The sequence below is a fragment of the Bradyrhizobium sp. Bra64 genome (genome assembly GCF_024519875.1).
Classification (GTDB): Bacteria; Pseudomonadota; Alphaproteobacteria; order Rhizobiales; family Xanthobacteraceae; genus Bradyrhizobium; species Bradyrhizobium japonicum_G.
In genome coordinates this window covers 1-109,565 of the sequence record NZ_JALJRD010000012.1, presented here as the reverse complement: position 1 = coordinate 109,565, position 109,565 = coordinate 1, and the positions used below count along the sequence as shown (strand labels likewise).

Below are 109,565 nucleotides of genomic sequence, written 5' to 3'. Positions count from 1 at the left end.
CAGGGTCGCGCCGATCATGCCGACTGCGTTCTACACGGTGCTCACCGCCCGCGATCTCGATGCGCTCGCGGCTTACTTGCGCTCCGTGCCTCCGGTGCGACACGAGACGCCGGCCCCGGAATACAAGATCGCGCTGAAGCCGGAGACGCCGATCTATGCCGGCAAGCAGGCGAGCGAGCAGGAGCTGTCCGACCAGCTTGCGCATGGCCGTTATCTGCTGACCATCGCCCATTGCCTGGAATGCCACACGCCGGAGGGCCCGTCCGCCGTGCACGATTTCGCCGCAGCGAGCGGCAAGGGCGGTCGGACATTTAGGGGGCCCTGGGGCGAATCCGTCTCCCCCAATATCACCCCGGATCCCGGCGCAGGTCTCGGCGCGTGGAGCGATGACGAAATCAAACGTGCGATTACGCAAGGCATCGCGCGCGACGGCCGCAAGCTCAAGCCGCCGATGGCCTATGCTGCCTACGCCAGCATGACGGCGCAGGACCTCGATGCGATCGTCGCCTTTCTCAGGACACTACGGGCGCGCAACTGATCCTCACGCGTCGGTGAGGGCGATTGAAGCTGCTTGTGCAGCGCACGATATCTGCGTCAGCCTCAATGGAGACGACGCATGAACATCGACCTTTCCGGAAAGACCGCCCTCGTGACCGGCTCGACCGCCGGCATCGGCCACGCCATCGCCAAGGGCCTCGCGGGCTCAGGCGCGAGCGTCGTGATCAACGGTCGCGGCCAGGACAAGGTCGATGCGGCCGTGCGTAAGCTGGAGGCGGCCGGTGCCAAGGTGCGCGGCATCGCCGCCGACGTCTCGACGGCGGCGGGCTGCAAGGCGCTCGTGGCGGCGCTGCCCGAGGTCGACATCCTCATCAACAATGCCGGCATCTTCGAGCCGAAGGACTTTTTCGACATTCCCGACGAGGACTGGAGTCGCTTCTTCGAGGTCAACGTCATGAGCGGCGTGCGGCTGTCGCGCGCGTATCTGAAGGGTATGCTCAAGCGCAATTGGGGCCGGATCGTCTTCATCTCCTCGGAATCCGGCCTCAACATTCCCGTCGAGATGATCCATTACGGCATGAGCAAGACGGCCCAGCTCTCGGTCGCGCGCGGGCTTGCCCAGCTCACCCGCGGCACCGGCGTCACCGTCAATTCCGTGCTGCCGGGTCCGACCATGTCGGAAGGCGTCGAGACCTTCGTGAAGGATCTCGCCAAGCAGAATGGACAGTCGGTGGATGAAGCCGCTGCCAATTTCGTCAAGCAGCATCGGCCGAGCTCGCTGATCCAGCGCTTCGCCAGCGTCGACGAGATCGCCAACATGGTTGTCTACGTCGCCTCGAAGCAAGCCTCTGCGACCAACGGAGCGGCACTGCGCGCGGAAGGCGGCATCGTCAACACGATCGCGTGAGGCGCACACATGCCCGCCTATGTGATCTCCGAAGTCGAGGCCCGCAACAGGGCCGCGATGGAGGCCTATCGCTCGCTTGCAGCAACAACCATCGCGCAATATGGCGGCCGCTACCTCGCGCGCGGCGGCGCCACTGAGGTGGTGGAGGGTGGCCCGCCGCCCAAGACCATCATCATCGTCGAGTTTCCCACGATGGCGCGGGCGCGCGAATGGTACGCGTCGGCGGAATATGCCGAGGCGCTGAAGCTGCGGCATACGGCGCTGGAGCGACGGTTGATGTTCGTCGAGGGCGTGACGCTGGAATCGTAGGGTGGGCAAAGCGAAGCGTGCCCACCACTTCTGCCGCATCTGTCGAGAGATGGTGGGCACGGCGCGAGTGCGCCTTTGCCCACCCTACGCAGCAACGCTGTGGCTGCTACCACCCCTCCAGCACGATCTTCCCACGCGACTTGCCGCTCTCCAAGAGCGTGTGCGCGCGCTTGAGGTTGGCCGCGTTGATCGTGCCGAAAGTCTGGTCGAGCGTGGTGCGCAGCACGCCCTTGTCGATGAGGTCGGCGACGTCATTGAGCAGATGATGCTGCGCGATCATGTCCGGCGTCTGGAACGAGGAGCGCGTGAACATCGATTCCCAGTGCACCGAGATCGCCTTGCCCTTGAACGTGCTCATGGTGAACTCTGGCGGATCGTCGATCAGGCCGAACTTGCCCTGCGGCGCCATCAACTCGGCGATCGCCTTGTAGTGCTGTTCGGTGAAGGTGAGGCTCGCGACCAGCGCGACCGGCGGCAGCTTCAGCTTCTCGATCTGCTCCTTCATCGGCTTGCCGTGGTCGATCACCGCATGCGCGCCGAGGTCGAGGCACCATTTTTGCGAATCCGGCCGCGTCGCGGTCGCGACCACCGTGAGACCGGTGAGGCGGCGCGCAAGCTGGATCAGGATCGAGCCGACGCCGCCGGCGCCGCCCGTGATCAGCAGCGTGCGTGGGTCGACGCTCGTGCCGGGCACCGCGCCGAGCCGGTCGAACAGCAATTCCCAGGCGGTGATGGAGGTGAGGGGGAGGGCGGCGGCCTGCGCAAACGACAGGCTCTTCGGCTTGTTGCCGACGATGCGCTCGTCGACCAGATGGAATTCGGAATTGGTGCCCTGGCGCAGGATCGAGCCGGCGTAAAACACCTCGTCGCCCGGCCTGAACAGCGTCACCTCGGGCCCGACGGCATCGACCACGCCGGCCGCGTCATAGCCCAGAATCTTGGTCTCGCCCTCGGGTGGAGCTGCGCGCTTGCGAACCTTGTAGTCGACCGGATTGGCCGAGATCGCCTTTACGGCGACGCGGATATCGCGGCCCTTGGGCTCGGTCTTTGTGGTCTCGAAATCGAACAGCGCGTCCTGATCCTCGATCGGAAGCGATTTCTTGTAGCCGACGGCCTTCATGGCTTGTCTCCATCAGATGGCGCAGAGCTTGTGAGGTGTGCGCCTGGCTTGCTAACTGTCGCTCTGGCTCCGATTTGGCAAGTACTGTAAATTCGGGGATATAGTCCCTGTTTGGATACTATAGGGAAACACGCATGAAACGGCGGGATTTTGCCCGGCGTCCCGGCTGCTCGGTCGAGGCGACGCTGGATCTGATCGACGGCAAGTGGAAGGGCGTGATCCTCTACCACCTCCAGGACGGCACCCAGCGCTTCGGCGAACTGCGCCGCCGGATGCCGGGCATCACCCAGCGCATGCTGACCAAGCAGCTTCGCGCGCTGGAGGAGGACAAGCTCGTCATTCGCAAGGTCTATGCCGAGGTGCCGCCGCGCGTTGAGTATTGCCTCTCCGAGCTCGGTGAGAGCCTGCGACCGGTGATCGACATATTGAAGGCGTGGGGCGAGAGCCATCAGCAGCGGCTGTCCTGCGCGCCGCCGCCGGTGGTCGTGAAGAAGCCGAAGCGCGCCGCATAGGTATCCGGGAGCGGACCGTGCCGCTCCCGGAAGATCTCGCTTCAGAACGCGAACTGCGTGCGCATCGCGACCGCGTCGAACTTCGAGCCGACATCGGCGGTCGAGACCGGCGAGGCCTGCCGCGACACCGTGCCGTGCAGATAGTCGAGCATGAAGCGGACGTTGCCGTTGACGTACCAGTTCAGCGCCGCCGTGTAGACGATCTGCCGGCCGCCGGCGATGCCGGTCGCTGTTCCCAACTGGTTGTTGAGGTCGATCGTCGAGAAGCGTCCCGCGATTTCCCAGGCGCCCCAGCCGCCGCCGTCGAGCGAGAACGGATGTGCCGGCTTGACGCCGTTGTAGGCCGCGTTCGCCGCGTTGTAGCTCCGGCCTTCGCCGGTCAGCACGTAGCCGGCCTGCGCGTAACCGCCCTGGAATTTCAGGCTCGGCGCACCGACCAGCGGCACGCCGGTGTGGGCTGTTCGGTCCACATTGTACCAGAAATACTCGCCTTGAACGATGAAGGGACCATAGGTCGCTGCTGCCTCGACGCTATAGACCTGCGCGCCCGAGGCATTGGCGATGGCGCCGGTCGAGATCAGCGTGGTCGGATCGAGACGCAATTCCGGACGATCGCTCAGCGTGACCGTCTGGGTGTTGGCGATCAGATTGCGCGGCGGCTGAATCAGCCATTGCGCATCGGCGCCGATATGCACCGAGTAGTCCTTGCCGCTGACCGGGTTGCCGGCAATACGCGCCACCGCGCCGTATTGCTCGCTCGTGCCCGCCGGAGCCGCGCTCGAGGCGGAGTGAACCGCACCTGTCGAGGGCCCCGTGACATAGCCGCCGATCCACAGCTGGTCGTTGAACCAGCGCGTGCCGACAGCCGAGCGGAAGTCGCCGGCGGCGATGTTGGTCGCGATGACGCCGGGCGAGGCGCGCTCCATGAACATGATGTCGTTGGAGCTCGTGGCCTCGTCCATGGTGTATGGCAAGTCCATGACGCCGGCCTCGATCGCCATCCGTCCACCGAACGGCTTCAGGCCGGTGTAGCTGAGATAGGCGTTCTCGACGCCGGAGACGCCGCCGCCGGGCAGCGAGCCAGGCGCTGCGCCGCCGAATCCGTCGGAAGTGCCCCCGAAGTCGTAGACCAGTGCGAAGTTCCAGTCGTTGAAGAACTTGCCGGTAAGTCCGATGCGCGCGCGGCGGACGTTCTCGCCACTGTCGAGCTTTTGCGGAACGGTCGCCGCCGTGTTGGGACGATAGTCGTAGCCGCCGACATCCCAGTGCACGCGGCTGGTGATCGCGACGCAGTTCGCCTGGTCGGCGGTGCAGATGGTCGGACGGTTGTTCGGCATCGTCACGACGACGCCCGAGGCTGGCGCCGGTCCCTTGAGCGGGATCGCCGCGTTGGCATTGGCGACGACGGCCTTCGCTTCGGATCGAGCTTCGGCTTTTGCCTCTGCCTTCGCTTCAACCCTGGCCTTCGCCGTGGCCGCGGTGTTCGCGGCGGTCTGGCTCTGGAGCTTGTCGAGCTTCTGCTCCAGCATCTTCAACTGCTGCTTCAGAAGCGCGATCTCCTGATCGCTGCTGCTTGTCGATTGGGCGTGGGCCTGCGAGGCCGCCAGCGCGCCGGCGAGACCAATCGCCGTGGCTGCAATTCTTGTCCTGCTCACGTCATGACTCCATCGTTTGATGAACTTCCCCAAGTCACTGGCGGAGAGCCTAGGATCGATCGATGACTGCCCCGCGACGGCGCGGCCCGGTTGTGCGGTTCCCAATGATGCAAATTCGCTGCAACCGAATCCACCGTCGGCCAGAATGCAAGATGACGCGCATCATGCCAATCCGGCGCCCAGGCGAATTGCCATTTCGCACGCCGGGCTTGCATTTGGGCGACACCGGAAGGGACTGAATATTGCCGTCCGGCGCCCTTCTATTGGGGGGCGAACGCGCCTATATTCCGGCGTCTTTTCCGAGAGGTAGGAATGTTTCGTTCGATCCGCGCCGCCGTCATCACCGCATTGTGCATAGCTTTTTCGGCCAGCTTCGATCCGGCTGCGGCGCAGGACCGCCGGGTCCCGTCATCGCCGGCCGAACTGCGGCTGTCCTATGCGCCGATCGTACAGCGGGTGCAGCCGGCGGTCGTCAACGTCTATGCCGCCAAGATGGTGCAGAACCGCAATCCTCTGCTCGACGACCCGATCTTCCGCCGCTTCTTCGGCGTGCCGGGCCAGCAGCCCGAGCAGATGCAGCGCTCGCTCGGCTCCGGCGTCATCGTCGATGCCTCGGGCCTCGTCGTCACCAACGTCCATGTCATCGAAGGCGCCGATCAGGTGAAAGTGTCGCTTTCGGACAAGCGCGAGTTCGAGGCCGAGATCCTGCTGAAGGACACGCGTACCGATCTCGCAGTGCTGCGCCTGAAGGACACCAAGGAGAAATTCCCGACCCTCGACTTCACCAATTCCGACGAGTTGCTGGTCGGTGACGTCGTGCTCGCGATCGGCAATCCCTTCGGCGTCGGCCAGACCGTGACCCACGGCATCATCTCGGCGCTGGCACGCACGCAGGTCGGCATCACCGACTACCAGTTCTTCATCCAGACGGATGCGGCGATCAATCCCGGCAATTCCGGTGGCGCGCTGGTGGACATGAGCGGCAAGCTCGCCGGCATCAACACCGCGATCTATTCGCGTTCCGGCGGCTCGCAAGGCATCGGTTTCGCGATCCCCGCCAATATGGTGCGCGTCGTCGTCGCCTCCGCCAGGAGCGGCGGCAAGGCGGTGAAGCGGCCCTGGTTAGGGGCGAAATTGCAGGCGGTGACGCCCGAGATCGCCGAGAGCCTCGGCCTGCGCTCGCCGACCGGTGCGCTGGTCGCCAGCGTGGTGTCGAACGGCCCGGCGGCGAAGGCCGGCTTGAAATCCTCCGATCTCATCACCGGCATCGACGGCCAGACCGTGGATGACCCCAACGCTTTCGACTATCGCTTCGCAACGCGCCCGCTCGGCGGCACGGCGCAGATCGACGTGCAGCGGGCCGGCAAGCCGGTCAAGCTGACGGTCGCGCTGGAGACGGCGCCCGACGTCGGTCGCAACGAACTCGTCGTCACCGCGCGCTCGCCGTTCCAGGGCGCGAAGGTCTCGACCATCACGCCGGCGCTTGCCGACGAACTGCATCTGGACGCCGACACCGAAGGCGTCGTGATCACCGATCTCGGCAGCGACAGCGCGGCTGCAAATGTCGGCTTCCAGAAGGGCGACATCATCCTGGCCGTCAACAACCAGAAGATCGGCAAGAGCGGCGACCTCGAAAAGGCCGCAGGCGAGCGCCCGCGGATCTGGCGCATCACGCTGGTGCGCGGTGGCCAGCAGATCAACGTCACGCTGGGCGGATGAGTCCGAAGCGACCGCAGGAGACGCCAACTCTCTTCGCTGCGGCGGGGCTCGACCACGAGGCTCCGCATCCGCTGCCGGACAGGCTGCGGCCGCGCGCGCTCTCGGAGGTCGTCGGGCAGGATCATATCCTGGGTCCCGACGGCGCGCTGACGCGGATGCTGGAGACGCGCACGCTTGGCTCGCTGGTGTTCTGGGGGCCGCCCGGCACCGGCAAGACCACGGTGGCGCGCCTGCTGGCGGATGCGACGGATCTGCATTTCGAGCAAATATCGGCCGTGTTCTCCGGCGTTGCCGATTTGAAGAAGGCCTTCGAGGCCGCTCGTGCCCGCCGCGAGATGGGCAAGGGCACGCTGCTGTTCGTCGACGAGGTGCATCGTTTCAACCGCGCCCAGCAGGATTCGTTTCTGCCCGTGATGGAAGATGGCACCGTGGTGATGGTAGGGGCCACCACCGAAAACCCGTCCTTCGAGCTCAACGCGGCGCTTCTGTCCCGGGCGCGCGTGCTGGTGTTTCGCTCGCTCGACGCGGCCGCGATCGAAAAGCTGTTTGCGCATGCCGAGGAGGTTGAGGGCCGCAAGCTGCCGCTCGATGCCGAGGCACGCGCCGTGCTGGTGCGCATGGCCGACGGGGACGGGCGGGCCTCGCTGACGCTGGTCGAGGAAGTCTGGCGCGCCGCGCGCAAGGACGAGATTTTCGATGCCGCGCAGTTGCAGGAGATTTTGCAGCGCCGCGCCCCGATCTACGACAAATCGGCCGACGGTCACTACAACCTGATCTCGGCGCTGCATAAGTCGGTGCGCGGCTCCGATCCCGATGCCGCGCTGTATTATCTCGCGCGCATGCTCGATGCCGGCGAGGACCCGCTGTTCCTGGCCCGCCGCGTCGTGCGCATGGCGGTCGAGGACATCGGCCTTGCCGATCCGCAGGCGCTCGTGATCGCCAATGCCGCCAAGGATGCTTTCGACTTCCTCGGCCATCCCGAAGGCGAGCTCGCCATCGCGCAGGCCGTGGTCTATCTGGCTACCGCGCCGAAATCGAATGCCGTCTACACCGCCTTCGGCGCAGCGATGCAGGTCGCGAAACAGGCCGGCTCGCTGCTGCCGCCCAAGCACATTCTCAATTCCCCGACCAAGCTGATGAAGTCGGAAGGCTACGGCGCGTCCTACGAATACGACCACGACGCCCCCGACGCCTTTTCCGGCCAGGACTACTTTCCGGAAGCCCTCGGCCGCCAGACCTTCTACGACCCCCCGGAGCGCGGTTTTGAGCGCGAAATCCGCAAGCGGCTGGATTACTGGGCCAAGCTGCGGAAGGAACGGGGCGGCGGAGCCTAAATTGCCGTTTCGTCGTGACGAAAGGGCACTTTTGAGCTAGGCAGGCATCATGAGCCGCCGCATCAAGAGAATGAATCCGAAGCCCCGCGAGCGCGATGAGCGCAAGGAGGCGCGCCCCTTCAAGGCGCGCAGCGCCAAGAAGGCCGGGCCGCGTCCCGGGGCCAAGCCGGGTGGCAAGCCGCCGCGCTTTGCGGCCGAGCGTGTCGAGCGGCGCGCACCCAAATCCCTGCCGGAAACGCCCGCGCCGGAAAAGCCCGTCGAGGCGCTGCTGCCGACCAAGGTGCAGACCGTCAAGGTCACGGCGGACGAGAACAACATGCGGGTCGACCGCTTTCTGGAGGCGCGGTTTCCCGGCCTGTCGTTCTCCCACATCCAGCGCGTCGTGCGCAAAGGCGAGCTGCGCGTCGACGGCAAGCGCGTCGACAGCAAGGACCGGCTGGAGGAAGGACAGAGCGTCCGCATACCGCCTCTGAAGCTCGACACGCCGAAGGCGGCGAGCCCGCTGTCCGAGGCCGCGCAAAAGACGCTTGCCGCGCTGAAGGAGATGACGATCTACGAGGACGACGACGTCCTCGTGCTGAACAAGCCGTTCGGGCTTGCGGTGCAGGGCGGCTCTGGCACGACGCGACACATCGATCAGATGCTGGAGGTGATGCGCGACTCCAAAGGGCAGAAGCCGCGGCTTGTGCATCGGATCGACAAGGATACGTCCGGCTGCCTGCTCATCGCGAAGACGCGCTTTGCCGCCTCGCATCTGACCGGTGCATTCCGCTCGCGGTCGGCGCGGAAAACCTATTGGGCGCTGGTGCCGGGCCTGCCGAAGCCGAAGCAGGGCCGCATCTCGACTTTCCTTGCGAAGGAGGAGAGCGAGGACGACACCATCATGCGCATCGCCCAGCATGGCGATGAGGGCGCGAGCCACGCGGTGACGTATTATGCGGTGGTCGAGACCGCCGGCAACAAGCTGACCTGGGTGTCACTGAAGCCGGTGACGGGCCGCACCCACCAGCTCCGCGCCCACATGGAGCATATCGGCCATCCCATCGTGGGCGATCCCAAATATTTCAACATCGAGAACTGGCAGTTGCCGGGCGGCCTGCAAAACCGGCTGCATCTGCTCGCGCGCCGCATCGTCATTCCGCATCCACGCGGCGGCTTCATCGATGCCACCGCGCCGTTGCCGCAGCACATGCAGCAGTCGTGGAATTTGCTCGGGCTCGATGCGAGCCGATTTGATCCGATCGAGAACGCGCCTGAGGAGTAGCTGGTCGAGGTACCACGCGCGTCATTGCGAGGAGCAAAGCGACGAAGCAATCCAGGCTGTTGCCGCGGATGCTTTTCTGGATTGCTTCGCCGCGCTCGCAATGACGGAAGCTCCCTCAATTCCGAAATTGCTCCAGAAACATCCGCAGACTGTCATGCGGGCTCTCGATGTCAGTGATCAGCCAGCCCTCGGGCCCGTTGACGAGAATGAAGTTCAGCGTGACCTGCCGGCCGCGATTGTCGAAATTCGCCGCGACATAGGTCTTGTCGTATTGCCTGCGGACGACCGCGATCGCGACCGGACCGAGCTTCCAACTCGGGCTCTGCACCAGGAAATCGTAAGGCTCGACCCGCGGCGCGGACCACATCTTGCGCAGGCTGGGGTCGAAGAATTGCCTGGTGGTGGCAGCGTCGCGGGGCAGCCCTTTGGACAGCTCCGGCACGCCCTGGCCGTAATGGGCGTAGACGTTGCGCACCAGCGATTCCGGGGTGCGGAAACCGGCGTCCGCCGCGGCCAGCCAGAGCCCGGCGAGCAGGGCCACAATGCCCGCAAGTTCCTTCATGCCTGCTGCTCGCTTTATCGGCCGCCGGTTCTATCTTAAAAGCCTAGCATTCAGCGGCGGAGACCAAAAATTCAAGATGCGCGAATTGTTTGATGAGGCCGCGGGGCAGTCCCCGCTCGATCCGCAGGAGGCGGTCCGCCAGGCCTCGCGCGTGCCGTTGCGCAAGCGCTTCTACAAGGAGGTGGGGGTGGCTGAGGCCGAGGGCGGTTTCGCCATCACGCTCGACGGCAAGCCGATCCGGACGCCCTCCGGGCGCCAGGTGGTGACCCCCTCGCAAGACCTTGCCGATGCGGTGGCCGCGGAATGGGCGGATCAGAAAGAGACGATCAATCCCATGACCATGCCGCTGACGCGGATTGCCAACAGCGTGGTCGAGGGCGTGGTCGACCGCGTCGAACTCGTGGCCGACGACCTCGCAAGATACTTCCAGTCCGACCTGGTGTTCTATCGCGCCGGTCACCCGGAGGGGCTGGTGGCCCGCGAGGCCGCGCATTGGGATCCCGTACTGTTCTGGGCCGCGGAGACCTTGGGCGCGCATTTCATCCTGTCCGAGGGCGTCATGCATGTGAAGCAGCCCGATGAGGCGGTCCAGGCCGCGCGCGCCGCGCTGCCCGGGGATCCCTGGTCGATCGCGGCGCTCCACGTGGTCACGTCCCTCACAGGCTCGGCCCTGCTGGCGCTGGCGCTGGCCCACGGGGTGCGCGACGCCGACCAGGTCTGGGTGGCTGCCTATGTCGATGAGGACTGGAACGCCGAGAAGTGGGGGGTGGACGAAGAAGCGGCCGCCCGCCGCGCCGCCCGGCTGAGGGATTTCAAGGCTGCGGTCGCGGTCCTGGAGGCGGTAAAGCCGCCCGCGGCCAAAGGTCCTTAACGAGAGGTTTACGACGCCGGCGTTAGGGTGGCCCGTGCTCCGGGACCCCTGAGATGCCGACGCCGATAAGCTCGATCCTTCCCGTCAGTGCTGCCAGCCCCGTGGCTGATGCGGCGACGCCCGATCTCGTTCTTCAGGCCGGCAGCGTCGTCGACGCCAGAGTGGTCAGCGTGCTCGCCGACAATCTGGTGCGGATCGCGATCGCAAATCTTTCGATGGACGTGATGTCGGAGGTGTCGCTGACGCCAGGGCAAAATCTCCAGCTTGCGGTGTCGCAGAACGACGGCACCATCCGGCTCGCCGTCATGAGCGGGGCAGGGGAAGCTGCCGCCGATCAGGTCACGCTGACAGCGCGCGCGGCCTCGCTCGTCGAGAGCCCGCCGCTTGCACCGTCAGCGAGCGCGGCGCGCAGCACCCTGACGCCATTGGAACAGGTCGCCGTCACCGCCGCTTCGGCCGAGGCCGTGACCAAACAGGGCAGCCAGGCACCGCTGTTCGCCAATCTAGCCTCCGTCGTCACCGGCAGCGATCTGCCGGCGGGGCTGAAGCAGGCGGTGCTGGCCGTGCTGGCGCAGCAGACGCCGCTCAACCCTCGGCTCGATGGCGGCGATATCGAATCCGCCTTCCAGAAGTCCGGCCTGTTCCTCGAGGCCTCGCTGGCCGCGGGCACGACACCGTCCTCCGGCACGGTGCCGGACCTGAAGGCCGCACTGCTGGTGCTGCGGCAGACCTTGGCCACGCTGGAAACTGCCGCGCCGCAGGGGGCCGCAATTCCTTTGAGCGCCACGGGGACACCGCAGGCCGCCGCCGCGTCGGCTGCTGCAGCAGGTCAGGCCGTGCAGGCCGCATTGCCGTCAACCGAATCCGAGATCGCGCAGCCGCCGCAAATGCCGCGCAGCGCCAATCCCGCGGCCGCGGTGCTGGTCGACGTTGCCGGCAATGCCGCGCAGGCCGCGATGCCGCGAACCATGTCCGCCGGCCTTGCCGCGAGCCTTCTGCAGGAGGTCGCGCAAAACCTGCCGAGCCTGACCGGCAATTTGCCCGGCTCGAACAAGGCCGTGCCCGACGGCCACATCTTCGAAGCCGCCGCGCGCGCGACGCCACCGCCGGTTCGCGGCGCGCTGCCGGCACCGCAGGCGATCGCCTCGCCGTCGCTTGCGCCCGATACGCCGCTCGCTGCGACCGTGCATCGCCTGCTCGACGACACCGATGCGGCGATCGCGCGGCAGACCTTGCTGCAGGTCGCCTCGCTTCCTGACCGGACCGACGCCGGCGGCCACCGCATCGATCCGACCGTGCCGCAGTGGAATTTCGAGATTCCCTTCGCAACTCCGCAGGGCACGGCGATGGCGCAGTTCGAGATCTCGCGCGATGGCGACAATGAAACCGCCGATCCCGCCAAGCGCGCCTGGCGCGCGCGCTTCACGCTCAATGTCGAGCCGGCCGGCCCGGTGCACGCGCTGATTACCCTGAACGGCGACAAGACCTTCGTGCGGATGTGGGCGGAGCGGCCGGCGACCGCGCAGCAGCTTCGCGCCGGCATCGGGGAGCTGAACCTGGCCCTGACGAGGGCCGAGCTCAAACCCGGCGATATCCTGGTGCGCGACGGCACCCCGCCGCAGCCCGCACCGGCCCGCGCCGGCCACTTCCTGGACCGGGCCACATGAGCGATCCGTCCAAGCTTGCGATCGCGCTGCATTACGAGAAGGGCAGCAACGCGCCGGTCGTCGTCGCCAAGGGCAAGGGTACGATCGGTGAAAAGATCGTCGAGATCGCCAAGGCCAACGACATCCCGATCGAGGAGAACGAGATTCTGGCCGGCGCGCTGTCCAAGGTCGAACTCGGCGAGGAGATCCCGCCCGACCTCTACAAGGCGGTCGCCGAAGTGCTGGTGTTCGTGCTGCGGCTGTCGGGCCGCGGGCGGTAGAGCATGTCCGGACTCGAAGGGCAGCGTTAGCGCGAAGTGTGCAGCGGTTTTCCGAACAGATCATGCTCAAGAAATAACCTGTCATCGTTTTACCACGATGGCGGCTGCATGGTCGTGGCCACTTTCATGGTTCACGGACATCTCTCTTGATCACCCGCCGTTCCACCCTCGGCCTCCTCGCCGCAACTGCAATCGTGCCATCGCGTACGTTCGCCCATGTCGCACCGCCGCGCAACGAGATCCGCGACAGCCTGGCAAAACGCTTCACCGACCTTGGCACATCGGGCACCTTCGTCGGCTACAAGGTCGAGGACTATCTGGTCGTCGCCAGCGACAAGGAACGCTCGGGCGAAGCAAAGCTGCCGGCCTCGACCTACAAGATCCCGAACTCGCTGATCGCTATCGAGACCGGCGTGGTCACTGACCCCGACAAGGACGTGTTCCCGTGGGATGGCGTGAAGCGGCCGATTGAAGCGTGGAACAAGGATCACACACTGCGCAGTGCGATTCTCGTGAGCGCGGTGCCGGTCTATCAGGAGATCGCGCGGCGCATTGGTCAGGAGCGCATGCAAAAGTACGTCGATCTGTTCGACTACGGCAATCGCGACATCGGCGGCGGCATCGACCAGTTCTGGCTCACGGGGAATTTGCGCATCGATCCGGTCGAGCAGGTCGATTTCGTCGACCGGCTGCGCCGCCGCGCGCTGCCGATCAGCAAGCGCAGCCAGGATCTCGTCGCCGACATCCTGCCAGTGACCAAGGTCGGCGACAGCGTCATCCGCGCCAAGTCCGGCCTCCTGGGCGCCGAGCGCGGCGAGCCCTCGCTCGGCTGGATGGTGGGCTGGGCCGAGAAGGGCGAGGCCCACACCGTGTTCGCGCTCAACATGGATTGCAAGGAGCCGCGTCTGGTCGGCGAGCGCATGCCGCTGACGCAAGCCTGCCTTGCCGAGATCGGCGCAATCTAGCGCTGCCGCGCCAACGTCGCTCTCCAACGTCATTGCGAGGAGTCTCTTGCGACGAAGGCAATCCAGAGTCTTTCCTTTGAGGCAGCCTGGTTTGCTTCGCTCCGCTCGCAATGACGGAGGATGTCGCGCCAACGCAGGCTCCATGTGCATCCCATGGTGAGCCGCAGTTGGGTGGGCAAAGGTGCGCAGCGCCGTGCCCACCATCTCTCCATATCGTGATCTGCAAATGGTGGGCACGCTTCGCTTTGCCCACTCTACGGCATCGGACCGGGCAGTCTCAGCCCAGCTTGAACAGCGCCTGCAAGAACTCCTCCACGGCTTTGCGCGACTCCGCAGCGGTGGTGGGATTGCCGCCGACATGCGGGTTGAGCTCGACATAGGCGTCCTTGTAGGTGAAGGGCGCTTCGGCGGTGCCGTTCATGAGCACTCGCGCGGCGGCTCGCCTCAGGCGGTGTCCGTCTTCTTCACCGTCAACGCCTGGTCGATCGCAAAGCCGCCGATTTCGCTCATCGCCTGCGAGATCACGTCGCCCTTGCGGGCAAAGCCGTCGGAGAGGAAATCGAACTGCGTCCGCGCCAGCCGCAGCACCTCGATCGGCACGGAGACCACGGTCTCGTTGAAGGCGTCGACCGAGGCGCGAAGCGTATCCAGCTCGCCCGTGAGCTTGCCGATATGGCTCTCCGCATGCTGCATCAAGCCGAGCAGCTTGCCGCGCTCGGCATCGAACGCCGCGCGCTCGGCCGCTGCAGCCGTGGACAGTTCGGCCAGCTGGGTGCGCAATCCGTCAATTTGCTTGGCCAAGGCATCGGAGGCCATCTCACCGGCCACCCGCAGCTCGGTGTTGCGCGTGTTCTCTTCGTGCTCCCGGTGATAGAGCCGTTCCGCCGACATCGCCCGTTGCGCCAGCGACTCGATCAGTGCGGCCGCGCGCAGCAGCATCTCGCCGTTCCTACCCGACACCATGCTGGCCATGCGCCGCAGGAAGTCGGTGGTTTCGGACGATGAACTCGGCGGCAGCGGGACGACCGTCGCGGACATGAGGTGATGCTTGCAGCCAGAAATGATGACCGCCGCCGTACCGACTGGGCTCACGCAACATTCGGCGCCTGATCGCTGGGCTCCGAGCAAGCCTGAATCGCCCGGCCGGGTCAACCGGGCTGCGCCAGATTTGCGGCTGCGTCAGGGGTTCTTCTGCCGGCCGATCCGCCCCAGATGGGTGAAGCCGAACCCGGCCGCATATTTCAGGCCATAGCCCAGGGCCCGGTCGATGCCGATATGGGCGAGCCAGATCAAGGCGATGGACAGAGTGAGCGGCGAGGCGAGGCCGAAGCCGAGCGTCAGGAGCGCGACCGGCGCCATGTAGCTGTGGGCGGCATTGTAGACCAGCGCGCCGAACCGGGCGTCCGAGAGGTAGGCCAGGAAGCTCAGATCGGGGACGAAGAAGAGCAGGGCGAACACCAGCCATGACCCATCCCAGGCCGCATAGAGCATCACCATGCCGGCGAACAGCGTCAGGCCCTCCAGCCGCAGCAGGATGTTGACGCCGCCGGTTGCAGAGCCGGTCTCGGCCACTCGCTCGCCCATGGTCGCCTCCCAGGCAAAACTTTGTAATTCCTTGCGCTTTGGCGCTGCGGCAAGGCAGCCCTGCGACGCCGAAAGCGGCTTCCCGGCCCGCAAAATGCCGTGTTAGAACCCCCGGCAATCGCATTTAGGCTAAGAACTGGCGGGAGCAAATGAAGAATATCCTGGACGCCCTTGAAGACCGTCGTGCCGGCGCAAAGCTCGGCGGCGGGGAGAAGCGCATCGAGGCGCAGCACGCCCGCGGCAAGCTGACCGCGCGCGAGCGCATCGAGCTCTTGCTCGACAAGGGATCGTTCGAGGAGTTCGACATGTTCGTCGAGCACCGCTCCACCGAATTCGGCATGGAGAAGAACAAGATTCCCGGCGACGGCGTCGTCACCGGCTGGGGCACCGTCAACGGCCGCAAGACCTTCGTGTTCGCGAAGGATTTCACCGTGTTCGGCGGCTCGCTGTCCGAGACCCACGCGCTGAAGATCACCAAGCTTCAGGACATGGCGATGAAGGCGAGGGCGCCCATCATCGGCCTCTATGACGCGGGCGGCGCCCGCATCCAGGAGGGTGTCGCCGCGCTCGCCGGCTATTCCTATGTTTTCCGCCGCAACGTGCTCGCCTCGGGCGTGATCCCGCAGATCTCCGTCATCATGGGCCCCTGCGCTGGCGGCGACGTCTATTCGCCGGCGATGACCGACTTCATCTTCATGGTGAAGAACACCAGCTACATGTTCGTCACCGGCCCCGACGTGGTGAAGACCGTCACCAACGAGGTCGTCACCGCCGAAGAGCTCGGCGGCGCCTCGGTGCACGCCACGCGCTCCTCGATCGCCGACGGCGCCTTCGAGAACGACGTCGAGACGCTTCTGCAAATGCGCCGCCTGATCGACTTCCTGCCGTCGAACAACACCGACGGCGTGCCGGAATGGCCGAGCTTCGACGACATCGGCCGCGTCGACATGTCGCTCGACACGCTGATCCCCGACAATCCGAACAAGCCCTACGACATGAAGGAGCTGATCCTGAAGGTCGTGGACGAGGGCGACTTCTTCGAGATCGCGGATTTGTTTGCCAAGAACATCGTCACCGGCTTCGGCCGCATCGCCGGCCGCACCGTCGGCTTCGTCGCCAACCAGCCGATGGTGCTGGCCGGCGTGCTCGACAGCGACGCCTCGCGCAAGGCTGCGCGCTTCGTACGCTTCTGCGACGCCTTCAACATCCCGATCGTCACCTTCGTCGACGTGCCGGGCTTTCTGCCGGGTACCGCGCAGGAATATGGCGGCCTGATCAAGCACGGCGCAAAGCTCCTGTTCGCCTACTCGCAATGCACCGTGCCGTTGGTCACCATCATCACCCGCAAGGCCTATGGCGGCGCCTTCGACGTCATGGCCTCCAAGGAAATCGGCGCCGACATGAACTACGCGTGGCCGACCGCCCAGATCGCCGTGATGGGCGCCAAGGGCGCGGTCGAGATCATCTTCCGCTCTGACATCGGCGACCCTGACAAGATCGCGGCAAGAACCAAGGAATACGAAGACCGCTTCCTGTCCCCCTTCATCGCCGCCGAGCGCGGCTACATCGACGACGTCATCATGCCGCACTCGACCCGCAAGCGCATCGCGCGGGCACTGTCGATGCTGAAGGACAAGAAAGTGGAAACGCCGGCGAAGAAGCACGACAATTTGCCGTTGTGAGGATCACTAGCCCGGATGAGCGTAGCGACATCCGGGTTTCAGCAAAGGTTCCGCATGTTGCTGCGCTCATGCGGGCTACCGGCCAGAGCTAGAACCTGTCGCGCCGCGCAAGTTTGATCTTTCAATGACCGAAGACGATCCGACCGACGAAATTTCAGACATCGAAGATCGGATCGAGCGGCTCGCCGAGATCGCCGAGCGATGCCGGAAGTACATTCTGGCGTCCAAGATCGCCATCGGGGGCGGGGCCGCACTGTTGTTGATCACAATCCTTGGACTGTTTGCCTTCGGTCAGACCGCCGCGCTTGGCTCGATCGCTCTGGTGCTGGGCGGCATCGTCTCGCTCGGTTCGAACATCAGCACGCTGCGGCAGACGGATGATGCGATCAGTGCCGCCGAGGCGCGGCGCTCGGCGTTGATCGGCCGGATCGACCTTCGCGTGGTCGCCGATGCGCCGATGAAGCTGGTGTGACGCGGCGCTTGGCGGGCGCGAACGTCACGCTGCGGCCCTGTGCGTCAGGTTATGCAGCTCCTCGCGGCATTCGGCTGCGAACGCTTGGAGTCGTTCCGCGGTTTGCCGGTCGAGGATCGCCTTTGCCAGCCTTTCGGCGCGGGCAAGCTGCTCTCTGAGATATGCGATGCGGGCCATGTGTCACCTTCCGCAGGGGTCATTTGATGGCGGTGAGCCTACGGCCGAAACCCGATTCATTATGTGAGGCACGTCACATCCCGCGCGGACGCCGCGCTAGCGGGCGGCATCCGCCGCGGCGAAATGCGCCATCTGGTCGGCGTGGGCCTTGGCGAAGGCCGGGCGGGCGGTGGCGCGCGCGACGTAGGCGCGGCAGGCCGGATGCTCCGTGAGCCCGTCGAAATGATCGACGAGGCGCAGCACGTCCGACATCAGGATGTCGGCGACGGAGAAGGAGCCCGCCAGCCATTCGCGCATCGCAAGCACCGGCTCCATGTGCTTGAGGCGGAGCTTGAGGAAGTCGTCGAAAAACTTCACGGCTGGTGATCCGTCGTTCGTCCCGGTGAACCTGAAAAGCGCCCAGGGCAGGCTCGCCATCTCCACGGAGTTGAGTGCGGAGAATACCCATTCCGTCGCTTCATTGCGGCCGCGCGGATCTGATGGCATCAGCTTGTCGCTGAGTTCGCCGAGATGCAGCAGGATCGCGCCGCTCTCGAAAATGGAAATGCCGCCGTCGGTCAGCCATGGCACCTGGCCGAACGGCTGGTGCGCCAGATGCGCGGCGCCGCGGTCGTCGAACGGCACGCTGGCGACGCGGTAGGGCAAGCTGGCCTCCTCGAGGGCCCAGCGCACGCGAAGGTCGCGGACGAAGCCGCGCGGCAGTTCGGGAACCCAATTGAACGTGGTCAGGGTGAGGTCGGCCATGCGGTGTCTCCGTGCTGTCTGGGCAGAGGACGGATGAGGCGCGCGCGTTCCGACAGCGGGGGGAAGTTTTTTTCGCCACGGCGAGAATGCGGCGATTGCGCCCTCACTGCCCGAGGTTCGCCAGCCTGCCTTGCTTGGCCGCCTCGACCGCACGCTCCGCATCCTCCGGCAGCAGCAACCGCTCCGCGACCTGCCGTGTCGCCTCGCGGCGCACCGCGGCCACATACGCCCCGTCATCCGCATAACGCTCCGCGATCGACGGCCGGGGATCATGCACTTCCTTCCGCGCGGCCTCGGTCGGCGCGAACGGCACCACCGCGCCTTGCAGCGGATAGAGCGCCGTCGGCCCAAAACCCTGCGCGCGCGGATTCCAGGCGGTGTAGGTCGCGCGCGGGACGGCGAGCGCAAGCTGTCGGACACCCGCGATCGCCATGCCGTCATCATCCGCCTTCGGCACGAGCACGGGATAGCGGCCGATCTCCTTGGGCGGCAGCACGCTCTGGTCGGAGAAGGCGGCGAGCGTGTGGATGCCGGCATAGGGCAGGCCGGGGATGTCCGTCGGCACCGCGCCTTGCGCCGACACGAGCGTGCCGTGGGCGCGCATGGGAACGCGGCTGGCGGGCGGTTTGATGCCGTCGCTGATCCAGGTGTTGAGGTCGGTCAGCAGCGCGCGCATCGGCATGCCCGCATGAACAGGGTTTTGCGGCAGCGACATCGCGGGCACGCCCTTGCGCATCATGTCGGCAACTTCCGCGAAATGCGGCGTGCCCGCGATCATGTAGGCGCGGACGTTGTCGGGCAGGTCGAGGTGGTTGCCGGCCAAATCAGTCACCAGCAGCGAGGCGTGCGAGGCCCACCATTCGTGCTCGCTGTCGGTCTGCATCACCTTGGGGCAGGTGGCCGAGAGCGAACAGCGGCGGAGCAGGCCGTCGGTCTTGCCGGAGTAGGGATCGCTGAGGCTCGCATAGGTGAAGGGGAACAGATCGGCCTGCCACGCCGGATCCTGCGGATGGCGCGGGTTGCGGCCGGGCTGGCCGAAGCGGACATTGGTCGCCATCCGCCGCGTGCCGGCGACATGCGGCATCAATCCGTCGAACACCATGCGGCCGGCAAGGTCCTCGTTGAAGCCGAGATAGAGGAAGTCGCGCAGGAAGCGGCCGGATTGCGAGACGCCGAAGCCGATGGCGCGGCTGACCGACGGATGCAGGCCGTTCAGCAGCGGGTTCGCTTGCGTCTCGTCGTGGCGGAGGAAACTGACGACGTCGCGCACGGCGGCATAACCCATGCCGAGAATGACAGGATCGCGCGCGGTGTAGGTGACCTCATAAAGTGCGCCGGCGTCAAAACCGTCGGGGCGGCTGATCTCCACCGTTACGGGGTCGACGAGTTTTGCCGAGAGACCGGGAGGCGTCTGCCGCGCATCGGCCCAGGCGGCGCGCACGGTGACCTTGAGGTCGGCGGCATCAGCCGCCGGCCAGGTCAGTGTCGCGCGCGCGGGGTTCGCTGTGTTGTCGAAGATCACCTCTTCGCGCGCCGGTCCGGTGACGCTTCCGAGCACAGGCGCGGTCAGCGCGAGCTGTCCCGGCTTGGAAGGGATGTTGCCCTGCCAGCCGACCCAGACCATCGTAAAACCCTGGCGGTGCAGGAAGCCGATGCCGGCATCCTCGGCCTTGTCCGCAGTGTTGGCGCCGGGTTGCGATGAGTCGTCGAACAGTTGCGGCGCGAGCTTGCGGCCGCGGTTGGGCACGTCCAGCAGCAGCGTGCCGTTGCCGTGCGTGGGATCGCTCGGCCGCAGGATCACGACATCGGCGGTGGCTTCGACCTTGCCTTCGCTGTTGCGCGGCGCGAGCGCGAGATCGGTGATGACGGCGTTGCGGTCGTCGGCCGGGTGGAGCGCGAAGGTCGCGCGCGCCGTGATGCGCTCATAGGTGCCGATCGTGCCGAAGCTGCGTCCGGCGAAAGCCGGCACGCGCTCCATGATGTCGAAACGGATGATTTCGGCGAGCGAGGCTGTGGGCCACAGCCAGGTCATTGCAATGAGGCCGGTGACGATCCTGCGCATGGCCGTTCCTTCCCTTATCGGCGCTGCGGCAAAATCCGTCGCGCGGGCTTTTTGTTGCCGGCACTATAACCGGCTAAACTGGCGCCAAACAACAGGAGGAAACCAGAATGCCCGCCGCCTTCTTCGTCGTCCGCGCGATCGTCACCGATGCCAGCAAGCGTGTCGCCTTCGACAGATGGTACGAGACGGAACATCTGCCCGACGCGGTGAAGGCGTTCGGTGTGACCAAGGCCTGGCGGTTCTGGAGCCTCGACGATCCCTCGCTGCATCAGGCCATGTACCAGTTCGACGACGAGGCGGGGCTCGCGGCGATGCTGAAGGGCGATGCGTTGAGCCGGCTTGTCTCCGATTTCAACCGCGACTGGCCCGATGTGAAGCGCTCGCGCGAGACGCTGGTGCTGGCGCAGGAATTCGCGAAGTAGGTACGCCTCCCTGCCGCCGTGGCAATGAACCTGAATGCGCGATTCAGCTTTGGTTCATGTCCCGACCGCGACACTTCCTCTGCATCACTTGCTCGATAGCCCAGAGGGACATGTCATGGAGCGCCGGAACTTTTTGAAACTTGCAATCGGTGTCGCGGCCGGAGCCGCCGCGTTCACGACCGCCGCACAGGCTGCGCCGCTGGCGCCGCAGCCGCTCGGCGATCCCCGCATGCCGCAAGGCAATCCGGACGCTCATCCCGCCGTCACCAGCAGCGAAGAGGCCGCGCAGCTCAAGCCCGAGGAGGTGCACTGGCACGGCCACCACCGCCATTGGGGCTGGCGCCGTCGCCACTGGGGCTGGCATCGCCGGCGCTGGCACCGCCGCCATTGGTAAGCTTCGCGCAAGCCAGGCTCGAACGGGGACCGCGATTGCGGTCCCCGTTTCGATTCGAAGTCGTTCGGCCCACACGACGTCAGGCTCTCAAAAAAATGGCCGCGCAGGCTGATGCCGCGCGGCCATTTCACATGCGAAAAACGAGATCAGAACGGGCGGCAGCGGCCGGCGTACCAGTGGAAGCCATACGGACAGACGCGCGGACGCACCACGACGACGGGTGCGGGGCGGGGCGCCACGACCACGACCGGTCCGCGTCCGGCCATCGGGCGGCAGTGGCCATAGCGACCGCGATAGAAGCCCGGGCCGCAACCCTCGGCGGCACTGGCCGCCTCGCTGAAACCAACGACCGCGCTGGCGAGCATCACGGCGGCGAACAGATATTTCATTTTTCTTCCTCGTCCTTGGGGCAGGTTTTGGGGGCAGAGTCTTAGAGGACTGGCGCTTGCGGCGCACAATGAATCAAAAGACACGATTCGACACGTTAAATCTGGGGAGAAACGTGCCGACACGTCGCGATCCAAACCTGCCAATCATGACCTGAATGCGGCATGAACGTTCCCCTCATCCTGCCTCACGCGACAGCAATGGCGTTACCGGCCAAGAAAGCCCAGCACCAGCTCCTTGTACTTCTCCGGCGACTCCAGGGAAGACGAGGTGGCCGGTGTCCGGGATCACTTCGGCCCGCGCATTCGGCATCTTCGCGGCGAGCGCCTTGGCCAGTTCGGCGTTCTGCCCCATTTTCGGGCGCAGTGCCTCGGGCGCATTCGGCCGGCCCGGCGCGTTGTGGTCGTCGGCGCCCATGATGAACAGCATGGGCTCGGTGATGAGCGGGATTTCGTGTGCCACCGGCTCGCGGTAGATCATCTGGCCGGAGCTGACGAAGGCGCGCAGCCAGCGCGGGTAGTCCGGACTGCCCTTGTTGAAGCGGGCGTCGATGAACGGCGTGATCGCATCCGGCGGCAGCTTGATCGCGTAATTGGTCAATCTCACACGACTTGCGTGATCAAGTCTGCTCGTTGCCGAACAGCGCCGCAAACTGCTTCTCGCCGGTGCGCGTAAAATTCACCACGCGGCTGCCGGGCGTGGCGTCGCGCGCGGCCCATTTCAGCTCGGCAAAACGCTGCATCATGGCGGCGCCCAGCGTGCCGGCGAGGTGGTGGCGCCGCTCGCTCCAGTCGAGGCAGGCCTTGCAGACCGGACGGCGTGGATGGGAGAGCATCGCGGGCGAGATCTGCAGATGCCTGGCAAGGAAGCGCTCGCCCTCGGCGGTCAGCTCGATGTCCTGCTTCTTCTGCCTGACCAGATTCCGCTCGCGCAGGCTGTCGAGCATCTGCACGCCGAGATCGCCGGCAAGGTGGTCGTAGCAGATCCGCGCGCGCCGCAGTGCCGGATCCTTCGGCCCGGTGCGCACGCGCATATGGCCGGTGCGCGCGGCGAGCCCCGCAAGTCCCTCGAGGACGCCGGCGACGTCGTCGTCGGTGAGGCGATAGTAGCGGTGCCGGCCCTGCTTCTCCGGCTCGACCAGTCCGCCGGCCTCGAGCTTCGAAAGATGCGAGCTCGCGGTCTGCGGCGTGATGCCGGCTTCCTGCGCCAGCTCGCTCGCGGTCAGCGCGCGGCCGTTCATCAGCGCCGTGAGCATGTTGGCGCGGGCGGGATCGCCGACCAGCGAGGCGACCATGGCGATGTCGGGACCTGATTTCATGCTTCGATGGTAGCCGAAGCATCGCGGTCGGGCAAGCGCGTAGGTTGTCGCCACAAACTCGTCATTGCGAGCGAGCAATCCAGACTGCTTCCGCGGCGACGGTGTCGCTTGCGCCCTTCGCAATGACGGCGAACTCACAGGAGCCCGTCATGTCCGTCACCGTCTTCATCCGCTACCAGCTCGATCCCTTCAAGCGGGCGCAGTTCGAGGAGTATTCGAAGCGCTGGCTCAGCATCATCCCGAAATGCGGCGGCGACCTGATCGGCTATTTCATGCCGCATGAGGGCACCAACAACATCGCCTTCGCGCTGATCGGCTTCGAGAGCCTCGCGGCCTACGAGGCCTATCGGGCCCGCCTGCGCCAGGATTCCGAAGGCATGGCGAACTTCCACTTCGCCGAGGAACACAAATTCATCCTCGCCGAAGAGCGCACCTTCCTGCGCCAAGTGGTGCTGTAAGTGGTATTGTAGGGCACCAACGATGAGGAGACGCCCATGATCGCCGTGATCTTCGAGGTCTGGCCCAAGCCGGAACACCGCCAGGATTATTTCGATCTTGCGGCCGACCTGAAGCCGCTGCTGCAGACCATCGACGGCTTCATCTCGGTCGAGCGTTTCGAAAGCTTGACCGAAAAGGGCAAGATCCTGTCGCTGTCGTTCTGGCGGGATGAGGCCGCGGTGCAGGCCTGGCGCAACACGATGGAGCATCGCCGCACGCAAGCGAAGGGCCGCGCAAAGATCTTCGCCGATTATCATCTGCGTATCGCCAGCGTCATCCGTGACTACGGCATGAATGATCGCGAACAGGCGCCGAAGGACAGCCGCGCGGTGCACGATACGCACTAGCGCATGCGGCGGGTCGACCCCATCTCTGCGCGGCCAACAAGGGAGAGAAACATGCATGTGACGACTGCTGACAAGCGCGCGACCTTCAGGAAGATGCACGAGAGCGGCTGCTTCATCCTGCCCAATCCGGTCGACGTCGGCAGCGCGAAAGCGTTGCAGCATCTCGGTTTCAAGGCGCTGGCCTCGTCGAGCGCAGGCTTTGCCTGGACCATCGGCAAGGCCGACAACCGCGTGTCTGTCGAGGACGTCTGTCAGCATCTGGCAGCATTGAGCTCGGCGGTCGACATCCCCGTGAACGCCGATTTCGAGGGCGGCTTCGCGGTCGAGCCGGACAAGGTCGCGGACAATGTCGAGCGGTGCGTACGGACCGGCGTGGCCGGACTGTCGATCGAGGATTCCACCGGCGACAAGGACAAGCCGATCTACGAGCGCGCGCTCGCGGTCGAGCGCATCAAAGCCTCACGCAAGGCGATCGGCGACAGCGGCACCCTGCTGGTCGGGCGCTGCGAGGCGTTCCTCTGGGGCGTGACCGACCTTAAGCTCGTCATCGACCGGCTCACCGCTTACGCGGATGCCGGCGCCGATTGCCTGTATGCGCCGGGCCTGAAGAGCCGCGAGGATATCGCGGCGGTGGTGAAAGCGGTGCATCCAAAGCCGTTCAACCTGCTGATCGGCGGCTCCGGCCTGTCGCGGCAGGAGGCGGAGGATCTCGGCGTGCGCCGGATCAGTGTCGGCGGCTCGCTCGCGCGTGCGGCCTGGGGCGGTTTCATGCGCGCGGCGAAGGAGATGGCGGAGAAGGGGACCTTTACGGAGCTCGGCGGCGGCTATCCCGGCGGCGAGCTCAACAAGATGTTCGGCTAGGGCGGTTTTCCGAAAGGATCATGCTCAAACAAGAACCTGAAGCGCGATGACCAATCTCATCGCGCTTTAGCCAAACGAAAGCGGCGGGATGTGAGGTCCCGCCGCTGTCGCATAATGTTGCAAATCGTTACTTCGCGCCGTCAGACGGCTTCTGCGTATCCGGGGCCGGCTTGCTCGGCGCGGCGCCCGTGGTCACACCCGGCGCGGTGTTGCTGCGCGGCGTCACGTCGCGCATGCCGGGAGGTGCGGCCGGATTGGCAGGCGGCGCCTGCTGCGCGGTCTGCGTCGTCGGCGTGTTGCTCGCCTGGTTGCCGGTGGTCGTGTTGTTCAGGCCGTAGAACACGGCACCAAGCACCAGCGCAATGGCAACGGCGAACAGCGCTACCTTGCCACTGGAGGCGGGGCCTTCGCCAAGCTCGGGATCGACCTGAAGCTCGGCATCCCGTCGCGCCGCACGGACATACTCATCATCGGCGAGATTCGGGCGATACGGATCGTTGGGAAAACGGTCGTCAGCCATCGATTGGGTCTCCTCGATTATTGCGGCTGGACAACCCTCAGATGCTAGATTCTGTTCCGCCCTCCCTAATGCTTTCGTCGCATGTTGCGCCCGCCCCGGGAATCGGGAACCTGTTTGCGAGGGAACCCGAAGCGTAAGTTCCGCCGGTGGGAAGGGAACAAGACGATGTGGAGCTTGCCGCCGGGCGATACCGTGCTGCACCTGCTGTCGCTGGTCGCGGTCGCAGCGCAAGGCATGACCGCCGCGCTCGCGGCCGGCCGCCGCAGCATGGACTGGCTCGGCGTCTGCTTCCTCGGCTGCATCACGGCGCTCGGCGGCGGCACCCTGCGCGACCTCTTCCTCGGGCATTATCCGCTCGCCTGGGTGCAAAACCCCATCTACCTCGCGCTGGCCGGCGGCGCCGCCTTCCTCACCATCCTGACCGCGCGCCTGGTGCACCGGCTGAAGGTGGCCTTCATCGTGCTCGATGCCATCGGCCTCGTCGTCTTCACCATGACCGGCTGCGACATCGCCTGGCAGATGGATGCCACGCTGCCAATCGTCATCGTCTCGGGCATGGTGACCGGATGTGCCGGCGGCGTATTGCGCGACGTGCTTTGCAACGACGTGCCGCTGCTGTTCCGCTCCGAGCTCTACGCCAGCGTCTCGGTCGTCACCGGCCTGTTCTATGCGACCGCCTTCGGTCTCAAGCTCAACGCCGAGCTCTGGACCATTTTGACCTTCGTCCTCGGCATCAGCTTCCGCCTGCTGGCGGTTCGCTACAAATGGGAGATGCCCAAATTCGTCTTCACGGAAGACGAGGAACGAAAGCCCTGACTACGGCTCCTGCGTTCGCGCCTTCGCCACCTGCGCCGGCGTCACCAGCGGCGCCGCATTGCCCCAGGAATTGCGGATGTAGTTCGTCACCGCCGCGATCTGCTCGTCGGACAATTGCTTGCTATAACCGGGCATCTCGCCGGCGTTGGGCGCGCGCGGCGTGGTCACGGTGTGGGCGCCGTCGAGGATGATGCGCAAGGTCGAGGACGGATTGACAGATTGCAGCAGGGCGTTGCCGGGTAGCGGCGGATAGATGCGCGGCGCTCCGGAGCCGTCCGCCTCATGGCAGGCGATGCAGAGCTTGGCGTAGACGGCCTGTCCGGCCTTCATTTCGGCATCGTCAGGCGGCGTCACGATGGTCTCGCGCCGCGCCGGCGGCAGGCTCTTCAGATAGACCGCGATCGCGCGGACATCGGCATCGCTCATCTTCGAGGTCGAGTTGACGACGACCTCCGCCATCAGCCCGCCGGCATGACTCTTGGCGTTGCGCCCGCTCTGAAGATATTCGGTGATGTCCTCGGCGCTCCACGACTTCAGCCCGGTGCGGGCAGCGCCGTCGAGCCGCGGCGCGAACCAGCCGCTGACCTCGCCGCCTGCCAGCGCCTGTGTCTGCTTGTCCGCGCCAAAATAGTTCTTCGGTGTGTGGCAGGCGCCGCAATGGCCGAGCCCGGTGACGAGATAACCGCCACGATTCCACGCCGCGCTCTGGCTCTGGTCCGGCTCGAACAGGCCGGGCTTGAAGAACAGGGAGTTCCAGATCCGCATCAGGCCGCGATAACCGAACGGCCAGCGCAGTTCCGGCGGCTTGTTGCGGTTCACGACGGGCGCCAGCGTTCCGAGATAGGCCCGGATCGCCAGCGTGTCGTCCTTCGTCATCCGCGTGAAATAGGGGTAGGGGAAGGCCGGGTAATAGTTCGAGCCGTCAGGCGCGACGCCGGTGCGCACCGCGCGCGTGAAATCGGCGTCACTCCAGCCGCCGATGCCGGTGGTGCGGTCCGGCGTCAGGTTCGGCGCATAGATCGCGCCGAAGGGCGTGTCGATGCGCTTTCCACCGGCGAACGGTTTCGCCGGATCGGCGGTGTGGCAGCCCGCGCACCCGCCGGCTTCGACCAGCGCCTTGCCGTAGGCGACCAGCTCCGGCGACGGCTCGGCGGCGATGGCCGCATTCGCAACCGCACTGCACAACGCAAGACCAACCAGAATCGTCCGCATCGAACGCCTCTCCTGCGACCAATCGACGTCGTCCCGCTTGATAGGGCGTCGATTCATTTCGCGACGGCGGGGGTATGGTGACACAAATTGAAAATGCCCGATGTCTTTGCAGCCACGAAATTGCGATTTTTACCCGGCGCCTCCTTTGGTCCAGATTTGTGATGCGGAGCGTGAAATATCCGACATAGAGTGGCGGAGACGGTCGGCGCGCCCTAGCTAAAAACAACGGGCAGGCAACGGCTTAAGTGGCCAAACGCCCAAAAGGGCGGAAGAGGACAAAATGGGCATCAACCAGGGTCCGATCAGTCTCGACCAGAAATACACCCAGGACACCGGTCACGTCTTCACCACGGGCATCCAGGCCCTGGTTCGGTTGCCGATGGCCCAGATCCGGCGCGACCGCGCCAACGGCCTCAACACCGCGGGCTTCATCTCCGGCTACCGCGGCTCGCCGCTCGGCGGCTACGACCAGCAGCTCTTCGCCGCGCGAAAACATCTCGAGCAGTACAACATCAAGTTCCAGCCTGGCGTGAACGAGGACCTGGCGGCGACCGCGGTCTGGGGCTCGCAGCAGCTCAACCTCTCGCCCGGCGCCAAGTACGACGGCGTCGTCGGCATCTGGTACGGCAAGGGCCCCGGCGTCGACCGCTGCGGCGATGTGTTCCGCCACGGCAATGCAGCCGGCTCCGCCAAGAACGGCGGCGTCTTGTGTCTGGCCGGCGACGACCACGGCGCGAAATCCTCGACCGTCCCGCATCAGTCCGACCATGCCTTCATGTCGGCGCTGATGCCCTATCTCTACCCGTCCAGCATCCACGAGATGATCGAGATGGGCCTGCTCGGCATCGCGATGTCGCGCTACTCGGGCTGCTGGGTCGGCATGAAGGTGATCACCGAGACGGTGGAGACCACCGCCGAGATCGACCTCACCGACGAGATGAAGCCTTTCATCATCCCCCCGGATTTCGAGCTGCCGCCCGGCGGCCTCAATCTGCGCTGGCCCGACGACCGCTTCGAGCAGGACCGCCGCCTGCAGGATTACAAGGGCTTTGCCGCGATCGCCTTTGCTCGCGCCAACAAGGTCAACCGCATCACCATGGATTCGCCGAATGCGCGCTTCGGCATCATGGCGTCCGGCAAGAGCTATGAGGACGTTCGCCAGGCATTGCGCGAGCTCGGGATCACCGAGGAGGTCGCCGCGAAAATCGGGCTGCGCCTCTACAAGATCGGCATGCCCTGGCCCTTGGAGCCGGAAGGCGTACGCCAGTTCGCGGTCGGGCTGGAGGAGATCTTCATCATCGAGGAACGGCGCGAGATCGTCGAGAACCAGGTCAAGCAGGAGCTGTTCAACTGGCGCGACGACGTTCGCCCGCGCATCGTCGGCAAGATGGACGAGCACGACAAGCGCTTCCTGACTTTCTCCGCCGAGCTCAGCGTCGCCTCGCTCGCCACCTCGCTCACCGAACGTCTGCTTCGACTTAATCTGAACCCCGAGATTGCGGAGATGCTCCGCGTCAAGGCCGACTGGTTCAACGGCCGCCAGGCGACCCAGATGCAGGCGGTCGCACCCGTCTCCCGCACTCCCTACTTCTGCTCCGGTTGCCCCCACAACACCTCGACAAAAGTCCCCGAAGGCAGCCGCGCGCTCGCCGGCATCGGCTGCCATTTCATGGCGCTGTGGATGGACCGCTCGACCGAAACGTTTACGCATATGGGCGGCGAGGGCGTGCCGTGGGTCGGCATCGCGCCCTTCACCAACGAGAACCACATCTTCGCGAATCTCGGCGACGGCACCTATTTCCACTCCGGCCTGCTCGCAATCCGTCAGGCGGTCGCCTCCAAGACCAACATCACCTACAAGATCCTCTACAACGACGCGGTGGCCATGACCGGTGGCCAGCGCCATGACGGCGATCTCTCGCCGCAGCAGATCACCTTCCAGCTCCATGCCGAGGGCATTCGCGAGATCTATCTGGTCTCCGAAGCGCCCGATTCCTATCCGGCCGACACCATCGCGCCCGGCGTGAAGCTGTATCACCGCGACGAGCTCGACAGCGTCATGAAGATGTGCCGCGAGCACAAGGGTACCTCGGCCATCGTGTTCGTGCAGACCTGCGCCGCCGAGAAGCGCCGCCGCCGCAAGCGCGGCCTGATGGAAGATCCGGCGCGCCGCGTCATGATCAATCCGGCCGTCTGCGAGGGCTGCGGCGACTGCTCGGTGCAGTCGAACTGCATCTCGGTCGAGCCGCTGGAGACCGAGTTCGGCCGCAAGCGCGCCATCAACCAGTCGTCCTGCAACAAGGACTATTCCTGCGTGAAGGGTTTTTGCCCGTCCTTCGTCACCGTCGACGGCGGCAAGCCGCGCCACCGCGCGCCGGCCGATCTCGGTGACATCGGCGCGCTGCCGGAGCCGGCCTCGCGCCCGACGCTGGACAAGCCCTACAACATCGCCGTCGGCGGCGTCGGCGGCACCGGCGTGCTCACGATCGGCGCGCTGCTCGGCATGGCCGCCCACATCGAGGGCAAGGCCTCGATGATCCTCGACATGTCGGGTCTCGCGCAGAAGGGCGGCGCGGTGCTGAGCCATGTCCGCCTGTCGGATCATCCGGCGGAAGTGACCTGCTCGCGCATCGTTACCGGCACGGCCGATCTCGTGCTGGCCGCCGACGAGGTGGTCGCCGTCGCGAAGGACACGATCTCGCTCTGCGACACCAGCCGCACCCGCGGCATCATCAACAGCCACGTCATTCCCACCGCCGACTTCGTCCTCAACCGCGACTTCAACTTCCAGACCCGCAAGCTGAACGGATTGCTGGAGACCGCGCTGCACAAGGACTCCGTGTTCTTCGATTTCACCAAGCCGGCCGAGCAGCTGCTCGGCGACAGCATCGCCACTAACATGATGATGATGGGCTACGCCTATCAGAAGGGGCTGTTCCCGCTGTCGGCTGAAGCGATCGAGCAGGCGATCGAGGTCAACGGCGTCTCGATCAAGATGAACAAGGAAGCGTTCCGCCTCGGCCGCCTCGCGGTCGCGGACCCCGCGCGTCTCGCCGGCATGCTGAAGGGAACGGACGAGGTCGTGGCGCCCAAGACCCTGGACGCGATGACGCTCGACGATCTCATCGCCCATCGCGCCAGGCATCTCACCGCCTATCAGAACGGCCGGCTCGCCAAACGCTACCGCAGGCTGGTCGATCAGGTCAGCGACGCCGTGGTGAAGGGCGGCTATGACGAGGCGCTGACGCGTGCGGTCGCAATCAACTATGCCAAGCTACTCGCCTACAAGGACGAATACGAGGTCGCGCGGCTCTTCACCGACGGCGCCTTCGAAAAACAGCTCCGCGACCAGTTCGAGGGCGACTTCAAGTTCAACTTCAACCTCGCGCCGCCGATCCTCAGCAGCGGCGTCGACGCGCTCGGCCGTCCGAAGAAGCGCGCTTTCGGTCCGTGGATGCTGAGCGTCTTCCGCGTGCTGGCAAAATTCAAGTTCCTGCGCGGCACGCCGTTCGACATCTTCGGCCGAAGCGCCGACCGCAAGCTCGAACGCGATCTGATTACCGGCTACGAGAAGGACGTCTCAACCGTGCTCGGCCTGTTGTCGCCGCTCACAATCGACACCGCGGTCGAGCTGCTGTCGCTGCCGGACCGCATCCGTGGCTACGGCCCGGTGAAAGAGAAGGCGGTCGCGGACGCCAAGGCCCGCTACGCCCAGCTCGCCGCCGATCTCGCGAACCCGCCGCCCGCACCAAGGCAGATCGCGGCGGAGTAGGAAGGTCTCGTAGGGTGGGCGCAGGCGCAAAGCGCCGTGCCCACCATCTCACCGCGATTGAGCCCCAAGAGGCGGGCAAGCTACGCTTTGCCCAGCCTAAAAATTCCTCTTTGAAATCAACCACTGCTCTACTGTGCATGGGGTTGTTTCGCGAGATCGAAGTGTTGTTTTCGAAAAATCGAAAATCGCTTGTGCCGTCGGGCAAAACACCTTTAGGATTTTGCCCGTCGGTCCCGTCATTGCGAGCGGAGCGAAGCAATCCAGAAATGCATCCGCGGAAAGATTCCTGGATTGCTTCGCTACGCTCGCAATGACTGCGGAGGCAGGCGGGCGCTCCATGACCGTCGCCACTTGCGCCAAACCGCTCCCCCTCTCGCCCGACGGAATATTTCCGCGCTTGCCAATGCTGCAGCGGGGGTTCAGAAAAACGGAGCAAGAAGAAACGCCAGCGGAGACCTGAAGTTTTGACCATCAAGGGCAAGGCCTACATTGCCGGGATCTACGAACACCCGACCCGGCATGCGCCGGACAAATCCACCGCCCAGCTTCACGCCGAGGTCGCCAAAGGCGCGATCGAGGACGCCGGGCTCTCCAAGGACGATGTCGACGGCTATTTCTGCGCGGGCGACGCTCCCGGCGGCGCCTGGCCGATGGTCGACTATCTCGGCCTGAACACCAAAAAGCTCCGCCATGTCGATTCCACCGAGACCGGCGGCTGTTCCTACATCATCCATCTCGGCCATGCCGCCGAAGCGATCGCAGCGGGCAAGTGCTCGATCGCGCTGATCACGCTGGCCGGCAAGCCGCGCACCGGCGCGATGCCGCCGCGCGCGGCCGGCGCGGAAGCCGATTTCGAGTCCGCTTATGGCGCGACCACGCACAATGCCTACGGCATGTGTGCCATGCGTCATATGCACGACTACGGCACCACCAGCGAGCAGCTCGCCTGGATCAAGGTCGCGGCCTCGCATCACGCGCAATACAATCCGCATGCGATGCTCAAGGACGTCGTCACAGTCGAGGATGTCCTGAACTCGCCGATGATCTCCGATCCCCTGCATCGCATGGATTGCTGCGTCGTCTCCGACGGCGGCGGCGCGCTGATCGTGACCACGCCCGAGATCGCCAGAAGCCTGAAGAAGCCGCTGGTCAAGCTGATCGGCCATGGCGAGGCGATGAAGGGCCCGCGCGGCGGCAAGGATCTCGATCTCACATATTCCGCCGGCATCTGGTCCGGTCCGCGCGCGTTCGAGGAAGCCGGCATCACGCCGAAGGACATCAAGTACGCCTCGATCTACGACAGCTTCACCATCACGGTGCTGATGCAGCTCGAAGACCTCGGCTTCTGCAAGAAGGGCGAGGGCGGCAAGTTCGTCGCCGACGGCAATCTGATCTCGGGTGTCGGCAAGCTGCCGTTCAACACCGATGGCGGCGGCCTCTGCAGCAACCACCCCGTCAATCGGGGCGGCATGACCAAGATCATCGAGGCCGTGCGGCAGCTGCGCGGCGAGGCGCATCCGAAGGTGCAGGTCAAGAACTGCGATCTCGCCATCGCCCACGGCACCGGCGGCCTCTTGGGTGTTCGCCACGCTGCCTCGACTGCCATTCTGGAGCGCGTGTGATGGTAGATGCAAAGAAATATCCGGCTCCCGTGACGAACCCCGAAACCGCCGCGTTCTGGGACGCCGCGAAACAGGGCAAGTTCATGATCAAGCGCTGCACCGCCTGCGGCGAAGCCCATTACTTCCCGCGCTCGATCTGCCCGTTCTGCTACTCCGACAAGACGGTGTGGGAGGAAGCCTCGGGCGAGGGCACGATCTACACCTGGAGCCTGATGCGGAAGTCGCCGACCGGCCCTTACGCGATCGGCTACGTCACGCTGAAGGAAGGGCCGTCGGTGCAGACCAACATCGTCGACTGCGATCTCGAGAAGCTCAAGATCGGCCAGAAGGTGAAGGTGGTGTTCAAGCCGACGGATGGCGCTCCATTGCCGTTCTTCACGCCGGCCTGATTGCTTTCTTCCTCCCCCCTTGTGGGGGAAGGTGGCGCGAAGCGCCGGATGAGGGGTATCTCTCCACAGAGAGATTGTTCGATGCGGAAACAACCCCTCACCCAAACGAGTTTGCCGCACGGCTCTCGCGGCCCTCTCCCACAAGGGGAGAGGGCACATCAATGAGCGCCGTTGCTCGCTGAGAAAATGCCGGGAGGAAACAAAACCAAATGTCCGCCAGATACGAAGAGCTCAAAGCCCTCAAGAACCTCGGCCAGAAATACGCCTATGGCGACCGTGAAGTGATGCTCTACGCTTACGGCATCGGCCTCGGCGCCGATCCCATGGACGAGAACGAGCTCGCCTTCGTCAACGAGGGTACGCTGACGCCGCGGCCGCTCAAGGTGGTTCCGACCTTCGCCTCCGTCGCGGCCTGGGGCTCGGGGCCCGGCGAAATGAACCTCAACCGCGTGATGGTGGTCGACGGTGAGCGCGACATCACTTTCCATCAGCCGCTCCCGGTCGCCGCACACATCACCGCCGACTCCTCTGTCGTCGAGGTGTACGACAAGGGCAAGGACAAGGGTGTGGTCATCGCTCATCAGACGGTGCTGAAGAACGAGAAGGGCGAGAAGCTGGCAACGCTGGTCGCCTCGCGCTTCGCCCGCGGCGACGGCGGTTTTGGCGGGCCGAACCTGACCCAGCCCGATCCGCACAAGATCCCATCGCGCTCGCCCGACAAGACCGTCGATATCGTCACGCGTCCCGACCAGGCGCTGGTGTACCGGCTCTGCGGCGACCGCAACCCGCTCCACAGCGATCCGGAGTTTGCGAAGAAGGCCGGCTTCCCGCGTCCGATCCTGCACGGCATGTGCACCTACGGCATCACCTGCCGCGGCGTGCTCCAGACCTATGCCGACTACGACGCCTCCGCCTTCCGGCAGCACGTCGCGCGGTTCTCCTCGCCGGTCTATCCCGGCGAGACCGTGACCATGGATCTCTGGAAGGACGGCAACACGATCTCGTTCGAAGCCAAGGTGAAGTCGCGCGGCGTCACCGTGATCAAGAACGGCAAGACGGTGCTGGGTTAGGAAGGTCTCGTGCCCCGGACGCAGCGTTTCACGCTGCATCGCGTCCCGGACACGAGAGAACAAAAATAACCAGGGAGAAGCCACCATGGGACTACTCGACGGCAAGGTTGCGCTGATCACCGGCGCGGGCGGGGGGCTCGGTGAGGCCTACGCAAAGTTGTTCGCGCGGGAAGGGGCCTCGGTCGTCGTCAATGACCTCGGCGGGCCTCGTGACGGCTCCGGCGCCGACAAGTCGATGGCGCAGCTCGTGGTGGACGCCATCACGGCCGAGGGCGGCAAGGCCGTCGCCAACGGCGCCGACATCTCCACCATGGAGGGCGGCCAGTCGGTGTTCGACGACGCCATCAAGCATTTCGGCCGCGCCGACATCCTCGTCAACAATGCCGGCATCCTGCGCGACCAGACCTTTGCCAAGGCGACCGAGTCCGACTGGGACAAGGTCATCAAGGTGCATCTGAAGGGCACCTTTTGTTGCACCATGCCGGTGTTTCGCTGGATGCGGGAAAACGGCGGCGGCGTCATCGTCAACACCTCCTCGACCTCAGGCCTGATCGGCAATTTCGGCCAGACCAATTACGGCGCGGCCAAGGGCGGCATCTGGGGCCTGTCCAACGTGCTGGCGATCGAGGGCCGCAAGTACAACATCCGGATCTGGACGCTGGCCCCGGGCGCGCTGACCCGCATGACCGCAGACCTGCCCCGCTATAAGGAGAACCCCGGTGCGGCGCTTGGGCCGGACGGCATCGCGCCGGCCGTGCTATACATGGTCAGCGACTTGTCGGGCGACCAGACCGGCAAGGTGCTGGGCGTATCCGGGCCCCGCGGCGTGCGCGAAATGCGGATGATGGAAATGGAAGGCTGGAAACCGCCGCACACGGGCTGGAAGGCCCAGGACATCGCCGATCATGCCGGGGAGATCTTCTTCTCCGAGGAGCAGATCAAGATGGGAGCGCGGCGGTTTTAGCCACACTGTCATTCCGGGGCGCGACGAAGTCGCGAGCCCGGAATCCATAACCCCGGCGTGTGGTTATGGATTCCGGGCCTGTCCCTTCGGGCCATCCCGGAATGACGAATAGAGAGAGATGAGGAACTAGATGAAACTGACCGCCGACGCCAAGGGCACCTTCGCAATCGCGCCGACGCCGTTCCACGATGACGGCCGGATCGACGAGCGCTCGATCGACCGCCTGACCGATTTCTACGAGGAGGTCGGCTGTGATGGCGTCACGGTGCTGGGCATCCTTGGCGAGGCGCCTAAGCTGGACGCCGCAGAGGCCGAGCAGGTCGCGGTGCGTTTCGTCAAGCGCGCCAAGAAGATGCAGGTGATCGTCGGCGTCTCCGCGCCGGGCTTTGCCACCATGCGCTCGCTGGCGAAGGCCTCGATGGATGCGGGCGCGGCCGGCGTGATGATCGCGCCGCCGCCGAGCTTGCGCACCGACGACCAGATCGTCGGCTATTTCAAGCAGGCGGCCGAGGCCATCGGGCCCGACGTGCCCTGGGTGCTCCAGGATTATCCGCTGACCTTGCAGGTGGTGTTCACCCCTGCCGTGATCCGCAAGATCGTCATGGACAATCCGAATTGCGTGATGCTCAAGCACGAGGATTGGCCGGGCCTCGAGAAGATCACGACCCTGCGCGGCTTCCAGAAGGACGGCTCGCTCCGTCCGCTCTCGATCCTCTGCGGCAACGGCGGCACGTTCCTCGATTTCGAGATGGAGCGCGGCGCCGACGGTGCCATGACCGGTTATGCTTTCCCCGAGTTGCTGATCGATGTCGTGAACCTCTCCAAGGCCGGCAAGCGCGACGCCGCGCATGACCTGTTCGACGCGCATCTGCCGCTGATCCGCTACGAGCAGCAGCCGGGCGCGGGCCTCGCCGTGCGCAAATACGTGCTCCAGAAGCGCGGCATCATCGCCTCGAGCGCGCAGCGCAAGCCGGGCGCGACCATCACGGCGGCGGCGAAGGCGGAGGTCGAGTATCTGCTGTCCCGCGTCGCCCGGTTCGACAAGCGGGCCAATCTTGGCCCGCAATCCAGCGCCGCAGGTTAGGTGGATGGCCGAGACATCAGCATCACGCCCGGCGTCGACGATCCTTCTGCTGCGTGACGGCGGGAAGGAAGTCGAGGTCTTCATGATGGTTCGCCATCATCAGATCGAGTTCAACTCGGGCGCCTTGGTGTTTCCCGGCGGCAGCGTCGATGCCGGCGACCAGGAGATTGTCGCCCGGTCCGACCTCTATTCGGGCGGCGAGGGCCTCAGCGAATCCGACCGGGGCTTCCGGATCGCCGCGATCCGCGAGACCTTCGAGGAGAGCGGCATCCTGCTGGCGCGCTCGAAGGACTCGGGAGCGCCGATCGATGCAAAGCGCGCCGGCGAGATCGCCGATGCGCATCGCGTCGCGCTCAACGAGCACAAGATCAGCTTCCTCGATATCCTCGCCGACAACGGCCTCCGGCTCGCGCTCGACACGCTCGTACCCTACGCGCACTGGATCACGCCGGAGGGCATGCCGAAGCGTTTCGACACCTGGTTCTTTCTTGCCGCGGCGCCGCCCGATCAGCTCGGCGCCCATGATGGCAGGGAGTCGACGGACTCGATCTGGGTGTCGCCGCGCGAGGCGCTGGAGGGCGGGGAAAGCGGCCGCTTCAAGCTGCCGTTCCCGACCACGCGCAATTTGATCCGGCTCGCCAAGCAGGGCAGCGTGGGCGCCGCGCTGGAGCATGCGCGCGGCATGTCCATCGTCACGGTGATGCCGGTCATGACCAAGACCGAAACCGGCCGCCAGCTCCGCATCCCCCGCGAAGCCGGCTATGACGGCGAGGTGTTCGAGGTCGGGGCGGTCGGCTAGGACACTTCGACACAAAGCGAAGTATTGACGACCGCAGGCGCGCTAGGTTCCGTTCGTGACAACGGGACGGAGCGCGACATGGACAATCGGCAGGACACCAACATCGCCGTCGAGCTCGCGCTGCTGGTCGTGCTCGCAACGCTCTGGGGCGGCTCCTATACCTTCATCAAGCTCGGCGTCGCCACCATTCCGCCGATCACGCTGATTGCGGCGCGCACCACCATTGCGGGCCTCCTGCTGCTCGTCGTCATGTGGGCGCGGGGCATCAGGATGCCGACGGACCGTGCGACCTGGCAGCGCTTCGCGTTCCAGGCCGTGCTCAACAGCGTCATCCCCTGGACGCTGATCGCCTGGGGCGAACGTCATGTCGATGCCGCGCTCGCCACCATCCTCAATTCGGCCGGCCCGATCTTCACCTTCCTGCTCACGGCGGTGGTCACCCGCCACGAGACGACGACGCCGCGAAAGCTGTTCGGCGTGGTCGCCGGCATGGCCGGCATCCTGCTGATCGTCGGCGTCGATGCCTTTCATGACCTCGGCAGCGGCCTGCTCGCCGAGGCGGCAATCGTCGCTGCCACGATCTGCTACGCCTGTGCCGCAATCTTCGGCCGCAGCTTCAAGGGCCTCGATCCCATGGCGCCCGCGGCGGGCTCGCTGCTGGCGGGCGCGGCGGCGCTGATCCCGGCCTCGCTGATCGTCGAGCAGCCCTGGACGCTGTCGCCCTCGCTGAGTTCCGTACTGGCGCTGCTCGCGCTGGCGACCTTCTCGACGGCCGCGGCCTTCGCGATCTACTTCCGCCTGATCCAGACCCTGGGCTCGGTTGGCACCACGGCGCAGGCCTATCTGCGCGTGCCGATCGGGGTTGCCATCAGCGTCGCCTTCCTGGGTGAAACCCTGAGCCGGACCGCCTGGCTGGGGCTTGCCTGCGTCGTTCTCGGCGTCTCCGCCATGACCATTCCGGCCCGGCGGCCGGCCAGCGTCGAAGCGTCATAATCCGGAGGGGCGGCAGGCTCCCGATATTAAGGATATTCGGCGGCCAGAGGCATGTTCCCCCGGGGGCGCAATACGTCGTATATTGGGCGGCCCAGCAGCCCGGTCCTCAAATCACCAATGTCCGCCGAATTGACGCCGACCCCTGAGAAAAAGCGAACATTCTCGCTCTCCATCGGCCAGCTCACCTTCGGCAGCTTCCTTCTGGTGCTGGCCGTGATCATCGTCACCTCGGCCGCGAGCGTGATCGCGATCCGGCACATCGACACCACCTTCGCCGAGCTGCAGCGGCTCCAGAGCGTCGGCGATCTCGCCGAGGACATCGACCGCCGCATGAACGAGCTGCGCCTTGCCGCGCGCGACTTCGTCACCGATCCCGGTGCGGGCGTCCAGTTCAAGCAGGTGGGCGAGGCGGCCTCGACGCTCAGCGACATCCTCAAGAAGACCCGCATCGAGCTCGCGCCCGAGCAGCAGGACATGATCGACGGGGTCACCGAGCGGCTTGCGACCTATCGCAGCGGCCTGGAGCGGATCTCGACCCTGATCGACCGCCGCGCCCAGCTGCTCGCCGGTCTGCCGCCGCTTCGTGACCAGTTCGACGTGGCCGTCTCCGGCACCGCGGACCGCGAGCTGGCATCCCGCCTGTCCGAGGCGCAGAGCCGGATCGCCCTCGGACTGCTCGCGCGCAACCCGTCTGCGGCCGAGCAGGCGGCGCAGAGCATGCGGGCAATGGGCATCGCGGATACCAGGCTGAGATCGGCCGTCAACGATTACGCCGAGGCGATTATCGCGGTCGCCGTGCGTGAACGTCAGATCGCCGACATCGACCGCGAGGTGCTGGGAACCGAAGGCCGGTTGATCGGCCGCGTCACCGAATTGCTGCGCGAGGTCTCGGCCCGGCGCGGCCACGTGCTGTCGCGCGACTTTGCCCGCACCCTGACGGAGGCGCGGTGGCAGAGCATCGTGCTCGGCACCATCGGCGTGCTGATCGGCATGGTCGCGGCCGCCTTCGTGGTGCGGCGGACCGTCCGGCCGCTTGCGAAGATCGCAAGATCGATCCGCGCGCTCGCGGCTGGCGAGAAAGACACGTCGATCCCGTCGGCCGATCTCGACAACGAGATCGGCGATATCGCGCGCGCAGCCGAAGTGTTCCGCCGCGCGCTGGAGGAAGCGGACACCGCGCGCGAGGCGGCGGTGCGCGCGCTGACCGAGCAGCGCCTCGCCGAAGAGAGCTACCGGAAACTGTTCGAGGGTTCGGTCGACGGCATCTATGTGACGACGCCGGCCGGCGACCTCCTCAACGCCAATCCTGCGCTGGCGCGGATGATGGGCTACGACAGCCCGCAGGACCTGATCGAAAGCATCAACGATATCGCCCACACCATCTACGTCCACCCCGAGGCACGCGTCGAGTATCAGCGGCTGATGGCGCGCGACGGCATGGTGCGCGAATTCGAGTACCAGGTGCGCCAGCGCAGCGGCAACATCCTGTGGCTGTCCGACAGCGCCACCGGCGTCCGGGACGAGGCGGGCACCATCGTCCGCTACGAGGGCACGCTGCGCGACATCACCGACCAGAAGCGGGCGGAAGACGCCATCGCCGAAGGCCGGCGCCTGCTCCAGCAGGTCATCGACACCGTGCCGGCGGTAATCAACGTCAAGGACCGCGATCTGCGCTACGTGCTGATGAACCGCTACATGGCCGGCATCTTCGGCATTGAGCCCGGTGACGCGCTCGGCCGCACCACCGCCGACCTGATGTCGCGCTACGGCGCGGCCAAGACCGACGAGAACGACAAGCGCGTGCTGGATCTGCGCAGGGGACTCGGCTTCTACGAGGAGGAGTACAAGGATTCCTCCGGCAACATGCGGCAATGGCTGGTCAACAAGCTGCCGCTGCTCGATGCCGAGGGTGAGATCGAGCGGATCGTCACCGTGGCGCTCGACATCGGCGAGCGCAAGCGCGGCGAACAGGAGATGCGCAAAGCCAAGGAATCCGCCGAGACCGCGCTACGCAATCTGCGCGAGACCCAGGCTTCGCTGATCGAGGCGGAGAAGCTCGCCGCGCTCGGGCGGCTCGTGGCCGGCGTCGCGCATGAGGTCAACAATCCCGTCGGCATCAGCCTCACGGTCGCCTCCGCGCTGGAGCGCAAGGCCGCGATGTTCACCGCCGAGGTCGAGCGCGGCGAGCTCCGGCGCTCCGCGCTCAACGACTTCCTCAACACCAGCCGCGACGCGTCCTCGCAGCTCGTCTCCAACCTCAATCGCGCCGCCGAGTTGATCCAGTCGTTCAAGCAGGTCGCCGCCGACCGCAACTATTCCGACCAGCGCAGCTTCGATCTCGGCGACCTCACCGAGCAGGTGGTGATGAGCTTGCGGCCGGGCCTGCGCAAGCACAATCTGACGCTCAATGTCGAGTGCCAGCCGGATCTGACCATGAACAGCTATCCCGGGCCGTACGGCCAGGTGCTGACCAATCTGTTTCTCAATTCGGTGGCGCACGCCTTCCCGGACGGCCGACCGGGGAGCATCGACATCCAGGTGCGCGAGTCGGGCAAGGACAATGTCGAGATCATCTTCTCCGACAATGGTTGCGGCATGTCGCTCGACGTTCGCCGCCGCGCCTTCGATCCGTTCTTCACGACGCGGCGCGACCAGGGCGGCACCGGTCTCGGGCTGCACATCGTCTACAGCATCGTCACCAACCGGCTCGGCGGACGGCTCGACCTCGATTCCGAACCGGGCAGCGGTACGCGCATCCAGATCATCCTGCCGCGCGTGGCGCCGCTCGAGCAGGCCGCGGAATAGTTCGCGCCTGGTTAGTCGGCTTCTGCGAGCTTGTGCAGGGTGGCGCTGAAAATCAGGCTCGCCTTGCCGACGAGCGCTGTGCCCGTCATCTCTGCGCGGGTGTCCGTGTAGGTGCCGCTGACGCCGATGCCGACCGGGGCCGGGCCACCGAACAGAGGATTGTCATCGCCCCGCGGCGAGGTGTGCCGTTGCACCAGCACCTCACCTTTGAAGGTGTGGTCGTCCTTCACCACGTAGCTGCCCGTATAATAAAGGTAGGCATCGCCGCCAAGGATCTTGCCGTCGCGAAAAAGAATCACGCCGCTGCCCTTGCCGGCCCGACCATCGAGCAGGCTCACGTGAATCGAATAGAGGCCGTTCTTCATAACGTCCCGAGGCCGGCCGCCATCGCCCAATGGCGTAACCGGTAGGGCTTTTATGCCAAAGCGCGTCCCCTCGCGCAACGCGGCAGTTTGCCGGCCGCCGCGGCAGCCGGCCGCTGCGAGCCGTAGTTGTCCCGACTTGCGTGTGACGACCTCATGACGGTCTGATCATGACGCGAGGCCAGCCGTTGCGAATCAAGTTGGCCCGCGAAATGCATAACCATTGTTGCACTGGCCGCGGGGTGCTGGAGCAAGACAAACGTGAGCAACTGGATCGATTCCGGCGGCGATGAGCCGCGTCAGTACAGTGTGCGTCCCACGATTTGCGAAACACAGCAGCGACGGAACGGCGACACGCCACGCTGGCGAAGCGTGGCGAGCCTCGCTTGCGCTCTGGCTCTGATCGCACTCGCTGCCCCATTCGGGCACGCGCGCGACCGCGGCCAGTTCGTCAACACCAATGCCGACCTGAAGGCCTGGTTCGACGGCCTGCGAAGCGGCAAGGGGCCTTGCTGTTCCGATGCCGACGGCTCGGCGCTGTCGGACGCCGACTGGGACAGCAAGGACGGGCATTACCGGGTCCGCGTCCCGCGCTACGGCTTCGTGCGCGAAGGCCAGCTGCAGGAACTCGTCTGGGTCGACGTCCCCGAGGAGGCCGTGATCTCCGAGCCGAACCGGGTGGGGCGCACCATGGTCTGGCCGATCTACGGCTACATGGGCGTCGCGATCCGATGCTTCATGCCCGGGAGCATGACTTAGGCAGGCCAGGCGGCTTCGCCTGGTCTGGCTGAAGCCGATGCGGCGCGCCGTGTCAGGTATACTTCTTGTCGCGCTCGAGCAGCTCGATGGAGATGCCCTCGGGACCGCGGATGAAGCAGATGCGCACGCCGGGGCGGATCGTGGTCGGTTCGCGCGTGAAGGTCACGCCCTTTGCCTTGATCTCGGCCGCGACGGCGTCGATGTCCTTCACCGTCAGACCGAAATGGTCGAGCCCCTGATGCGGGTGCGGCGGCGGCGGGCTCACCGCGTTGTCGCCCTCGAGCGGCGCGATGAAGATTTTCGCGCCGCCAAGACTTACATCGATCCGTCCCGGTGCGTGTACGATCTCGCCACCGAGGATGTCCCGCAGCCAGGCCGCCGTGGCCTCCGGATCGGGGCTGCGCAGATGGACGTGATCCCAAGTGACGACTGGCATTTCATGTTCTCCCGACGGGTCTTTCGATGTTGCAGCGCATGTTAGCGGCCCCGGCCGGAGACCGCCACCGCCCATGCCGATTCGCAACTGCGCGGGAACCTTAGTGCGTCTTCCGGATTGAGGTAAGCAGTGGCCCAGTCCGTCGTTGAAGGCGCTACGGCCATCCTCGGTGAGATACCCATGAACGTCAGGTTTGACCGGATCCGGTTGGGACGTTTTGCCGAAAGCGGCGAGCGGCTGGCACGGACCGTGACGATCGCGAGCGTCTCGTTCGGCCGAAGCCTGCTGTGGCTGCTGGCGGCCATCATCGTCGTCTGCGGCGTCTGGATGCTGCTGCCGCTGTCCAGGGGCAATGGTGCCGAGCCGGCGGCGTCTGGCGTGGCGGCTGTCGAGCCGACCCCTTCGGGCAATGCGGCAGCTGCGGTGTCGCCGGTGTCCGAAGCTCAGGCTCCGGCAATGGCAGAACTCGGTCGCCTCAGGATTTCATCGCAGACCTGGCGCCGCGGCGGGCTTGGTTCGAAAGCGCTGGTGACGTTCACGCTGCGAAACGACAATGACTATGCCGTAAAGGATCTCGAGATCGTCTGCGCTTTTGCGCGGCGCGACGGCAGTCATCTCACCGACCGCAGCCGCGTGCTTGCGGACCCGGTCAGCATGAAGAGCCGCAAGACTTTTGCGCGCATTCCGGTCGGCTTCGTCAACGTGAATGCCGATCAGGCGAAGTGTTCGCTGGTTGCGGCACGCCGGGCGTGAAGGCGGCACTCCGGTAGCGGAAAAGTTACTCTTCCCAAACCTCCCAAAGTCCTGGCCAAAAACTTTGGCGTTGCCATTTGAACCGAATGGCTGGGCCGGGAACCAATTGAGTAATCGCCTGTTGAGGCGAAGTGCCCACGCGGGGATGCGGGGGGCGGAGTGCGGTCAATGCCCATCTTTCGGTATTTCGTCTTTGTCGGTGGAGCTTTGCTCGCAGTGCTGTTCGCGGCGAACTATGTTCTGCCGGCTTCGCCTGTGACGCAGGCTGTCGCAACCGCAAGCAACGAACAGCCGCTGATCCGGATCAGGTCCGATCGGCACCTGCCGGACCGCGTCGTGCTCGACACCAGCCAGCCGACGATAACCGCGCCTGCATTGAAGGTCGCCGCTGTCGCAGCTCCCGTGCCCACGGCGCAGGACAGCGGCGTGTCGCCGGCCTTGGCCGAGATGTCGGCGAAGGCGCGGGTCCGCGAAACGTTCGCCCAATTCACACCCGCTGGGAAAGCCGATACCGCCGCGGTCAAGAAGACCGAAGCCAAGGCGCAGGTTCAGCCGCAGGTTCAGGCGCAGACCCAGCTGCCTCAGGCACCCGTTCAGTCCAAGCGCAAGGTCGCCAGGACCCATCCGGCGCCGCAGCCGGGACGGCCGATGATGCTGGTGGCACAGCAGCCGCATTTTGGCCTTTTCGACACCACCTGGTGAGAGAGCCTTTGGTGCCTCGATCGAGGCGGGAAGGGCTTTTTATTGGCCGGCCTCTCTGCTAATTCGAACCCGTCCGAACGTCATCCGGCCGGCTGGTCCGCCAGCTGCGGTCCGGTGCATCTCGGTTGTGGCCCACTGCCTGGGCCAGGGCGCTCGTAGCTCAGCTGGATAGAGCATCGGATTTCGATTCCGAGGGTCGGAGGTTCGAATCCTTCCGAGCGCGCCAGTTCCGGATATGTTCCGAAGCGATGCTGGTATCTCATAACCGCCGCAACGGTCCGCGCAGTCAGCCTGCCGCTGGACTGGCTTGCCGGCCCCGTGCCAGCGTGTCCGAGGGCGTTTCGCGGAATGTCGCGCGGTAGGCTGCGGCAAACTCGCCGAGATGATGGAAACCCTGAGCGCGCGCGCATGTGGCGACGGTGGTGCCGCCTTTGAGGAGGCGAGCCCGGGTCGCCCACAATTTTTTCAGGCGAATGTATTGGTGCAGGCTCATGCCGCGCACCTTGCTGACTGCGCCGCCGAGCGTCCGGATCGAGACGCCAAACTCGTCGGCGAGATCGGCTGTGTAGATCGAAGCAGTCGGATGAGTTGCGACGTAATCGTCGATCCGCTGCACGAGCTTGGCCGACCGTTCGCCATGGACCGAGGCGCTCCGGTCCGAAAGCGGATCGATTTGGAACAGATCGTCGAGCGCGAGCAGCAGGCCTTCCTGCAGATGGGCGGCGACCTCGGTGGCTTCGAACAAAAGCGGCTGCACCGATGCGGTTCGCAGTATGTCGAGCAGGAGTTGCCGTGTATGGAGCAGGGCGGGCCTGTTCGCGACGCAGGCCCTCAGGTCGTCGGCCTGATCGAACCAGCCCCGGTCCCTCAGATTGGGCGAGAAGACGATCATCGCATGATGATTGGTCTGAGGCTCGACGAAATGGCCTTCATCGTTGCCGCGAAGCGCAACGAAGAAGCGCGCGTCGAGATCCATTCCCTTGGAATTGACCCGAAGGTCGTCCGTCATGGGCAGGATCACCATCCCGCCGGGCATGCGATAGGCGGTGTCGAGGATGCGCGCGAACGAGCGCATCATGATGATGCGGCATGCCGGCAGGGAGACCACGGCGCGGGCCGCCGCGAAGTTCGGGACGTCGAGCGGAATGCTTCTCGCATCCTCCATCGACTCGATCGGCCGAAACGCATCGACGTCGGCAAAGCCGATCAGTTGAAGCGCGGAGGAAGGGGCGAGGGCGTTGAACAACATGCGTCTAGCCGGCTTCTGCAATGTGACAATCAAATGAACGTCAGTACATCGCCATCAATGGCGAAACATCGCCCCCCAGTAAACCGGATTCAGGGCCGTAGTATTGCGGACATCATGCCATCAAGGCCTCGGATCGATGTCGTGGTCAACGGTCCCGGCTCATCGGCTGGCCGGTGGCGAGGTCGATGAAATGCAGCCGCGTGCAGGCGGGACAGGTGAAGGAAGCAACGTTCCGTCCCTCCTGCCTCTGCTGCTTCTCGAGATGCGTCTGCACATTCATGCCCGTCTGGGGGCATCGAAAAACGATCAAATCGGCCATCACCGCAGAATGACGGCGTGGCGGGTTTTATCTTTGATCTGGATCAGTTTTGGGATGGCTCCAGACCGGCCGCGATCGCGCAATCCACGATCGCGCAAAAACGAAGGGGCCCGGAGGCCCCCTTAGAGATCACCAGCGGCGATAGCGCGGTCCATAGTAACGCGGTCCATAGTAACGCGGGGCATAATAGCGCGGCGCATAATACCTGGGGCCGTAATACGGCTGCGGCGCGTAGTATCCATAGTAGTTCGGGCGCCAGAAACAGCGTCCCCAGGCGTCACAGACCATGCGAACCTGCTCGACGTTCGAGACCTGCGGGGTCGCAGGAGCAGGCGCGATGGGCATGGCGAACGCCGCCGGTGATGCCAGGATGGCACCGAAAAGGGACGCGGCGACGAGGCCAATCTTAAGCTTCATGATGTCTTCCTCCGCTTACGCAATACAGGATATCGAAGTTGTTCTGATCAAATTGTGGCGGAACCGAAATGTAATGCTGATGAACAAATCTTCAGCCAGTCCGCCGCAGGCCTGACCTTTGGGCTCCGCCAGCCTATCCCAGGTTCGGGTCCCTGACCAACGCCGTGCCTGGGTTCACCGGCATCCTTGATCCCGCGCAATTCATCGGTGCGGCTTCCTTCCTAGGCTTGTCGTCGCGGCCAGTCCTTCGAGGAATTCGAAGGGCAGTGGTCGCGAGACTGCTTGGAGCTGGGCAATGGACAAGATGAGACTGGACAACGGTGACTGGCTGGTCGTGTGCGACGGACGCAAGGCGCTCATATTGGAGAACCTCGGCGACGAGATGTTTCCGAATCTCCACACCAGGGAGGTGCACGAGCAGCCCAATCCCTCGACCAGCGCGCAAGGGACCGACGCGCCGGGCAGGCTGCATGGCGCGGCCGGCGGGGCGCGCAGCTCGGTGGAGCAGACGGATTGGCACGATGAGGCCGAGCGCGCCTTCCTGCGGGGCCTGGCCGGCCGGCTCGACGCCGCCGTCAGTTCGGGCGAGACATCGGCCCTGACCATGGTGGCCTCGCCGCGTGCGCTCGGGATGATTCGCGCCGATTATTCGGATGTCGTGCGCAAAGCGCTCCAGAGGGAGATCGGCAAGGACCTCGTCAAGCTGCCGGTCCACGAGATCGAGAAGCAATTGCTGCTGTCGGGCGCCGCCAAATAGCGGCACCCGCAGAGGATGCGCCAGCGTTCCTCAGTAGCAGGGGTGCCGGCGGCGGTCCTGGCCGACATAGGCGGCCGCGCTCTGGTAGCAATGGTTGGTCGATGGGCCGTCGTAAAAGGCAAAGGTCCCCGGGGTGATGCCGGGCCCGTAATTGTGCAGATAGCTGATCGGGTAGGGCAGCGGGTTCGCGTAGTAGCGGTGGTACCGGTGATGTCCGCGCGCCTCCGCGAGGCCAGGGGCAAGGATTGCGGCCGAAAGGGCAGCAACTGCGGCTACAAGCGTCAACTTGCTCATCTCGATTCTCCGGAACCCGCGCGAATAGGTCAGCTGTTTATAGCCATTTCGGCCGGCCAGAACACCCGTCGGACGCCCGGAAATCGAGGCCGGTCCCGCAGATTCCCGGGTGGGTGTGACAGAATTGCCGGACAAGCGGTTCAGGCTGCCCATTTTTGGCCTTTTCGGGATGCTTAACGAATTCCCCACACAAGTATGACCAAAGAGAATTCAGCTAAGAATCCTGTCGCCGGCCCTTTGGGGGTCCTTCGAGGCCGGTCCCATTCCTGAAGGCTTTCGTCGTCACCTCGCCATGCGCATCACGCTTCTGAGCCTGCTGTTGCTCTGCCTCGCTGCCGCCACGCCGGCGCGCGCCGTGCTGCACATCACCCGCGACCACGGCGGCTATGTCGATGAGTACAAGGCCAAGTACAAGCACGTCCGCGAGAAGGGCGAGCGCGTCATCATCGACGGCATCTGCAACTCGGCCTGTACACTGGTGCTCGGCATCGTGCCGATGAACAAGATCTGCGTCACGCCGCGCGCCAGCCTTGGCTTCCACCAGGCCTACTACGACAAGGCCTTCACCTTCGGCATCAAGGTCACCAGCGCCGAAGGCACCTCCGATCTGATGTCCTACTACCCCGACACGGTGAAGGACTGGATCCGCCGCAATGGCGGGCTCACCACCGACATGAAGAAGATCAAGAACGGTGTCGATCTCTGGAAGATCATCGACCCCTGTCCGGAAGAATGGTGAGCGGCTGAGCCGTCCCCGTGCGTCGCAGCGCAGCATCATCCGGACGAGATTCGCCGAAATTCGCATTGCCGCATAGACCGCCCATGGGGCAATGAGGGCGGTAATGAACCATAATCAAGAAGCACTGACCGCCCGCGCCGCGCCGATCCTGTTCGTCCTGCTCTGGAGCACCGGATTCATCGGCACCAAATACGTCATCAACAACGCCGATCCCTTGACCTATCTCGCCATCCGCATGGCGATCGTGGTCGGTCTGATGGCGATCATCGCAGCGATCGCGCGTCCGAAATGGCCGGACCGGATCGGAATCGCGCACAGCGCGGTTGCCGGCATCCTCGTCCATGGCTTCTATCTCGGCGGCACCGCAATCGCGATCGCGCACTCGATTCCGGCCGGGCTCTCCGCGCTGATTCCAGGCCTTCAGCCGATCCTGACCTCGACCATCGCCAACCGCTGGCTCGGCGAGAAGGTGACGCCGGTGCAATGGGCGGGTCTCGTGCTTGGCCTCGGCGGCGTGATGCTGATCCTGCACGGCCGTCCCATGACCGGCGAAGCCGGGCTCGGATGGCTTGCCTCGGTTGTCGCGCTGATCAGCATCACGCTCGGCACGCTCTATCAGCGCCGCTACTGCAACCACATCGACTGGCGCGCCGGCAATCTCGTGCAGTACGTGTCCGTCACGATCTTCTTCGCGATCGGCGCCTTCCTGTTCGAGGATCGCGTAGTGCACTGGACCCGGGAGTTCGTGCTCGCGCTCGCCTGGCTCGCCGTCGCGCTCTCGATCGGATCGATCGGGCTATTGTACTGGCTGATCCGGCATGCCGCGGCGACCTCGGTTGCGAGCCTGTTCTACCTGGTACCAGCCGTCACGGCGCTGATGGCCTATCTTCTGTTCGGCGAGAAGCTCGATGCGCTCGCGATTGCCGGCATGGCGATGTGCGCGGCGGCGGTGTTCGTGGTCAATCGGCGCTTTTAGGCCGAAAGGCCGGAGCGCTGGAACACATCCCCGACGTGCCGCGCCCAAGCAGTCGCAGCGAATTTTGCGATCCCCAAGACGCCCGCCATCCGGGCAGGCGCGCATCGGGGCGGCGAGGGCAGGGCGCTTTGCCGCAAAGCCTCCGGGCGCGCCCGCACCCGGAGGCTTGCTCTGGTCTATCCTTGACCTATCCTCGACCTTTCCTTGGCCTAACCCTGGGCCGGGATCAGCGCTTGGCCTTCTTGGCCTTTTTCTTCTTGGCGGCTTTCTTTGGAGCCTTCTTCGGAGCCTTCTTGGCGGCCTTCTTCGTGGTTTTCCTCGCGGTTTTCTTGGCCGCTTTCTTCGACGACTTCTTTGCCGCCTTCTTCGACGTATTCTTGGCGGCCTTCTTCGGCACTACTTTCTTCGCGACCTTCTTGGCGGCTTTCCTGACCTTCTTGACGGCGGTGACTGCGGCTTCCTTGGTCGCTTCCACGGCGGTGGTGATCGTCTCCATCGCCTGTTCGGTGATCGGCTTCTCGTCGTCCATATCGTCCCCCACGGTTTGTATGGAGCGACGACGATAGCGGGTTTCAAAATTGTGTCAAAGCAACGCTCAACCTTTGCGGATCTTTGCGTAGGCGGCGAGCGCGCGCTCGCGTCCCTTGGCATGATCGACGATCGGTTGCGGATAGGTCTTGCCGAGCGTGACGCCGACGCTTGCCAGCTCGATCGGCGTTGCCTGCCAGGGCTGGTGGATCAGCTTGGCCGGAACGTCTTTCAGCTCCGGCACCCAGCGCCGAACGTAGGTTCCGTCAGGGTCGAACTTCTCGCCCTGGAGCGTTGGGTTGAAGACGCGGAAATAGGGTGCCGCATCCGCGCCGCAGCCGGCGACCCACTGCCAGTTGGCGGGATTGCTGCCGGCATCCGCATCGACAAGCGTGTCCCAGAACCAGCTCTCGCCGTCGCGCCAGTCGATCAGGAGGTGCTTGACCAGCAACGAGGCGACCACCATCCGAACCCGGTTGTGCATCACCCCGGTGTGCCAGAGCTGGCGCAGGCCGGCGTCGACGATGGGATAGCCGGTGCGCCCGCGCTGCCAGGCCGCGAGCGCCTTCTTGTCGCCTTTCCATGGGAAGCCGTCGAAGTTCGATTGCAGGTTTTCGGTCGCAAGGTCGGGGTGATCGTGAAGCAGGTGGCGGCAGAATTCGCGCCAGCCGAGCTCGCTCAGGAACTTGTCGACGCCGGATCCGATGGCAGGATTTTCCGCGGCGGCGAAGCGCGCGGCGTGCCAGACTTGGCGCGGGCTGAGCTCGCCGAACCTCAGATGCGGCGACAGGCTCGAGGTGCCTTCGCGATCCGGGCGGTCGCGATCGCCGATATAGCCGACTGCGGTGCGCTTGAGGAAGTCGCGCAGGCGGGCGCGGGCGGAGGCTTCGCCCGGGGTCCAGGTCTCGCGCAGGCCGCCGGACCAGTCGGGCTCGGTCGGCTCGAGCTTCCAGCTCTCCAGTGCGTCGCTGGCGAGCTTGGGCGCCGCGCGAAGCGCCTTCGGTGCCGGCAGGGGTTTTGGCGGGTCGCCGAGCGACAGCACGCGCCGCCAGAACGGCGTGAATACGCGAAGGCCGCGGCCTTCATTGTTGCGGATCGCCGCGGGCGGGACGAGCAAGTCGCCGGGGAAACTTTGCGAGTCCAGGCCGAGCTTTGCCAGCGTCGCTTCGAGCTGTTTCTCGATGGCCTGATGCGGCCTCTGCGCGATCCCGTTCCAGTAGACGGCGCCGGCTCCGCTCTCGCGGACCACCTCCATGATCACCCTGGCCGCCGGCCCCTTGCGCAGGATCAGCGATCCGCCGCGCGCGCCGATATCGGCGCCAAGTGCCCGCAGCGACTGCGCCAGCCACCAGCGTGCCGCGCCGCCCGGTGCGCGACCGGCGGCGTCATCCAGCACACAAAGGCAAATGACCGGCGCGCCGGTGTTGGCGGCGGCGTGGAGGGCGGGGTGGTCGGACAGGCGGAGATCATCGCGGAACCAGACGATGATGGGCGGCGGGCTTGGGGTGGTCAGGGGCGACCTCGTTTACAATCTGGAAAGCATTCCGCGCGGGGCGGTGTGAACCGCCGTTAATGCGGCCGTAAGCCGATTGCATCAATATGCAGGAATTCCAGGGGTAGTTCCATTCATGTCAAACCGTCCGACGGCGAAGTTCTTGCCGCAATTCAAGCTTGGCACCAAAGCGGTCCTATGCGCCGCGTTGCTGATCGCTGTGAATACAGCGCTCGTGGTCGGCGCCGGCTATTGGTCGCTCACCTCCGCTGTCAACGATCGTGCGCTCCGCGACATCGATGTGAGTTTGCGCACGCTGGCGCTGGCCTTTGCCGAGGTCGTTCCCGACGCCAAGATCACGATGCGGGATGGCGCGGTCGCGCGCGCCGAGATTGCCAAGATGCCCGAGTTCAGGGATCACGCCATCGTCGATCGCGCGGTGTCCTATGTCGGAGGCAACGCCACCCTGTTCGTTTATGACGATGCGAGCGGGCAGTTCGTCCGCCGTTCGACCAACGTGAAGAAGGAAAACGGCGACCGCGCCGTCGGCACCCAGCTTGCCGCCGACCATCCGGCGCAAGCCGTCCTGCGCCGTGGGGAGGCCTACAAGGGCCCGGCCACGCTGTTCGGCAAATCCTTCATGACCGCCTATTTCCCGGTCGCAGATGCGACCGGCAAGGTCGTCGGCATTCTCTACGTCGGCATCCCGATGGCCCAGTTCGAGAGCATGCTGACCCAGGCGATCGAGAGCATGGCGATCGCCGCCGGGCTCGCCGCGCTGCTGGTGCTGATCCTCACCTTGCTGGTCGTCCGCCGTGTCACCAAGCCGCTCATCTCGGTCACGCGGTCGCTGACGGCGCTCGCCGAAGGCCAGAGCGACGTCACGATTGATTGCGAGGATCGCGCCGACGAGATCGGCGAGATCGCGCGCACGGTCGCGGTGTTCAAGAGCAATTCGCTGGAGCGGTCGCGCTTGCGCAGCGAGCACGCGGCGGCTTCGGCTGCAGCAATCGAGCAGCGCAAATCCGACCTGCGCAATTTCGTCGAGCAGTTCCGCGGCAGCGTCGGCGGCATCCTCGACAAGGTGCTGACATCGTCAGGCGAATTCGAACGGACGGCTCGGCAACTCACCGACACCGCACGCTCCACCGCCGATCTGTCGGCGCGGTCGGCCGGAGCTTCCGAAACTGCCTCCGGGCACGTGCGTTCGGCGGCGTCGGCCTCCGACGAGCTGTCTCAATCCATCTCCGAGATCACCCGCCGGGTGCAGGAATCGAACGAGATTTCCGCCGAGGCGGTGCGGCAGGCCGAGGCGACCGATCAGCGTATCGCGCAGCTTTCCGAGGCCGGGGCGCGCATCGGCGACGTCGTCAAGCTGATCACCTCGATCGCCGAGCAGACCAATCTCCTGGCGCTGAACGCCACCATCGAGGCCGCGCGCGCGGGCGATGCGGGCCGCGGTTTTGCGGTGGTGGCACAGGAGGTCAAGACGCTCGCCGGCCAGACCGCCAAGGCGACCGACGAGATCTCGAACCAGATCGCCAGCATGCAGCTTGCGACCGAGGAGTCTGTCGCCGCCATCAGGGCGATCAGCCAGACCATCGAGCGCATCAGCGGCATCGCCGGCTCGATCTCGGCTGCGGTGGAACAGCAGAAGAGCGCGACCCACAACATCGTGGCCAGCGTTCGTGCGGCCGTATCGGGCACCGCCGATGTCGCCGTCAACGTCCGTCACGCCGCCGAGGGCGCGAACGAGACGGGCGAGACTTCCAGCCGGATGTTTGCCTCCGCCCAGGCACTGTCGGGCGAGAGCCTGCACCTGAAGGCCGAGGTCGAGGGTTTCCTCGAGCGCGTGCACGCGGCGTAAGCTTATCGGGGCGATGCCGATGCACCGCCCCGAAATGATCGTGGGTTATTTCGGCTGCGGCACGATCCGGATGTAGGGCTTGGGTTCCTTCCAGCCCTGCGGGTAGATCGTCTTGGCCTCGTCGTTGGAGACCGAGCCCGCGATGATGACGTCGTCACCCTGCGACCAGTCGGCCGGCGTCGCGACGCGATGCTTGGCGGTGAGCTGGAGCGAGTCGATGACGCGCAGGATCTCCTGAAAATTCCGGCCGGTCGTCATCGGGTAGACCAGCACCAGCTTGATTTTCTTGTCCGGTCCGATGATGAAGACGTTGCGGACGGTCTGGTTGTCGGCCGGCGTGCGGGTGAGGGGATCGCCCGAGGTCGAAGCCGGCAGCATGCCGTACAGCTTCGAGACGTTGAAGTCGGTGTCGCCGATCATCGGATAGTTCGGAGCCGCGCCTTGCGTCTCCTTGATGTCTTCGGACCATTTGGAATGGCGGTCGACTGGGTCGACCGAGAGGCCCATCAGCTTGACTCCGCGCTTGTCGAATTCCGGCTTCAGCTTGGCGAGAGCGCCGAGCTCGGTCGTACAAACCGGCGTGAAGTCCTTGGGGTGCGAGAACAGCAGGGCCCAGCTGTTGCCGATCCAGTCGTGGAACTTGATCTTCCCCTCGGTGGTTTCGGCTTCGAAGTCGGGCGCGGTGGCGCCAATCGGAAGTGTCATGGTTCTACCTCATCGCATTGAATTTACTTGGGAATTAACCTTTTCCGTCACGGGCAGTATAGGGGGTCGTCGCGCTCAAGTGAACCGCTTCAAGTAAAATGTGAATTCATTCCCTGAAGGGCCCATTTCCTAGCACCTTTCTGTTACAGCGGCGCCTGCGGCGAACACCTCCACCGGAGCCGCACGGTCTCGATTGCCCCGATAAAGCCTTTTATGACCCGCATCACGCTCGCCCGACGTTCGATAAAACCAAAGCGGACCTGACAGCGACCAATTGGCAACCATTGAGAAAAGTCGCGATCCCCGTATCGAATCGTTAACCACCCCTTTACGTCCGCATGAAAATGCTGGTCGATCAGAAGAAATCTGGAAGTGAACTATGTCTGCCGCAGTGCCGAAGTCCGTTGAGTCGCCGTCCCTCGAACCGTCCTGCCGCGATACCGCGGCCCATGCCCTGACCATCGTGCGCGATGGTGTGATCACGGGCGAAGGCCCGACCACCAGGGGGCGGGTCCACTTTTCCCGCTCGCTCGATGCCGATGACACCGCCTGGTGCACGCGTATCCTGACCGCCACGGCCGTCAACGACCAGCCGATCAGCCGCGCCGAAGCCGAAGCGCTGTTCGAGATCAATGAAGCCGCAACCGAGCGCTCCGATGGCGGCCGGTTCGACGACCTGCTCGCCAAGGCCGTCGCTCACTACGCCGCAAGCGCCTCGGGGCTGAAGGTGCCGCCGCGCAGCGTCGCGCTGTCGGCCGACATCGAGAGCTGGGCGCCGACCTACGCCTCCAAGGTCAACAGCGAGATGCTGGAGTGGATCGCCGGCCAGATGCGCGGCAAGCGCCAGAACAACCGTCGCCTGATGGCGATGGTGGCGACCTTCCTCGGCGCCACCGCGCTGCCTTTGGCGGGCCAATTGCCGAACGTGTTCGACATCGGCATGTGAGATTCTGCGCCTCTCGCGAGGAGCATTTTGAGCGGCGGGGGTATTCCCCCGCCGTTTTTTGTTTGCCGGCATCCGCCTCGAGCCCGAGTGTGCGGCCCGGGAAGCCGGCGGCGTCGAAATAGCGCTGGCTGCCGACGCGCTGGAAATTCAGCACGGTGGTCAGGCCGCCCTCGGCGGGCTTGGATTTCATCGTGCCGGCATAGGCTTTCGGCACGGTGCCGTTGGGCATGGCCTCCGATATCACGCGGCCGACCAGGTCTCCCTTCTCCGAGGCGCGCAGCCCCATCAGCCGGGCGGCCGTCATGCCGACATCGGCATTACTGACCGGGATCGCGCTGACATAGCCGGCTTTGAAGTCCGGGCCGATGGCGGCCATGAAGTTCATGGTGTCGCCGCGGCTGAAGCTGCCATGCATGCCCTGGCCCTGTCGCAAGACGGTGTCGGCGACCTGCACCGAGCAGTTGGTCGGCGCCTCGCCGCAATCGCTGGCATAGGAGCGGAAGTTGACAACGATCGCGGGTGTCGGCGTCGCCGACTTGCCGCGCAGATTGATGCTCGACAGCGGCAGCGTGCCGGGGATGCGGCCGAGCGAATCGTCGACGAACAGGCCGGAGACGTAGTCCTGCTCGAGCAGCGCCTTGACGGTCTTTGCCGCGAGCTTCTTGTCCTTGTTCGGCAGATAGATCAGGTCGGAGCCGCCATTGGTGGCAACGACGAGGTCGGGCTTGGTCGGATCCTTTCCGAGCACGCCGTTGCCGGCCTTCGGATGCTTGTTGCCCTCGATCTTTGCGTTCTTGTCGTTGGGGTCGAACAGCGGCAGCTCGAGCGCCTTGGCGAGGTCGAGCGCCAGGAAGCCCATCGGCAAGAAGTCCTTCGGCGTGTCGTCGTAGCTGAGCTTGGCCGAGGGGCTGGTCTTGCTTTCCTTGGAGATGGTCGAAAAGCCATGGTCGGCCTGGACCATGATGTTGGTGTTGGCGGCGAGCCCGAGCTCGTCCAGCGCCTTGCGGATCTGGGCGAGGTTGTTGTCGGCGTTCCTGATGCCGGCCATCGAGGTCGGGCCGTTGATGCCGGGCTTGATCTGGTTGAGGCTGTCGCCGGTGTTGTGCTGGCTGCCATCAGGGTCGCGCGACCAGAACACCAGCACGAACGGCTTGTTGCGCGCCTTGAACATCGGCAGCACCACCTTGGCGGCGACGTCGGCGAAATAGGCCTGCTGCGCGACGTTGGCCACTGTGGTGCCGGGCGTCTTGGCGTCGCCGGCCTTGCTGTTGTCGCCGCGCGGCGGGGTGGCGAGGGGCAGGCCCGCCTTGGTCAGCGCGTCCTTCACCTCGTCCGACAGCGCCACACCGTTCTTGCCGCCGGTGGAATCGTCGAACACGACCGAATGCAGGCCGGCCTTTTCGGGCTTGTCCGTGTGGTCGAACTGGTAGGTCGGACCGACCTTGCCGATCGCCGCCGTGCTGAGGCCCTTGTCGCGGGCCATCTTCAGAATGGTCTCTTCGTTGAGATAGTCGCCCTTGAAATGCTCGTCGATGTCGCCGAGCACGGCATCGTTCTCGATGAAGGGTACTACGGTGTCGCCGGCAGGCACGGAGGTGTAATTCGTCCAGATCGTGTTGGAGAACACGCCGGTATCGCCGAGATAATGGCCGGTCGACATAGCCGAGCCGTTGGCCATGGTGAAGGTCGGGAAGAGCGAGTGCGGGTTCTTGAAATTGACGCCCTTGTCGCGGACCTCGGCCATTGCCGGTGTGGTCTCGGGCGTGACCTTCAGCGCGCGCAGGCCGTCGGGGATGAACAGGATCAGGTTACGGGGCGTGTTGTTCTGGGCGGAGGCAGGTCCACTTGAAAGTCCGGTGGACAGCACTGTCAGTCCGGCGGACAGCAACACCAGTGAGCGGCGCATCAAATTTCTCCCTGCCTGCGATGAGGCGGCTTGGCGGCCGACCGCGGCCCCCCGCCATCGTTTAGTTTTGCTGCATGACAGTTTTGTTACAAGAGCGGCGACGCATGCAAGAGGGACAGAGAGGGTGGGATGAGCCGGCCGTCACTCCGGCGCCGTCAGCACCCGGGGATTTTGTGCGAGCACCTGCGCAGGTTTCGCCGCCGGCGGGTAGCCTTCTGTGCTGCCCGGATCGAGCCACAGCGATGGCGGCGCTGCCTGCAGCGCAAAAATGATCGCGATCTGGGTCCGGTTATGGAGGCGGTACTTGCGCATGATGTTGCCGATATGGGCCCGCACCGTGTTTTCCGAGATCTTGAGCTCGTAGGCGATGTTCTTGTTCTGCATCCCCCGCGCGATCAGCATCATCAGCTCGCGCTCGCGTGGAGTTGGTGTGATCGAATCTTTCGGATCCGGGCTCATGACTAGCTCCTCCGTGGCCTTTTGGTTGATGCGAACACCCCAGCATGTTCTCACTCCGTCTTGAGTGCCTCGATCGGACTGAGCTTGGACGCCTTGTGCGCGGGATAGAAACCGAAGGTGAGGCCGGTCGCGATCGAGAAGACCAGGGCGAGGCCAATCGCTTCGCCGTCGATCGAGGTGATCCAGCCGGCCATGCGTGCGACCGTCATCGAGAGCGTGACGCCACCGGCGACGCCGATGATGCCGCCGAGAAGGCAGAGGACGAGCGCCTCGCAGAGAAACTGGAGGCGGATGTCGCGCATCCGCCCGCCAAGCGCGCGGCGGATGCCGATTTCGCGGGTGCGCTCGGTGACCGACACGATCATGACATTCATGATGCTGATGCCGCCGACCAGCAGCGAGACCGAGGCGATGGCGACGAGCAGGAGCGCGACGGTGCGGATTGCTCCCTGCTGCGCCTCCATGGCCGCGGCCGGATCCTGGACCTTGAAGTCGTCTTCCTGGCCGGCGAGAATCCGATGCCGCTGCCGCAGCAGGTTCTCGATCTCGGATCGCGCCCCCGACATCTGACTGTCGGCGGTCACCTTCGCGATGATGTAGGCGACCGAATCCCGGTTGATGTTGCTCGCGCTGCCGAGAAAGCGCAGCTTGGCCGTGGTCAGGGGCACGAAGGCGACGTCATCCTGGGCGGGTCCCTTGCGATCGAGAACGCCGACCACCTCGAGCGGGACCTTCATGATCCTGACCTGCGCGCCGATCGGGTCGGCGCCAGGCGCGAACAGCTCACGTGCGACCGTGCTTCCGAGCACAACGACCTTTCCGGCGCCGGCCTCCTCGGTGGCGGAGAAATAGCGTCCGGACGCAAGCTGCCAGTCGCGCACCATGAAGTGCCCGGTGGTCGTGCCGTTGATCGTCGTATTCCAGTTCTTGCTCTCGTGGATGACCTGCGCGGTTCCGGCGATCGAGCCGGCGGCGGCCTGGATCTCCGGGATCTGCTCGAGGATGGCCTGCACGTCGCTTTCCGTCATCGTCAGCTTGCTGCCTTCCTTGAGGCGCACGCCGCCCTGGTAGACCGCGCCCGGCGTGATCATCAGCACGTTGGCGCCGATCGAGCGGATCTGTTCCTGGAGACGAAGTTGTGCGCCGGCGCCGATCGCGAAGACCGTCACGATCGACGCGACGCCGATCACGATGCCGAGCATGGTGAGGAAACTGCGCAGCGGGTTGAGGCGCAGCGCGTGCAGTGCGATCTGGAAGCCTTGAAGCATCGTCATGGCGCAACGCTCCGTTTCGCCGGCACCAAGGCTGGCGTTTCGTCGCTGACGAGCTCGCCGTCATGGAGGCGGATCGTGCGCCTGCACTGCGTTGCGATGCCGGGATCGTGCGTGATCATCACGATGGTCTGGCCGGACCGGTTGAGTGCGGCGAATAGCGCCAGGATCTCGGCACCGGTACGGCTGTCGAGCGCCCCGGTCGGCTCGTCGGCAAGCACGATCAGGGGCGAGGCGATCAACGCGCGGGCGATCGCTACGCGTTGCTGCTCGCCGCCCGAGAGCTGGCGTGGAAAATGACTTGCCCGGTGCAGCATGCCGACCGCTTCCAGGCTCTGCTCGGCGCGCGTCAGGCGCTCCTTGCGACCCACGCCGCAATAGACGAGCGGAAGCGCGACATTCTCGATGGCATTGTGGCGCGCGAGAAGGTTGTAGGACTGGAATACGAAGCCGATGCTGCGAGCCCGCAGCGACGACCTGCGGTCCTCCGAGAGCTCGGCGACATTTGCTCCCTCGAGATAGATCGCGCCCTCGCTCGGCAGGTCGAGCAGGCCGATCATGTTCATGAGGGTCGACTTGCCGGAGCCGGATGGTCCCATCACGGCAAGGATCTCGCCCGGGTCGATGTCGAAGCTGACGTTGCGGACTGCGGTCACCGCGATCCCGTCCGCGCGATAGGTTCTGCACACCGATCGCAGGCTGATGAGGGGCAGGAGGCCTGTCATGATCCAAACCTGATTCCAAAGAATTCGATGCCCGCCGGCCGGATGGCCTGTCCGACCACGACCTGGCTGCCTTCGGTGAGCTCACCGCTCTTGAGCGCGACCTGTTCCGCGCCCGAAGTGCCTACGGTCACAGGGATGCGCCGAAGCGAGCCGCTGGCGGTGCGCACCCACACGCCGCTGCGTGCCGAAGCCGTGTCCGGGCGCGTGCCCGACGGCTGGAAGCGCAGGGCGGCGAGCGGCACTCGCAGCACGTCGTCCTGCCGTTCGATCACGATCTTCACGAGGGCCGTCATGCCGGGAAGCAGCGCGCCGTCGAGATTTGAGGTTGCCAGGACGACGGTATAGGTCACCACATGCTGCTGGTTCTGCGGTGCCTTGCGCACCTGCCGGACCGTCGCTTCGAAGCGACGGTCGGGATAGGCATCTACCGTGAAATGAGCGCGCTGGCCGGACGCGATACGTCCGATATCAGCTTCGTCGACCTGTGCGTGGATCTCCATGTCCTCGAGGCGGTGGGCGACCACGAAGGTCGTTCGCGATTCGAGGCCGACCGCCAGCGTCTGACCTTCGTTGACGAACCTGCCGACCACGACGCCATCGATCGGCGAGCGGATCACGGTGCGATCAAGATCGGCCTGGGCGGCCGCAAGCACGGCTGCTTTCTCCGGGACGGCCATTCTGGCCTGTTCCAGCTCGGCCTCGATCCGGCGCACGTCGGCCTGCGCGCCGTCCACCGAGTAGGCGTTCAGGGACATCAGGACATCGGCCTCTCGCTCCTGGGCCAGCCGCGCGGTGAATTCCGTCTGGGCGTCGTCGACCGCCGTGACTGCAACCACATTCTGCGACTGAAGCGCGAGTTTGCGCTGCAACGTCTTCTGCGCCGAGGCCTTGAGTGCCTGTGCGCTTTCGAGCTTGGCCGCCAGGACCTCCCGGCTCCCCCTCGCGTTCTGCAGATCGATCCTGGCGCGGTCGAGCTTGGCCCGCTCCAGGTCGACGAAGGAGTTGGCCACCTCCACCGCCGCCTTGGCCTCGTCGACCTTGGCCGCGAAGCTGCGGGGATCGATCAGGGCGAGCGGCTGGTCCTTGGCGACGGTATCGTTGAAATCGACGTAGACCCGCGCGAGCTGGCCTGACAATTGTGAGCCGACCTCGATCGTCTTGACCGGTTGCAGGGCACCCGTGACGGTGACGGTCTGCTCGATGCTGCCGCGCTGGATCGCGGCGTAGCGGAACACCGGCGCGTCCACTCCGAACGTGGGGGCTTCGTGCCCGGACGGCACAAGGAGCCGCTTTGCCGACTGGTACGCGCGAACCGCCGCGTCCGCCGTACTCGCCGTGGCTCCTGCGATGATCGCCGGTTGGATGCCGCAGATGGCGGCGAGACCGGTTGTGGTTCCGAGCAAGAGAATGACTGTCACAAATCGCATATCAAAAACCCGCCTCTTGAAATGATTGGGGGCGGAAAACCGAATATCGCACTATGGTTGTATCGCGCTGTGGTTGTATATCGCCAGGGGCAATATCCAGCGTCTCGACAATATGTCGTCGTTCTTAGTGCGACGGACGGGTGCGCTCCATGATCCAGAAGTAAAGTCCGCGCGTGCGCCTTTTCGTGATTTGCGCGAAACGTATACCGAGCGTATCGAAAAGGTGCGCGCGGTATCGAACTCGATAAGCTGACTGAACGTCCCGTCTGGACTGCCGGAAGCGGCTGCCAGTCGGCGCATGAGTGGCGACGCCATGATGCAGCTGCCGATATCGCGGCCGGAACGCCTGCTTGCCGCATTGTCGTTACGGCGCTTCGCCGTGGCACCGCAGATGGCGACGTCGAAACCCTCCGATCACGAAGCTCGATATGTGAACGCCTTCACTCGCGTCGGCCGGATGTTGGTCGTAAGACGTGGAGCCGGCGAGCCGACACGACTCGGCCGATTCGCGCCGCTGCCCTCAAGCACCTTGTGTCGCTTGCAAGAACAATGGATGGCTCGTTGCTAAATCAGCGAGCGCCAGGTCCGGAGTCTTTCGCAATGAGTTCAAATCAGGCCACAGTTTATGTCGTTGACGACGAAATCCAGATACGAAGCGCGATTGGCAGCCTTTGCGAAGAGACCGGACATCAGGTGAGGCTGTTTGCCTCGACGGATGAATTCCTCACCGAGAGTCTTTCGGACGGTCCTTCATGCCTCGTGCTCGACGTTCGCTTTCCCGGCACGTCGCCGACCGGGCTCGAGCTTCAGCGCAGGCTCGCTGAATCGGGTGTGGCGATACCGATCGTCTTCATCAGCGGCCATTCGGACGTGCGCGTCTCCGTCGAGGCCATGAAGCGCGGCGCGGTCGAATTTCTACCAAAGCCCTTCCGCGAACAGGAGATCCTCGATGCGATCAGGCACGGCATCGAGCGCGATCGCAGGCGCATGGAGCGGGAAGATGCGGTGCGGGAGGCTCGCCAGCGCATCGAGACTCTGACGGCGCGGGAGCGGGAGATCATGCTGCTGATGGCGGAGGGGCTGGTCGCCAAGCAGATTGCAGCAAAGCTCCAGCTCAGCGAAGTGACGGTCAAGGTGCATCGCGCCAGGATGATGCGAAAGCTCGAACTGCGTTCACCGATCGAAGTGGCGCGGCTGATCGACAGCATGGCGCATGAGACGGCGCGGAGCGGTGCGAACCAGTCGCAAGCCTAGGCTCGCGTGTGCCGACGTGCCGCACATCGTCTAGTCCGTACCGCCTAGCATGAACTGCAGTCTGTCGCGCGCCGTAAGACCGGTTCAGAGTGATCCCACGATGTCGACCTCCTCCAGGACCGGCATCTCACACCAGTCAGACAACTTGGTTAGAAAGGGATATTCCATGCGCAAGTTTATTTTTGCTTCCGTTGCCCTGTTCGCTCTGTCCTCCGCAGCCCAGGCCGCCAACACCTCGACCACGGTGCAGGTCGGCGTCGTCAACGGCTCGAGCGTCACGCAGAACGGCCTCACAAACGACAGCTCGTCGACCACCCAGCTCGGCATCCTGAACAGCGCGAGCACCATGCAGGGCACGAGCTCGCCCTCGCTCAACAACGCGAGCTCCGTGAACCAGATCGGCGTGCAGAACTCGGCGGCCACCGGCCAGGTAGCCTTCGGCAACAACACCAGCGGCATCACCCAGAATTCGTTCGGGCCCGCTGCGCTCCAGAACAACTCAGCTGCCGTCGGTCAGCTCAGTGGTTTCGGGGTCAACTCGAGCACCGTCTCGCAGACGGCGCACTAAGCCAGCCCTGTTTGGCCGGGCGCGTCACATTGCGACGCGTCCGGGCCATTCTCGCAAACACCGCAATCAGGCCGGTGGACCACGTCAGGAATCGCAGGCCGACCTTCGCGGAGGAAATGACAATGCAGACCAGATTTCTCGTCGCGGCGACCGTCACGCTCAGCATGCTGACTGCTGCCGATGCCCAGGCCGGCAACACGGCCAGCGTGCTGCAATTTGGCACGACCAACAACTCCTTCATTTCCCAGAGCGGTTCGACGAACAACAGCGCCACCACGCTGCAGTTCGGCGCGACCAACCAGGCGACGACCGTACAGACGGGATCATTGGCGACCGTCAACACGCTGGTGATCGGGCAGGGCGGCACCACCGCGACTGCATCCAACACCGCGCTGGCTGGCCAGGTCGGCGGCTCCAATTCAAGCCTGATCGGCCAGATCGGTGCGAACAACGCCGCCGGAGTGGCCCAACTCGGAATCCTGAACGGCTCGACGATTCTTCAGCAGGCGCCATGATCCCGTATCCATTTTCAGTTGCGAGGCATGTCATGAGGACATTTTCAGGCGTCGCGTGCGGTGCCTTTGTCGGCCTTTTTTTCATACCCATCGGACCCGCCGTCGCGCAGACCGCAGACATCAAGACCATCGTGTCGGTCGGCGGACCTCCCGTTATGGTCAACCAGAATAGCCAGCTCAACATGGCAGGCGTGTTCATGATCGGCGGCAGCACCAGCGCGACCGTGGTCCAGAACGGCACCAACAACGCCACCGGGATCCTGCAATTTGGAGGAACAAATTCGGCTTCGGTCGGGCAGGCGGGCGTGAACAATTTCGCCTTTGTCGGCCAGACCGGCCAATCGGCGACGAGCCTCGTGTCTCAGCTCGGCACCATGAACACAGGGGCGATCGCGCAATTTGGCGCGGTCAACTCGTCGATCATCGTTCAAAACAGCCCCTGAGACGTGCGCGAGCGCACCGGCACCTGATGTGAACGGGGAACGGCGATGAGATGCGGCAGGCAAGCTTTGGCGATGATCGCTGCATTCGCGACCATGGGCGCGGTGACCGAAGCATCCGCTGGGTCGGTACAGCGCAGCGTGACCAACAGGAACGTCAGCATCGAGACGGTCGTGGAGTTCGGCAACAATGTGCAGCCGGTCACGATCGAGCAGAGCAGCCGCATTAATATCGCACGGGTCATCGAGATTGGCGGGACCGGGACGGTCGATGCGACCATTGTCCAGAACGGGACACGCAACTATGCCAATGTGATCCAAATGGGCGGCACGACCAACGCGCTGATCGGCCAGTCCGGCACGAGCAACACCGCCGAGATCACTCAGATCGGCAATTCGACCAATGCGCTCCTGCTTCAGGTGGGCGACATGAACACCGGAGCTGTCAGCCAGTTTGGACGTTTCAACTGGCTGGCCATATTTCAGTTCGGACGATGATCGAGACGAAGAGGTGTGACATGAAGTTTCTCCTGCTCGCATCCGGAATGGGCCTGATGACTGCAATTGCGATGGCGCCGGCCGGGGCCGGCGAGTCCGGCGACGGCCATACCACCGTGGTCCAGGACGAGAACGGGACAGCGGTGATCACGCAAAGCGGCGATCCGGCTCAGGCAGAAGTCAGGATCGACAAGGAACCGGGCCGGACAACGGTCTATCGCCGCAGCGGCGGCAACACCGCGGTCGTATCGCAAGGCACCGGGAATGCCCAGGACATGCTGGATTGGCTGCACAAGCATCAGGGCCGCTGATGCGCGAAGGCCCATCGCCCGTGCGGACGACGGGCCTTGCGAGACGCCCGGTCTGTCAGTTGCGATAGAGGCTGGTCAGCGTGCCGTTGTTGTTGCAATGGGGCGGCGTTCCGGCTGCGTTCGCCTGACGCGATCAACTCCGATCAACTGGTTATGAGGTTCGCGTTCCACGGAGCGAAGTGCTTGAAACAGGCCTGGAATTTGGGCGTTCTGCCGCACCCCGTTCCCCGTTAATCCCGTGCCTTAACCAATAATTAATTATACGTTTGCGGCTGGGTGACGGCCCGGCCTAGCGTGCGGTGGGGAGCCGCTATCCGCGAAGCCAAACCAGTTGGTGCGTATCATGGGCGGCAGCGCGTGCCGCGATTTCGCCGGGCGCCCGGTTCCGCGGACGCAACACGCCCTGGGTCTACTGGCCGGGCGGCGGCGGGTTCTTCTACGACAATGCAGGCTACAGCCACCCGTTCGCCGATGCCGGGCAGCCGGTCCCCAACGACGTGCGCTACACCTACACGTATGACGTTCCCTGGGACTGGACGCATCGCTTCCCGCCGAACGTCGTGCCGTCCGACCGGCCCTATGTGCCGAGCTGTCCGACGGAACAGGTGACCGTGCCCGGCCGCGGTGGCGGCGAGCACACCGTCAACATCATGCGCTGCTACTGATCGGCGCTAGCCCAGCTCAAAACTGGTCACGCCGAAAACGCGGTCGATCCGCAGTGGCGGGACCGGTCCGGTATACATCCGCGCCGTCTCGAACACCGGCTTGAGGCCGAGCGACTCCGCGAGCGCAATCGCTTCGCGATTGACGGCGGGGAGGTCGAGGAAGATTTCGCCGCCGCCCGCGCTTGCCAGCAGGCCGTGCAGCAGCGTCTGCGCTGCCGCGCGATCGTCGGCGACGAGCGGGCCGATCTTGCGGCCCGTCCGGCAAGGCCGAATCACGCCCCATGCGGCCAGCTTGCCATCGCGCACAAGAGCACGGCCGATATGGCCGTGCGTGTTGGTCCATGCACGCAGGAAGGCGCTGCGCGGAGCCGGAAAGACGGTCGCGTCGTCGGCTTCGACGAGCGCGAACGGGATCGCGCCCAGCGCAACGACATCGGCCGGCGGTCTCTGCGGGGCGGCGACGTCACCGCCATAGCGGATATTTGCGTAAGCCAGCTGGAAGCCGGACTTTCTGTAATTGTCCTGCTGCGCCACGACGCCGTCGAGGCCGATCACACGGGCCCCTGCATGCGCGATCGCTGCATTCCAGATGCGCAGGCCGTGGCCCGCGCCGCGAAAGCCCGAGCGCACGATGTAGAAGCCGAGGAAGGCGAAGCGGTCATCGTAATTGACGCATGAGACTGTCGCCACCGGCTCGCCGTCGACCTCGCCGACGAAGAAGCCTTTCGCGTCCGGGATCGCGAAACATGCGGCATCGCCAAGGCCCGGATTCCAGCCCTCGACCGCGGCCCAGTCGGCGGCGATGGCGATCTCCTCGGGGCGCAAACTGCGGATATGCAAATCGCTCATGATGGATACCTTCGGCGGTGGACCTGCCGGCGGGTCAGGCGGTAGAAAGCCGCATGATAGGCCGGGCCTGCGGCTCGCCTCAACGATATCACAGAGGATCATTGGTCATGGCAGCAGAGAAGGTCGCACTCGTTACCGCCGGCGGAAGCGGCATGGGGGCAGGGGCTGCGCGGCGGCTCGCGGCCGACGGCTTTCGCGTCGCCATACTGTCGTCCTCCGGCAAGGGCGAGGCGCTGGCAGCCGAGCTCGGCGGGCTCGGTGTGACCGGCTCGAACAAGTCGAACGACGATCTGAAGCGCCTCGTCGATGGCGCGATGGCGAAATGGGGACGCATCGACGTGCTCGTCAACAGCGCCGGCCACGGCCCGCGCGCGCCGATCACGGAGATCACCGACGAGCAGTGGCACACCGGCCTCGACACCTATCTGCTCAACGTCATCCGTCCGACCCGGCTGGTGACGCCGGTGATGGCGGCACAGAAGGCAGGCGCCATCATCAACATCTCGACCGCCTGGGCGTTCGAGCCGAGCGCGATGTTTCCGACCTCGGCGGTGTTCCGGGCAGGCCTTGCCGCCTTCACCAAGATATTCGCCGACACTCATGCGGGCGATAACATCCGCATGAACAACGTGCTGCCCGGCTGGATCGACAGCCTGCCGCAGCTGGATGCACGCCGCGACAGCGTGCCGATGAAGCGCTACGGCAAGGTCGAGGAGGTCGCTGCGACGGTCGCCTTCCTGGCGTCCGACGGCGCGGCCTACATCACCGGCCAGAACATCCGCGTCGACGGCGGACTGACGCGCTCGGTTTGAGCCAGACGGATCCGAATCGCTTCCAGCGGCGTTGTCGCGATGCGACATTGATGTGCGTGGCCCGCCGCTGTCGAAGGGTGATGCGTGGCCCCTGAGTCACACCCGTCATTCGTTTGTACGGTGGGGGGCGCACACTACGTCACAGTCCCTATGAACTTCGCGGCAGCCCAAGACGGCGAGCGGTCCACTCCCTATGCACAATCTGCGCCGGCTGCTTCCACCGCGCACATTCGAAAACACGAGCTTGGCTCGCGTGGGGCAAGGAGACTGGAATGAAGAAGTTTTTGCTGGTGGTCGCATCGGTTGTCCTGGGCACCGCGTCCGTGTCCGCTGCGGATCTCGCGGCTCACTACACCAAGGCGCCCGTGATGGCGCCGGCCTACAACTGGACCGGCTTCTATGTCGGCGCCAACGTCGGCGGACAATGGGGTAGCGCCGATCCGGGCACCTCGACCGTGTTCGATCCCGCCGGCTATTTCGCGAGCTCCAGTGTTCCTGCGATTGCAGCTGTCGGCGCCCAGCGCGTCAACAGCTCGAGTGTCACTGGCGGTTTTTCCGCCGGCTACAACTGGCAGGTCAACAACGCCGTGCTCGGTCTCGAAGGCGACATCAACTATTTCGGCTTCAAGGGCAGTGCGTCCGGGTCGGCGCTCTATCCCTGCTGCGCCCCGACCGGCTTCACCGTGTCCTCGCAGGTCTCGGCCGACTGGCTCGCCACCGTCCGGGGCCGTATCGGCTTCCTGGCTGCTCCGACCTGGCTGCTCTACGCCACCGGTGGCGCTGCAATCTCCGAGGTGAAGGGTAATTTCAACTTCACCGACACATTCTCCGCGGCGACGGAGTCGGCGGCGATCCGCGACACGCGCCTCGGCTGGACCGCAGGTGTTGGCACCGAATACGCGTTCGGCGGCGGCTGGTCGCTCAAGGCCGAATACCTCTATGTTGACCTCGGCCGCACAACGGCGACCAGCACCAACCTGATTGGATTTGCTGGCACGGTGCCATTCCCGAGCAACGTCTACACCCACTCGGTGGACATCAAGTCGAACATCGTGCGCGTCGGCGTGAACTACAAGTTCGGCGGACCTGTCGTCGCCAGATACTGAGCTTCATCCCGTTCCGAATCTGGCTTGGAAAGCCCCGGCTCGCCCGGGGCTTTCTGTTTTCGAGGTGACAAGGACACGCGCTTGATGAGCAGGTTGCCGACGCCCCCAGCGCCATTCGTGCCTGCAAACCGCGTCCCGCCTCAATTCACAATTGCGCGTTGGAAGTTCCGCAGCGGACCCTCTAACCGCGCCGAGCTTGTAATTCACGCCGACGCGAATGACGTCGTTGCGCACGGTTGATTGAGTCCCATGGGCGGGAAGCCGGGATCGTCGCGAAGCGCGCGGCCACGCCGCTGGATTAACTTAGCTTGTTGGCTAACAATCCTTGACGTGGGTTCGCGGCGAGTCTATAGTTAGCTACATGGCTAACCAATTGTCCCGATTGGATCAGATCTTCGCAGCGCTTGCCGACCCGACACGGCGGGCGATCGTGATGCGGCTGTGCGCCGGCGAGGCGTCGGTCGGCGAACTCGCCGATCCCTTCGAGATGGCGCTGCCGAGCTTGATGAAACACATCCACGTGCTGGAGACGAGTGGGCTCGTTCTGACGGAGAAATCCGGCCGCGTGCGCACCTGCCGCCTCAGCCCGGACGCACTCCTCGGCGCTGAGGACTGGTTCCAGCAGCAGCGCGCGATCTGGGAAGCGCGGCTCGATCGGTTCGAAGCTTACGTGATGCAACTGAAGAAAGAGAAGGAGAGGGCGGCCGCAAAGCGACCGTCCCGAACAACCAAACGGAAAGGTGCCTGACGATGACCAATTCTGCCAATCCCGCCTTGTCGCAATGGTCGCTCGACCGCGAGATCGTGATGTCCCGCGTGATCGATGCGCCGCGCGATCTGGTGTTCGAGGCGTGGTCCGACCCAAAGCACCTGCCGCAATGGTTCGGGCCGAAGGGCTTCGAGGTCGAGACCTTCGAGATCGACGTGCGCGTCGGCGGGGTCTGGCGTTTCAACATGATCGGCCCCGACGGCACGGTCTATCCGAACCGGATGCGCTTCCGCCGCATCGAGCGGCCGTCTCTGATGGAGATGGATCACGGTACCGACCAGGACGATGATCCCGGCATGTTCCGCTTTACCGTCACCTTCGCCGAGCAAAGCAACGGCAAGACCGTGCTGATGATGCGGCAACTGGCCTCGAGCACGGAGCAGCGCGACGGCATGATCGGCTTCGGTGCCGTCGAATACGGCTACCAGACGCTGGACAAGCTCGCGGCCTATGTGGGCGGGATGAAGCGGTGAGGCGCAGCCTTCGCGGTTCGCCTGCCACGCGCTCAGTCGTCATGCCTGGGCTTGACCCGGGCATGACGAGAGGAGGAAATAGGGCCGTCTCGCTGGATGGCTTCTCGTAGGTCAGTTTGCCGAACAGCGCCTCGGCGGTGGCGTAGGGTGCGGCGACGTAAAGAATGGTGTAGCCGTCGCCCGGCGCATGCGCGACCGTATCGTTGGCGATGCGCGTGCCGGCGCCCGGCTTGTTCTCGACGATGAACTGCTGGTGCAGGCTGCGGCCGAACTCTTCGGCGAGCAGCCGCAGCGAGATGTCGTTGGAGCCGCCGGGCCCGTAGGGCGAGATCAGCCGCACCAGGCGCGACGGCCAGGCGTCCTCAGCGCGTACGGAGAATGGAAGCCCGGACAGGGAAAGGGCGAGAGTGCCCAACAATGTTCGGCGCGTGACGGTCATGATGGCCTCCCGGTGGTGGAGCGCCAGTATTCCTGTTCATTTCCTGGCCCTCTTCTTGTTTTGCTTTTGTGTCTCGGCCGCCGGCCCCGCCGCGCCGATGATGGCGCGGATGCTGTCGGCGAGGGCGGCAATGCGCGGGCCGATCTCGCCCTCCAATTGGCCGGGCTGGAGCCGGAACGCGGGGATGCCGCAATTGATGGAGAACGACCGCTTCGTCTCATCGGCATGAAACAGCGGGGCGGCGACGGCGTGGATCGACGCCATGTATTCGCCCCAGCAGGTGCAGAAGCCGCGGCTGGCGCATTGCGTGAGGCCGGCGCGATATCTGTCGCGAAAGGCCGACCACAGCTCGGCATCCTCGCTTGCGATCCGCTCTTCGAGAAGCGCTGCATCGGCAGGCGGCAACGTTGCCGCCGCGGCGCGGCCCATTGCCGTCATCACCACGGGAATGGGCATGCCGATGTCGGGGACGTGCGGGCCGACATCGCCGGAGCGCGCGGTTTCGATATAGATCATCGACGTGCCGTCGAGCAGACCGATCGAGACCGTGCCGCGCACGCTCTGCGCCAGTTCCTGCATCATGGGACGTGCGACCTGGCGGAACTGCATGTCGGCCAGCAGCGGATGCGCCATCCGCAAAGCCCGTGCTCCGACGCGATATTTGGCGCGTTCGGCGTCGTAGCGGAGGTAGCCGAGCTCGGCGAGCGTATGCGTCAGCCGCGCCACCGTCGGGCGCGGAATCCCCGTCAGGGTCGAGAGCTCCATGTTGCCGAGCTGCGTCGTTCCGGCCTTGAAGGCTTCGAGCACCACGAGGCCCTTTGCCAGCGTCGTCGCGAACGTGGCGTCATCGGCACTCGAGGCCAGCACTGCGGCCGCGGATGAGGAGGCGGGAGGCGGTTTGGTCCGGACGCGTTGAGCCATGCCGAGTTTAATGGACCTGCTGCGTTCGCTTGTCCAATAAATTCGAGAATCGCGCCTTCTCCGTCCAATATGTGGACGAAATCGGCGCGGTCACTGCCGGCAAAAAAGACCCGCGCGAGCGAAGCCGCGCACAGATTTTTGTCGTGATTCCATGGCGTTCTGTGACAGGATTATTACGAAGACGTGTCACATCGATTACAGCGGAGCGATTCATGTTGCAGTGGCAGGCGCGGTCAAATCCCCTCGCGTGGTGGTGGGGGTCCCTGACGCTCGTCAGCAGTGCCAACATCCTCGTCTGGTTCATGCTCTACCGCGAGTTCTATCCAACGGTTGCCGGCAGTGTCGGCGGCGGCTCGGATATCGGACTGATGTTCCTGCTCTGCGCAGGCTATGTGTTCGGCTGCGCCTTCCGCTCGTTCCTGCCGCGCGCCGACGTGCAACGCATCTGCCTTTTCGACACCTGGCTCTCCAGCGTCTTCGTCGGCCGCACGGTGGCGACCGTGGCGGAAGTCTGCTTCGCCGCGCAATGGGCGGTTATCCTGCACCAGCTCGGCACCATGACTGGCGCCGAGACCGTCGTGAATATCGCGTGGGTCATCGTGCCGATCATCATCATCGCGGAGTGCTTCTCCTGGTACGCGGTCGTGACCACCAACTTCCTCTACAACGCGATCGAGAACTCGCTGTGGGCGGTGACGTTCTTCCTCGCGGGCATCGCGCTGTGCCGGCTGATGCCTGAATTCCAGGGACCGGTGCGCTGGGCGTTGATTGCCGGCATCGTCGGCATCGCCTGTTTCCTCGCCTTCCTCGTCACCGTCGACGTCCCGATGTATCTCAGCCGCTGGCGGGCCGGGCATGAAGAGGGCAACAGATTCCTCGGCCTCCTCGAAGGCCTGCACGACGTCTCGACGCGATGGGTCGTGACCCACGACATCGCGCACTGGAAGGGCGAGCTGACCTGGATGTTCCTGTATTTCACCGCGGCGGTGTGGTCGAGCCTCGCGCTCTGCGCGCTTTACGCCATGGAAGGCTATCTCACGCGCTACCTCGCCTGACGGCTTACTTGCCGACCAGGCCGCACTTGCTGCGTTCAAGCGGGCGGAAGGCCTGGTCGGGCGGGATGGTTGCGACCAGCTTGACGAAGTCCCAGGGTCCTTTCGATTCCTCCGGCGTCTTGACCTGCACCAAATAGAGATCGTGCACCATGCGCTGGTCCTCGCGGATGCGACCATTGGGCGTGTAAGCGTCGGAGATGGGCGTCGCCTTCATCTTCGCCATCACGGCCGCGCTGTCGTCCGAGTCGGTATCCTTCACGGCTTGGAGATAGTGGCGCACGGCGGAATAGACTCCGGCCTGGATCTGCGAGGGCATCGCTTTGCGGCGAGCGAAGAACGCATCGGAGAATCTCCGGGCTGCCGGCGAGACGTCCTCGAAGAACGAGGTGACGATGAGATCGCCGCGCGTCGCCTTCAACCCGACGGCCTCGATATCGACGTTCTGGAACGACATCGGCACGATCTTGATGCCCTGGTCGGCAAGACCGAATTCTTCCGCCTGCTTGATCGCCGTGGCGTTGTCGCCGGCGACGTTGATCGCGAGAATCTTTGCGCCCGAGGACTGCGCCTGAAGCAGGAACGAGCTGTAGTCGGGCGTGCCGAGCTGCGCCTTGACGCTGCCGGCGACCTTGCCGCCGAGCTCGGTGATGCGGGCGCGCGCGGTTGCCTCGATCGAATGGCCGAAGGCGTAGTCGCCGGTGATGAAGAACCACGGCTCCTTGCTGGTCTGCATGATGCCGGAGACCACCGCGGTCGCGGTCGAATAGGCGTCCTGGGTCCACTGCACGCTACTCGGTGCACAGGCTTCGTCGGTGAGCTGGTTGGCGCCAGCGCCGGAGACGAGGAAGATTTTTCCGTTGCCGCGCACCAGTTCCTGCACCGCGAGCGCGGCACCGGAACTGCCGCCGTCCGCGATCGCCTGCACGCCGTCGCTGAACCATTTGCGGGCGAGCGAGGCCGCAAGGTCCGGCTTGTTCTGGTGGTCGGCCTGTAGGATCTCGATCGGCTTGCCGTTGATCTTGCCGCCGAACTCCTCCGCCGCCATCCGCGCCGCCTCGACCGAGCCCGGACCCATCGCGGTCGCGAAGATGCCGTTCATGTCGGTGAGGACACCGATGCGGACGGCCTCGCCCTTGATTTCCGCGTGCGCGATGGTGCCTGCGAGCGTCAGCGTGATCAGCAGGATGGCGGTCGATGTCGTGCGAAGCGTGCTCATGGCGTTTCCTGATTTTGTTGTCGTTGATTGATCTTGGCGTTGGCGGTCAGGCCGGTTCGGCGATGACCTTGTTGCGCAAGGTTCCGATGCCGGAGATCTCGACCTCGACGGTGTCGCCGGGGCGCATCCACAGCGGCGGCGTGCGCTTTGCGCCGACGCCGCCGGGCGTGCCCGTGACAATGACATCGCCGGGGACAAGGGGGCAGATCGTCGAGATGTAGGCGATCAGCTCGGGGATGCCGGTGATCAGGAGATCGGTGGTGGTGTCCTGTACCACGGTGCCGTTCAGGCGCGTCCGCAAGGTAAGCTTCGACGGATCGGCGATCTCGTCGGCCGTCACCAGCCACGGACCAAAACTGCCGCTCTCCGCAAAGGTCTTGCCGGAGAGGAACTGGCTGGTGTGGCGCTGCCAGTCTCGGATGCTACCCTCGTTGTAGCAGGAATAGCCGGCTACGTGGTCGAGCGCGCGGTTCGCGGGGATGTGCCGTCCTTCCTTGCCGATGACGAGCGCAAGCTCGCCCTCATAGTCGAAATCGTCGCTGACCTTCGGCTTCACGATCGGCTGGAGATGGCCGACCTGGCTGCACGGAAAGCGCACGAACAGCGCCGGCTTCTCGGTGACGGTGCGCCCGGTCTCGGCGACGTGGTCGCGATAGTTCAGGCCGACGCAGATGATCTTGCCGGGATCGGGGATGACAGGCGCGAAGCTGATATTGTCGAGGGAATGATCGGGCGCCGTGGACGCAACGAGCTTTGCCGCCTCGGCAACGCGACCAGCTTCGAGCAGCTGCCGCAGCGTCGAGCAGCCTGCCATGCGTGCCCCGAGATCGACGACGCCGTTGTCCTTGACGGCCCCGAAGGAGGCATGGCCGTCGGCGATGAAAGAGAGAAGCTTCATGAGGTGTCCTTGAGCGAAGTCGGTCAGGCCGCGGACGGCACGTGGGTTGGAGGCGTGATGGCCACAATCAGCCGGTCGAGCTCGGTATCGTTGCGGGCGCTACCGCGGACGTAGCGGTCGGGGCGAACCAGTGCGGCGATGATGCCGTGCTCGCGCAACCATGATCCGACACCTTCGGCGTCGTCGCTGGTCAGGATTTCGATTCCAGCTTGCGAAAGAGCGAGACGCGATGGCGGCGCGGCCGCGGTCTCGACCAGCAGCACATGGCTGTAGCCGGTCCGGTCGTCGCTGCGGCGACCGTCGTTCAGCTCGAACTGCGGCACGAGATGTCCGGCGAGAGGCAGATCGTCGAGCACGAGTCCGGGGCCGAGCAGGGGCTTCTTCACCTCGAGCCTGACCGGTGCATTCGCGCGCGCCTCGCCGGCGGCAAGGCCCGCTTCGATCGCCTTGGTGTTGATGATGCCGCCGAGGCGGATAGCGAGCTCGATGAACTCGCGCACATGCGGTTGGCGCTCGCTCTGATAGGTGTCGAGCATATCAGGCGTGGCGCGGTCACGGATGACGCTGGCGAGTTTCCAGGCGAGGTTGGCGGCATCGCGGATGCCGGCGCACATGCCCTGGCCGAGGAAGGGCGGGGTCTGGTGTGCGGAATCGCCCGCGAGCAGCAGACGACCGCTGCGCCATTGCTGCGCGATGACGGAATGAAAGGTGTAGACCGCGGCGCGCTCGAGTTCGGCATCCTCGGGCGTGATCCAGCGCGACAGCAGCTTCCAGACATTTGCCGGCTGGGTCACCTCCTGGGAGTCCTCGTCCGGAAGCACGGTGATCTCCCAGCGTCGCCGCGTGCCCGTGCCCCGGACATAGGTCGCCGGTCGGCGTGGATCGCAATGCTGGATGCTGTAGTCGCCGAGATCGTCGCGGTCGCGCTTGAGCAGCACGTCGATCACCAGCCAGCGCTCGTGGAAGCCGAGGTCGTCCATGCCGGAGCCGATGAAGCGGCGCACCAGCGAGCGGGCACCGTCGCAACCGATGACGTAGCGGACGCGGACTTCGCTCAGCCTCCCGCTGGAGACGTCCTCGTAGCGGACGCGCACGCCGGTGTCGTCCTGATCCAGCGCGAACACGTCGCAGCGATTGCGCAAGGTGACGTGCGGCCAGCGTGACAGGCCGGCGATCAGCACGTCCTCCAGGTCGGGCTGGTGGAAGCGATAGCTGAGATTCCAGCCCATCTGCGTAGGGGTTTGCGGCCGCGACCAGTCCAGCAGCATCTTGCCGTCGGCATCCAGAAACAGCATGCCGGGGCTGAGGATTGTCTGCGGCAGGATCGCCTCGGCGAGACCGATGGTCTGGAACACGCGCATGCACTCATCGTCGAAATGCACGGCACGCGGCAAATGATAGGTCCGCGCCTCGCGCTCCAGCACCAGCGTGCGAACGCCGCACAGGCCGAGCAAGTTTGCGAACGTGGCGCCGACCGGGCCGCGGCCGACGATCACGACGTCATAATCTTCAGGGACGGATTTATCTTGCATGGGGTATCTCTTCCCCAGGCGATGCCACCGCATCAACGCCGCCGCGCCAAGTGTCCGCCCAGCGGACGGCTCGCCTAGATCTCGACGGGAATGGCCGACGCCGTCTCCTGAAGCTGCGCCGCAAACTGCGCCACGGCTTCCTCAATCTTGAGGGCCGAGCGGATCCAGATGATGGAGATGCAGCCGAACACCGCGCCGTTGCGCACGATGGGCACGGCGATCGAGGCGGTCTTGGGATTGTATTCGCCCTCGCTGCGGATCGCGTAGCCACGCGCCTGCGTCTCGGCGATCATGCGGTCGAGGCGGGCTTCGTCGAGAAAGGGGCGATCTTCGGCCTCGTCGATCCGGCGGAGATGATTGACGATCAGGTCGCGCTCGCGCGCGGGGCTGGCGGCGAGATAGGCGCGGCCCGCGGACGTCCGCAGCATCGGCAGGCGCTTGCCGATCATGCCGCGGTCGATCGAGAGCGGGCTGCGCGAATGCGTGGTCTCCTGCACCACCATCGCGGCGTTTTCGTAAGTCGAGAGATCGACCGGCCAGACCAGGGTCTTGCTCAGTTCGGCCAGATAAGGTGCCGCCGCCTGGCAGATCACCACGCCGGGATCGTACCCGTCGCCAAGGCTGAGCGCACGCCGGGTCACACGAAAACGGTCGTCGCTGGCGCTGCGTGCGACATAGCCGAGTTCCTCGAGCGTCTCGAGCAGGCGGTAGACGGTCGGGCGAGGCAGGTCGAGCGCGCGGGCGACATCGCCGGCGCGGATGCCGCCGGAGCGGTTGACTTCGTGCAGCACGTCCAGCCCACGCTTGAACGCGCGGACGCCCTCAGACTGCCGCGGCTGACCGTTCGGCGTCCGCTCCTTGGACACTTCGCATTTCCTCCCTTGTAGCCTGCGGCCTCGCGATTATCGTCTTTGCGAACGCGAGGCGATTGCGGGATGCCACCGTAGGGTCGCGCGCGGCCGGTATCAAGTTCGCCGCAGTGCGGCGGACGCGATGCCTCGGGAGGAATTCGATGGAAATCACCGCGCTCGGCTATATCGGGATCAATTCATCCCAGCTCGACCAATGGGGCCGGATGGCGACCGGGCTGCTCGGTATGCAGCAGATCGATCGCGGCGGCAGGATGCGCGCATTCCGCATGGACGATCGGAAGCAGCGGCTGATCGTCGATGGCAGCAGCGATGCCGGGCTGGCGGTGATGGGCTGGGAAGTTCCGTCGACCGCCGAGCTCGATCAGCTGGCCGCGCGGCTGGAAAGCCATAGCGTGAAGGTGACGCGCGGCTCGCGCGCGCTCGCCGACGAACGTCATGTCGCCGAGCTGATCACGTTCGCGGACCCTGCCGGCAACCGGCTTGAGGCCTTCTGCAAGCCCGAGCTTGCGACCGAGCCGTTCAAGCCGGGCCGGCCGATCTCGGGTTTTCGTACCGGAGCCCTCGGCATGGGTCACGTCGTGATGAACGTGGAAGACGTCGAGCCGTTGCTGCCGTTCTATCGTGACGTACTAGGCTTTCACGTTTCCGATTTCGGCCTCAAGCCCTACGGGCTCTATTTCTTCCACGTCAACGGCCGCCACCACTCCTTTGCGATGGTTGGCTCGGGGCGGAAAGCGCTGCACCATTTCATGGTCGAGCTTGGCAGCCTCGACGATGTCGGGCAGGGCTACGACCTCGCGCAGATGGACGACGGCCGCGTCGCCTACACGCTCGGACGGCATACCAACGACCACATGACCTCGTTCTACGTGAACACGCCGTCCGGTTTCTTCATCGAATATGGCTGGGGCGGGCGGATCATCGATCCCGAGACCTGGCAGCCGCACGAGACTTTTGACGGCCCGTCGCTGTGGGGCCACGAGCGGCTGACCATGCCGGAAGAGCAACGCAAGCGGCTGCGTGACATGCGGCTCGACGCGGCATCCCGTGGCGTGCGCGTCGCCGACCCGCGCGTGCCGCCCCTGAACTGCGCGTGGCTGGATTCGGTGGTCGCGCGCGAATGATCCGCCGCCAAGAATGATAGTGCAGACGGCGATCAAGCCTCGCCGAGATCGACCTCTGTCAATATGCCCTGGCGCAGCGCCAGCCGGACCAGCTCGATGTCGGACCCGACGCCGAGCTTGTCCTTGATCATGGAATGAAGGTTCGCCACCGTCTTCGGACTGACATGGAGCGTCTCGGCGATCTCCTCCGTCGTGTTCTCGGCGAGCAGCAGCCGCAGCACCTCGAACTCGCGCGGCGTGAGGACGTCGGCGGCCGAGTTCTCGCCACTGATCCGGCTGAGCGCGAGCTCGTGGTCGATGTCGGGGCTGATGGCGATCTTGCCGGCGAGCACATCCATCACGGCACGGACCAGCGTCTCCGGCGGGCTGGTCTTGGTGACATAGCCTCTGGCGCCGGCGCGGATCGCCTGCACGGCAAAGCCGGCATTTTCGTGCATGGTGAAAACCAGGATTCTCGCGCTCTTGTCCCATTGCCTGATGCGTCTGATGGCCTCGATACCGCCGATGCCGGGCATGCTCAGATCCATGATAACGAGATCTGGCGTCTCGGATTTGTACAGACGGTAGGCCTCCGCGCCGTCGGCGGCTTCGGCGATGACCCGAAGCCCCGGCTGCTTCTGAAGCACGGAGCGATAGCCCTCGCGGACGACGGAATGGTCGTCCACCAGCAAAATGGTCGCGCCGGCCGCGCTCATGCGGCGTCCTCCAGCGGAATCCGATCGGCGGCGGCGAGCGGAATGACCACGCGCAATGCGGAGCCACCGTTCGGCGCGGTCTCGAAGCTCAACTGGCCGCGCAGGGCCGCGACGCGCTCGCGCATGCCGAGCAGGCCCATTCCTGATTTTGCGACGGGATCGGTCGACCGTCCGTCATCGTCGATCGCAAGTGCGATCTCGCGGGTGCGCATGGTCAATTCCAGGCTCACCTTCGTGGCGCTGGCATGCTTGGCGGCATTGGTGAGCGCCTCCTGCACGATCCGGTAGAGGCTGGCGCTGATCGTGACCGGCAGCGTGTCGAACGCCCCGTGGAAACGGATGGTGAAGCGCGTTTCTCCGCGGCTGCGTCCGTTCCATCCCGCGACCAGGCCTTCGAGGCTGGCGACAAGCCCGAGCTCCTCGACGTCCGGCGGGCGCAGCCGGAACAGCGCACCGCGCAGCGTCTCCATCATGCCGGTTGCGGTCCGCGCGATGCCGTCGCATTCGCCGAGCAGGGACGGGCAGTCCTGCGCGGCGGTCTGGCGGGCGGATGCGGCGAGCGCGCGGATTGCGGCGAGCGACTGGCCGAACTCGTCATGCAGCTCGCGCGCGAGATGGCGGCGTTCCTCATCCTGGAGCGCGATCAGCTTGCGCGTCAGCTCGCTGCGTTCGGCAAGCGCGATGTCGAGGCTTTCGGCGAGATGGTTGAAGACGTCTCTGATCGCGGAGAGCTCGGCAAGGTCGAACGGCGGCAGCCGCGCGGCGAGGTCGCCGTCGGCAATCCGCTCGAGGCCGGTGCGTATCATGCGGGTCGGACGCAGCGCACGGGCAAGGGCGGCATAAACCAGCGTGCACAACAACGGCAGTGCGATCGCAAGCGCGAGCATCAGGCGGCCGGCCTCGTGCCAGGCCTCGGCCGTCTGCACGGCCGGATCGACCGAGACCACGGTCTCGCCGAGCTTCGTTCCGCGCACGATCACGGGCCGTACCGCCGCGCGGCCGGGGTCGAACAGGCTGCGATAGAAGGCCGCGAAGACTTGCGGCGGCAGCCTCGCCGGAATCGGCGCACCGCTACAGAAGCGCTGGAGGATATCGCCGCTTGCGCCACGGAATGCCAGACACAGGCCGGGCGTCATCACATAGGCCGAAACGGGATCAAGATTGGGAAAGTCCGAGCGTGGGCTGGCCACCCATTGGATTTTGCCTTGTTGCAGCTCCAGCGACTTCGCCACGATGGCGGCGATATCGTCGATGCGGGCATGGGCCGCACGATCGGCGGTAATCAGGAAATAGGCGGAGATCGCGGCGAAGCAGGCGGCCGATATGGCGGCCACGCGCAACGTCAGACGGACCTTGAGATCGAACCTCGGACGGTTCCACATTGGCGGGCACCTGGCGCGAACGGGTTTGTCGCTTCCGCATTAGACGGCAGAACGCAACCGGCGGAAAGCCGCCAGGCGCTACCGCGGTGCACCGTCGTGAAAATTTCCCGGTGCTGGCCGGGACCTGCGCCGCTGCAGGGCCTGATTCTGCCGTCCAGATTGCGGCCACTCCGTCGCACGAGGCCCGCTCATGTACCGCTGCCGGTTGATCCTCTCTGCTTTCCTCATCTACGTCCTCCCCACGGCGTATTCGGCGGCCGACGCCGGGGACGCCATCGGCGTTGCAATGGACGACTTCAGCTATACCGATACGTCGGCCGAGCCGGCGAACCAGACCGCCGCCCACGAGCGAAGGCTGTCAGCCTTCATGGCCGCGCTCAGGCGGGATATCGGCGCAGACGGCCGCTACCGGCCAGTGCCGTCGGCGCAGGACGGTGCGGCATTCAAGGTCATCGGCGGCATCCAGAAGACGAGCACGCTGGTGCAGTGGGCCAAGGTCGCCGTGATCGACGTCGGCGCCAGGAAGGTCGTGATGGACAAGCTCTACACCTTCCGCGGCGACAACGATGAATCATGGGAGCGCGCCGAGATGTTCGTGTCTCGCGAGGTCATGGCCGCACTCGCCACGCCCGCGCCGGTCGCGCTGGCCGTGTTCGAATTCGAGCTCGAGGACACAACCGCTGCTTCGGCGGGCGCGTCGGCCACGTCGGATACGTCATACCTGGCCGAAGTCACCGGCAGTGTCCGTGACGCCCTTGGTCAATCCGGTCGCTACCGCATCGTCGACGTCAGCGGCGAGGCAGTGAAGGCGCGTGCCTTGCGCGACTGTGGCGGCTGCGAGGCCGCGATCGCACGAAAGCTTGGCGCGGATCAGTCGCTGATCGGGGTGGTACGGCGGGTCAGCCGCACCGAATACACGCTCGGCTTCCAGGTCCGCGATGCCAGAACCGGTGCGGTGCTGGCACGCGGCGACAGCGGCCTGCGCCTGGGCGCGGATTATTCCTGGAAACGGGGCGCCGTGAGGTTGGTCAGCGACCGGTTGATCGAGAGCCGGTAGCTCTAGAACGTCAACTGCACCTTCATCGACTGCGACCTGTCGCTGGCGAGCTCGAACGCAGCGACTGCGTTCTCGAACGGGATGGTCGCCGTGATCAGCGGCTTCACGTCGATCAGGCCTTCGCCCATCAGCCGCACCGCAAGCTCGAACTCGGGGTCGAAGCGGAAAGTACCGCGGAGCTGCAATTCCTTGGCGACGATGGAGTTGATCGGCAGCGTCATCTCGCCGCCGAGGCCGAGCTGCACGAGGGTGGCGCCGGGCCTGAGCACGTCGAGTGCGGTGCGGAGCGCCGCCTGGTTGCCGGAAGCCTCGAACAGCGTGTCGAATACCCCCTTGCCGGCGCGCCAGGGATCGAGCGCGGTGGCATTGGTCGCGACATTGATGGCGTGCGTGGCGCCGAGCTTCCTTGCGACCGCGAGCGGCGCATCGGCGACATCGGTCACAACGATCTCGGCGGCGCCGCCGAACCGCGACACCAGGATCATCAGCGCACCGATCGGGCCGCAGCCGGTGATGAGCACGCGCTTGCCGAGCAGGGGACCGGCCTGCTTGCCGGCATGCAGGCACACCGCGAGCGGCTCGGCCACGGCCGCCTCCGCCAGTGAGAGCTTGTCCGCGATCGGCACGGCCTGCGTGGCATCGACCGTGATGAACTCACGAAAGCCGCCTTGCACGTGGGGAAAGCGCATCGCGCTGCCGAGGAACCGCATGTCGAGGCACTGGTTGCGCATGCCTTCCTGGCAATGCAGGCACTGGCCACACGGTTTGCTCGGATTGACCGCGACCCGGGTACCCGGCTTCAGTGCAGTGACATCGTCGCCGACCGCCGCGACCACGCCCGCGATCTCGTGGCCCAGCGCCATCGGCTGCTGGATGCGCACGACGCCGAAGCCGCCGTGGTGATAGTAATGCAGGTCGGAGCCGCAGATGCCGCCATTGGCGATCTTGACGCGGACTTCTCTCGGCCCGGGGGCGGGATCGGGGTAGCTGTCGATCCGCAGATCCTTCGGTGCGTGAATGACGACGGCGCGCATGGCTCGTTCCTTTAGCGGTTCGCGGGTCACATCGCGGCGATCATGCCGCCATCGACATAGATGATCTGGCCGTTGACATAGGTCGAGGCGTCCGACGCGAGGAAGATCGCGGCGCCCACCAGTTCGTCCGGCTTGCCCCAGCGCTTGGAGGGAATGCGACCCATCAGCCAATTGTTGAAGTCGGTGTTGTTGACCAGTGCCTCGTTCATGTCGGTCAGCATGTAGCCGGGTCCGATCGCATTGGCTGTGATGCCGTGCTGGGCCCATTCCACCGCCATCGAGCGGGTGAGGTTCTTGATGCCGCCCTTGGCCGCGGTGTAGGGCGCAATCGTCGGGCGCGCGAGCTCGCTGCCGAGCGAGCCGATATTGATGATCTTGCCGTGCTTGCGCGGGATCATGCGCTTGGCGGCTTCGCGGCCGATCACGAAGGCGCTGGTGAGGTTGGTCTCGATCACCTTGCGCCATTCGTCGGTGGTGAATTCCACCAGCGGCTTGCGATGCTGGATGCCGGCATTGTTGACGAGGATGTCGACCGCAATGCCCTTTTTGTCGAAATTGTCGAACGCCGCGACGATCGCGGGCTCATCGGTGACGTTGAACGCGGCGCCTTCGGCCTGGTGGCCGGCGGCACGAAACTCGGCGACGGCCTGCTCGACGCGCATGGGATCGACGCCATTGACGATGACCTTGGCGCCGGCCTTGGCCATGCCTTCGGCAATGGCGCGGCCGAGGCCGCGGGAGGAGCCGGTCACGAGCGCGGTACGGCCGGTAAGATCGAAGAGGGCGGTGCTCATCTCAAGAAAATCCTCAGACGTTGGAACGGCGCACGGTCAAATCGGAGCGGTCGAATACGGCGGGCAGAAGGTCGACGCCGAGGCCCGGTCCTTCCATCGGATAAACAAATCCATCCTTGATCGTGGGCATGGTGGTGACGAGCTCATTATACCAGCCCTTGTAGAAGGCGCGCACCGATTCCTGGATCAGCGTGTTGGGCTGGCTGAACGACATGTGGATGGCGGCGATGAAGCCGATCGGGCCGATGCAATCGTGCGGCGCGAAGGGCCGGTGATAGGTTTCGGCCATCGCCGCGATCTTGCGGCCTTCGGTGAGGCCGCCGGTCCAGCACAGATCCGCCATCACCACATGCATGGCATCGCGGTCGAGCATGTCCTTGTAGGGGAAGCGCGAGCCCAGAGTCTCGCTGGCGCAGACCCAGACGTCAGTGGAGCGGGCATATTCGGCCAGCGCCTGTGGCGAGTTCATGCGGATCGGATCTTCGTACCAGGTCGGCTTGTAGGGCTCGAGCGCTCGCGCGATCTGCTTGGCGGTCGGCAGGTTCCAGAGCGAATGGAGCTCGACCATGATCTCCATCTTGTCGCCGACCGCTTTTCGGATCTTCTCGAACGGTTCGATCGCCTGCTTCATCTGCGCGGCGGTAATGTAGAGACCCTTGTTCTCCTGGGCCGCCGGATCGAACGGCCAGATCTTCATCGCGGAGATGCCGCTCTCCAGAAGGTTTTCGGCGAGCGCGCCGGCGTGGTGCATGAAGCCGTCGAGATCCTCATAGGGACCTTTGGACGCGCCGAGATTCCAATTCGCGACCGGGCTGATATTGGTGGAGCGGACATATTGTGTGCCGGCACAAGTGTTGTAGATGCGCTGCTTGTCGCGGCAGAGGCCGCCGAGCATCTGGTGTACCGGCTGATTGCAAACCTTGCCGAACAGATCCCACAGCGCGATGTCGATCGCGGAGGCCGCGCGATATTCGACGCCGGTCGAGGACTGCGCCATCGGCAGGTTCAGCATGTCGCGGTGGATGGCTTCGATGTGCAGCGGATTGCGGCCGAGCAGGCGACCGGCAAAGGTGTCGTGGATCTGCGCTTCGACCGCGCCTGCACCATAGAAGGTTTCGCCGAGACCGATCACGCCCGTGTCGGTATGGACGCGCACCCAGATGACGTTGGAGAATTCCTCGGTACGCAGCGTCTCGATCGACGTGATCTTCACGGCAATTGTCCTCCCATCACAGGCGCCTCGCGCCCGTCGTCTCATTTCGCACTGCAGCATGCCGCAGATCGCGCGGAAGTCTTACGCCTGCTTGTAATATATCACAACATGTTTTAAGGGTCCGAGAAACAAGGCGCCATCCAGCAACGAGAGCGCGGGTTGACGGGAGAGAACGACATGGCACGGCGCAAGCGCGCACTCGAGGTGGTGAAGAACGACGATGGCGAGGGCAAGCCCTCGCGGCGCAATCGGCTCAACTTCTTCGAGCTGGCCTATCAGAAGATCGAGGAGCTGCTCGTTCACTGCGAGCTCAAGCCCGGACAATTCATGACGATGCTGGAATTGCAGCATATCACCGGCTTCGGTCGTACCCCGGTGCATCACGCCGTCAATCGTCTCTCCGCCGATACATTGATCATCATCCGTCCGCGACACGGCCTGCACATCGCGCCAATCGATCTGGCGCGTGAGCGCATGCTGCTGGCCTTGCGCCGCGACATGGAGCGCTTCGTGATCCGGCTTGCGGCCGATCGCGCCAGCCTCTCTCACCGCAATCAGGCACTGCACATCGAGCGTCTCCTGCGCGAGCGCCGCTCCACCCTGACCCTCGACGAATTCAACAATATCGACCGCCGCATCGACGCGCTGGTGCTGGAGGCGGCGGGCGAGCCGTTTCTGGTCCATACGCTGCGGCCGCTGCACACGCTGTACCGGCGCATCGGCTACATCCACCACCGTTTCATGCCGGGACAGGCCGAACTGTCAGGCACGATCGATCACCATCTCGCCATTCTCGCCGCGGTCGCCAGCCGCCGCGTCGAGGATGCGGTTAAGGCGAGCGATGCCCTGATCGACTACATGGGCGAGATGTTCAACGGCATGGAGGCGGGAATCGACCCACGCCTGCTCGATTGCAGCATCGAGCCGCTGCTCGGCACGTAAAAGAGTTTTGAAGAAAGGACCAGACATGTCGACGATGGCGATGCCACAACCGACCGCGAGCGAAGCCGCGGTCCGCTACCTCATCACGAACTACAGTCCCAAGGGCAACAAGGTCGGCTGGCTGATGATGGCCTCGATCCTGGTCGAAGCCTGGGACCTGTATTCGATCGCCTTCGTGCTGATCTTCATCAAGGAACAGTACAATCCGGATCCGCTGATGCTGGGCCTTGCCGCCGCCGGTACACAGGGGGGCGCCATGATCGGTGCGCTGCTCGGCGGCTGGCTGTCCGACAAGATCGGCCGCCGCGTCATGTTCCTGGTGACGATGGTGATGTTCATCGTGCTGGCGCTGGCGCAGGCCTTCGTGCCGAACGTCACCTGGCTCATCGTGATCCGGTTCCTGCTCGGCGTTCCGCTCGGCTCGGATATCTCGACCGGCTACACCTACATCATGGAATCCATGGCCAAGGGCGAGCGCGAGGTCATGGGCAATCGCTGGCAGTTCATGTTCGCCGTCGGTGAAGTCCTCACCATCGGCGTCATCGTCATCTTCCTGCTGCTCGACATTCACCACGAGACGCTGTGGCGGGTGACGCTCGGCCTCGGCGCGCTGCCGGCGCTGATCATCCTGATCATGCGGCACGACGTGCCGGAGACGGCGGTGTGGCTGGTGCAGAAGGGACGCTACCGCGAGGCCAAGCAGGTCGCGCGCGAGATGTTCAACGACGATCTCGCCATGCTGCCGGACCATGACGTCGAGGTGCCCAAGGTCTCCACCCGCGCGTTCCTCGCCGACCTCAAGAAGGATCCGATCCGCTGGCGTGCCACGATCTACGGCTGGATCGCCTGCTTCGCGCAAGCCAGCGAGTTCTCGACCTTCGCGTTCTATCTGCCGGTGCTCTTCGTCATGGTCGGCGTGTCGAGCGTGCTCGGCATCAATCTGGTGACGATGGCGCTATTCTCCTTTGCCGCCGTGTCGGGCTGGGTCGGTCCGCTGCTGACGCCGAAGATCGGCCACCGCGGCATATCGATCGCGGGCTTCTCGATCGTGCTCGTCTCGCTGCTGGTCGCGGCCTTCGCGCTCTACACCGACAACAAGATCCTGCTGCCGTTCGCGGCGGCCGCCATGCTGTGGGGCCATTATTGGGACGCCTCGAACTGCATGACGATCCCGACCATGGTCGCCAAGCCGCAATATCGCGGCACCGCCAGCGGCTTCGCCTACATGTTCGTGAAGCTGCCGTCGTTCCTGGCGATCTTCCTGTTCCCGTCGCTGTTCGCGGCGATCGGGCAGGCCAACGCCACGCTGTTCGTCGCGATCTTCCCGCTGATCGGATTGCTCGCGGCTATCTTCATCCTGCCGGAAGTCTATGGCTACGAGAACGACTGAGGATCGGCGACCCGGTCGCGGCTGTCACGGCCGCGATCGGGCGTTGCCTCGGAGAGCCGCGCGAAGAGCTATGGGCTCAGGAAGACGGGATCGATCCAGGTCCCAAGACTGAGCAAGCCGATCGCCTGAAGCTGGGCGCTGTGAAGGTCGATTTCCACGATCGCGAACAGGGCCAGCAGCACCACCGCGGAGAAGATCAACAGCGGGTGGGATGTCTCCGCCCGGCCTCGGTCAGGTGCGGTGAAGCTCTGAAACGAGCGGCGCAGGGAAAAACTTTGCAGCAATGTCTTCGACTGAATCTGCATGATGGACCTCCTTACCGCGCCATATCGTGTCTGCGCGGCAAGTTGAAGCATAAGTCCGCCGCTACCGGCGACATTGATGCGCCGCAAATTGTGCGCGATTACCGGATCGCAACAGCGAGCGCCGCGATCAGGGCCGGCGGCGTCACCAGCAGGCCGAGCTTGAGAAACGGCCAGGCGCCGACCTCGACCTTCTCCCGCCGCAGCGCGACCAGCCACAGGATGGTGGCGAGCGATCCCGTGACCGACAGGTTCGGCCCGAGATCGACGCCAATCAGGATCGCGCTGACGACAGGCGCGGGCAGGTGGTCGCTGGCGGCCACTGAGCCTGCAACGAGACCGACGGGAAGATTGTTGGCGATGTTGTCGGCAATCGCGGTGGCGATGCCAACGCTCCAGGCTGCTTGCGTCACGGATTGACCGACTGCCTGATGCAGCAGCGAACTGAGCTGCCCGATCACGCCGGTCTTGATCAGCGCTTCCACCATCACGAAGAGCCCGCCGACCAGCGGCAGCACGCTCCACGAAACGCCGCGCAGCACGGGCAGCGGCGATTGCCGGCTGATCAGCAGCACGATCGCTGCCGTCGCCACGCCGCAGATGAAGGTCGGCAGGCCCAGTTGCCTGTCGAGCGCGGAGGCCGTGACCAGCACGACGCCGATCGCAACGATGCCGACTGCGGTCAGCTTGCCGCCGCGGCCGAGCTTTGGATGCGGCACGCTGCGCGCGATGGTCTCTTCCTTCAGCGCGCGGTGCTGGGTCAGGCGCAGCACGACATAGGTCAGCACGATGGAGGCCGCGGAGGGCAGGGCGAACAGGCGCAGCCATTCGGTGAGCGCAGGCATGCGCGCGCCGAACACGACGAGATTGGCCGGATTGGAGATCGGCAGCACGAAGCTCGCTGCATTGGCGATGAAGGCGCAGACGAACAGATAAGGCAGCGGCTTTGCCCCGGCCGCGCGCGTCGCTGCATACACGGCGGGCGTCAGCACGATCGCGGTGGCATCGTTGGACAGCAGCACGGTGACGAGCGTGCCGACGAGATAGATCAGCAGGAACAGGCGCCGTGGAGAGCCGGCCGCATATTCGACCGCAAGCGCTGCAAGATAATCGAACAGGCCCTCGAGCCGGGCCAACTCGGCGATCAGCATCATGCCGATCAGGAAGAGATAGACATCGACGCCCTTCTCGATGCCGATCACCGCATCCTGCCACGGCAGCAAGCCGAGCAGCACGAGGGCGCCAGCGCCGATGACGGCCCAGACCGCCTCCGGCAGGCGAAAAGGCCGGATGATGACGCCTGCGGTCGCAGCGACGATGATGCTCCAGGCCCAGATGGCGTCAGACGGCACGTTCAGTCCTCGAAATGGGATGTCTCACTCGGCAGCGATAGCGGAAGCTGTCGCCGCTGTCTTCCCTTTCGGACGCGCACCACCATCTGCGATTTGCCGCGTCTCGGGCAGGACGACAAAGCAGACGACGGCGCCGATCGCGGCGACCGCGCCGAGCGTGAGGAACGCCGCGCCATAACCCGCGCCGACCACGACGAGACCGGCCAGCGTCGTCGACAGCGCAGCGCCGATGCTCTGGGCGGTGATCACAGCACCTTGCGCGACGTTGAAGCGGCCGGTGTCGCGCATGAGGTCGGCGACGATGACGGGGAAGATCGCGCCGAAGATGCCGGCGCCGACGCCATCGAGAAGCTGCACGCCGACCAGCCAGAACGGATTGTCCGAGAGCGTGTAGAGCACTCCACGAAGCGGCAGGATCAACAGCGCGGCGAGGAAGAAACGCTTGTGGCCCCAGCGATCGGCCCGGGCTCCGACCAGCATCGCGAACGGCACCATCACCAATTGTGCGGCGACGATGCAGGCCGACATCAGGCTGGTGCCCATGTTCTTGTCCTGGAGCGCGAGTTTTTGTCCGACCAGCGGCAGCATGGCCGCGTTGGACAGATGGAAGAGCAGGACGCAGATCGCGAAGACGAGCAGGGGGCGACAGGTCAGGAGCACCGCGAAGCCCGAGGGTCGGTCGGGCCGGCTGTCGTCAGCATCGGCATCGTGGAGCCCGCGCGCAAGGTCGTGGTCGATGGCGCGTTCGGGGATCGCCAGAATGCTCAAAAGGCTCGCGATCGCCATGGCGCCGAGAAGGTAGAACACGACGGTCGGGCCGAACCAGTAGGCGGAGAGCCCGGCAAGCCCCGCCGCGACCGCATTGCCGGCGTGATTGAACGTCTCGTTGCGGCCGATCCGCCGGGTGAAGGCGGCGGGGCCGAAGATGCCGAGCGAGACGGCCGCAATCGACGGCGGAAAGATCACGGCGGCGGCCTGCGCGATCCCTTGCGACAATGCAACGGGTAGAAAGGCCGGAAATATCGGCAGCGACAGCGAGGCGAGCGTCACCATGACGGCGGCGATGACCATCACCAGCCGCTTGGCGCGCGTCGCATCGATCAGCGCGCCGGCCGGGGTCTGCGCCAAGATTCCGGCGATGGTCGCGATCGACATCACGAGCCCGATGCGGGCCTCGTCCCAGTGCTGCTCGGTGAGCAGATAGACGGCGAGATACGGCCCAAGCCCGTCGCGGACGTCGGCGAGGAAGAAGTTGGCCGCATCCAGTGCGCAGCCGGCACGCCTTGCCTGATCGGGGTTTGAGCTCGACATCGGTCCTCGATCGAGGCTGGAAGGGTCCCGGCAGAAACCGCTCTCGCAGCCGCTTTGTTCCGCCTTAAAACTTTACAGCCAGCAACACCGCGCCGGCGCCGATCATGGCGATGCCGACCCAGCCTTGGGCGGACGGACGCTCGCCGAGAAAGGCGAAGGCGAAGAGAGCGACCAGCACGACGCTGAGCTTGTCGATCGGCGCCACCAGCGTCGCGGGCCCGAGCTTCAGCGCGCGGAAATAGCACAGCCACGACGCGCCGGTCGCGAGCCCCGACAGCACCAGGAACAGCCACGTTTTCGATGAGACCGCCGACGGCACCGCGAATTGTCCGGTGAAGAACAGCAGAACCGAGAAGGCGAGCAGCACGACGATGGTTCGGATGAAGGTCGCGAGATCCGGATTGATGTTCTCGATGCCGACCTTGGCGAAGATCGCAGTCAGCGCGGCGAAGCAGGCGGACAGCAGCGCCCAGGTCTGCCAGGCGGAGAGGAGAGCGGGTTTCATGAGGATATCTCTTAGACTAGCGCGTCACCGACAGCTTCTCGGCGATCGCCTTGCGCAAAATGCGCGACAGCGACTCGACCGAATAGGGCTTCTGGATCAGCTCGAAGCCGCGATGGGCGTTCTCGGCGAGCACGTTGCTGTAGCCGGAGGTGAGCACGACGGGCAGGCCCGGATAGCGCTCGCGGATGATGCCGGCGAGCTCGACGCCGTTCATGCCGGGCATGATGACGTCGGAGAACACGAGATCGACGGCGAATTCGTTCTCGCCCAGGATCGCCAGCGCCGCGTTGGCGTTGGCGACGCGGCGGACGACGTAGCCGAGGTCTTCCAGGAGCTCGGTGGAGAAGCGGCCGACCTCGTCGTCGTCCTCCACCACGAGCACGCGATAGCCGCGCCCTGTGGCCGCGGCCTCATAGGTCAGCGCCGCAGCTTCCTTGTCCGTGGCGGGGCTTTGCGCCTGCGGCAGATAGATGGTGAAGGTCGCGCCTTCACCTTGCGTGCTCGTCACGGTGATGTCGCCCTCGGACTGCTTTGCGAAGCCGAAGGCCTGGCTGAGGCCGAGGCCCGTTCCCTTGCCGACCTCCTTGGTGGTGAAGAACGGCTCGAAGATGGCCTCGATGTTCTCGGGCGCGATGCCGCTGCCGGTGTCGGCGACCGAGATCGCGACATAATCGCCGCCGCGCGCCGATTGCGCGCGCAGGCTCGGAATCCCGACGACCTTGCGCACGGCGATGGTGAGGCGGCCTTCGCCGTCCATGGCGTCGCGGGCGTTGATGGCAAGGTTGATCAGCGCGGTCTCGAACTGGGCGACGTCGGCGACGGTGAAGCAGTCGGCATCGTGAACCTCCACCGCGATCTCGATGCGGCCGCCGACCAGCGGCCGGACCAGTTGCGCCACTCCCTCGACCTGGGTGCCGACGTTGAAGATCTGCGGTTTCAGCGGCTGCCGGCGTGCAAACGCCAGCAGCTGTGCGGTCAGCTTGGAGGCGCGCTCTACGGTGTCGGAGATGGCGTCGACATAGCGGCGGCGGCGCTCCTCCGGAAGCTCGCGGCGGCGCAGGAAATCGGTGGCCGAGCGGATGATGGTGAGCAGATTGTTGAAGTCGTGCGCGACGCCGCCGGTGAGCTGGCCGATCGCCTCCATCTTCTGCGACTGCCGCAGCGCTTCCTCGCCGCGGCGGCGGTCTGTGATGTCGACGGCCTCCGGCACCGCGCCGGTGATGTTGCCGTGACGGTCGAGCACGGGGCGCATGCCGAACTCGAAGTCGCGCTCGCCGATGGGAAGGCGCAGGCGCATCTCCAGCCGCACCGCTTCGCCTTTGAGCACGGTATCGAAGGCCTCGCGCACCAGCGCGCTCATGCCCTCCGTCGCGCTGAACCAGGGGGTCTGCCACAACGGCTGTCCGATCACGTCCGACGAGCTCGCCTTGATGCCGTCCAGCGCGGTCTTGTTGGCGTAAAGCACTTCGCCCCTGAGATTGACGAGGCCTTGATACTGGTTGCTGGTCTCCAGGATCGCGCGCAGCCGGGCCTCGTTGGATTCGAGTTCCGCGGTGCGCTCGACGATGCGTTCTTCCAGCGTCTCGTTGAGCTGGCGGAGCTCGATCTCGGCCTGCTTGGCCACCGTGATGTCGTGGGCAACGCCGATGAAGCCGATATGCCTGCCGGTCGGGTCCCAGCGCGGCTGCGATTCCGAGCGCAGCCAGCGCCATTCGCCGTCGGCGTTCTTGTAGCGGGCTTCCAGCACGAAGGGCTTGAGCGAAGCTTCACCCTGGACCGACTGCTGCAGCACATGCGGAAGGTCGTCCGGATGCAGCACCTTGCGCCAGTCGAAGACGATGGCCTGGTCGTAGGGCAGGCCGACGAAGTCGACATAGGCCTGGTTGGCGAAGGAGCGTGTGCGGTCGAGTTTCGTGACCCAGATCGGCACCGGGGCGCTGTCGGCAATCAGCCGGAAACGCTCCTCGCTCTCGCGCAGGGTCTCGCGCGCGAGCGCCTGGGCGGTCACGTCGATATGGGCGCCCACGAGCCGGATCGCGCGGCCGTCACGGTCGCGCTCCAGCTTGGCGACGACGCGGATCCAGCGGGTCTCGCCGTCGCTGGGACGGATGATGCGGTATTCGGCCGTGTAGTCCTCGCTGGTGCCGGACAGCGCAGCGAGGAAATGCTTCACCGCAGCGTCGCGGTCGTCGGGATGGATGCGATTGATCCAGTCCTCGTGGGACTCGTCGGCGGCTTCCGGCGGCAGGCCGTGGAGGATCAGATATTCCGGCGAGCGGCGGTTCTTGAAACCCTCGCGGAAATCGACTTCGAGGCCGCCGACCTTGCCGATGCGCTGGATGCGCGCCAGCTCCGCCTCGCGCTCCTGGAGTGCGCGATAGGCGTTGTCGCGCTCGCGCGCGATTTCTTCGAGGTGCTGGCGCAGCCTCTCGGCTGCGGCGGTCTCGGGCAAAGGATCGTTCAAGGTGTCGGCCGTTGTGATGCGTGAGCGCACGTGCCGGGCCGATATTCACACAGACAAAGCGTGATAGCCATTGTTTAGAGCGGACATTGCAGGGAAAGCCGCCACCGGACGCAGCGTGGTGGTATGAACGAACGCCGGCTCTGGCTATTTGTTCCGAAGATTGGAACGATGGCATCTGCGGGCGCGTATCTGCCAGGCGCGACGACGCGCATTGATAAAACTCCCCTTCGGATGAGGCTAAATCTTGAAGCTTTTTGTCTGCCAGGCCTGCGGCAATGTCCTCTATTTCGAGAACCGTGCCTGCGAACGCTGCGGCCACCGGATCGCCTTCCTGCCGGAGAAGGAGACGATGTCGGCAATCGAGCCCGACGGTGAGGCCTGGAAGACGCTGGCCGACAAGGGCGCAAGCCGCGTGCTGTGCCGCAACGCCGAGTACGATGCCTGCAACTGGCTGACGGATGTGGGCGACGCCACCGGTTATTGCCGCGCCTGCCGCCATAACGGCATCGTGCCGGATCTGTCCGACCCGGCGCAACTCGCCGGCTGGCGCGAGCTGGAGGTGGCAAAACACCGACTGTTCTATTCCCTGATCCGCTGGAAGCTGCCGCTGCAGACCCGGAAGGACGATCCCGAGCATGGCCTGATCTTCAACTTCCTCGCCGACGACCCGAACAGCGGGCAGAAGGTCCTGACCGGCCACGACAACGGCCTGATCACGATCGCGCTGACCGAGGCCGACGGCATCGAGCGCGAGCGGCGCAGGCTGGAGATGGGCGAGCCGTACCGGACGCTGCTCGGGCACTTCCGCCACGAGGTCGGGCACTATTTCTGGGACGTGCTGGTGAGCGAGGGCGGCAAGCTGGAAGAATGCCGCGTGGTGTTCGGCGACGATTCCGTCGATTACGGCCAGGCCCTGCAGCGCCACTACGCCGAGGGGGCGCCGCCCGACTGGCAGCAGAACTACGTCTCGGCCTATGCGACCACGCACCCCTGGGAGGACTTCGCCGAGACCTGGGCGCACTATCTGCACATCGTCGACACCCTGGAGATGGCCTCCGAGTTTGGCATGGAGGTCCGCCCCAAGGTCGACCGCGACGGGGAGTTGACGACCCGTATCCGTTTCAACCCTTACGAGGCCAGGGACGTCGAGGCGCTGGTCAACGCATGGCTGCCCTTCACGTTCGCCATGAACAGCGTCAACCGCGCCATGGGGCTGCGCGACCTCTATCCCTTCATCCTGTCGCCGGCCGTCGTCGCCAAACTCGGCTTCATCCAGGGCCTGGTCCGGGACGTCGCCAAGGCCAAAAAGGCGTAGGTGCGGGCGCAGGCGCAGGCGTCCTGGAGGCTCGGAAAGGCCATTTCGGTCTTGTGCTGGTACGCCAGAAGGCCCGGATTTAGACCGTTGCCTCCTGCGGATTTTGATGTACCACGGGAGCCACACGGCCCGTCCCATAGGCCCCAACGGCCAGGGAAGGGTCCCGCCCAAGGTCGAGACTCAAGAAAAGCATGTTCAAACGCATTCTGATCGCCAATCGCGGCGAAATCGCCTGCCGGGTCATCAAGACCGCTCGCCGCATGGGAATTCAGACGGTCGCGGTCTATTCCGAGGCCGATCGCGATGCCCTTCATGTCGAGATGGCTGACGAGGCCGTGCTGATAGGCCCGCCCGCCGCGGCCGAGAGCTATCTGGTGATCGAGAAGATCGTGGAGGCCTGCCGCAAGACGGGCGCCGAGGCCGTACATCCCGGCTACGGCTTCCTCTCCGAGCGCGAGGCATTTCCGCGGGCGCTGGAAGCGGCCGGCATCGTCTTCATCGGCCCCAACCCGGGCGCGATCGCGGCGATGGGCGACAAGATCGAATCCAAGAAGGCCGCCGCAAAGGCCAAGGTCTCGACCGTGCCCGGCTATCTCGGCGTGATCGAGGACGCCAAACACGCGGTCAAGATCGCTGACGAGATCGGCTATCCCGTGATGATCAAGGCCTCGGCCGGTGGCGGCGGCAAGGGCATGCGCATCGCCCATTCGACCGCCGAGGTCGCCGAGGGCTTCAACCTCGCCAAGGCCGAGGCGAAAGCTTCGTTCGGCGACGACCGCGTCTTCGTCGAGAAGTTCATCGTCGATCCCCGCCACATCGAAATCCAGGTGCTGGGCGACAAGCATGGCAACGTGATCTATCTCGGCGAGCGCGAGTGCTCGATCCAGCGCCGTAACCAGAAGGTCATCGAGGAGGCGCCGTCGCCGCTGCTCGACGAGGCCACCCGCCGCAAGATGGGTGAGCAGGCGGTCGCGCTGGCCAAGGCCGTGAACTACGATTCCGCCGGCACCGTCGAATTCGTCGCGGGGCAGGACAAGAGCTTCTACTTCCTGGAGATGAACACGCGCCTCCAGGTCGAGCATCCCGTCACCGAGCTCGTCACCGGTGTCGACCTCGTCGAGCAGATGCTCCGCGTCGCCGCCGGCGAGAAGCTCGCGATCAGCCAGAAGGACGTCACGCTCACCGGCTGGGCGGTGGAGTCCCGTCTCTACGCCGAAGACCCGTTCCGCAACTTCCTGCCGTCGATCGGACGTCTGGTGAAATACCGCCCGCCGGCTGAAGCGAGCCAGGACGGCATCACGATCCGCAACGACACCGGCGTGCAGGAGGGCGGCGAGATCTCTATCCATTACGATCCGATGATCGCCAAGCTCGTCACCCATGCGCCCTCGCGCGCGGCCGCGATCGAGGCACAGGCCACGGCGCTGGATTCGTTCTATGTCGACGGCATCAGGCACAATATCCCGTTCCTGTCGGCGCTGATGCATCATCCGCGCTGGCGCGAGGGCCGGCTCTCGACCGGCTTCATCGCCGAGGAATTCCCCAAAGGATTTGCGGTCCGCATGCCGGAAGGCGAGGTCGCACGGCGGATCGCCGCGGTCGGCGCCGCCATCGATCACGTGCTGGGTGAGCGCAAGCGGCAGATCTCCGGCCAGATGGGCGGCCGCATCGTGCAGCGCGAGCGGCGCCGCGCGGTCTGGCTCGACCGCCAGGAAATATCGCTCGAGGTCGCGCGCGAGGGCGAGGCGATCGCAATTCGATTCGTCGACGCCGAGGGCAAGACCGGCAATACGCATCTGTTGCAGTCGCCGTGGAAGCCCGGCGATCCGGTCTGGCAGGGCACCATCGACGGCCACCTCGTCGCGGTGCAGACGCGTCCGATCGCCAACGGCATCCGCCTTGCGCATCAGGGCGTCGAGGTGCCGGTCTATGTCTGGACCGAAGCGGAAGCCGCTTCCGCGCGGCTGATGCCGGTGACGACGGCGTCCGACACCGGCAAGAAGCTGCTCTGCCCGATGCCGGGTCTCGTGATCTCGATCGCGGTGACCGAAGGGCAGGAGGTCAAGGCCGGCGAGACGCTCGCGGTGGTCGAAGCCATGAAGATGCAGAACGTGCTGCGCGCAGAGCAGGACGGCACTGTCAAGAAGGTCCACGCCAGCGCCGGTGCGACGCTCGCGGTGGACGCGCTGATTTTGGAGTTTGCGTAAGGTGTGAGTGGGGAGGGCGGCCTGTCTCCCCCTGAGCACCGTCATTGCGAGGAGCCTGGCGACGAAGCAATCCAGTCTGTCTCCGCAGAGCATTTCTGGATTGCTTCGCTTCGCTCGCAATGACGGAGTATGCTGCGGCCTCCGTGACCTAACCGAGACAGCACCATGGCCTTTCGTTCCCGCCGCGAAAAACTGCGATCGATCCTGTCGGGCTCGGCCTGTGTTCATCCCGGCTCGGTCTACGACGCCATCTCGATCCGTATCGCCGAGGATCTCGGCTTCCCGCTCGGCATGTTCGGCGGCTCGGTGGCTTCGCTCGCGGTGCTCGGCGACCCCGATGTCACGCTGATCACGCTGACCGAGCTTGCCGAGCAGATGCGACGGATGTCGCGCGCGGCGACGCTTCCCGTGCTGGTCGACGCCGATCACGGCTACGGCAACGCGCTCAACGTGCGCCGCACGGTGCAGGAGCTGGAGACGGCGGGCGCCGCCGGCCTCACCATCGAGGACACGCTGCTGCCGGCCGCCTTTGGCGAAGCAAGGACGCAGCTGATCTCGCTGGAGGAGGGCGTCGGCAAGATGACGGCTGCGCTTGCCGGCCGCAGCGATCCCTCGCTCGTCGTTATGGGCCGTACTGGGGCTGCCTCGATCACCTCGATCGAGGATGCGATCCGCCGCGCCAAAGCCTATGAAGCTGCCGGTGTCGATGCGCTGTTCTTCACCGGCATCAAGTCGCGCACCGAGCTCGAGGCCATCGCATCTGCCACTCGCCTGCCGATCGTGCTTGGCGGCGCGCCGGAGGAACTGAGCGCGCCGGACTATCTCGCCGCCCGGCGCGTGCGCATCGCGCTCCAGGGGCATGCCCCGATCGCAGCCGCGACGCAGGCCGTGTACGATACACTCAAGGCGCTCCGCGAGGGTACCGCGCCGAAAAATCTGAAAGGCCTCGCATCATCGGACCTGACCGCCCGCGTCATTCGCGAGGCCGAGACGAAGGCGCGCATTGCCGATGTCCTGGGGCTGAAGACATGAGCCGGGCGATCCTCCAGGTCGTGATCCGCGGCCGCGTGCACGGCGTCGGCTACCGGGCCTGGCTTGAGTCCCAGGCGGTTGCTTGCGGGCTGGAAGGTTGGGTTCGCAACCGCCGCGACGGCAGCGTGGAAGCGCTGTTCGCGGGTGCGCCGAAGCATGTCGCCGACATGGTCGCCCTGTGCCGCCACGGCCCGCCGTCCTCGCGCGTGGACAGCGTCACCAGCGAGACCGCCGGTGCCGATGAGCTGAACCTGCGCCGGGCAGGGGAGGCGTTTTCGGTGTTGCCGACGATCTGAGAGCCAAGCCTCTGGACGCAAGCGGCGCGCGGTGAAGCATCATCGCGGCAGCTTGGCGATCGCCTCGCTCAATTCGTGGATCTCGTAGGGCTTGCGCAGGATCGGAAAATCACCGCGCACGCCGGCCGCGACGTCGCTGTAGCCGGTGGCGAGCAGGACCGGCAGGTCGGGGCGGGGCTGGCGCAGATGATGGGCGAGGCTGAGCCCGTCCATCTTGCCGGGCATGACGATATCGGAGAATACGAAGTCGACGCCATTCTTCTCGATCTCAAGCAGCGCGGCTTCGGCATCGGGGACCCGGCACACCTGGTAACCGAGCTGCTCGAGAAGACCGATGCTGACGAGGGCAACGTCGGGATTGTCCTCGACCAGCAGCACGGTGCCGGTGCCGAGGACCGGAGCTGTTTCAGGCGGCTCGCTCGGTATGGTCGCGGTTTCCCGCGGCAGCAAGATGGTGAAGGTGGTGCCCTTGCCGAGCTCGCTTGCGACCTTGATGGTGCCGCCCGCCTGATGTGCAAAGCCGTGAACTTGCGACAGGCCAAGACCGGTGCCTTTGCCGACCGGCTTGGTCGTGAAGAACGGCTCGAAGATCTTGTCGACGACGTCGGAGGGAATGCCAAGCCCGGTATCGGCCACGGTGATGGCGACGAATTCGCCGCTGTGGAGCGGATCGTCAAGGACGACGTTGTGTGCGCCGATCGTCACCGTGCCGCCGTCGGGCATGGCGTCGCGGGCGTTGATGACGAGATTGAGCAACCCCGTCTCGAACTCGGAGACATCGGCCTTGACCGGCCATACGTTGCGCTCGACGTCGAAGGCGAGACGCACGGAGCTGCCGACGCCTGCTTCGAGAACCTCTCGGATTGCCGCGATGCGCGCCGCAAGCTCGATCGCCTGCGGATTGACGCTCTGCCGCCGGGCAAAGGTCAGGAGCTGGCTGGTCAGCGCGGCCCCGCGCTTGGTTGCGGCCTCGATCGCAGAGACCGCGCGCTGAAGCTTGGCGTCGTCGACATCGCCCCTCTTCAGGATGTGAAGGCTGCCGCTGATGATCATCAGGAGGTTGTTGAAGTCGTGCGCGACGCCGCCGGTGAGCTGCCCCAGCGCATCGAATTTCTGCGACTCGGCGAGCTGTGTCTGCATCGCCTCGAGCTTGAGCTGCGCATTGCGCCGCTCGGTGATGTCACGGGTGATCTTGGCAAAGCCGACGAGGGTCGCGTCCTCGTAGATGGGATCGATAATGACGCTCGCCCAGAAGAAGGTGCCGTCCTTGCGGACACGCCAGCCTTCCTCCTCGTAGCGGCCCTGGTCGCGCGCGGTGGCGAGCGCGCGAGCGGGCTTGCCGTTGGCACGGTCGGTCTCGGTGTAGAAGCGGGAGAAATGCTGGCCGAGGATCTCTTGGGGCAGGTAGCCCTTGATGCGCTCGCCGCCGATGTTCCAGCTCGTGATGATCCCGCTGGGATCGAGCATGTAGAGCGCGTAATCTGCAACTCCCTCCACCAACAGCCGGAAACTGCGTTCGCTTTCGAACAAGTCTCTCTGCTGACTGGACTTTTTAGTCATTCCGGACCTCACCCCAACGGGGGCAAACGCTCAAGGGGCGGTTTGGTTCCCCCTCTCTGGGAAGTTTTTAGGCAAATTCGGCGATGGGTATGCAGTCCCGAGGCGATCTGGTGAGCGTTTGCGGCGTCAAGCCGCGGCGCTCTTGAACGTCGCAGCGACCACCCGCAGCGCCGCAAGCTTTGCGGGATCGCTGACCTTCGAATGCAGCATCACCTTCGAGCTGCCGAGTTTTGGCAGCTTGTGTGCCGGCCCGATGTCGACCAGCCCGGCCGGCGCGATCCGCCGCGCCAGCGGCGCGATCGCAAGTCCGGCGAGGGCCGCAGCGACCACCGCGGTGACGCCGCCGCCGACAAAGCGTTCGCGCCAGGCGACGCCGGCCTTATCGAGTGCGCGCACGGCAATGGCGCGGACGCCGCACGGCGGGGCGAGCGTGGCGAGCGGCAGCGGCTCACCCTTGGGCAGGGCAAAGCGGCGTGAGGCGAACCAGCTGAATTCGTCCTCGGCCAGTTTTTCGCCGCCGCGGCGGCTGCCTTCCTGCCGGACGATCACCGCGTCCAGCTCGCCCGCGTCATAGGAATCCTGCATCTCGCGGGAGAAGCCGATGGTGACGGCGAGGGTGAGGTTTGAAGACATCGCGTGCAGGCGTTCGAGGAGCGGCACCAGCTCCGGCCCCGCGGCATGGTCGGAGATGCCGAGTGACAGCGACTGTGCGGCCGAGGTCTCGCCCGACAGCGCGCGGTCATGCGCCTGCATAAGCACGCGGGCGCGGTCGAGGAACGCCGCGCCATCGGCGGTGAGCCGGACCGCGCGCGGCGAGCGCTCGACGAGGCGCTTGCCGAGCAGTGTCTCCAGTCGTTGCAGTTTTAAGCTGACCGCCGCCTGCGTGGTGCCAAGCGCTTCGGCGGCACGGGTAAAGCTCTGGAGGTCGGCGACCAGCAGGAAGGCCTGGACGGTGGTGATGTCGAGCGTTGCTATCATTATGAATCGTTATCACTGGTATCAAAAGAGATAAGATACCAAAATGATGGACGAGGGTCTAGCTTCTCATCAACGCCGCACAACACCAGCGCGGCAATTTGAGGAGAACGACCATGCCCCTGATCGCCGTGTCCTACACCAGCTCCCGCCAGTCGCCGTCGCTGAAGGCCGACATCGCCAGCGCGGTGTCCGAGCTCACCGCAAAAATCCTCCACAAGGATCCCAAGGTCACCGCCATCATCGTGAAGCCTGTGGACGCGAGCGACTGGTTCGCCGGCGGCAAGTCGCTGGCCGAGCAGAAGCTTGCCAGCTACTGGATCGACATCCACGTCAGCGAGGGCACCAACACCAAGGACGAGAAGGCGGCCTACCTCGCCGCCATGTTCAAGCGCATGGCCGAGATTTTGGGACCGCTGCATCCCGAAACCTATCTGCATGTCGACGAGGTCAAGGGCGATGCCTACGGCTTTGGTGGCCTGACCCAGGAGCGCCGCTACATCGCCGGCAAGCTCGAGGTGCCGCTGGCTGCAGCGTGAAGCTGCAAGCCGCGGGCGAGCCATCTCACCCGCGGCCTGGTCGTCAGCTCGCGGCGCGGAACTGAACTTCGTCCTTGTTCAGGAAGCACGTCTTGTCGAACAGCTTCAGGTCCAGCGGGTTCGGCAGCCTGACATCGCCAAGGTCTGGGCAGGGCTTGATCGCGGGATCATAGGACCGGTCGATCTGCGAGATGAAGACGACGATCAGCCCCTTGTCGCGCGCGAACGATTTCAGCGCGCGCAGCTGGACGGTCAGGTCGGGATTTTCCCGCCGCTGGTCGAGCAGTTGCAGATAGTCGATCACCACGACCGTGCCGCGGGGCGCGGTGGCCATCTGCTTGACGACGTAGTCGGCGCTGATCGCGTCGGAGCAATCGACCTCGAACAGTTCTTCGAACTGCGCGGGGTCGGCGCCGATCGCCCTGAAGCGATCGAGCACATTTCTCTCGGTGTATTCGAGCGAGAAGAACGCGGCGCGATGGCCCGAGCGCATGGCCTCCACGGCGAGTTCGAGGCTCATCAGCGTCTTGCCCTGGCCAGGGCGTGCCCCGACCAGCACCAAATCGCCGGGCTTGAATTGCGGAAACAGCCTGCTCGCCGGCGTCAGTGCTGCGGCTTTCGCCGCGAGCATGCTCCAGGCGGAAAAGCCTTCCGTCGCGGCGATGCGATCGAGCGCGGCGTGCAGCGGAATGCCTTGCTCGCGCGACAGGCGCTTCGCTTTGCGTTTAAGATGATGGATTGGTGCAGACAACTTCATCGTCAAAACCTCCTATTGCGAGCAGAAGCGCAATCCCTCCTTATGCCTGGCGCTCGAACAGTCGGTCCGATGGTTTAGTCGCCCGACATGAATTCTGCTTTCCCGGCGGAGGGGGGAGGCGTGGGCGGCACCGGACCCAAGCGTAACCGATTCCGCGATGGGCGGAGAACAGGCGCGGTCGGCTCAAACAGAAAAATGTTAGACGGCCGCCTCTGGCAGCAGCGCCCGCGTCGGCCCGAACAGCTCCTCAAACGCCTGCCGAAGTGCGACGTCGACATCGGCCATGGTCACGAGCTGGCCGAGGTCGATGAGCGAGGTGACGCCGTAGCGGGGATCGGCGACGCCGCAGGGCACGATGCCGGCGAAATGAGACAGCTCCGGCTCGACATTGATTGCGATGCCGTGGAACGAGACCCAACGCTTCAGCCGGACGCCGATCGCCGCGATCTTGTCCTCGTGCTCGGGTCCCTTGTCGGGCCGCTTCACCCAGACGCCGACCCGGTCCTCGCGCCGCTCGCCGCGGACGTTGAAGGCGGCGAGGGTGCGCAGAATCAGCTCCTCCAGGCTCGCGACATAGGCCCGGACGTCCGGCCGGCGTCGCTTGAGGTCGAGCATGATATAGGCCACGCGCTGGCCGGGCCCGTGATAGGTGAGCTGGCCGCCGCGCCCGGTGGCAAAGGTCGGGAATCGGGCATCTAGCAGGTCGGATTCCTTGCCCGAGGTGCCGGACGTGTAGAGCGGGGGGTGTTCGAGCAGCCAGACCAGCTCCGGCGCCTCGCCCGCCGCGATCGCCGCAACACGCGCCTCCATGGCGGCAACCGCGTCCGGATAGGGCACCGGCACGTCGGAGATTTGCCATTCCACGGGCGTGCCGCGGGAGGCGGAAAACGACGTCAAATCGAGGTCTTGGCGAGGGTTTTGAGGCGAATTAACCATTGGCTAACCATAACCGGGTGATGATCGCAGGGGCAAATGCCAAGTCCTTAGTCCCAAGTTGCGGTGGTGCTGACGTGCCTACACTCGACAAAGTCACCGTGGATCTCATGGTCGTCCTCGGGACGACCACCATGCCGATTCATCAAGTATTACGTCTTTCCCGCGGCGCCATCATCGAGCTGGACGCAACCGAGGCCGACGAGGTCAAGGTTTTGGCCAATAATTTGCCGGTGGCCTCCGGCGTGGTGCTGGTCGACCGCAACCGGATCGCGGTCGAGGTCAAGCAGATGCTGCCGCGCACCCCCGGCACGCGGTAGCGGCCCGGGCACGCGGTAGCAGCCGGGGATAGGCCGATCCCGGCGCAACGAGCCGGAACTTTCCTGACAAGCTTGTGGAATTCAGGGCCTTTGGAGGCTTGTACCCCTCTGACGGATTTGTTAGATCGGCGCCGTTGATCCGGCTGGCCTTCAGGCCTCAAGCCGGCATCCCCAAAGCGCTCGTGGCGGAATTGGTAGACGCGCTGCCTTGAGGTGGCAGTGAGTAAAATCGTGGGGGTTCGAGTCCCTCCGAGCGCACCATCTAGCCACGTTGGCATTGAAATCCTTCAGTTTTTTGATGCGAGATCGCGTGCTGCCCGCTGGTCTCGCGCCATGTCGGCGGCGCGCTGATTCCTTCCCCTGACGCTGGGTGGACCTCGATTCGCCTCGGCTTGGGAAACTCGGAAGCTCGATCTGAATTGCTTCCGGCATGGACACCTGCGCCGGATGGCTGAAGATCTCGAATGCGCTGCCGCGCGCGATGCCGACAAGCGTGATCCCGCTGGCTTCGGCCGTTCGGCGCGGTCGGTGCTGACATGGCAACGGCGACACTGGCGCCGATGGCGGCGGTCTTTTGCACCATCTCCACCGATCGACGGCCGGCTCAATGCCTTCGCGCGGACCCGGGCCCTGGTCGCGCGCGATCCGGATGGCAGCCTCGATCTGGAATTTCCTGGCGCATCGACGAAGCCGAGCAGCCTTCGCAACTCCTGTTCGAATGGTCCTTCAACCCGGCCGGGCTGACCTGCGTCCTCGCCATTCCTCTGAGCAAGCGCGCGTTTCACACGCCTTCGATGGAGGGCTGATGCGCTCGCTGGGCATCTATGGAGATCATGCGCAAACGGTCGTTCGGCGCCTCAGCGCCTTGCGGCAATTGTCCGTGGAAGCCGTCGCCGCGCTCGAACAGGCCGTACTGGAAGGCTTGTTGCGAGCGGGGCCGGGCGAGGACCTGATCGCCGAGGGCGAACCTCTCGACAGCGTCCGGATTGTGCTGTCGGGCTGGGCGTTCCGCCACAAGACGCTCGAGGACGGAAGGCGGCAGATCGTCAATTTCATTTTCCCCGGCGAGACCTGCGACGCGCATGTCTATCTGCTGTCCGCCCTGGATCATACGATCTCGGCCGTGACGTCGGTCGTCTACGCCGAGATCAGGCGGGCGCCCTTCGAAAAACTGCTCGCGAGCGACCGGACGCTGGCGGAAGCTTTCATGTGCGAGACCCTGCTGAACAACGCGATCCAGCGCGAATGGGTGATCAATCTTGGACGCCGCGTCGCGCTGGAGCGCGTGGCTCATCTGTTCTGCGAGATCCACGAGCGGCTTCGCCCCGTTGGCCTGGTCGACGGAAATTCCTGCGCGCTGCCGGTCACCCAGATGGACCTCGCGGACGCGACCGGCCTCTCGGTGGTCCATCTCAATCGCACCATCCAGGAATTGCGGGCATCCGGGCTGATCGTGCTCCGCGAGCGAACCCTGACGATCCCGGACCTCGACGCGCTCAAGAGCGCCGCGCTGTATTCGCCGAGCTATCTGGAGATCTATCGGCGCGGCTGACGAGCGAACTGAAGATCAACCCGATTCACGTGAGCCGCCGTTCGAACAGCGCGAAGCGCCTCGCTCGTGCTGGTCCACGACAGGCCGCCGACCGGCCGCAATCGCTCAAGGTCCAGGGCGCGAAGGATGCGAAAGGCTCGGAAGAGCTGACCGTCATCGGCAAGATCGACCTTGCCGCGCTGGTCATGATGATCGCTGGATCGGTCACCGTCGGACCTAACGTCGCCCGGTCACGGCGTCCTCAGCCATATTCCTCGCCGATGCCGTATTCCCGGTAGATCTCCAGCGGGTCGAGGTCGGGAAACAGGCGGCATTTGGCCTGGGCGAGGTGCAGGCTCACCGCCGCCGGCTCCTTGCCGCTCGACAGCATCTTGCGGATGTCGTCCATATGCGCGTTGGGCTGGTGCTTCGGCTCGAGCTGCTCCAGGGCGACCAGCGCAGTCGCCAGCGCCTCGGTCAGAACCCAGTCGTCGTGGCCCGTGATTCCCTTCTTCGGCATCGGCAGACCCCACCAGTGGCGGCCAGCAGTCTACCGTAGCTTCCGCGGAATCGCCATCGCGCCGCGGCGACCGGGTACGGAACAAGCTGCTAGCGTATGCGCGCTTGCATTGTGGCTTCGCGTGGCTAAAAGGCGGCAATTGCGTGGGGATCGTATCTTTCCTGAAACGAAGTTGGCGTAGACGGGCCTGCGCCGCGTCCCGGCCGGCTGTTCCGGTCTGGGTTTCCTGATCCCGAATTCGCAACACGCGTCCGGTTGCTCTCCCGCAAGGCTCAAGCCCGCATGGTCTTTCTAAGCTTCGTCTATCGCTTCGTGACCAACTTCGCCTTCATGGCGATGGTCTATTTCAGCCTGAACTTCATGGAGAAATACCAGAACCGGGCGATCATCGCGATTCTGGTGCTGGTCTATGCCGGCATGCGCGCGGCCTCGACGCTGCGCGCGTTCTACTTCTTCCAGAAGATCGAGAAGCTGGAAGCCGAGACCAAGCGGCTGCAGGGCCCGATCAATGACGGTTCGGGCGGAACGAACGCGCGCAAGCAGGTCGTGGCCGACGTCGCGCGGCTGCGGCGCGACGGCGAGCTCAAGTCCTATATGGACCTGTTCTTCCTGGCGCTGATCGTGCTGCTCTGCGTCGCCAACATCATGCGGCAATAGGGCTCTACTACGCGCGCTTCTTCAGGCTGGCGACGCGGGTTGGGCGCGGCGCAGAGCTCCTGGATGCAGTGCTCCTGGCTGCAGTGCTCTTGGATGCTGCGCTCTTGGGCGCAGTGCCATCGGTCTGCGAGGCATGCTTCGGTGCGGATGGCGTGGCGGAGTGTGCGGTCCGATGTCCGCGCGCCTTGCCGGCCTTGGCTTTGGCCGCATGAGGCGTCTCGGCCGCCATGGCGAGCCGGGTCGCGGCGCGCCGCGACAAGGTCGTCGACAGCAGCACCTCGACCGAGCCCTCGGGGATCGCAAACAGGCCGCGGCCGGGTACGGGCAGGGTGGATGCGACATCCACCTGCGCCTTGGTCGGGCGCGGCAGCAGCGACGGATGTCCGGTCTGGGCATTGAGATCGGCGAGCGCGGGCGCAGGAAGGGTCCTGGTCTGCGCGAAAACGAAATTCGGCACCGGCGGCCAATGCGCGATCGGCGTCGTCTCGGTCGGCGGATGCAGCAGCCACTCCACCGGCGTGGTCGGTGTCGCCGGCTGATCGGCGGTTGCGGGCACCACGTGCACGATGCGATAGCCGCGCGCCTTCAGATCGCGGATGATCTTCGGCAGCGCCGCCACCGTGCGGGCCTGGATGTCGTGCAGCAGAAGGATGCCCTTGCCCTTGGCCTCCAGCCGCTGGATCGCGAGCTGATAGACGCGGTCTGACGAGACATGCCGCCAGTCGTCGGCGGGAAAGTCGGCGCTCCAGACCTGGATGCCGCGCGAGATCAGGTAATTCTCGACGCCTTCGGCGCGCATCAGGCCGGGAATGCGGAAAAACGGCGCCAGCTTGGACGGGTCGGTCATCGCGGCCGAGGTCCACTCGATGCCGCCGTTGATCTCGGGCGCGAATTTTTCGATCGGCATCCGGTTGAACGTCAGCGGATGGCTCATGCTGTGCGTGCCGACGGTGTGGCCCGCTGCGACCAGCTTGCGCACGCCTTCGGGGTTCGCCTTGGCCTGCTGACCGATGATGAAGAAGGTCGCCTTGATGCACTCGTCGGCGAGGATCTGGAGCACCTGGTTGGAATATTTCGGCAGCGGACCGTCGTCGAAGGTCAGGACGACTTCATGGTCCTTCAGCGGCAGCGTCTCGCGGTACTGCATGGTGCCGATGCGCGGATGCTCGCGCGGATCGACCACGAGGGTGCGGGATGTCCCCAGCGCATCCGGATGGCCGGGGCAGTCCGCCGCAAGCGCCGCCGGCGATCCGACGGACAGAAATCCGAGGAATCCGCCAAGGCAGAGGACGATCCACGATCGCGTCCGGACAACAACGCTACTTCCGATCATGAACCCCGTCTGCCCTCATATGCGGTTGCCGCCATAGTAGGTCGGAGACATCGGGAAACGGTTCAGGCGCAAGAAACCCTTCCCGCTGCAAATCCCCTTGGCAAATCCCCTCAATACTTGCATGGCCTAGCATGAACAGACTGTTAATAGCGCCCAGATCACCCCATTTTGCGCCGGCGTGACATTCCGGCATCAACGCGCGTCGGCGTTCTTCTGTGATGCGCCCGCCGGCACGACGTGAACCACCCGATAGCCGTTCTCCCTCAGATACCGCAGGAAAGCCGGCATGATCGCGGCGGTGCGCGCCTTGGGATCGTGGAAGAGGACGATGCCCTTGCCGGCGGCGGCCAGGCGCTCGGTGACGAGCTTCAATTCCTGCTCCGGCGTCATTTCGTTCCAGTCGCTGGCCCACAGGTCCGCCCCGAACACGACGATGCCGCGGGACTGGAGCAGGTCGAGCTCGGCTTGCGTGGCCTCGAAATAGGGGAAGCGGAAGAACGGCGTCGAAGGCGTCGTCGTTGAGGTGCCGTGCAGCGCCATCTCGTCGGCGGTGATGCCGCGGTCGATCTCGCCCTTTGCCTTGTCGAGCGGGATCCGCGCCATGAACGGATGCGAGAAGGTGTGGTGGCCGATGGTGTGGCCCTCGCGGGCAATGCGCTTGACCATGTCGGGATATCGGGAGGCGTGCAGGCCGATCAGGAAGAAGGTCGCGCGCACGCATTCCTGCGCCAGCGCCGCCAGAACTTTCGAAGTCGTCGGCGGGTTCGGGCCGTCGTCGAAGGTCAGCACGACCTCGTGATCGGCGAGGGGGAGCGTCTGCGGAAAGCTCTTCAAGCCGACGCGCGGCGTGGTCCTGGCATCGACGCTCAGAAGGCGCGAGGTGCCGAGCGCGTCCTTGCGCGGGCATTCGGCGGCTTCGGTCGAGGCGATGCCGGTGAGAGCGGCCAGCGCCGCGCCTGCCGACATCGAGGTCCACCTCAGTCGAAGCATCTTTGTCATTGCGCTCGCGATTGCCTTGTGGGTATTGCCTGAGCCGTCAGCTCAGACCACCCGATCCAACCTGTCAAACGGCGAGGCGCCCATGGATGAACATATGGACGTTGCCCGATCCGCCGCGGATTCGGTACTCGACCACGTGCCGATGCGCAATGAAGACGGCGAAATTCGTCACGAATTCGTCGCGGAAATTGCCCATGCGATCGAGGCCGGCGACAGCGCCGCGCTGCGGGCCTGCGTCGCCGAGCTCCACGAGGCCGATCTCGGCGATCTGATCGGAGCTCTCGAGCCCGACGACCGCGTCCGCCTGGTCGAGTTGACCGGGCGCGACTTCGACTTCTCGGCACTCAACGAACTCGACGAGGGCGTGCGCGAGGAGATCCTCGAGGAGCTGCCGCCGGAGACGGTCGCGGAGGGCGTCCGCGAGCTCGAATCCGACGACGCGGTCGAGCTGCTGGAAACCCTCGACCAGGAAGAGCAGGAGGAGATCCTCGAGAAGCTGCCTTTGCAGGAGCGCGTCGCGCTCGAGCGCAGCCTGCTGTATCCGGAAAATTCCGCCGGCCGGCGGATGCAGACCGAGTTCATCGCGGTGCCCCAGGATTTCACCGTGGGCCAGGCGATCGACTACATGCGCGAGACGCCGGACCTGCCCGACCGCTTCTACGAGATCTACGTCGTCGATAAAGATCAGCACTGGCAGGGCGCGGTCTCGCTCGACGTGCTGCTGCGCGCGCGCCGCCCGGTGGCGCTTGCCGAGCTGACCGACGAGGATCGCCGCCGCGTTTCCGTCCTGGAGGACCAGGAGGCGGTGGCGCGCATGTTCGGCAAGTACAATCTCGTCGCGGCCCCGGTGCTCGACACCCAGGATCGCCTCGTCGGCGTCATCACGGTCGACGACGTCGTCGACGTGATCGAGGAGGAGGCGGACGAGGACCTCAAGGCGCTCGGCGGAGTCAACAGCGACGAAGAGCTCTCCGACACCGTGTTCACCATTGCACGGGCGCGGTTCAACTGGCTGCTGGTCAATCTCGCGACCGCCTTTCTCGCATCGTCCGTGCTCGGCCTGTTCGAGGGCCAGCTCGAGAAGATGGTAGCGCTCGCCGTGCTGGCGCCGATCGTGGCGAGCCAGGGCGGCAATGCAGCGACCCAGACCATGACGGTCGCGGTGCGGGCGCTGGCGACGCGCGAGCTCGGCTCCTCCAACGCCTGGCGCGTGGTGATGCGCGAAGGCCTGGTCGGTCTCGTCAACGGCCTCGCCTTCGCCGTGATCACGGGCATTGCCGCCGTGGCCTGGTTCAGGATCCCAGGCCTCGGCATCGTCATCGGGCTTGCGATCATCTGCAACCTGGTCGCCGGGGCGCTCGGCGGCATCCTGATCCCGATGGCGCTCGAACGGGTCAGGGCCGATCCTGCCGTTGCCTCCGGCACGTTCGTGACAACGGTCACCGACGTCGTCGGCTTCTTCTCCTTCCTCGGCATCGCGACCTTGTGGTTCGGGTTGAGGTAGGGCTGCGCACTCTAGTGCCCCGGGCGCGCTGCAACGCCGTTAGCGTTGCTGCGCAGAACCGGGACCCCGGCTCTGCAGCGCATCGCTGAAGAAGCGCAGCGCCGTGTCCGGGGCACGAGACCCTACACGCACCATCACTTTAATCCGAACTTAAGCGACCTGCCACATCATTGCTCCGCTTGGGGGAATGGACATGCGGTTGCGGCTGAAGGCGGACGGGCGAGTCGTTGAGTTGCGGGACGGGCAAGAGTTTCCTGTCCAGCCGTTCCCTGTCCAGCCGTTTCCGGTCCAGCCTGCGGCCAATGCCGCGCAGGCCGACGCCAGCTCGCTCGCCGTGCGTGATTTGCGCCGCCGCGCCTGCCTGACCCAGATGGAGTTCGCCGCAAAACTCGGCGTTCCCGTCGAGACCATCCGCAACTGGGAGCAGGGCAAGCGCGCCCCCCGGGGACCCGCCCGCGCACTGCTCGCCGTGATCGCGCATGCGCCGGACACGGTGTTCCAGGCGCTCGCCAAAGCCTGACCTCAAGGCCCCGCGCGAACCTCCCGTTAGCATTGCGCTGAATATCCGGCCCGGCTGCCGGCGGCTTCCGTTGGCACGATGACCAGCGAGGTCCATACTGCCGTCAGGGGCTGCCGCACAGAGAGGATTCCTCATGCTGTTCGTCGAGGCCAGTGGCGCAAGGATACCGGCGATCGGGCTCGGGACCTGGGAGCTGAGCGGGCGGCTCGCTGCGCGCGTGGTCGAGCAGGCGCTGCGGCTCGGCTATCGCCACATCGATACCGCGCAGGTCTACGACAATGAGCGCGAGGTCGGCGAAGGCATGCGGGCCTCCGGCGTGCGCCGCGACGACATCTTTCTCACGACAAAGGTCTGGACCAACCATTTCGCGCCCCACGATCTCGAACGCTCGGTCAAGGAGAGCCTGGCGCGGATGCGGCTCCCGTCCGTCGATCTCCTGCTCCTGCACTGGCCCAATTCGCATGTGCCGCTGGAGGAGACGTTGGGGGCGCTGTCGCATGCCAAGCGCATGGGCCTGACCCGCCACATCGGCGTTTCCAATTTCACGGTGGCGCTGATCGAGCAGGCGGTGGCGTTGTCGAGCGAGCCGCTCGTCTGCAACCAGGTCGAATACCACCCTTATCTGGACCAGGCGAAGGTGAGGGCGGCCTGCGACCAGCATGGCCTTGCACTCGTCGCCTACAGCCCGATCGCCAAGGGACGTATCAAGACCGACCAGACGCTTGCGGAGATAGGGCGCGCCCATCGCAAGACGCCTGCGCAGGTCTGCCTGCGCTGGCTGGTGCAGCAGAATGTCGCTGCGATCCCGCGCACCTCGCGCGTCGAACGTCTGTCGGAGAACATCGAGATCTTCGATTTCGAGCTTTCGGACGACGAGATGGCGGCAATCGCCGCGCTGGCCAATCCCAGGGGCCGCCTGACCGATTTCGGCTTCGCGCCAAAATGGGATTGAGGGGCCGTTCGGGTATGCTACGACCTGCGTGGCAACCCAAGATCGGTCGATGGAACAGCGGAAGATTATACGGACGGACATTGCAGCGTCGGCGGTCGCGCATCTGACGCTGGTGGCGCTGATCATCGTGATCAGCGAGGTCCATCCGTTTCACGCGGCCGCGCCCGAGACCGTCACGGTCGACATCGTCACGCCGGAGCAGGTGAAGCAGGAAGAGGCCAAAGCCGAGGAGAAGGCCAGGGAGGAAGCGAAGGAGAAGCCGCCGGAGCCGCTGCCCGACCTGAAGCTGCCGAAGCTGGATTTCACCGACAAGGACAAGGCGGCAGAAGCGCCGAAGCCCGAGGCGAAGCAGCAGGGCGCTGCACCGTCCTCGAAGCAGCAGGCATCGCCGGAACCACCGCAGCAGAAACAGCCGCAGCCACAGCCTTCGCAGACGCCGCAGCAGCGCGAGGCAAACGCGCAGACGCAACCTCAACAACCGCAGCCTCAACAGACACAGCCACAGCCGCAGCCACAGGCCGCGCCGTCGCCGGCCTATCGGGCTCCGGAGCCTGACGTCACCATCAAATACGGGGTCGTGCTGGGCCTGCCGCCGGGGTTGCCGACGGAGCTGCCGAAAGACGCTCCCAAGGACGATGGCGGCGACGCCAAGGATTCGGTTGCATCCAAACTGCCGACCGAGGTCATCGCCGAGTTGCGCCGGCACTTGAGGAGTTGCGCAAAACTTCCGGCCGGGGTGTCGTCGACCGACAGCGTGCGCATCAAGCTGCGCGCGGTGCTCGCCACCGACGGCACGCTGACGCGCCCCCCGATCCTGATCGAAGCCCCGCCGTCCGCAAAGGGCGTGGCCCTGGTGAAGTCCGCAACGAGCGCGCTCGAGTCTTGCCAGCCTTACAAGATGCTGCCGGCCGACATGTACGAGGAATGGAAGGTGATAGACCTGCCGTTCAGCCCGCGGGATTTCGGCGGCTAACTCTCGCGTCGGCTAGGGGACCCTTGCTGTGTCGCACGTCTGTCAATCCGCCCGCACCAAAATATGCCGCTTTGCCGAAATTCGGTTTTGGCGTATGTGTTGCCCATCCCGGCTCATCCTTGAGGGGCGATCTTGTGGTCGTCATGTTCGCGAGCCGG

At 65.1% G+C, this 109,565-nt stretch carries 113 protein-coding genes, 2 tRNA genes and 4 pseudogenes (1 of these 119 running past the window's edge); 66 read left to right on the top strand and 53 right to left on the bottom strand.

All coding sequences use genetic code 11. From position 1 onward, the window contains the following. From NR187_RS27885 to NR187_RS27875, 3 genes are all read left to right on the top strand, one after another. Positions 1-538 carry the 3' portion of a cytochrome c gene (locus NR187_RS27885; RefSeq protein WP_256808349.1) on the top strand. It extends 299 nt beyond the left edge of the window, so the window shows 538 of its 837 coding nt (coding positions 300-837); its start codon lies beyond the left edge, outside the window; the stop codon is at positions 536-538. Positions 539-616: 78 nt separating this feature from the next. Further along, positions 617-1,405 carry an SDR family NAD(P)-dependent oxidoreductase gene (locus tag NR187_RS27880; RefSeq protein WP_256808348.1) on the top strand — a complete coding sequence of 263 codons (789 nt, stop codon included), beginning with the start codon at positions 617-619 and terminating at the stop codon, positions 1,403-1,405. Between the two features lie 9 nt (positions 1,406-1,414). Next, entirely contained in the window at positions 1,415-1,714 is a 300-nt protein-coding gene (locus NR187_RS27875) for a DUF1330 domain-containing protein (RefSeq protein ID WP_211386641.1), read from the top strand. 106 nt (positions 1,715-1,820) lie between these two features. Here the strand turns inward: NR187_RS27875 and NR187_RS27870 are convergent, their stop codons facing one another. Beyond that, entirely contained in the window at positions 1,821-2,834 is a 1,014-nt protein-coding gene (locus NR187_RS27870) for a zinc-binding alcohol dehydrogenase family protein (protein ID WP_256808346.1), read from the bottom strand. Positions 2,835-2,968: 134 nt separating this feature from the next. Here NR187_RS27870 and NR187_RS27865 point away from each other — a divergent pair, with 134 nt between their 5' ends. Then, positions 2,969-3,346: a helix-turn-helix domain-containing protein gene (locus tag NR187_RS27865; RefSeq protein ID WP_211386639.1), complete on the top strand. Its 378-nt coding sequence runs from the start codon at positions 2,969-2,971 to the stop codon at positions 3,344-3,346. A 41-nt stretch (positions 3,347-3,387) separates the two neighbouring features. Here the strand turns inward: NR187_RS27865 and NR187_RS27860 are convergent, their stop codons facing one another. Next, positions 3,388-5,001 carry an OprO/OprP family phosphate-selective porin gene (locus NR187_RS27860; RefSeq protein ID WP_256808345.1) on the bottom strand — a complete coding sequence of 538 codons (1,614 nt, stop codon included), beginning with the start codon at positions 4,999-5,001 and terminating at the stop codon, positions 3,388-3,390. Between the two features lie 312 nt (positions 5,002-5,313). Between NR187_RS27860 and NR187_RS27855 the strand changes: the two genes are divergently transcribed. Genes NR187_RS27855 through NR187_RS27845 form a run of 3 tightly spaced genes read left to right on the top strand, consistent with a single transcriptional unit; the run spans position 5,314 to position 9,318 of the window. Further along, positions 5,314-6,720 (top strand): DegQ family serine endoprotease, encoded by a 1,407-nt coding sequence (locus NR187_RS27855; protein ID WP_211386637.1) that lies wholly within the window; start codon positions 5,314-5,316, stop codon positions 6,718-6,720. Then, positions 6,717-8,054, top strand: a complete 1,338-nt coding sequence (locus NR187_RS27850) for a replication-associated recombination protein A (RefSeq protein WP_256808344.1) — start codon at positions 6,717-6,719, stop codon at positions 8,052-8,054. Before NR187_RS27855 ends, NR187_RS27850 begins: the two co-directional genes overlap by 4 nt. A gap of 49 nt (positions 8,055-8,103) precedes the next feature. Further along, entirely contained in the window at positions 8,104-9,318 is a 1,215-nt protein-coding gene (locus NR187_RS27845; RefSeq protein WP_256808343.1) for an RluA family pseudouridine synthase, read from the top strand. Positions 9,319-9,433: 115 nt separating this feature from the next. Here NR187_RS27845 and NR187_RS27840 read toward each other — a convergent pair whose 3' ends face one another. After that, positions 9,434-9,880 (bottom strand): hypothetical protein, encoded by a 447-nt coding sequence (locus NR187_RS27840; protein WP_211386634.1) that lies wholly within the window; start codon positions 9,878-9,880, stop codon positions 9,434-9,436. Between the two features lie 76 nt (positions 9,881-9,956). Between NR187_RS27840 and NR187_RS27835 the strand changes: the two genes are divergently transcribed. The 4 genes from NR187_RS27835 to NR187_RS27820 all read left to right on the top strand — a co-directional run bounded on the left by NR187_RS27835 (position 9,957) and on the right by NR187_RS27820 (position 13,643). Then, positions 9,957-10,751: an ATP12 family chaperone protein gene (locus NR187_RS27835; RefSeq protein WP_256808405.1), complete on the top strand. Its 795-nt coding sequence runs from the start codon at positions 9,957-9,959 to the stop codon at positions 10,749-10,751. A 53-nt stretch (positions 10,752-10,804) separates the two neighbouring features. Then, positions 10,805-12,418: a flagellar hook-length control protein FliK gene (locus tag NR187_RS27830; protein WP_256808342.1), complete on the top strand. Its 1,614-nt coding sequence runs from the start codon at positions 10,805-10,807 to the stop codon at positions 12,416-12,418. Further along, complete coding sequence (locus NR187_RS27825) at positions 12,415-12,678, top strand: EscU/YscU/HrcU family type III secretion system export apparatus switch protein (protein WP_028151179.1); 264 nt, start codon at positions 12,415-12,417, stop codon at positions 12,676-12,678. Before NR187_RS27830 ends, NR187_RS27825 begins: the two co-directional genes overlap by 4 nt. 146 nt (positions 12,679-12,824) lie before the next feature. Beyond that, a complete protein-coding gene (locus NR187_RS27820) occupies positions 12,825-13,643 on the top strand; it encodes a class D beta-lactamase (RefSeq protein ID WP_211386632.1) in 819 nt (272 codons plus the stop codon). Between the two features lie 277 nt (positions 13,644-13,920). Here NR187_RS27820 and NR187_RS27815 read toward each other — a convergent pair whose 3' ends face one another. From NR187_RS27815 to NR187_RS27805, 3 genes are all read right to left on the bottom strand, one after another. Further along, positions 13,921-14,064, bottom strand: a complete 144-nt coding sequence (locus tag NR187_RS27815; RefSeq protein ID WP_372703280.1) for a hypothetical protein — start codon at positions 14,062-14,064, stop codon at positions 13,921-13,923. Between the two features lie 23 nt (positions 14,065-14,087). Continuing rightward, positions 14,088-14,681: a hypothetical protein gene (locus NR187_RS27810; RefSeq protein WP_256808341.1), complete on the bottom strand. Its 594-nt coding sequence runs from the start codon at positions 14,679-14,681 to the stop codon at positions 14,088-14,090. Positions 14,682-14,822: 141 nt separating this feature from the next. Next, the gene (locus tag NR187_RS27805) at positions 14,823-15,227 is read right to left on the bottom strand and encodes a DUF4260 domain-containing protein (protein WP_256808339.1); all 405 of its coding nucleotides are present in this window, start codon (positions 15,225-15,227) and stop codon (positions 14,823-14,825) included. 149 nt (positions 15,228-15,376) lie between these two features. On the opposite strand from NR187_RS27805, the gene NR187_RS27800 reads away from it, so the two are divergent. Together NR187_RS27800 and NR187_RS27795 are read left to right on the top strand one after the other, a co-directional pair. Then, positions 15,377-16,909 carry an acyl-CoA carboxylase subunit beta gene (locus tag NR187_RS27800; protein WP_211386629.1) on the top strand — a complete coding sequence of 511 codons (1,533 nt, stop codon included), beginning with the start codon at positions 15,377-15,379 and terminating at the stop codon, positions 16,907-16,909. Between the two features lie 124 nt (positions 16,910-17,033). Beyond that, positions 17,034-17,381, top strand: a complete 348-nt coding sequence (locus tag NR187_RS27795) for a hypothetical protein (RefSeq protein ID WP_256808337.1) — start codon at positions 17,034-17,036, stop codon at positions 17,379-17,381. 24 nt (positions 17,382-17,405) lie between these two features. Here the strand turns inward: NR187_RS27795 and NR187_RS27790 are convergent, their stop codons facing one another. The 3 genes from NR187_RS27790 to NR187_RS27780 form a co-directional block, all read right to left on the bottom strand. Further along, positions 17,406-17,558 (bottom strand): hypothetical protein, encoded by a 153-nt coding sequence (locus NR187_RS27790; protein ID WP_211386627.1) that lies wholly within the window; start codon positions 17,556-17,558, stop codon positions 17,406-17,408. Between the two features lie 96 nt (positions 17,559-17,654). Beyond that, the gene (locus tag NR187_RS27785; RefSeq protein ID WP_211386626.1) at positions 17,655-18,302 is read right to left on the bottom strand and encodes a glutathione S-transferase family protein; all 648 of its coding nucleotides are present in this window, start codon (positions 18,300-18,302) and stop codon (positions 17,655-17,657) included. A gap of 103 nt (positions 18,303-18,405) precedes the next feature. Then, positions 18,406-20,364 (bottom strand): alpha/beta hydrolase domain-containing protein, encoded by a 1,959-nt coding sequence (locus NR187_RS27780; protein ID WP_256808336.1) that lies wholly within the window; start codon positions 20,362-20,364, stop codon positions 18,406-18,408. A 107-nt stretch (positions 20,365-20,471) separates the two neighbouring features. Between NR187_RS27780 and NR187_RS27775 the strand changes: the two genes are divergently transcribed. Both NR187_RS27775 and NR187_RS27770 read left to right on the top strand, forming a co-directional pair. Continuing rightward, a complete protein-coding gene (locus NR187_RS27775) occupies positions 20,472-20,786 on the top strand; it encodes a hypothetical protein (protein WP_256808335.1) in 315 nt (104 codons plus the stop codon). 115 nt (positions 20,787-20,901) lie between these two features. Next, positions 20,902-21,180, top strand: a complete 279-nt coding sequence (locus tag NR187_RS27770) for a twin-arginine translocation signal domain-containing protein (protein ID WP_256808334.1) — start codon at positions 20,902-20,904, stop codon at positions 21,178-21,180. Positions 21,181-21,326: 146 nt separating this feature from the next. Here NR187_RS27770 and NR187_RS27765 read toward each other — a convergent pair whose 3' ends face one another. The 3 genes and pseudogenes from NR187_RS27765 to NR187_RS27755 all read right to left on the bottom strand — a co-directional run bounded on the left by NR187_RS27765 (position 21,327) and on the right by NR187_RS27755 (position 22,885). Beyond that, on the bottom strand, positions 21,327-21,569 hold the full coding sequence (locus NR187_RS27765; RefSeq protein ID WP_211386622.1) for a GCG_CRPN prefix-to-repeats domain-containing protein: 243 nt from the start codon (positions 21,567-21,569) through the stop codon (positions 21,327-21,329). Between the two features lie 204 nt (positions 21,570-21,773). Beyond that, positions 21,774-22,164: pseudogene (locus tag NR187_RS27760) on the bottom strand (alpha/beta fold hydrolase); the annotation flags it as partial. Positions 22,165-22,186: 22 nt separating this feature from the next. Then, positions 22,187-22,885: a winged helix-turn-helix domain-containing protein gene (locus NR187_RS27755; protein ID WP_211386621.1), complete on the bottom strand. Its 699-nt coding sequence runs from the start codon at positions 22,883-22,885 to the stop codon at positions 22,187-22,189. A 149-nt stretch (positions 22,886-23,034) separates the two neighbouring features. On the opposite strand from NR187_RS27755, the gene NR187_RS27750 reads away from it, so the two are divergent. From NR187_RS27750 to NR187_RS27740, 3 genes are read left to right on the top strand one after another with little or no spacing between them, the layout of a single operon-like run. After that, positions 23,035-23,343 carry an NIPSNAP family protein gene (locus tag NR187_RS27750; protein ID WP_211386620.1) on the top strand — a complete coding sequence of 103 codons (309 nt, stop codon included), beginning with the start codon at positions 23,035-23,037 and terminating at the stop codon, positions 23,341-23,343. 36 nt (positions 23,344-23,379) lie between these two features. After that, positions 23,380-23,730 (top strand): antibiotic biosynthesis monooxygenase, encoded by a 351-nt coding sequence (locus tag NR187_RS27745; RefSeq protein WP_211386619.1) that lies wholly within the window; start codon positions 23,380-23,382, stop codon positions 23,728-23,730. Positions 23,731-23,781: 51 nt separating this feature from the next. Further along, positions 23,782-24,591 carry an oxaloacetate decarboxylase gene (locus tag NR187_RS27740; protein ID WP_256808333.1) on the top strand — a complete coding sequence of 270 codons (810 nt, stop codon included), beginning with the start codon at positions 23,782-23,784 and terminating at the stop codon, positions 24,589-24,591. A 127-nt stretch (positions 24,592-24,718) separates the two neighbouring features. Here NR187_RS27740 and NR187_RS27735 read toward each other — a convergent pair whose 3' ends face one another. Continuing rightward, positions 24,719-25,111 carry a hypothetical protein gene (locus tag NR187_RS27735; RefSeq protein ID WP_211386617.1) on the bottom strand — a complete coding sequence of 131 codons (393 nt, stop codon included), beginning with the start codon at positions 25,109-25,111 and terminating at the stop codon, positions 24,719-24,721. 165 nt (positions 25,112-25,276) lie between these two features. Here NR187_RS27735 and NR187_RS27730 point away from each other — a divergent pair, with 165 nt between their 5' ends. Next, on the top strand, positions 25,277-25,927 hold the full coding sequence (locus NR187_RS27730; protein WP_211386616.1) for a trimeric intracellular cation channel family protein: 651 nt from the start codon (positions 25,277-25,279) through the stop codon (positions 25,925-25,927). Here NR187_RS27730 and NR187_RS27725 read toward each other — a convergent pair whose 3' ends face one another. After that, positions 25,928-27,139 carry a cytochrome c gene (locus NR187_RS27725; RefSeq protein WP_211386615.1) on the bottom strand — a complete coding sequence of 404 codons (1,212 nt, stop codon included), beginning with the start codon at positions 27,137-27,139 and terminating at the stop codon, positions 25,928-25,930. A gap of 280 nt (positions 27,140-27,419) precedes the next feature. Here NR187_RS27725 and NR187_RS27720 point away from each other — a divergent pair, with 280 nt between their 5' ends. The 9 genes from NR187_RS27720 to NR187_RS27680 all read left to right on the top strand — a co-directional run bounded on the left by NR187_RS27720 (position 27,420) and on the right by NR187_RS27680 (position 40,637). After that, positions 27,420-30,911: an indolepyruvate ferredoxin oxidoreductase family protein gene (locus tag NR187_RS27720; RefSeq protein ID WP_211386614.1), complete on the top strand. Its 3,492-nt coding sequence runs from the start codon at positions 27,420-27,422 to the stop codon at positions 30,909-30,911. A gap of 464 nt (positions 30,912-31,375) precedes the next feature. Beyond that, positions 31,376-32,533: a thiolase domain-containing protein gene (locus tag NR187_RS27715; RefSeq protein WP_028154919.1), complete on the top strand. Its 1,158-nt coding sequence runs from the start codon at positions 31,376-31,378 to the stop codon at positions 32,531-32,533. Then, on the top strand, positions 32,533-32,922 hold the full coding sequence (locus NR187_RS27710; RefSeq protein WP_211386611.1) for a Zn-ribbon domain-containing OB-fold protein: 390 nt from the start codon (positions 32,533-32,535) through the stop codon (positions 32,920-32,922). Before NR187_RS27715 ends, NR187_RS27710 begins: the two co-directional genes overlap by 1 nt. A 209-nt stretch (positions 32,923-33,131) precedes the next feature. Further along, positions 33,132-33,992 (top strand): MaoC family dehydratase, encoded by an 861-nt coding sequence (locus NR187_RS27705; protein ID WP_256808330.1) that lies wholly within the window; start codon positions 33,132-33,134, stop codon positions 33,990-33,992. Positions 33,993-34,077: 85 nt separating this feature from the next. Beyond that, positions 34,078-34,956 carry an SDR family oxidoreductase gene (locus NR187_RS27700; protein ID WP_211386609.1) on the top strand — a complete coding sequence of 293 codons (879 nt, stop codon included), beginning with the start codon at positions 34,078-34,080 and terminating at the stop codon, positions 34,954-34,956. A gap of 130 nt (positions 34,957-35,086) precedes the next feature. After that, positions 35,087-36,040: a dihydrodipicolinate synthase family protein gene (locus tag NR187_RS27695; RefSeq protein WP_256808329.1), complete on the top strand. Its 954-nt coding sequence runs from the start codon at positions 35,087-35,089 to the stop codon at positions 36,038-36,040. A gap of 4 nt (positions 36,041-36,044) precedes the next feature. Then, complete coding sequence (locus tag NR187_RS27690; RefSeq protein WP_256808328.1) at positions 36,045-36,839, top strand: NUDIX domain-containing protein; 795 nt, start codon at positions 36,045-36,047, stop codon at positions 36,837-36,839. A 78-nt stretch (positions 36,840-36,917) separates the two neighbouring features. Further along, positions 36,918-37,832, top strand: a complete 915-nt coding sequence (locus tag NR187_RS27685; protein ID WP_256808326.1) for a DMT family transporter — start codon at positions 36,918-36,920, stop codon at positions 37,830-37,832. 117 nt (positions 37,833-37,949) lie between these two features. Then, complete coding sequence (locus tag NR187_RS27680; RefSeq protein ID WP_211386605.1) at positions 37,950-40,637, top strand: PAS domain S-box protein; 2,688 nt, start codon at positions 37,950-37,952, stop codon at positions 40,635-40,637. Between the two features lie 11 nt (positions 40,638-40,648). On the opposite strand, the gene NR187_RS27675 is transcribed toward NR187_RS27680, so the two are convergent. Beyond that, positions 40,649-41,002, bottom strand: a complete 354-nt coding sequence (locus NR187_RS27675) for a GrlR family regulatory protein (protein WP_211386604.1) — start codon at positions 41,000-41,002, stop codon at positions 40,649-40,651. 258 nt (positions 41,003-41,260) lie between these two features. On the opposite strand from NR187_RS27675, the gene NR187_RS27670 reads away from it, so the two are divergent. Beyond that, positions 41,261-41,758, top strand: coding sequence for a hypothetical protein (locus NR187_RS27670; RefSeq protein ID WP_256808325.1), 498 nt, complete (start codon positions 41,261-41,263; stop codon positions 41,756-41,758). A 52-nt stretch (positions 41,759-41,810) separates the two neighbouring features. On the opposite strand, the gene NR187_RS27665 is transcribed toward NR187_RS27670, so the two are convergent. Further along, a complete protein-coding gene (locus NR187_RS27665; protein ID WP_211386602.1) occupies positions 41,811-42,194 on the bottom strand; it encodes a VOC family protein in 384 nt (127 codons plus the stop codon). A 180-nt stretch (positions 42,195-42,374) separates the two neighbouring features. On the opposite strand from NR187_RS27665, the gene NR187_RS27660 reads away from it, so the two are divergent. From NR187_RS27660 to NR187_RS27650, 3 genes are all read left to right on the top strand, one after another. Beyond that, the gene (locus tag NR187_RS27660) at positions 42,375-42,947 is read left to right on the top strand and encodes a hypothetical protein (RefSeq protein WP_256808324.1); all 573 of its coding nucleotides are present in this window, start codon (positions 42,375-42,377) and stop codon (positions 42,945-42,947) included. A gap of 168 nt (positions 42,948-43,115) precedes the next feature. Next, positions 43,116-43,649 carry a hypothetical protein gene (locus NR187_RS27655; RefSeq protein WP_211386600.1) on the top strand — a complete coding sequence of 178 codons (534 nt, stop codon included), beginning with the start codon at positions 43,116-43,118 and terminating at the stop codon, positions 43,647-43,649. A gap of 149 nt (positions 43,650-43,798) precedes the next feature. Continuing rightward, positions 43,799-43,875, top strand: a tRNA-Arg gene (locus tag NR187_RS27650). A gap of 60 nt (positions 43,876-43,935) precedes the next feature. On the opposite strand, the gene NR187_RS27645 is transcribed toward NR187_RS27650, so the two are convergent. The 3 genes from NR187_RS27645 to NR187_RS27635 all read right to left on the bottom strand — a co-directional run bounded on the left by NR187_RS27645 (position 43,936) and on the right by NR187_RS27635 (position 45,634). Beyond that, positions 43,936-44,898: an AraC family transcriptional regulator gene (locus NR187_RS27645; RefSeq protein ID WP_211386599.1), complete on the bottom strand. Its 963-nt coding sequence runs from the start codon at positions 44,896-44,898 to the stop codon at positions 43,936-43,938. A gap of 145 nt (positions 44,899-45,043) precedes the next feature. Continuing rightward, positions 45,044-45,178 (bottom strand): hypothetical protein, encoded by a 135-nt coding sequence (locus tag NR187_RS27640; protein WP_256808406.1) that lies wholly within the window; start codon positions 45,176-45,178, stop codon positions 45,044-45,046. A 168-nt stretch (positions 45,179-45,346) separates the two neighbouring features. Next, the gene (locus NR187_RS27635) at positions 45,347-45,634 is read right to left on the bottom strand and encodes a hypothetical protein (protein ID WP_211386593.1); all 288 of its coding nucleotides are present in this window, start codon (positions 45,632-45,634) and stop codon (positions 45,347-45,349) included. 295 nt (positions 45,635-45,929) lie between these two features. On the opposite strand from NR187_RS27635, the gene NR187_RS27630 reads away from it, so the two are divergent. After that, complete coding sequence (locus NR187_RS27630; protein ID WP_211386591.1) at positions 45,930-46,391, top strand: host attachment protein; 462 nt, start codon at positions 45,930-45,932, stop codon at positions 46,389-46,391. A gap of 30 nt (positions 46,392-46,421) precedes the next feature. Here the strand turns inward: NR187_RS27630 and NR187_RS27625 are convergent, their stop codons facing one another. Continuing rightward, positions 46,422-46,685, bottom strand: coding sequence for a hypothetical protein (locus tag NR187_RS27625; RefSeq protein ID WP_211386589.1), 264 nt, complete (start codon positions 46,683-46,685; stop codon positions 46,422-46,424). Positions 46,686-46,977: 292 nt separating this feature from the next. Between NR187_RS27625 and NR187_RS27620 the strand changes: the two genes are divergently transcribed. Then, positions 46,978-47,424: a hypothetical protein gene (locus NR187_RS27620; RefSeq protein ID WP_211386587.1), complete on the top strand. Its 447-nt coding sequence runs from the start codon at positions 46,978-46,980 to the stop codon at positions 47,422-47,424. A 103-nt stretch (positions 47,425-47,527) separates the two neighbouring features. Next, positions 47,528-48,400: a DMT family transporter gene (locus tag NR187_RS27615; RefSeq protein ID WP_211386585.1), complete on the top strand. Its 873-nt coding sequence runs from the start codon at positions 47,528-47,530 to the stop codon at positions 48,398-48,400. A gap of 226 nt (positions 48,401-48,626) precedes the next feature. On the opposite strand, the gene NR187_RS27610 is transcribed toward NR187_RS27615, so the two are convergent. Beyond that, positions 48,627-48,929, bottom strand: coding sequence for a histone (locus NR187_RS27610; protein WP_211386583.1), 303 nt, complete (start codon positions 48,927-48,929; stop codon positions 48,627-48,629). 66 nt (positions 48,930-48,995) lie between these two features. Further along, entirely contained in the window at positions 48,996-50,387 is a 1,392-nt protein-coding gene (locus NR187_RS27605; RefSeq protein ID WP_256808404.1) for a deoxyribodipyrimidine photo-lyase, read from the bottom strand. 169 nt (positions 50,388-50,556) lie between these two features. Between NR187_RS27605 and NR187_RS27600 the strand changes: the two genes are divergently transcribed. Further along, positions 50,557-52,287 carry a methyl-accepting chemotaxis protein gene (locus tag NR187_RS27600; protein WP_256808321.1) on the top strand — a complete coding sequence of 577 codons (1,731 nt, stop codon included), beginning with the start codon at positions 50,557-50,559 and terminating at the stop codon, positions 52,285-52,287. A 45-nt stretch (positions 52,288-52,332) separates the two neighbouring features. On the opposite strand, the gene NR187_RS27595 is transcribed toward NR187_RS27600, so the two are convergent. Continuing rightward, positions 52,333-52,992 (bottom strand): peroxiredoxin, encoded by a 660-nt coding sequence (locus tag NR187_RS27595; RefSeq protein ID WP_194482323.1) that lies wholly within the window; start codon positions 52,990-52,992, stop codon positions 52,333-52,335. Between the two features lie 379 nt (positions 52,993-53,371). Between NR187_RS27595 and NR187_RS27590 the strand changes: the two genes are divergently transcribed. After that, positions 53,372-53,938 (top strand): hypothetical protein, encoded by a 567-nt coding sequence (locus NR187_RS27590; RefSeq protein WP_211386575.1) that lies wholly within the window; start codon positions 53,372-53,374, stop codon positions 53,936-53,938. 973 nt (positions 53,939-54,911) lie between these two features. Here the strand turns inward: NR187_RS27590 and NR187_RS35035 are convergent. The 5 genes and pseudogenes from NR187_RS35035 to NR187_RS27565 form a co-directional block, all read right to left on the bottom strand. After that, positions 54,912-55,844: pseudogene (locus tag NR187_RS35035) on the bottom strand (alkaline phosphatase family protein); the annotation flags it as partial. Positions 55,845-55,985: 141 nt separating this feature from the next. Next, positions 55,986-56,303 (bottom strand): response regulator transcription factor, encoded by a 318-nt coding sequence (locus tag NR187_RS27580; protein ID WP_211386571.1) that lies wholly within the window; start codon positions 56,301-56,303, stop codon positions 55,986-55,988. Positions 56,304-56,353: 50 nt separating this feature from the next. Beyond that, on the bottom strand, positions 56,354-57,577 hold the full coding sequence (locus NR187_RS27575; RefSeq protein WP_256808318.1) for an ABC transporter permease: 1,224 nt from the start codon (positions 57,575-57,577) through the stop codon (positions 56,354-56,356). Beyond that, positions 57,574-58,299 (bottom strand): ABC transporter ATP-binding protein, encoded by a 726-nt coding sequence (locus tag NR187_RS27570; RefSeq protein ID WP_256808317.1) that lies wholly within the window; start codon positions 58,297-58,299, stop codon positions 57,574-57,576. The genes NR187_RS27575 and NR187_RS27570 overlap by 4 nt, the downstream gene beginning before the upstream one ends. Continuing rightward, positions 58,296-59,726, bottom strand: coding sequence for an efflux RND transporter periplasmic adaptor subunit (locus NR187_RS27565; protein WP_211386561.1), 1,431 nt, complete (start codon positions 59,724-59,726; stop codon positions 58,296-58,298). The genes NR187_RS27570 and NR187_RS27565 overlap by 4 nt, the downstream gene beginning before the upstream one ends. Before the next feature lie 600 nt (positions 59,727-60,326). On the opposite strand from NR187_RS27565, the gene NR187_RS27560 reads away from it, so the two are divergent. The 7 genes from NR187_RS27560 to NR187_RS27530 all read left to right on the top strand — a co-directional run bounded on the left by NR187_RS27560 (position 60,327) and on the right by NR187_RS27530 (position 63,977). After that, positions 60,327-60,980 (top strand): response regulator transcription factor, encoded by a 654-nt coding sequence (locus NR187_RS27560; protein WP_211386560.1) that lies wholly within the window; start codon positions 60,327-60,329, stop codon positions 60,978-60,980. 166 nt (positions 60,981-61,146) lie between these two features. After that, the gene (locus NR187_RS27555; RefSeq protein ID WP_211386559.1) at positions 61,147-61,548 is read left to right on the top strand and encodes a curlin subunit CsgB; all 402 of its coding nucleotides are present in this window, start codon (positions 61,147-61,149) and stop codon (positions 61,546-61,548) included. A 122-nt stretch (positions 61,549-61,670) separates the two neighbouring features. Further along, entirely contained in the window at positions 61,671-62,063 is a 393-nt protein-coding gene (locus NR187_RS27550; RefSeq protein ID WP_211386557.1) for a curlin, read from the top strand. 32 nt (positions 62,064-62,095) lie between these two features. After that, a complete protein-coding gene (locus NR187_RS27545) occupies positions 62,096-62,506 on the top strand; it encodes a curlin (RefSeq protein ID WP_211386715.1) in 411 nt (136 codons plus the stop codon). Positions 62,507-62,578: 72 nt separating this feature from the next. Continuing rightward, complete coding sequence (locus tag NR187_RS27540; protein ID WP_262048930.1) at positions 62,579-63,001, top strand: curlin; 423 nt, start codon at positions 62,579-62,581, stop codon at positions 62,999-63,001. A 20-nt stretch (positions 63,002-63,021) separates the two neighbouring features. Further along, entirely contained in the window at positions 63,022-63,312 is a 291-nt protein-coding gene (locus NR187_RS27535; protein WP_211386555.1) for a hypothetical protein, read from the top strand. A 299-nt stretch (positions 63,313-63,611) separates the two neighbouring features. Beyond that, positions 63,612-63,977, top strand: a complete 366-nt coding sequence (locus tag NR187_RS27530; protein ID WP_256808312.1) for a hypothetical protein — start codon at positions 63,612-63,614, stop codon at positions 63,975-63,977. 6 nt (positions 63,978-63,983) lie between these two features. Here the strand turns inward: NR187_RS27530 and NR187_RS27525 are convergent, their stop codons facing one another. Next, complete coding sequence (locus NR187_RS27525; RefSeq protein ID WP_211386553.1) at positions 63,984-64,826, bottom strand: GNAT family N-acetyltransferase; 843 nt, start codon at positions 64,824-64,826, stop codon at positions 63,984-63,986. A gap of 107 nt (positions 64,827-64,933) precedes the next feature. Between NR187_RS27525 and NR187_RS27520 the strand changes: the two genes are divergently transcribed. From NR187_RS27520 to NR187_RS27505, 4 genes are all read left to right on the top strand, one after another. Next, positions 64,934-65,638: an SDR family oxidoreductase gene (locus tag NR187_RS27520; RefSeq protein WP_211386552.1), complete on the top strand. Its 705-nt coding sequence runs from the start codon at positions 64,934-64,936 to the stop codon at positions 65,636-65,638. A 272-nt stretch (positions 65,639-65,910) separates the two neighbouring features. Beyond that, positions 65,911-66,744, top strand: coding sequence for an outer membrane protein (locus NR187_RS27515; RefSeq protein ID WP_256808310.1), 834 nt, complete (start codon positions 65,911-65,913; stop codon positions 66,742-66,744). A 361-nt stretch (positions 66,745-67,105) separates the two neighbouring features. After that, the gene (locus NR187_RS27510) at positions 67,106-67,492 is read left to right on the top strand and encodes a helix-turn-helix transcriptional regulator (protein ID WP_211386714.1); all 387 of its coding nucleotides are present in this window, start codon (positions 67,106-67,108) and stop codon (positions 67,490-67,492) included. Positions 67,493-67,494: 2 nt separating this feature from the next. After that, positions 67,495-67,986, top strand: coding sequence for an SRPBCC family protein (locus NR187_RS27505; protein ID WP_211386550.1), 492 nt, complete (start codon positions 67,495-67,497; stop codon positions 67,984-67,986). 100 nt (positions 67,987-68,086) lie between these two features. Here the strand turns inward: NR187_RS27505 and NR187_RS27500 are convergent. Both NR187_RS27500 and NR187_RS27495 read right to left on the bottom strand, forming a co-directional pair. Beyond that, positions 68,087-68,425, bottom strand: a pseudogene (locus NR187_RS27500) (Bug family tripartite tricarboxylate transporter substrate binding protein); the annotation flags it as partial. A gap of 36 nt (positions 68,426-68,461) precedes the next feature. Then, positions 68,462-69,346: an IclR family transcriptional regulator gene (locus NR187_RS27495; protein ID WP_256808308.1), complete on the bottom strand. Its 885-nt coding sequence runs from the start codon at positions 69,344-69,346 to the stop codon at positions 68,462-68,464. A 212-nt stretch (positions 69,347-69,558) separates the two neighbouring features. On the opposite strand from NR187_RS27495, the gene NR187_RS27490 reads away from it, so the two are divergent. Continuing rightward, entirely contained in the window at positions 69,559-70,401 is an 843-nt protein-coding gene (locus tag NR187_RS27490) for a hypothetical protein (RefSeq protein WP_256808306.1), read from the top strand. A gap of 4 nt (positions 70,402-70,405) precedes the next feature. Here the strand turns inward: NR187_RS27490 and NR187_RS27485 are convergent, their stop codons facing one another. The 4 genes from NR187_RS27485 to NR187_RS27470 all read right to left on the bottom strand — a co-directional run bounded on the left by NR187_RS27485 (position 70,406) and on the right by NR187_RS27470 (position 74,913). Next, positions 70,406-71,617 carry an ABC transporter substrate-binding protein gene (locus tag NR187_RS27485; protein ID WP_256808304.1) on the bottom strand — a complete coding sequence of 404 codons (1,212 nt, stop codon included), beginning with the start codon at positions 71,615-71,617 and terminating at the stop codon, positions 70,406-70,408. 46 nt (positions 71,618-71,663) lie between these two features. After that, on the bottom strand, positions 71,664-72,515 hold the full coding sequence (locus NR187_RS27480) for a fumarylacetoacetate hydrolase family protein (RefSeq protein WP_256808303.1): 852 nt from the start codon (positions 72,513-72,515) through the stop codon (positions 71,664-71,666). A 23-nt stretch (positions 72,516-72,538) separates the two neighbouring features. Then, positions 72,539-74,047: a bifunctional 3-(3-hydroxy-phenyl)propionate/3-hydroxycinnamic acid hydroxylase gene (locus NR187_RS27475; protein WP_256808302.1), complete on the bottom strand. Its 1,509-nt coding sequence runs from the start codon at positions 74,045-74,047 to the stop codon at positions 72,539-72,541. A gap of 74 nt (positions 74,048-74,121) precedes the next feature. Beyond that, positions 74,122-74,913 carry a DNA-binding transcriptional regulator gene (locus NR187_RS27470; protein ID WP_211386542.1) on the bottom strand — a complete coding sequence of 264 codons (792 nt, stop codon included), beginning with the start codon at positions 74,911-74,913 and terminating at the stop codon, positions 74,122-74,124. 146 nt (positions 74,914-75,059) lie between these two features. Here NR187_RS27470 and NR187_RS27465 point away from each other — a divergent pair, with 146 nt between their 5' ends. Then, the gene (locus tag NR187_RS27465) at positions 75,060-76,043 is read left to right on the top strand and encodes a VOC family protein (protein WP_211386541.1); all 984 of its coding nucleotides are present in this window, start codon (positions 75,060-75,062) and stop codon (positions 76,041-76,043) included. A gap of 32 nt (positions 76,044-76,075) precedes the next feature. On the opposite strand, the gene NR187_RS27460 is transcribed toward NR187_RS27465, so the two are convergent. Both NR187_RS27460 and NR187_RS27455 read right to left on the bottom strand, forming a co-directional pair. Further along, positions 76,076-76,738, bottom strand: coding sequence for a response regulator transcription factor (locus NR187_RS27460; protein WP_211386540.1), 663 nt, complete (start codon positions 76,736-76,738; stop codon positions 76,076-76,078). Continuing rightward, positions 76,735-78,120, bottom strand: a complete 1,386-nt coding sequence (locus tag NR187_RS27455) for a sensor histidine kinase (protein WP_211386539.1) — start codon at positions 78,118-78,120, stop codon at positions 76,735-76,737. Before NR187_RS27455 ends, NR187_RS27460 begins: the two co-directional genes overlap by 4 nt. Positions 78,121-78,310: 190 nt before the next feature. Here NR187_RS27455 and NR187_RS27450 point away from each other — a divergent pair, with 190 nt between their 5' ends. Beyond that, on the top strand, positions 78,311-79,177 hold the full coding sequence (locus NR187_RS27450) for a DUF3280 domain-containing protein (protein WP_256808299.1): 867 nt from the start codon (positions 78,311-78,313) through the stop codon (positions 79,175-79,177). A 2-nt stretch (positions 79,178-79,179) separates the two neighbouring features. On the opposite strand, the gene NR187_RS27445 is transcribed toward NR187_RS27450, so the two are convergent. From NR187_RS27445 to NR187_RS27435, 3 genes are read right to left on the bottom strand one after another with little or no spacing between them, the layout of a single operon-like run. Continuing rightward, positions 79,180-80,211, bottom strand: coding sequence for an L-idonate 5-dehydrogenase (locus NR187_RS27445; protein WP_256808298.1), 1,032 nt, complete (start codon positions 80,209-80,211; stop codon positions 79,180-79,182). Positions 80,212-80,237: 26 nt separating this feature from the next. Continuing rightward, on the bottom strand, positions 80,238-81,005 hold the full coding sequence (locus NR187_RS27440; protein WP_211386536.1) for an SDR family oxidoreductase: 768 nt from the start codon (positions 81,003-81,005) through the stop codon (positions 80,238-80,240). A gap of 13 nt (positions 81,006-81,018) precedes the next feature. Then, on the bottom strand, positions 81,019-82,218 hold the full coding sequence (locus NR187_RS27435; protein ID WP_211386535.1) for a mandelate racemase/muconate lactonizing enzyme family protein: 1,200 nt from the start codon (positions 82,216-82,218) through the stop codon (positions 81,019-81,021). A gap of 177 nt (positions 82,219-82,395) precedes the next feature. Between NR187_RS27435 and NR187_RS27430 the strand changes: the two genes are divergently transcribed. Together NR187_RS27430 and NR187_RS27425 are read left to right on the top strand one after the other, a co-directional pair. Further along, positions 82,396-83,160, top strand: coding sequence for a GntR family transcriptional regulator (locus NR187_RS27430; RefSeq protein WP_211386534.1), 765 nt, complete (start codon positions 82,396-82,398; stop codon positions 83,158-83,160). A gap of 25 nt (positions 83,161-83,185) precedes the next feature. Beyond that, positions 83,186-84,550 carry an MFS transporter gene (locus NR187_RS27425; protein ID WP_211386533.1) on the top strand — a complete coding sequence of 455 codons (1,365 nt, stop codon included), beginning with the start codon at positions 83,186-83,188 and terminating at the stop codon, positions 84,548-84,550. A 68-nt stretch (positions 84,551-84,618) separates the two neighbouring features. Here the strand turns inward: NR187_RS27425 and NR187_RS27420 are convergent, their stop codons facing one another. The 5 genes from NR187_RS27420 to NR187_RS27400 all read right to left on the bottom strand — a co-directional run bounded on the left by NR187_RS27420 (position 84,619) and on the right by NR187_RS27400 (position 90,514). Then, positions 84,619-84,855, bottom strand: a complete 237-nt coding sequence (locus tag NR187_RS27420; RefSeq protein WP_256808297.1) for a hypothetical protein — start codon at positions 84,853-84,855, stop codon at positions 84,619-84,621. A gap of 98 nt (positions 84,856-84,953) precedes the next feature. Further along, the gene (locus NR187_RS27415) at positions 84,954-86,204 is read right to left on the bottom strand and encodes an arsenic transporter (RefSeq protein ID WP_256808296.1); all 1,251 of its coding nucleotides are present in this window, start codon (positions 86,202-86,204) and stop codon (positions 84,954-84,956) included. Between the two features lie 24 nt (positions 86,205-86,228). Beyond that, the gene (locus NR187_RS27410; RefSeq protein ID WP_211386530.1) at positions 86,229-87,515 is read right to left on the bottom strand and encodes an MFS transporter; all 1,287 of its coding nucleotides are present in this window, start codon (positions 87,513-87,515) and stop codon (positions 86,229-86,231) included. A 64-nt stretch (positions 87,516-87,579) separates the two neighbouring features. After that, the gene (locus NR187_RS27405) at positions 87,580-88,020 is read right to left on the bottom strand and encodes an EamA family transporter (RefSeq protein WP_256808295.1); all 441 of its coding nucleotides are present in this window, start codon (positions 88,018-88,020) and stop codon (positions 87,580-87,582) included. Positions 88,021-88,036: 16 nt separating this feature from the next. Continuing rightward, positions 88,037-90,514, bottom strand: coding sequence for a PAS domain S-box protein (locus NR187_RS27400; RefSeq protein ID WP_211386528.1), 2,478 nt, complete (start codon positions 90,512-90,514; stop codon positions 88,037-88,039). Positions 90,515-90,728: 214 nt separating this feature from the next. Here NR187_RS27400 and NR187_RS27395 point away from each other — a divergent pair, with 214 nt between their 5' ends. From NR187_RS27395 to NR187_RS27380, 4 genes are all read left to right on the top strand, one after another. After that, positions 90,729-91,799: a putative zinc-binding metallopeptidase gene (locus NR187_RS27395; protein ID WP_256808294.1), complete on the top strand. Its 1,071-nt coding sequence runs from the start codon at positions 90,729-90,731 to the stop codon at positions 91,797-91,799. A 191-nt stretch (positions 91,800-91,990) separates the two neighbouring features. Beyond that, positions 91,991-94,006: an acetyl/propionyl/methylcrotonyl-CoA carboxylase subunit alpha gene (locus NR187_RS27390; RefSeq protein WP_256808293.1), complete on the top strand. Its 2,016-nt coding sequence runs from the start codon at positions 91,991-91,993 to the stop codon at positions 94,004-94,006. A gap of 165 nt (positions 94,007-94,171) precedes the next feature. Next, entirely contained in the window at positions 94,172-95,038 is an 867-nt protein-coding gene (locus NR187_RS27385) for an oxaloacetate decarboxylase (protein WP_256808292.1), read from the top strand. Continuing rightward, the gene (locus NR187_RS27380; RefSeq protein ID WP_256808291.1) at positions 95,035-95,334 is read left to right on the top strand and encodes an acylphosphatase; all 300 of its coding nucleotides are present in this window, start codon (positions 95,035-95,037) and stop codon (positions 95,332-95,334) included. Before NR187_RS27385 ends, NR187_RS27380 begins: the two co-directional genes overlap by 4 nt. Before the next feature lie 39 nt (positions 95,335-95,373). Here NR187_RS27380 and NR187_RS27375 read toward each other — a convergent pair whose 3' ends face one another. Continuing rightward, a complete protein-coding gene (locus NR187_RS27375) occupies positions 95,374-96,894 on the bottom strand; it encodes a PAS domain-containing sensor histidine kinase (RefSeq protein ID WP_256808290.1) in 1,521 nt (506 codons plus the stop codon). Positions 96,895-97,020: 126 nt separating this feature from the next. Then, positions 97,021-97,872: a LysR substrate-binding domain-containing protein gene (locus tag NR187_RS27370; RefSeq protein WP_211386522.1), complete on the bottom strand. Its 852-nt coding sequence runs from the start codon at positions 97,870-97,872 to the stop codon at positions 97,021-97,023. A 113-nt stretch (positions 97,873-97,985) separates the two neighbouring features. Here NR187_RS27370 and NR187_RS27365 point away from each other — a divergent pair, with 113 nt between their 5' ends. After that, positions 97,986-98,408, top strand: coding sequence for a 4-oxalocrotonate tautomerase family protein (locus tag NR187_RS27365; RefSeq protein WP_256808288.1), 423 nt, complete (start codon positions 97,986-97,988; stop codon positions 98,406-98,408). A 43-nt stretch (positions 98,409-98,451) separates the two neighbouring features. On the opposite strand, the gene NR187_RS27360 is transcribed toward NR187_RS27365, so the two are convergent. Together NR187_RS27360 and lipB are read right to left on the bottom strand one after the other, a co-directional pair. Beyond that, positions 98,452-99,165: a DNA helicase gene (locus NR187_RS27360; protein ID WP_256808287.1), complete on the bottom strand. Its 714-nt coding sequence runs from the start codon at positions 99,163-99,165 to the stop codon at positions 98,452-98,454. Positions 99,166-99,363: 198 nt separating this feature from the next. After that, positions 99,364-100,101, bottom strand: a complete 738-nt coding sequence (lipB, locus tag NR187_RS27355; RefSeq protein ID WP_211386519.1) for a lipoyl(octanoyl) transferase LipB — start codon at positions 100,099-100,101, stop codon at positions 99,364-99,366. 74 nt (positions 100,102-100,175) lie between these two features. Here lipB and NR187_RS27350 point away from each other — a divergent pair, with 74 nt between their 5' ends. Together NR187_RS27350 and NR187_RS27345 are read left to right on the top strand one after the other, a co-directional pair. Continuing rightward, positions 100,176-100,418, top strand: coding sequence for a FliM/FliN family flagellar motor switch protein (locus tag NR187_RS27350; RefSeq protein ID WP_011088012.1), 243 nt, complete (start codon positions 100,176-100,178; stop codon positions 100,416-100,418). A 176-nt stretch (positions 100,419-100,594) separates the two neighbouring features. Next, positions 100,595-100,679: transfer RNA gene (locus NR187_RS27345), tRNA-Leu, on the top strand. Between the two features lie 159 nt (positions 100,680-100,838). Here the strand turns inward: NR187_RS27345 and NR187_RS27340 are convergent. Then, a pseudogene (locus NR187_RS27340) lies at positions 100,839-101,016 on the bottom strand (formate dehydrogenase accessory sulfurtransferase FdhD); the annotation flags it as partial. 207 nt (positions 101,017-101,223) lie between these two features. On the opposite strand from NR187_RS27340, the gene NR187_RS27335 reads away from it, so the two are divergent. Continuing rightward, positions 101,224-101,970 (top strand): Crp/Fnr family transcriptional regulator, encoded by a 747-nt coding sequence (locus NR187_RS27335; RefSeq protein WP_256808286.1) that lies wholly within the window; start codon positions 101,224-101,226, stop codon positions 101,968-101,970. A gap of 241 nt (positions 101,971-102,211) precedes the next feature. Here NR187_RS27335 and NR187_RS27330 read toward each other — a convergent pair whose 3' ends face one another. Beyond that, positions 102,212-102,469 (bottom strand): hypothetical protein, encoded by a 258-nt coding sequence (locus NR187_RS27330; RefSeq protein WP_211386516.1) that lies wholly within the window; start codon positions 102,467-102,469, stop codon positions 102,212-102,214. A gap of 282 nt (positions 102,470-102,751) precedes the next feature. On the opposite strand from NR187_RS27330, the gene NR187_RS27325 reads away from it, so the two are divergent. Further along, on the top strand, positions 102,752-103,126 hold the full coding sequence (locus NR187_RS27325) for a hypothetical protein (protein ID WP_151649753.1): 375 nt from the start codon (positions 102,752-102,754) through the stop codon (positions 103,124-103,126). A 7-nt stretch (positions 103,127-103,133) separates the two neighbouring features. Here the strand turns inward: NR187_RS27325 and NR187_RS27320 are convergent, their stop codons facing one another. Next, complete coding sequence (locus NR187_RS27320; RefSeq protein ID WP_211386515.1) at positions 103,134-104,459, bottom strand: polysaccharide deacetylase family protein; 1,326 nt, start codon at positions 104,457-104,459, stop codon at positions 103,134-103,136. 192 nt (positions 104,460-104,651) lie between these two features. Then, positions 104,652-105,458, bottom strand: coding sequence for a polysaccharide deacetylase family protein (locus NR187_RS27315; RefSeq protein WP_372703279.1), 807 nt, complete (start codon positions 105,456-105,458; stop codon positions 104,652-104,654). Between the two features lie 82 nt (positions 105,459-105,540). Here NR187_RS27315 and mgtE point away from each other — a divergent pair, with 82 nt between their 5' ends. The 4 genes from mgtE to NR187_RS27295 all read left to right on the top strand — a co-directional run bounded on the left by mgtE (position 105,541) and on the right by NR187_RS27295 (position 109,407). Then, on the top strand, positions 105,541-106,962 hold the full coding sequence (mgtE, locus tag NR187_RS27310; protein WP_211386514.1) for a magnesium transporter: 1,422 nt from the start codon (positions 105,541-105,543) through the stop codon (positions 106,960-106,962). Positions 106,963-107,149: 187 nt separating this feature from the next. After that, positions 107,150-107,482 (top strand): DNA-binding transcriptional regulator, encoded by a 333-nt coding sequence (locus NR187_RS27305; RefSeq protein WP_211386513.1) that lies wholly within the window; start codon positions 107,150-107,152, stop codon positions 107,480-107,482. Positions 107,483-107,615: 133 nt separating this feature from the next. Then, complete coding sequence (locus NR187_RS27300; protein ID WP_211386512.1) at positions 107,616-108,434, top strand: aldo/keto reductase; 819 nt, start codon at positions 107,616-107,618, stop codon at positions 108,432-108,434. Positions 108,435-108,483: 49 nt separating this feature from the next. Then, positions 108,484-109,407 carry a hypothetical protein gene (locus NR187_RS27295; protein ID WP_211386511.1) on the top strand — a complete coding sequence of 308 codons (924 nt, stop codon included), beginning with the start codon at positions 108,484-108,486 and terminating at the stop codon, positions 109,405-109,407. Positions 109,408-109,565: the final 158 nt, after the last annotated feature.

Excerpts from the sequence above, each read along its gene's own strand:
- NR187_RS27410 (WP_211386530.1), bottom strand. The coding sequence starts at position 87,515 with ATGTCGAGCTCAAACCCCGATCAGGCAAGGCGTGCCGGCTGCGCACTG.
- NR187_RS27595 (WP_194482323.1), bottom strand. The coding sequence starts at position 52,992 with ATGACACTTCCGATTGGCGCCACCGCGCCCGACTTCGAAGCCGAAACC.
- NR187_RS27830 (WP_256808342.1), top strand. The coding sequence starts at position 10,805 with ATGCCGACGCCGATAAGCTCGATCCTTCCCGTCAGTGCTGCCAGCCCC.
- NR187_RS27625 (WP_211386589.1), bottom strand. The coding sequence starts at position 46,685 with ATGAGCAAGTTGACGCTTGTAGCCGCAGTTGCTGCCCTTTCGGCCGCA.
- NR187_RS27675 (WP_211386604.1), bottom strand. The coding sequence starts at position 41,002 with ATGAAGAACGGCCTCTATTCGATTCACGTGAGCCTGCTCGATGGTCGG.
- NR187_RS27565 (WP_211386561.1), bottom strand. The coding sequence starts at position 59,726 with ATGCGATTTGTGACAGTCATTCTCTTGCTCGGAACCACAACCGGTCTC.
- NR187_RS27330 (WP_211386516.1), bottom strand. The coding sequence starts at position 102,469 with ATGCCGAAGAAGGGAATCACGGGCCACGACGACTGGGTTCTGACCGAG.
- NR187_RS27325 (WP_151649753.1), top strand. The coding sequence starts at position 102,752 with ATGGTCTTTCTAAGCTTCGTCTATCGCTTCGTGACCAACTTCGCCTTC.
- NR187_RS27730 (WP_211386616.1), top strand. The coding sequence starts at position 25,277 with ATGTGGAGCTTGCCGCCGGGCGATACCGTGCTGCACCTGCTGTCGCTG.
- NR187_RS27540 (WP_262048930.1), top strand. The coding sequence starts at position 62,579 with ATGATCGCTGCATTCGCGACCATGGGCGCGGTGACCGAAGCATCCGCT.
- NR187_RS27685 (WP_256808326.1), top strand. The coding sequence starts at position 36,918 with ATGGACAATCGGCAGGACACCAACATCGCCGTCGAGCTCGCGCTGCTG.
- NR187_RS27455 (WP_211386539.1), bottom strand. The coding sequence starts at position 78,120 with ATGTGGAACCGTCCGAGGTTCGATCTCAAGGTCCGTCTGACGTTGCGC.
- NR187_RS27835 (WP_256808405.1), top strand. The coding sequence starts at position 9,957 with ATGCGCGAATTGTTTGATGAGGCCGCGGGGCAGTCCCCGCTCGATCCG.
- NR187_RS27805 (WP_256808339.1), bottom strand. The coding sequence starts at position 15,227 with ATGGGCGAGCGAGTGGCCGAGACCGGCTCTGCAACCGGCGGCGTCAAC.
- NR187_RS27780 (WP_256808336.1), bottom strand. The coding sequence starts at position 20,364 with ATGCGCAGGATCGTCACCGGCCTCATTGCAATGACCTGGCTGTGGCCC.
- NR187_RS27655 (WP_211386600.1), top strand. The coding sequence starts at position 43,116 with ATGCCCATCTTTCGGTATTTCGTCTTTGTCGGTGGAGCTTTGCTCGCA.
- NR187_RS27765 (WP_211386622.1), bottom strand. The coding sequence starts at position 21,569 with ATGAAATATCTGTTCGCCGCCGTGATGCTCGCCAGCGCGGTCGTTGGT.
- NR187_RS27575 (WP_256808318.1), bottom strand. The coding sequence starts at position 57,577 with ATGACGATGCTTCAAGGCTTCCAGATCGCACTGCACGCGCTGCGCCTC.
- mgtE (WP_211386514.1), top strand. The coding sequence starts at position 105,541 with ATGGATGAACATATGGACGTTGCCCGATCCGCCGCGGATTCGGTACTC.
- NR187_RS27755 (WP_211386621.1), bottom strand. The coding sequence starts at position 22,885 with ATGAAATCAGGTCCCGACATCGCCATGGTCGCCTCGCTGGTCGGCGAT.
- NR187_RS27745 (WP_211386619.1), top strand. The coding sequence starts at position 23,380 with ATGATCGCCGTGATCTTCGAGGTCTGGCCCAAGCCGGAACACCGCCAG.
- NR187_RS27550 (WP_211386557.1), top strand. The coding sequence starts at position 61,671 with ATGCAGACCAGATTTCTCGTCGCGGCGACCGTCACGCTCAGCATGCTG.
- NR187_RS27505 (WP_211386550.1), top strand. The coding sequence starts at position 67,495 with ATGACCAATTCTGCCAATCCCGCCTTGTCGCAATGGTCGCTCGACCGC.
- NR187_RS27775 (WP_256808335.1), top strand. The coding sequence starts at position 20,472 with ATGCCCGCCGCCTTCTTCGTCGTCCGCGCGATCGTCACCGATGCCAGC.
- NR187_RS27700 (WP_211386609.1), top strand. The coding sequence starts at position 34,078 with ATGGGACTACTCGACGGCAAGGTTGCGCTGATCACCGGCGCGGGCGGG.
- NR187_RS27295 (WP_211386511.1), top strand. The coding sequence starts at position 108,484 with ATGGAACAGCGGAAGATTATACGGACGGACATTGCAGCGTCGGCGGTC.
- NR187_RS27870 (WP_256808346.1), bottom strand. The coding sequence starts at position 2,834 with ATGAAGGCCGTCGGCTACAAGAAATCGCTTCCGATCGAGGATCAGGAC.
- NR187_RS27630 (WP_211386591.1), top strand. The coding sequence starts at position 45,930 with ATGGACAAGATGAGACTGGACAACGGTGACTGGCTGGTCGTGTGCGAC.
- NR187_RS27560 (WP_211386560.1), top strand. The coding sequence starts at position 60,327 with ATGAGTTCAAATCAGGCCACAGTTTATGTCGTTGACGACGAAATCCAG.
- NR187_RS27710 (WP_211386611.1), top strand. The coding sequence starts at position 32,533 with ATGGTAGATGCAAAGAAATATCCGGCTCCCGTGACGAACCCCGAAACC.
- NR187_RS27380 (WP_256808291.1), top strand. The coding sequence starts at position 95,035 with ATGAGCCGGGCGATCCTCCAGGTCGTGATCCGCGGCCGCGTGCACGGC.
- NR187_RS27845 (WP_256808343.1), top strand. The coding sequence starts at position 8,104 with ATGAGCCGCCGCATCAAGAGAATGAATCCGAAGCCCCGCGAGCGCGAT.
- NR187_RS27465 (WP_211386541.1), top strand. The coding sequence starts at position 75,060 with ATGGAAATCACCGCGCTCGGCTATATCGGGATCAATTCATCCCAGCTC.
- NR187_RS27825 (WP_028151179.1), top strand. The coding sequence starts at position 12,415 with ATGAGCGATCCGTCCAAGCTTGCGATCGCGCTGCATTACGAGAAGGGC.
- NR187_RS27850 (WP_256808344.1), top strand. The coding sequence starts at position 6,717 with ATGAGTCCGAAGCGACCGCAGGAGACGCCAACTCTCTTCGCTGCGGCG.
- NR187_RS27790 (WP_211386627.1), bottom strand. The coding sequence starts at position 17,558 with ATGGCCCGCATCGCATATCTCAGAGAGCAGCTTGCCCGCGCCGAAAGG.
- NR187_RS27610 (WP_211386583.1), bottom strand. The coding sequence starts at position 48,929 with ATGGACGACGAGAAGCCGATCACCGAACAGGCGATGGAGACGATCACC.
- NR187_RS27425 (WP_211386533.1), top strand. The coding sequence starts at position 83,186 with ATGTCGACGATGGCGATGCCACAACCGACCGCGAGCGAAGCCGCGGTC.
- NR187_RS27590 (WP_211386575.1), top strand. The coding sequence starts at position 53,372 with ATGTCTGCCGCAGTGCCGAAGTCCGTTGAGTCGCCGTCCCTCGAACCG.
- NR187_RS27740 (WP_256808333.1), top strand. The coding sequence starts at position 23,782 with ATGCATGTGACGACTGCTGACAAGCGCGCGACCTTCAGGAAGATGCAC.
- NR187_RS27665 (WP_211386602.1), bottom strand. The coding sequence starts at position 42,194 with ATGCCAGTCGTCACTTGGGATCACGTCCATCTGCGCAGCCCCGATCCG.
- NR187_RS27450 (WP_256808299.1), top strand. The coding sequence starts at position 78,311 with ATGTACCGCTGCCGGTTGATCCTCTCTGCTTTCCTCATCTACGTCCTC.
- NR187_RS27430 (WP_211386534.1), top strand. The coding sequence starts at position 82,396 with ATGGCACGGCGCAAGCGCGCACTCGAGGTGGTGAAGAACGACGATGGC.
- NR187_RS27495 (WP_256808308.1), bottom strand. The coding sequence starts at position 69,346 with ATGGCTCAACGCGTCCGGACCAAACCGCCTCCCGCCTCCTCATCCGCG.
- NR187_RS27490 (WP_256808306.1), top strand. The coding sequence starts at position 69,559 with ATGTTGCAGTGGCAGGCGCGGTCAAATCCCCTCGCGTGGTGGTGGGGG.
- NR187_RS27320 (WP_211386515.1), bottom strand. The coding sequence starts at position 104,459 with ATGATCGGAAGTAGCGTTGTTGTCCGGACGCGATCGTGGATCGTCCTC.
- NR187_RS27615 (WP_211386585.1), top strand. The coding sequence starts at position 47,528 with ATGAACCATAATCAAGAAGCACTGACCGCCCGCGCCGCGCCGATCCTG.
- NR187_RS27695 (WP_256808329.1), top strand. The coding sequence starts at position 35,087 with ATGAAACTGACCGCCGACGCCAAGGGCACCTTCGCAATCGCGCCGACG.
- NR187_RS27795 (WP_256808337.1), top strand. The coding sequence starts at position 17,034 with ATGACCGAAGACGATCCGACCGACGAAATTTCAGACATCGAAGATCGG.
- NR187_RS27875 (WP_211386641.1), top strand. The coding sequence starts at position 1,415 with ATGCCCGCCTATGTGATCTCCGAAGTCGAGGCCCGCAACAGGGCCGCG.
- NR187_RS27385 (WP_256808292.1), top strand. The coding sequence starts at position 94,172 with ATGGCCTTTCGTTCCCGCCGCGAAAAACTGCGATCGATCCTGTCGGGC.
- NR187_RS27620 (WP_211386587.1), top strand. The coding sequence starts at position 46,978 with ATGCGCATCACGCTTCTGAGCCTGCTGTTGCTCTGCCTCGCTGCCGCC.
- NR187_RS27300 (WP_211386512.1), top strand. The coding sequence starts at position 107,616 with ATGCTGTTCGTCGAGGCCAGTGGCGCAAGGATACCGGCGATCGGGCTC.
- NR187_RS27375 (WP_256808290.1), bottom strand. The coding sequence starts at position 96,894 with ATGACTAAAAAGTCCAGTCAGCAGAGAGACTTGTTCGAAAGCGAACGC.
- NR187_RS27725 (WP_211386615.1), bottom strand. The coding sequence starts at position 27,139 with ATGCGGACGATTCTGGTTGGTCTTGCGTTGTGCAGTGCGGTTGCGAAT.
- NR187_RS27720 (WP_211386614.1), top strand. The coding sequence starts at position 27,420 with ATGGGCATCAACCAGGGTCCGATCAGTCTCGACCAGAAATACACCCAG.
- NR187_RS27660 (WP_256808324.1), top strand. The coding sequence starts at position 42,375 with ATGAACGTCAGGTTTGACCGGATCCGGTTGGGACGTTTTGCCGAAAGC.
- NR187_RS27420 (WP_256808297.1), bottom strand. The coding sequence starts at position 84,855 with ATGCAGATTCAGTCGAAGACATTGCTGCAAAGTTTTTCCCTGCGCCGC.
- NR187_RS27600 (WP_256808321.1), top strand. The coding sequence starts at position 50,557 with ATGTCAAACCGTCCGACGGCGAAGTTCTTGCCGCAATTCAAGCTTGGC.
- NR187_RS27480 (WP_256808303.1), bottom strand. The coding sequence starts at position 72,515 with ATGAAGCTTCTCTCTTTCATCGCCGACGGCCATGCCTCCTTCGGGGCC.
- NR187_RS27460 (WP_211386540.1), bottom strand. The coding sequence starts at position 76,738 with ATGAGCGCGGCCGGCGCGACCATTTTGCTGGTGGACGACCATTCCGTC.
- NR187_RS27840 (WP_211386634.1), bottom strand. The coding sequence starts at position 9,880 with ATGAAGGAACTTGCGGGCATTGTGGCCCTGCTCGCCGGGCTCTGGCTG.
- NR187_RS27705 (WP_256808330.1), top strand. The coding sequence starts at position 33,132 with ATGTCCGCCAGATACGAAGAGCTCAAAGCCCTCAAGAACCTCGGCCAG.
- NR187_RS27735 (WP_211386617.1), bottom strand. The coding sequence starts at position 25,111 with ATGGCTGACGACCGTTTTCCCAACGATCCGTATCGCCCGAATCTCGCC.
- NR187_RS27815 (WP_372703280.1), bottom strand. The coding sequence starts at position 14,064 with ATGAACGGCACCGCCGAAGCGCCCTTCACCTACAAGGACGCCTATGTC.
- NR187_RS27360 (WP_256808287.1), bottom strand. The coding sequence starts at position 99,165 with ATGAAGTTGTCTGCACCAATCCATCATCTTAAACGCAAAGCGAAGCGC.
- NR187_RS27635 (WP_211386593.1), bottom strand. The coding sequence starts at position 45,634 with ATGAAGCTTAAGATTGGCCTCGTCGCCGCGTCCCTTTTCGGTGCCATC.
- NR187_RS27515 (WP_256808310.1), top strand. The coding sequence starts at position 65,911 with ATGAAGAAGTTTTTGCTGGTGGTCGCATCGGTTGTCCTGGGCACCGCG.
- NR187_RS27510 (WP_211386714.1), top strand. The coding sequence starts at position 67,106 with ATGGCTAACCAATTGTCCCGATTGGATCAGATCTTCGCAGCGCTTGCC.
- NR187_RS27750 (WP_211386620.1), top strand. The coding sequence starts at position 23,035 with ATGTCCGTCACCGTCTTCATCCGCTACCAGCTCGATCCCTTCAAGCGG.
- NR187_RS27690 (WP_256808328.1), top strand. The coding sequence starts at position 36,045 with ATGGCCGAGACATCAGCATCACGCCCGGCGTCGACGATCCTTCTGCTG.
- NR187_RS27335 (WP_256808286.1), top strand. The coding sequence starts at position 101,224 with ATGCGCTCGCTGGGCATCTATGGAGATCATGCGCAAACGGTCGTTCGG.
- NR187_RS27545 (WP_211386715.1), top strand. The coding sequence starts at position 62,096 with ATGAGGACATTTTCAGGCGTCGCGTGCGGTGCCTTTGTCGGCCTTTTT.
- NR187_RS27580 (WP_211386571.1), bottom strand. The coding sequence starts at position 56,303 with ATGAGCCCGGATCCGAAAGATTCGATCACACCAACTCCACGCGAGCGC.
- NR187_RS27880 (WP_256808348.1), top strand. The coding sequence starts at position 617 with ATGAACATCGACCTTTCCGGAAAGACCGCCCTCGTGACCGGCTCGACC.
- NR187_RS27520 (WP_211386552.1), top strand. The coding sequence starts at position 64,934 with ATGGCAGCAGAGAAGGTCGCACTCGTTACCGCCGGCGGAAGCGGCATG.
- NR187_RS27525 (WP_211386553.1), bottom strand. The coding sequence starts at position 64,826 with ATGAGCGATTTGCATATCCGCAGTTTGCGCCCCGAGGAGATCGCCATC.
- NR187_RS27770 (WP_256808334.1), top strand. The coding sequence starts at position 20,902 with ATGGAGCGCCGGAACTTTTTGAAACTTGCAATCGGTGTCGCGGCCGGA.
- NR187_RS27810 (WP_256808341.1), bottom strand. The coding sequence starts at position 14,681 with ATGTCCGCGACGGTCGTCCCGCTGCCGCCGAGTTCATCGTCCGAAACC.
- NR187_RS27570 (WP_256808317.1), bottom strand. The coding sequence starts at position 58,299 with ATGACAGGCCTCCTGCCCCTCATCAGCCTGCGATCGGTGTGCAGAACC.
- NR187_RS27445 (WP_256808298.1), bottom strand. The coding sequence starts at position 80,211 with ATGCGCGCCGTCGTCATTCACGCACCGAAGGATCTGCGGATCGACAGC.
- NR187_RS27365 (WP_256808288.1), top strand. The coding sequence starts at position 97,986 with ATGCCCCTGATCGCCGTGTCCTACACCAGCTCCCGCCAGTCGCCGTCG.
- NR187_RS27800 (WP_211386629.1), top strand. The coding sequence starts at position 15,377 with ATGAAGAATATCCTGGACGCCCTTGAAGACCGTCGTGCCGGCGCAAAG.
- NR187_RS27855 (WP_211386637.1), top strand. The coding sequence starts at position 5,314 with ATGTTTCGTTCGATCCGCGCCGCCGTCATCACCGCATTGTGCATAGCT.
- NR187_RS27680 (WP_211386605.1), top strand. The coding sequence starts at position 37,950 with ATGTCCGCCGAATTGACGCCGACCCCTGAGAAAAAGCGAACATTCTCG.
- NR187_RS27475 (WP_256808302.1), bottom strand. The coding sequence starts at position 74,047 with ATGCAAGATAAATCCGTCCCTGAAGATTATGACGTCGTGATCGTCGGC.
- NR187_RS27370 (WP_211386522.1), bottom strand. The coding sequence starts at position 97,872 with ATGATAGCAACGCTCGACATCACCACCGTCCAGGCCTTCCTGCTGGTC.
- NR187_RS27785 (WP_211386626.1), bottom strand. The coding sequence starts at position 18,302 with ATGGCCGACCTCACCCTGACCACGTTCAATTGGGTTCCCGAACTGCCG.
- lipB (WP_211386519.1), bottom strand. The coding sequence starts at position 100,101 with ATGGTTAATTCGCCTCAAAACCCTCGCCAAGACCTCGATTTGACGTCG.
- NR187_RS27555 (WP_211386559.1), top strand. The coding sequence starts at position 61,147 with ATGCGCAAGTTTATTTTTGCTTCCGTTGCCCTGTTCGCTCTGTCCTCC.
- NR187_RS27865 (WP_211386639.1), top strand. The coding sequence starts at position 2,969 with ATGAAACGGCGGGATTTTGCCCGGCGTCCCGGCTGCTCGGTCGAGGCG.
- NR187_RS27485 (WP_256808304.1), bottom strand. The coding sequence starts at position 71,617 with ATGAGCACGCTTCGCACGACATCGACCGCCATCCTGCTGATCACGCTG.
- NR187_RS27535 (WP_211386555.1), top strand. The coding sequence starts at position 63,022 with ATGAAGTTTCTCCTGCTCGCATCCGGAATGGGCCTGATGACTGCAATT.
- NR187_RS27405 (WP_256808295.1), bottom strand. The coding sequence starts at position 88,020 with ATGAAACCCGCTCTCCTCTCCGCCTGGCAGACCTGGGCGCTGCTGTCC.
- NR187_RS27440 (WP_211386536.1), bottom strand. The coding sequence starts at position 81,005 with ATGAGCACCGCCCTCTTCGATCTTACCGGCCGTACCGCGCTCGTGACC.
- NR187_RS27305 (WP_211386513.1), top strand. The coding sequence starts at position 107,150 with ATGGACATGCGGTTGCGGCTGAAGGCGGACGGGCGAGTCGTTGAGTTG.
- NR187_RS27640 (WP_256808406.1), bottom strand. The coding sequence starts at position 45,178 with ATGAATGTGCAGACGCATCTCGAGAAGCAGCAGAGGCAGGAGGGACGG.
- NR187_RS27315 (WP_372703279.1), bottom strand. The coding sequence starts at position 105,458 with ATGACAAAGATGCTTCGACTGAGGTGGACCTCGATGTCGGCAGGCGCG.
- NR187_RS27390 (WP_256808293.1), top strand. The coding sequence starts at position 91,991 with ATGTTCAAACGCATTCTGATCGCCAATCGCGGCGAAATCGCCTGCCGG.
- NR187_RS27645 (WP_211386599.1), bottom strand. The coding sequence starts at position 44,898 with ATGTTGTTCAACGCCCTCGCCCCTTCCTCCGCGCTTCAACTGATCGGC.